Raw genomic sequence first — 115,343 nt, 5'->3', positions numbered from 1 at the left:
TCAAGAAAGACGGAACGAACCCTATTTATCAATACGGCTACGGTTCTTACGGTCACACCATCGAACCAACCTTCGGTTCGGCTCGTCTAAGCTTACTTGATCGCGGTTTCGTTTTTGCTATCGCACATATCCGCGGTTCAGAAATGCTTGGTCGCCCTTGGTACGAGGACGGCAAAAAGCTGACCAAGCAAAACACGTTCAACGATTTTATCGATGTGACCAAAGAGCTTGTTGAAGAAGGCTACGGCGCACAAGATAAAGTGTTCGCCGTTGGTGGTTCTGCTGGCGGTCTATTGATGGGCGCAATCATCAACCAAGCACCAGAACTGTACCGTGGCATTGGAGCACATGTTCCATTCGTTGATGTCGTCACAACCATGCTTGATGAATCGATTCCTCTCACCACCAACGAATATGATGAATGGGGCAACCCGAACAATAAAACCTACTACGATTACATGCTAGGTTATTCGCCATACGACAATGTGAAAGTTCAAAGCTACCCGAACATGTTAGTCACAACCGGCCTACATGACTCACAAGTACAATACTTTGAGCCAATGAAGTGGGTGGCGAAACTGCGTGAGATGAAAATAGACAATAACGTGCTGCTGTTCAAAACCGATATGGAAGCTGGTCACGGCGGCGCTTCTGGTCGATTCAAACGATTGAAAGAAGACGCACTTGAATACGCTTTCTTTTTGGACTTGCTAAAGACTCAATAGATTCTACGTAAAGTGAGTATTCACACCATTTTGTCGCCATTTAGGGGCGACAAAATGGCGACAGACATTATTAAGCATGGTTAAATACCATTAATCATGAAATCCACCAAATCAACAAGCCCTTGAAAAACAAGCAATCATAAGGGTTTACGAGAGGTATAAAAACAAATGAAAGTAATTAGCTTCAACATCAATGGCCTTAGAGCCCGCCTTCACCAACTGCAGGCCATTATCGATAAGCACCAACCTGATGTGATTGGCTTACAAGAGATCAAAGTGCACGATGAAGCCTTCCCACTAGCCGATGTTGAAGCAATGGGTTACAAGGTTTACTTCCATGGTCAAAAGGCGCACTACGGTGTGGCTATGCTTTGTAAGCAAGAGCCAATTTCGGTACAGAAAGGTTTTCCTACAGACAACGAAGACCATCAAAAGCGTATGATCATGGCGACGTTTGAAGATGAAAACGGTGAGAAGGTCACTGTGCTAAATGGTTACTTCCCTCAAGGGGACAACATTAAGCATGAAACCAAATACCCGTACAAGCGCCAGTTCTACAAAGACTTAATGACGTACCTTAACGATTACCACAACAAAGATGAACAAGTGATCGTAATGGGCGACATTAATATCAGCCCTACCGATATTGATATCGGCATTGGTGAACCTAATGCGAAACGTTGGTTGAAAACCGGTAAATGTTCTTTCCAACCAGAAGAACGCGAATGGTTGAAAACATTGATGGATTGGGGCTTTGCGGACAGCTTCCGTTTACTACACCCTGAAGTGAACGATCAATACTCATGGTTTGATTACCGCTCAAAAGGCTTCGTGGACAACCGCGGCCTGCGCATTGATGTGGTACTTGCGACTCAGAAGCTTGCTGATAAGTGTACTGAAGCAGGTATCGACTACGAGCTACGCGGCATTGAAAAACCGTCAGATCACGCTCCGATTTGGTCGACGTTTAAATAACATCTAAATTAAATTTCAAATAAAAATGCACAAGCGTTTGTTTAGCTTGTGCATTTTTTTCATCTAATCTAAATCCACTCAGAAAGTTGGAGATAGTTCACATTCTCGCCATTGCCCATCTATACTATTTTGATAATCAATGAAGAGAGTTTTGTATGGACGCAAAGCCTTGGGGCGGTATAAATCCAATTAATCTGCGTAGTTTGCTTCCGATGATGGTGGTGAGTGGAGCGATCAGTGTATTAATGTTAGTGGTACCACTATTCAGCCTTCAAGTGTTCGACCGAGTACTCTCAAGTCAAAGTTTAGATACGCTCCTATTTTTGGCCTTCATTGCTGTGTTCCTGCTCACAGCCCAAGCATTCCTTGACGCATCTAGAGCTAAATACGCGCAAAAAAAAGCGATAAAGTTTGAATTCATCGCGGCTCAGCAGCTCTTTGAGCAAACCTCCTTCTCATCGAAATCAAAAGAAAAGCATTTATTCAATGATATTAGTGAGGTTAAAAGTCTGCTCTCTTCTCCTGCCTACTTTGTCATGTTTGACCTGCCATTCACTCCCCTATTTCTTATTATTATGTTTGCGATTCACCCATATATAGGATTAGTCGGTGTGGGAGCCGTTGTATTTATTCTCCTGACAACATTGCTTTCTCATTGGGTTAAATCTAAGCATTTTAAAACCACTTACTTAAGCCAGTTAGCAACACAAAGAAAAAACGACGAGTGCTTTCAAAAACACGCCACAATATTTAGCCAACATCAACAGCAAGGTTTAAGTCAAACCTACCAAGAAATATTGGCGGAAAAGAGTTGGTCCCGAAACCATTTAGATCAAGCCACCTGCTCACTAAGTGCATTTTCTCGTTACATACGTATGGTTCTTCAACTCATCATCATGGCTGTCGGAGCTAGCCTAGTCATTCAAAATGCCATGTCTGCCGGTGGCATGATTGCGGGTTCGATCTTAATGGCGCGAGCACTCCAACCAATTGAGATGCTTTCTAGTGGTATTCAAGCATGGAAAACTGGTTTGGATGCAAACAAACGCTTAGCTAAGGAGTTTACATCCCATACTAAACATACCGAGCGAACAGAATTAGACACCATCAAAGGTGACTTAGTCATCGACAACGTCACATGGTTCGCCTCTGAAAACATCAACAAGCCAACCCTAAATGGTTTGAAGCTGAGACTGGAATCTGGAAATCGAGTCGCACTGATTGGCCCTAGCGGATCAGGCAAGTCTTCCATTTGTAAAATGATCACTAATGGCATATCGCCCTCAAAAGGTGGGATTTCTATTGATGGACTCAATGTCGAGTTATGGAATCAAAATCAGTTCAAGCACGCGGTCGGTTATGTTCCTCAGCACATCGATTTTTTGCATGGCACCGTAAAACAGAATATTGCTCGATTTGATTCCAATGTTACAGATAGCCAAATTGTAAGATCCGCAATTCAAGCCGGTGTTCACGACACTATTGTCGCCTTACCGAATGGGTATGAAACTGTTATCGGTTCTTTTGGACATCAGTTATCTGGTGGACAAGCTCAGAAGCTAGCAATAGCAAGAGCATTGGTTTTCTCTCCGAAACTACTCGTGCTTGATGAGCCCGATTCACATCTGGATCGTGAAGGTGAAGAGTTTCTTGTTTCGCTATTGCAACTTGCGAAGGAGAAATCCATTTCTGTCGTGATGGTAACTCATAACCCAAGCCTACTCAGACATGTCGATTGGGTTGTTGAATTAAAAAATGGTCAGATAACACAAGCAGGCGAAGCGAATAAAGTCGTCCGGTAGCTCTTTAACGTCACCTCACCGGAGGTGTCGAATGGCTAGCATTAATCATGACGACAAAGGCATTCACTTTGACGATGGTAGAAAACTGATCTTTTCTACATTCAAAATACAGATGTTCATCTGGATAGTTCTTGTGACTACTCTAGGAGGCTTTGCCGCTTGGGCTTACTTAACTCCGCTGTCTTCTGCCGCCATCGCACCTGGCGTGATCATAGTAGAATCAAAGCGAAAACCCATTCAACATTTAGAAGGCGGGATTGTAGAAAGCGTTCATGTTTCTGACGGTGATCATGTTCAAAAAGGCGACCTGCTCATCACGTTAAGTCACACACAAGCCCGAGCTTCACTTCTCAGATTAAAAGCTCAATGGCAAAGTGATTTAGCTCGGCTGAACCGCCTACAGTCAGAGCTAGCTAGCCATCAAGAAATTCAATTCGACATGAGATTACTCTCTCTCAATTCCGACCCAAACGTATCAAGCCTGCTCGACACACAAAGTAAGCTTTTTAGTAAAAGACAGTCGTTAAAATCTGGTGAGTCCGATGTGTTACAACAAAAAGTGGAGCAATCAAAGCTCGACCTACAAGGGTTCCAACAGCGATTTTTAGCAGGAAAAAGAAGTCTGAAATATTTAGAAGAGCAAGTGCAAATGCACCAAGATTTACTGGTTTCAGGTAATACATCCAAATCTCGCCTATTAGATTTGCAGCGTGAGCGTTCTCAATTACAAGGCGATGTCGCCGATCTCAAGGCAAGAATTGGTCGTTCAAAGCGCATCATCGCCGAAGCGAAATTAGAACTGATCAACGCCGATTATACTTACGCTAAAACGCTCGGTGAAGAGATTCAAGACTTAGAACGAAAACTAAATGAAACCAGAGAAGCTATGGTCAACGCTCAAGATATTCTTACACGCGTGGAAATAAGAGCACCTCAAAGCGGTGTGGTCGTTGGACTTAATGTAGTGTCCGAAAATGCCATCGTTCCACCAGGCGAAACCTTAATGGAATTGGTTCCCCAAAATGACGAGTTGATTGTAGAGGCGTTAGTGAAGCCAGAAGATATTGAAGCCTTACGAATTGGCTTAGATACTCAAGTAAGGCTTACCGCATACAGTTTTCGTAAAACTCCACCGATTCGTGGAAAATTAGTCCATATTTCGGCTGACCGCATTAGCGATCAAGCCACAGGTTCTTCTGCTTACCTAGCCAGAGTATCGTTAGATAAATCAGAGCTAGAGGCATTAGAAAGTATCTCATTGTATCCGGGCATGCCCGCCGAGGTGATGATCTTACTAGAACAGCAAACACCTCTAGAGTACCTACTCAACCCACTATCCGTTAGTGCCTATAAAGCAATGAGAGAAATTTAACCAAGTACAAGAAGACAAAGCCAAACCTACTGTGAAGTAGGGACGGAAAGCGACAGATCTCTCGCGAGATGGCTGAGCTGCCTCTTATATCAAACCGATATATCAGAGGATGATAGCAATGGCTATTCAATTAACAAGCAATGTAACAGGGACATTAGCCGAAGAAGCCGGGAATAAGGTTACGGTTCCAAATCAAGACCAATCCCAGAACGGTACAGATAATCCTATTATTCTTGGTGATGGCAATCATAATGCCATTAGAGCAGGGAAAGGAGATGATATTGTCAAAGCTAAAGACGGTGATGATTTTATCGCTTCTGGCCGTGGTTCAGATGCGATATTCGCCGGTGATGGCAACGATGTTGTTGAATCTTGGAATCACACCATTAACGCAAAAGACGAAGCTGGCACACTCAGCATACCTCAATCAGTTCGAGATAAAGACTCTGATATTATTAGTAATATCGATGATGTGATAGTCGCAGGCTCCGGTAATGATTACGTTGAAGGCGGTGGTAATAACGATGTTATCTATGGGGACAGAGGAGCTAAAGTCGCTGGGGACAACCTCATCACCAATAGTACCTTCCAAGTAGACCAGGGAGACACCAATGCGGGCGGCCCTGGGTTAGGTGGAAGTTGGGGGACCTACTCTTCACTCAATGGCTGGGAAGCAGACAACGACAATGATGGCGTCGATGGCACCCCCGAAGGGTTAATGGAAGTTCAATTCCAAAGTGTTGGCGGCGCTCCAGCTGGCGACCACCCTACAAGCAATGTACTTGAGCTTGATTCTCACAATCACAATGGTATTGGTAGCGACCAAACGAATACGACGGCTTCTACCGTTTTCACTGTTGAACCCGACGCAATTGGCCGTGGCGGTACATTCCAGTTAACTTTTGAATACGCGAATAGACATAAAGGCAGTGAAACTGATACTAGCCCTTTTCAAGTTCTGGTTGATGGTGAAGTTGTGGCAGAATTCGATAACAACGGAACCGGTAATGAACATCAATGGTATACCGCAAAACTCAACGTCGATCTGATGCCCGGAGATCACACCCTTTCTTTCAGAGCGACAGAAACAGACACTAGCGAAGATACGTACGGTGCTCTCATCGCCAATGTTGAAATGTATCAATACGAGGCTAACGACTTCTTAGTTGGTGATGGTACACCTCGTGACACAAATGGTAATTGGGATGAAACTTCCGTTTCTGGAGACGACTTGATTCGTGGAGGTAAAGGCGACGACATCATTATTGGTGATAACTTTAACCCTCTTTATTACGACGAGCAGCAAGGCGAATTCTTCCTCGATTTTGATAACACCTATAGTGATGACGAAGACAACTCCGTGGTACTAGACAGCGAAACAAACCTTTCAGCTTATGGCCCAGATGGCAGCGAAGCTGATGTCTCCGTATCTAATGGAGGAGTGAGTTCTGGAGGCTCAGGTTATGGTGTAACTGGCGTCGCTGAAAGTGGTGTCAGTGCTCAAATAGGGCTCTCATATAATCAAGACGGAACAACAAACGGCTCTGAAATGTTGTCTGTATCCCTTGATGAACACACAATGGCAGCAAAAGTTGGCATCTCCAACTTGTATCTAAATGAAGGTGGTAGTGGAGTCCATGAAACAGGACATTGGGCCGCTTATCGTGAAGGTATCCTTGTTGCTGAAGGCGACTTTACAGCTAACGACTTAGTGAAAGATGACTTTTCTGAAAGTACATCGAATAATAACGGTTTTCTTATAATTTCACCTGTAGATACAGGTTTTAAAGCATTTGATGAAGTCCAATTCACGGCTGTCGGTGAAGCTTTCGATAAAAATAGTAACAACACCGCTGACGATTCCAGTGATTACTTTATTACCTCTATCGACTCTTTAGAACTAAGTGGCGATGGTACCGATTACCTCGTTGGTGGTCACGGTAATGATGTAATTTTGGGTGGTCACAATAGCAATGGCTCACTCATCTTAAATGATGACGGTACTTATTCACTCAACGACTACTCAGGAACTCTCTCAATCACTTTGGAAAGCTCAGAGGCTGGCTACAATAACTCATACGGTTATTATACTGTCGATGACCAAGGCGGTGTAAATATCGATGTTGTGTGGGGAGATGTTCACGCAGCATTAGATAATGCCGGTCAAGAGAAACCGAGCTTTGAAGTCTCAGTCGACGACAGCATCGAAACGCTTGGTTTCTTTATTGTCCCAGATGGTGGTGATAAAGGCGTGACCGACGGCAGTAGTCTTTCTTTTAACATTGAAGATCTCCAAGCTAATTCTGTAACACAAACAGACGACGCCCAAAGCCTCGCTGTTGTAGCCGGTGAAAACCTTCAATCTGTTGTTTTCAACCTACAGTCTGATACACCTCCAGGCTATAGCGGTGTTGCTGGTGAAGGTAATCAACACTTTAACGATAACCCTGGTAGTGGCGACAGTGATTTTGATGACGTTGTTACCACCGTAGGGCTAGAAGCTGATGTAGAAACACTACTCGGTGGTAAAGGTGATGACTGGTTAGACGGTGGCGCGGACAACGACCTGATTAAAGGCGGAAAAGGTGACGACACACTAATTGGTGGTAGTGGTGACGACGTCTTAAAAGGCGGAAAAGGTGATGATGTTCTTGCCGGTGGTGAAGGTGAAGATACCTTAAAAGGTGGTAAAGGCGATGACATTATTGATGGCGGAGAAGGCAGTGACATCATAAAAGCTGGCGCCGGTAATGATACCGTTATTTATGACGCTAACGACACCTTGATACATGGTGGAAAAGGTTTTGATGTCCTTGTCGCCAATGACCCAGATGGTGTCGATATCGATATGTCGAAGAGTTCAAACATCAATGGGTTTGAAGCCGTCATAGGGGGAGATTCAGCTAATGACAAACTGACTATTTCTCTTGGTAAAACCTTCAATCAAAATCACGACCTTGACGGAAACAAAGCGAAAAATGACGACCAAGTGGCCGAGTTTTTCGCTTTAGGTATTGAAGAGATAGACGCAAGCCACCTTCAAGGCTTCCAATACCAAGCCGCCACACCAGTAACGCTAGACCAAGACATGCAAGATAAGCTAGGACTGGATGGGAGTGAAATTATTACCGCTTACAGCTTCACCAAAGGAGGCAAGGAAGTCATCATCTACACTGACGCATCCTTTGACGGTGATTTCACAGGGGTGAATGAGGTGTAGTTATCTCGAAATGTAAGTCACCCATAAACTAAACAAGAGAGCCTATTAGTTATGTAATAGGTTCTCTTTCATTTCAAGGTTGAATACAATGTTTGGCTAGAGCCACTTCACTTTATCGATTTAAAGCGGCCAAGCGGTCGTGCCGTCAACATCTAACGGCGTCTTAGCAAATTCATCTAAGCAATAGCCTTGATTAGATGATGCAAAATATGTCAAAGGCATGTTACTTAGGCTAAGCGCTGTGACTTGTTGCTTCGCTTTATCACTGAAACTGAATCCCCACATATCTAAGTATTGCGTCATATTCCTTTCAGCAACGTAGCTTAATGCGATAAGTAACCAGTCATTGTTAGTGATGCCTTCGGCTTCTTGTTGGGTGTAATCTGAAAAGCCAATCGAGCCTTTACCGTTATTCCAAAGAGTATCACTGGCTTTCAAGCGATTAAATTCGCGTTCAATCAAGTGTAAACGCCCTAGTAAATGCCAACCCGAATTCAATACACCTTGCTGCTCCGTTAACATCATCATTTGAATGAAAACACGAGCGCCCCAACTCCAACCGGTTTGATTTTGAGCCGCCATAAAAGCGTTTGGATCTGGTTGAGTTCGGCTCTGCTGTAACAGTTGATACTGCCCTTTAAAGTCTAAGCTTTGGCAAGACGATACCTTTGCCGTATCTTTGTAATACTTTGATTTACTAAAATACGAATAGTAGTTGGTTGTCGAGTGACCTTCCCATCCAGCGAATCTAAAACGTCCTCTTTCCAGTCCATGACCAAGCTCGTGCAAATCACCATGCCCTAGAGGATGAAAAGACCAATAAGCATCGTAAGGATTCCCTGAACAGCCATAACCACACGTCGCTTGATCGGCGTTCATGTGTTTCACAATATCAATGTTCGCAATTTCCCAACCCTTTGCCTCTCCGTATTGATGAATTTCAGCAATTTCATCAATACCTGGCCCTTTAAAACCCGCAAGTGCATGGGGAAGGTTGTGTACGTAACGTTCCGTAGCGAGCGCCATATCATGCGGCTGAGCCCAATCAGAAGCACCAATAGACTCTTTCATCTTGTCGAGTTTAGAGTGAACTTCAAATCCGGGAGTGACCAATTCAGCCCAATCAAAATTGCCTTCTTCAAGCTGCGCGACAAAGCTATCATTGTCGGCTTTACTTCGCCAAACAGGATGTTGGGCAACATTTTCAAAACGCAGCTCTACATCTATATCATTGGTATCAAAATGAACTTGTAGTGTCCCACCATAAGCAGAAGTCAGATATATCGTTTCTCCATGCTTTACGGGGTAAGTTACCGAGGTCAAAAATTTCGGCCTTGCATAGCCATCTTTACCCGAAAACTCATGAGTCGCGCCGCTACGTAGTGTATTAAGGGCAATCGACGTTGCCACTTTATTATTATCTAAACGCGTCACTTTGATCGTCTTACCCGGTAAGGCATATACACCCGCTGCACGGAAGTTTCGCTTTGACTCTAAAGTAATATTCTTGGTGATGAGAGGGACATTCTTAAAGTTCTTGGTGCTGAAGTTCCCTAAACTCGGCTGTGCTGCGTTATGTTGTCGAGTGTTGTATGTCGCGTAATCACTGTAATACGATCGAAGAAAGTCGATTCTATCTGTTACGTCTTTACCCATTGGGTACTTAACGTCTTGTCGGTAGCGATCAGCAAGTAGCAGTAACAGCTTTTCATATTCGTAGTTCTTGGATGCAAAGAGATCAATTTTTTTGCTATCAAGCGTCGTTAGGTGTGAACGAATACTGTTCGCGGCCTTATAGAACTCTTCATCCATGTTGGACTCATCTGGGCAAGATTTGTCATCACATAAATTCAAGTCAACAGTGAAACTATCGAGTTTCAGGCGCTGTAAAAGTGCTTGTTGTTTGACGATATTATCTGGCATGCGATCAATCAGTTGCGTTGAATCCCAATTTGACAGCCCTAGCCTGCGCCAATAGTTATCACCAACATACGTCATGTGCATTTCTGCAAATAGCGCGTTGCCTAAGTCCGTCATACCGCCATCGAGATGCAAGTACAGCACGGGGATTTTTTTATTGAACGCCAAGCGCAACCCCGTCATCACATCGTTAATCTCGTCACCATCATTTAACTTTTGAGACAGAATCAATAAATCAGGGTTATTCTTTTCAATACATTGGCTTAATTTGCTGCCGTCACACGCGTTGTCATCATTGATAACCATCGAAGGATTGATGTTACTCGTTAGCCAGCTTCGCGTTGCTTTGTCATCGGGGAAATAATACGACTGATCCATCTGAGCTAAGACAACATTCTTGGGTGAATTTGTGCCTGACGTCCAACCCACCAAGTTTTTCAACCACACTTCCATTTCTGCGTTGACTGAATCCGTTGAACCTTGCTTAGTTCGAAATGGGTTACTTGCTAACGCAGCATAACGGCTACCACTCGATGTATAACCTGCAATACCAATCGCTAGCTCTTGGTCAGTATATCCATTCTGCATCGCTTTATTGGTTTTTAGAATGACATCGTTGAAGCCGTATGTGGGTAATATTATCGCGGCGTCGTGTGTTGGGTCCCAATGAAGATTGCGCAGCGGCGTACCGTCTGAATGTTTAGACAGAGACTGTTTAATTTGACTGTAATCGGATTTGTATTGGGTAACGAGCGCTTGGCTAGCGTCAATAAACTCATTGGCATTAGATACAAGGGATGCATCTCCAGATTCAAGCGCTTTTTGGACCGCCGTTTTACTCGGAGCTTGAGCGGAATCACTAGAACCACCACATGCAGAAAGTAGTAGAGACGACGGCAAAATTAGACACAAAGATAAGATGTTTTCTTTCATTGTTATACGACACTCAAAAAAATTAGAGCAAGTGTATCTATGGGTTTGATGAAGTCAATTGATTCAAGTAATGGGTTCGTAATTTGTGAGTGAATTTAACAGATACCGCTTAAACTTCTTGGAACCCGAACAATTGAATTGAAATTAAAAACGGCGCTACAAGAGCGCCGTTTATCTAAGAAAATCTGTATCGTAGAGTTAACTTAGCGGCCTTAGGTAAGCAAGGAAACGCTTCTCTGCGAATTTAAAAATCGCAATGATGATAAACGTTAGTGCCATGTAGAACAGACCTGCCGTTAGGAAAGACTCGAATGGAGCGTAGTAACGTGAGTTAACCAAACGTGCTGCACCCGTTAAATCCATAATCGTTACGATACCTGCAACGGCTGAGCCGTGAAGCATGAAGATAACTTCGTTACTGTAAGCCGGTAATGCACGACGTAGAGCACTTGGCAAAATGATGCGGCGGTAAGTCTTGGGTGTACTCATGCCGTACGCTTTTGCTGCTTCAACTTCACCTTTCGGTAAGCCGTTAATCGCACCGCGAATGATTTCAGCTGTGTATGCCGATGTGTTAAGGATGAATGCCACCAAAGCACAAAACCATGCATTTTCCCATAGTGTATCTTTTACAGGGAAGAATTGGTCCATTCCGTAGTAAATCAGGTACAACTGCACCAATAATGGCGTACCACGGAAGAAATAGATGAACGACCAAGCAGGAGCGTTAATCAGCATATTCGGGCTATTGCGAGAGATAGCTAATGGTATGGCTACGAATAAGCCAATAATCAAAGCGACACACACCATCCAAGCCGTTGTCCATAAACCATCAAGGTAAATCGGCAGGCTTTCAATTATCAATGAAAAGTCCATAACTACCTCGCGTGGATACTGAATTTACGTTCAACCAGCTTAAGTAAGCCCGTCGAAACACTGGTGAAGAATAAGAAGATAATCGCTACTGTCATATAGAAGGTAAATGGCATTTTGGTTGAACCTGCCGCTAATGCGCTAACACGTACCATGTCTTCTAGGCCAATAATCGAAACCAGCGCGGTAGTTTTAAGTAAAACCAGCCAGTTGTTACCAAAACCCGGCAGTGCGTGACGAATCATTTGCGGTAATAGAATACGACGGAACGCCAAAACGGGGCCCATGCCATAGGCCTTTGCTGCTTCCATTTCACCGCTGTCAACCGCCATGATTGCACCACGGAAAGTTTCGGCCATGTAAGCGCCAAAGATGAAGCCAATGGTTAAGACACCAGCAATAAATGGGCTAACATCAATATAATCAGGTAAGTAAGAGGTCCATTCGTGGTTAGGGTCACTTGATGTGAACCACTCATTGAGCCACTCATTGATGGAATACAAACTGTTGTTTAAAAGGATTTGTCCACCAAAGAAAATCAGCATCATCAAGACGAGATCGGGAATGCCTCGAATAACGGTTGTGTAGAGGGTTGCAATAGCACGAGCCCAGCGGTAAGGCGCTAGTTTTGCTAAGGCACCTAGCATACCAAGAACCATAGCTAAAATTAGCGACAGTAAGGCAACTTCGATCGTAAGCACCGCCCCTTTCAGGATCGACGCTTCATATCCTTGTAAATCAAACATAATGAATTCCAACAGAACTGCGAAAAAGTTGGTAAGACAGGGAGAGGTGAGCCTCTCCCTTAAGAAGTGACGCTAGAGATTACTTACCGTATACGTCGTAGTTGAAGTATTTAGCAGCGATATCTTGGTAGACGCCTTTTTCACGTAGTGAAAGGATTGCAGCATCTAATTGCTGAGTCAGATCTTTGTCTTGCTTACGTAGAGCAATACCAAAACCTTCACCGAACCACTTAGGATCCGTTAGTGATGGACCAACAAACTCGTAGTCTTCACCACCCGCTTTGTTTAGTACGCCTTCTTCTAGAGCAGATGCATCACCCAATACAGCAGCAACACGACCGTTAGCTAGATCAAGGTAAGCTTCATCGAATGAACCGTAACGAACGATTTCTACTGTGTCACCGTAGTTGTCTGTTAGGTACTTGTCGTGAGTTGTTGCACGTTGAACGGCAATTTTTTGACCACTTAGATCATCAAAGTTAAGGCCTGCACCTTTTTTAGCGATGAACTTGTTTGGGATAAGTGCGTATTTCCCTGTGAAATCGATCTTTTTCTTACGCTCTTCCGTGATAGACATTGCCGCAATGATCGCATCATATTTACGAGCAAGTAGAGAAGGGATAATACCATCCCAATCTTGTGCAACGATCTTACACTTCACCTGCATTTCAGTACAAAGCGCGTTAGCCATATCGACATCGAAGCCTTTCAGTGAACCGTCGGCTTCTGTCCAGCTAAATGGAGGGTAAGCACCTTCAATACCGAAACGTACTGTTTTCCATTCTTTTGCTTGAGCTACGCCCGTTGCAGCAGTTGCAGCAAGTGCCGCGACTAATAACCACTTTTTCATATCCCTACTCCTGTGATTTAGGTTTTTATGTTTTGCTAATTTTAATATTGTGTTTGTTGTTACTTATTAACTTACTTGTTGTGTTTATTGTTAACACTGTCGCCATTTACCTTAGCAACAGCATTTCAATTCTGATTAGTAAATCGATGAGATAAATTGTTGTAATCGCTCAGATTCAGGCTCCGTAAACAGTTTAGCTGGATCGCCCTGTTCTTCCACTAGGCCTTGATGCAAGAACATCACATGGTTTGATACGTCACGAGCAAAAGCCATTTCATGTGTTACCACAAGCATGGTTCTTCCTTCTTCTGCTAGATCGCGCATTACACCAAGTACTTCCCCTACTAACTCAGGATCAAGTGCCGACGTTGGTTCATCAAAAAGCATCACTTCAGGATCTACCGCTAGTGCTCGCGCAATAGCAGCACGTTGTTGTTGCCCGCCAGACAAATGACCCGGGTAGTAATCTTTACGCTCATACAGGCCTACTTTCTTCAGTAGTAACTCTGCATTTTCAATCGCTTGTGCTTTAGGTACACCTAAGACGTGAACAGGCGCTTCGATAACATTTTCGAGAACGGTCAGGTGAGACCACAAGTTGAAACCCTGAAAAACCATCGCCAAGCGAGAACGGATTCGCTGTACTTGTTTTTCATTGGCAGGAACAGAAACACCTTGGCGGTTGTTTTTCATTTGAATTAATTCGCCATTAACCCAAATCTCGCCAGCGGTAGGTGTCTCTAAAAGGTTGATACATCTAAGGAAAGTACTTTTACCCGATCCTGAAGATCCGATAATCGATACTACATCGCCTTTATGCGCAGAAAGTGAAATTCCCTTTAAAACTTCATTTTGACCAAACGTTTTGTGTAAATCCTTTATGTCCAGCGCTGGTACATCTTTCATGCGCTTTCTCTCCCAAGTTTGTGAAAATGCAAGGTACTCCGACCTTTTCATGCGATACAAACTAGCACCACACGAAACAACATGCAACAAATTATTAACCTAACAATTAGGAATAAATAGCGATTAACTCTGACTTATTATGCAATGAATAGCGTTTTAGTCTCAATTTACTGAATGAAATGTATCAACAAGCAGTAATTGCGACTCTGGTATTGTTTAAATAAAGTTAATCAAAATGAGATTCTCGTAGCTTGATACCTCACAAGAAAAACACGTTTTGTGAACTTAAAAACTGCGCTGCCGACGAAATCTAACACGCGCATTAGCACACCAAACTCACTCTATGAGAACGTTATTTGAAAGCGATTGAGTGATTAAACTTCATAGGCGACTAAGAGATAAGTGGCTAATAGTGAAATAACTCAGTAAGTAAGAGGTATTCAGCTCATGCTATATAGAGCAAGACATTGCAGAAGATAGCTAACGTCAATTTGTGAAAACTAATTACACAATTCATCAACGGTACGTTAATGAATCGCTTCGTTTTGTAGCTTTCTTTCACATAAACTCATAAAGTGATCAAGATCAATCACCCTAAAGGGTAAGCTTGTTAGACTCAGCAGCAAAGAATAAGGCATTAAAAAGGCCGAACATTTCTTTTAACTTAGCTGCATAAAGCACATTAAAACCGTGCAACATAATATTAATAAGTTATAACTAATAAATAACGCAATTACGCGAAACTTTATAATTCAATTTTTGAATTACTAACATAAAAATATGAGGAATCTATGTCAGACGTTGTGAATAATGCGAACTCTGAAGTAGAAGAGAAAAGCTATAAAGAGCTACACCGCCCTGCTTCTGAATTTGAGAGCCGCTCAGATTACTTAGATCACGAACTTCAAATCATGAAGCCTCGTCGTTTTGGCCTAAACCTTCCAGGCCGTGATTTCCGTTTTGAACTTGAAGATCTTGTTCCTGCACTTGCTGGTACCATCGGTATCATCGCGATGTACTCAGCAGTAATGATGTCTTGGGCTGATGGCCTAACTCAAGCTTGGGATCACGTAAACCTAGGTAAAGACTTCGCGATTGAAGTTGCTCGTGTAGAAATGCTAATTCCTGCACTGCTGTTCTGTATCCTTGCTTCTGGTTTCTTCAACCCTAAAGCAAACCTTGCCGGTAACCACGGCCCAATGATTCCTCTTATTGGTACCATCGCTCTCGCTGGTGCTCACCCTCTTGCATTGGCTATCCTTATCGGTGTCTTCGGTCTCATCCTAAGTTTCCTAAAAGGCGGTTCCAAGCTGGTTAACCTGACTTCGGAAGGTACCGCTGGTGGCTTGCTCATTTTCTTAGGCCTAACCGGTACCATGAGTCAAATTAACTCTATCCAAGCATGGGCAGTTGGTCTTCAATCTTCTACGGTTGAAGCGGGCAGCATGGGTTACGTTGGTCTTATCGTTCTTGCTATTACGATCGCTATCTACGCTTTCTTAGCAAAAGTGAACAAGCGTTGGTTAGCTATCCCAGTTTGTGCATTCACAGGCCTTGCTATTGCATTAGCACTGGGCGCTGGTTTCGATATCGTATTCGAAACTGAAATGGGTATCCCAAACCTAAACCCAGTTTACTGGTGGGGTTCGACTTCTGAAGGTTGGATGCTTGGCTTGCCAAACGTTGAACACTTCATCGCTTCTCTACCATTTGCAATCCTAGCGGTAGCGATGTGGTCACCTGACTTCCTAGGTCACCGTATCTTCCAAGAACTAAACTACCCTAAAAAGTCTGAAAAAGTTCTGATGGACGTTGATGACACTATGACTATGTGTTCAGTTCGTCAAATGGTGGGTACAGCGGTTGGTGGTGGTAACATCACTTCTTCTTGGGGTACTTACATGATCCCAGCAGCAATCGCGAAACGTCCAATTCCTGGCGGCGCAATCTTGCTTGGTTCTCTATGTATTATTGTTGCGATTCTTGGTTTCCCAATGGACGTTGCAGTATGGCCACCAGTGATGCGTGTTGCGCTACTTGTAGGTGTATCTCTGCCTCTACTTGAAGCGGGTATGCAAATGGTTAAGGATTCAAAGGATTCTCAAGCAGCTGGTATCTGTATCTTCGGTTCAGCGGTTGTTAACCCTGTATTAGCATGGGCTCTGACTATGCTTCTTGATAACAACGGTCTAATTGGTGATAAAGAGCGTGCGAAGCGTCTATCATTTGTAGACAAGATTGTAATCCCAGTTGGCGTTTTAGTTATCTGTTTAGTAGCAATGCTTGCAGTTGGTATGCTAGAAAGTCAATATGGCCTAAAAGCTTGGCTATAATGCTCATTACTACACAAAAGTAGTATTGGGATTAAAAAAAAGTTTGGGTGGCAACCCCTGCCACTCAAATTTTTTCAACTTTTTTTGGCATTTATTGATTTAGTTTAAGGTTTGCAGAAATTTTTTAGCGTAGTCTTGAATACATAGAGTAAAGACAACATATAAAAGGTAGTGACAATATATATAACCATATGAAGCTCATATGCTCATATATATTGTTATTAATAAGAGTGTACTACCCTTACGAGGGGCGCTGGCTCAACAGTGTTAATGTACGTATTTTTTCTACTAAAAAGGTAGGTATGTCATGGCAGAGCAATTTGCTAAAGCTTGGGAAGATTTTGCTGCAGGTGAGTGGCAAAGCGAAGTAAACGTTCGTGATTTCATTCAAAAGAACTACACGCCATATGAAGGCGACGAGTCTTTCCTAGTTTCTGAGGGTACTGAAGCAACTAACAAGCTTTGGTCTTCGGTAATGGAAGGTATCAAACAGGAAAACGCAACTAAAGCACCTGTAGATTTCGATACTTCTGTTATCTCTACCATTACTGCTCACGATGCAGGTTACATTGAGAAAGATCTTGAGACTATCGTTGGTCTACAAACTGAGAAGCCACTAAAACGTGCAATCATCCCTAACGGTGGTGTACGTATGGTTGAAGGTTCTTGTAAAGCATACGGTGAAACTCTTGACCCAATGGTTTCAAAAATCTACTCAGAATACCGCAAAACACACAATGCTGGCGTTTTCGATATCTACACTCCTGATATCCTAAAATGTCGTAAGTCTGGTGTTCTGACTGGTCTTCCTGATGCTTACGGCCGTGGTCGTATCATTGGTGACTACCGTCGTGTTGCACTTTACGGTATCAACTTCCTAATGAAAGACAAAGCGGCTCAATTCGCATCTCTACAAGAGCGTTTCGAGAACGGCGAAGATCTTTCTGCAACAATGCAATTGCGTGAAGAGATCTCAGAGCAACATCGTGCTCTAGGTCAAATCAAGCAAATGGCTGAGAAATACGGTTTCGATATCTCTGAGCCAGCTCAAACTGCTCAAGAAGCTATCCAGTGGACTTACTTCGGCTACCTAGCTGCTGTTAAATCTCAAAACGGTGCTGCAATGTCTCTAGGTCGTACTTCGACTTTCCTAGACATCTACATCGAGCGTGATATCGCTGCTGGCAAAATCACAGAAGACCAAGCACAAGAGATGATCGACCACTTCGTAATGAAGCTGCGTATGGTTCGTTTCCTACGTACTCCTGAGTACGATGAGCTATTCTCTGGCGACCCAATCTGGGCTACAGAATCTATGGGTGGTATGGGTGTGGATGGTCGTACGCTAGTAACGCGTTCGAACTTCCGTTTCCTTAACTCTCTATACACTATGGGTCCTTCTCCAGAGCCAAACATCACTGTTCTTTGGTCTGAGCAACTACCTGACGGCTTCAAGCGTTTCTGTGCGAAGGTATCTATCGATACTTCTTCTATCCAGTACGAAAATGATGACCTAATGCGTCCTGACCTTGGTTCTGATGATTACGCAATCGCTTGTTGTGTATCACCAATGATCGTTGGTAAGCAAATGCAGTTCTTCGGCGCTCGTGCTAACCTTGCAAAAACTATGCTTTACGCAATCAACGGCGGCGTTGATGAGAAGCTTAAAATGCAAGTTGGCCCAGTTGGCGACAAGATCACTGACGAAGTACTTAACTACGATGACGTAATGGGTCGCCTAGACACATTCATGGATTGGTTAGCTAAGCAATACGTGACAGCTCTAAACAGCATTCACTTCATGCACGACAAGTACAGCTACGAAGCGTCTCTAATGGCTCTTCATGACCGTGACGTTCGTCGTACTATGGCTTGTGGTATCGCTGGTCTGTCTGTTGCTGCTGACTCACTGTCTGCAATCAAATTCGCGACTGTTAAACCAATCCGCGACGAAGATGGCATCGCAACTGACTTCGAAATCGAAGGCGATTACCCTAAATACGGTAACAACGACTCTCGTGTAGATGACATTGCTTGTGAACTAGTTTCTACGTTCATGAACAAGATCCGTAAGCTTAAGACTTACCGTGATTCAATCCCTACACAGTCAGTTCTTACTATCACGTCTAACGTGGTTTACGGTAAGAAAACAGGTAACACTCCAGACGGTCGTCGTGCTGGCGCTCCTTTCGCTCCTGGTGCAAACCCAATGCACGGTCGTGATGAGAAAGGCGCTGTAGCTTCACTAACGTCTGTAGGTAAACTACCGTTTGCTGATGCTCAAGATGGTATCTCTTACACTTTCTCTATCGTGCCAAACGCGCTAGGTAAAGAAGAAGATAGCCAACGTGCTAACCTTGCAGGCCTAATGGATGGTTACTTCCACCACGAAGCTGGCATTGAAGGTGGTCAACACCTGAACGTGAACGTTCTTAACCGCGAAACTCTTGAAGACGCAGTTAAGCACCCTGAGAAATACCCTCAGCTAACGATTCGTGTTTCTGGTTACGCTGTACGCTTTAACTCTCTGACTACAGAGCAGCAAGCTGACGTAATCGCACGTACATTTACTGAGTCTCTATAAGCTTAAACGCTTAAACTGATTACTCAGTAATATTAATTAGCCTCGCCAATGTGCGGGGCTTTTTTATATCTGGCATAAATCGTATTGATTTAACCAGCCTCTCAAAGTGTTAGATTGAGCAGAAAAGCCCCCTTCCATTCACTTTTTTTCTACAAAACCACTCAAACTACGGTACTATTTCTGCTCATCATTTTAGAGTAACCGCTACATGAAATACCTTCGTTATTTACCACTGATTCTCCTCTCTTGTTCATCACTGGCATCTGAACGCTCTACGCTAACTTTTGCGTTAGACAACGATGGTATCTTTGGTGTCGACCAAGACTATACCAACGGCTTATTTCTGGGTTACACATCATCAAGTATTACGCCCTACGATTGGGTAAAACCATTGAGTCTTTCTTTCTGGGGCGCAAGCTCTTTGGATAAGTGGGAAATTACCATTGGTCACAAGATGTACACACCTTCTGACATTGAGTTAGAAAAACCATCAGCCAATGATCGTCCATACGCAGGTTACCTACACACAGAATTCAATTACATCAGCTTGAACCCACAGCAAGCCCAACGTTTTAACATCACGTTTGGTACTACGGGCGAGCGCGCACTTTCAGAAGATGCTCAAAAATTGGTTCACTCGATCACTAAATCAGATGAACCTATGGGCTGGAAATACCAAGTTGATGATGAGTACGCTGGTAGCCTTGGTTACTTAAGTCATTTCAACCTAATGCGTAATCAAGCGTTAGCGAATACTGACTTCGAAATCTCTAACGTATCAGAGATCAACGTGGGTAATTTTAGAAGCGACATTTCTACTGGGTTTATGTTCCGTTGGGGTACTGACTTGGGCGGCAACTTTGGCGCAGCTAACATCAGCACAGAAAACCCATTCAAAGCAGGCATGATAGGTGCATCAAATACAGGTTGGTTTACTTACGCTGGCCTTGAAGGGCGTTACCGATTTAATGACCTGACTATCGAAGGGGATCGCTCCGGTGTTAATGATTACGCAAAGAAAAACGACCAAGATCCCGCTATCTACGATGTAACCTTAGAGAACATTCAAGCAACAGCTGTACTTGGTATTGCTTGGTATAACCAATACGTTGGTGCATCTTTCGCACTCACGGCAAAAACACCCGATTACGAAGAAGCAACAAAGTCAGTATACGGTACTGGTGGCATCACTATGTTTGCTTTCTTCTAGTCATAGAAAAGGCTTTCATCGCCTACTTTTCAAGTTTAATAAAGGCAATCATCTTCACTGGTGATTGCCTTTATTTTTAAAGACCTAGTTACCATTTGACCCTATTTTATGTGCCGTTTTTGTAATAAAATACACGGTATAAATTCCTATACGAGAATAGCTCATGTCTACAACTGGTCGCATTCACTCATTCGAATCTTGTGGTACTGTCGATGGCCCTGGTATCCGCTTTATTGTGTTTCTTCAAGGCTGCTTAATGCGTTGTATGTACTGCCATAATCGCGATACATGGGATCTTCATGACGGAAAGGAAGTAACGGTCGAAGAAATCATCAACGAAGCAAAATCTTATCGTCATTTCATGAAAGCATCAGGCGGTGGTATCACCTGTTCTGGTGGTGAAGCGATGCTACAACCTGAGTTTGTTCGTGATTTTTTCCGCGCGGCGCAAGCAGAAGGCATCCACACTTGTCTTGATACTAATGGCTATATTCGTAAACACACTGAAGTGGTCGATGAAGTACTAGAAGCCTCTGATCTGGTCATGCTGGATCTTAAACATATGCGAGATGAAATTCACCACGATTTCATTGGTGTATCCAATAGACGTACTCTGGATTTTGCACGCTACCTACACAAAATAGGTAAGAAGACGTGGATTCGTTATGTGATTGTTCCTGGCTATACTGATAGTCCTGAAGATGCTCATCTTCTAGGTGAATTCATCAAGGACATGGATAACATCGAAAAAGTAGAACTGCTTCCTTACCACAAGCTAGGTGCTCATAAGTGGGAAGCATTGGGGCACGACTACCCTCTTGAAGGTACAAACCCGCCAAGCAAAGAGAAAATGGATGAGATTGTAGCTATTCTTAACCAATACCATTCAAACGTAAAATACTAATCTAGACTTACGTTCATAGTGTTTCTAAACGCCTCAATTTCGATTGGGGCGTTTTATTTTTTGGTTAAAACAATCCTTTCACTTTTCTTTACAACTTTTGTTTATCAATTCAAAAAATCATATTAAATCCGTGTTGAGATCATGTTTCCACTCTTAGGAATGCTGTTACTCTTACTGCAACAAATAATATAACATTTAGTTTTTTAGTGAGGTTCCTCCCATGGAAATGACCAATGCTCAGCGTCTAATTCTATCAAATCAATACTACCTTATGTCTCAAATGGATCCTGAGAACTCAGCTAAATACCAGCGTCTACAAACGATTGTAGAACGTGGTTATGAACTCCAAATGCGTGAGCTTAACAAAGAATTTGGTTGTTTGACTGAAGCAGAATGTCGCGAAGTTATCGACATCATGGAAATGTACCATGCCATGCAAGAGTCAAATAAAATGCTTGCAGATCAAGAGCGTGCTGAAGTTGATCAACGTCGTCTACAGTTCTTAGGTTTCGATATCGCATCTGAAGCGCAAATCGTACATTACGTACGTTTCCTTGTTGACTCTGAAGGTCTTTATCCTCAATTTGACAAAGCTGATCACCACTTCAATAGCCAAATGCCAATGCTAGAGAAATACCGTCGCATGCTAACAACATGGCGCAACTGCCCTCGTCAATACCACCTATGTGCGACAGAGCTATCTCAAATTTTTAGTGCTTAATGCATTAGAAAATTAGCTTTAACTGGGCTTATAAAGTTTCAAAAAAGGGTTACTCATGATGAGTAACCCTTTTTTATTCGGGTCACAGGGCTAAAAAACGCCAACAACATCAAAAAACACAGTGACTTATAAAGTATCTAATTAACCACTCACGAATATCGATAAAGTTCAGATATACGTCTGACAGGCATCAATCCAGCATAACTATTGTTAAACGCCCTAAAATCTTAAAACAAACGATCAAATCCCCTCGAATGTAAAATAACTTGATTCTAAGAGCCTCAATTGCCTATTGCTCTCGCTACGTTTTTCACACGCAAAATTGTAAATAAATACATAATTGTTAAGCAAAATTGTGGAAGCGGGTCTAACCTTAAAATGTAGGGAGAGCCTATTTTTCAATCGCTCATCAGTTTTGACTGGTTAACAAGGGGAATGTGACTATGAGTATTTTTGACCACTATCAATCACGTTATGAAGCAGCCAAGGAAGAAGAGCTGACATTGCAAGAGTTCTTAGGGCTGTGTAAAGACGATAAAAGTGCTTACGCGAATGCTGCCGAGCGCTTATTACTCGCCATTGGCGAACCGAAGGTCATTGACACTGCTCAAGACCCTCAACTAAGTCGTATTTTCTCGAACCGTGTCATCTCACGCTACAGTGAATTTAAAGATTTCTACGGCATGGAAGACGCGATTGAACAGATTGTTTCTTATCTAAAACATGCAGCGCAAGGTTTAGAAGAACGTAAGCAAATCCTTTATCTACTTGGCCCTGTGGGCGGTGGTAAATCTTCCCTTGCTGAAAAACTCAAAGCACTGATGCAAAAGCTACCAATCTATGTGCTGTCTGCCGATGGTGAGCGAAGCCCAGTGAATGATCACCCCTTCTGTCTATTTGACGTAAACGAAGATGGCGATCTTTTGAAACAAGAGTACGGAATAGAGAAACGTTACATACGCTCTATCATGTCACCTTGGGCAGCGAAACGCCTCCATGATTTCGGTGGTGACATCTCCAAATTCAAAGTCATCAAACTACGCCCTTCTATTCTCGACCAAGTTGCGATTGCGAAGACAGAGCCTGGTGATGAAAACAACCAAGATATCTCGTCTCTGGTTGGTAAAGTCGATATTCGTAAACTTGAGCACTTCTCTCAAGATGACCCTGATGCCTACAGCTACTCTGGTGCGCTGTGTAAAGCAAACCAAGGTGTGATGGAGTTCGTGGAGATGTTCAAGGCGCCAATCAAAGTCTTGCACCCACTTCTAACAGCAACCCAAGAAGGTAACTTCAACGGTACCGAAGGGCTTTCTGCACTGCCATTTGACGGTATGATTCTGGCTCACTCAAACGAATCCGAGTGGCAGACCTTCCGTAACAACAAAAACAACGAAGCCTTCCTCGACCGTGTGTACATTGTAAAAGTTCCTTACTGTCTGCGTGTCTCTGAAGAAGTTAAGATCTACCAAAAACTGCTTGAACACAGTGAGCTCTCCAAAGCCCCTTGTTCACCAAGCACACTCGATCTGCTATCGCAATTCAGCATCCTATCGAGACTAAAAGAGCCTGAAAACTCTTCACTGTTCTCAAAAATGCGGGTTTACGATGGTGAGACTTTAAAAGACACCGATCCAAAAGCGAAGAGTTACCAAGAGTACCGCGACTACGCAGGTGTTGACGAAGGCATGTCTGGGCTATCAACGCGTTTCGCCTTTAAAATCCTTTCTCGTGTATTTAACTTCGACCAAGCCGAAGTGGCGGCAAACCCAGTGCACCTATTCTACGTGATTGAACAGCAAATCGAACGTGAACAGTTCCCTCAAGAGACAGCTGAGAAGTACCTTGAGTTCTTGAAAGGATACCTAGTACCGCGTTATGTAGAATTCATTGGTAAAGAAATTCAAACCGCTTACCTAGAGTCTTACTCTGAGTACGGACAGAATATCTTCGACCGCTATGTCACCTACGCGGACTTCTGGATTCAAGACCAAGAGTACCGCGATCCAGAAACAGGACAGCTATTTGACCGTGCTTCTCTGAATGGTGAACTAGAGAAAATCGAGAAAACAGCTGGGATCAGTAACCCTAAAGACTTCCGAAATGAAATTGTGAACTTTGTGCTTCGTGCCAAAGCCAACAATAACGGTCAAAACCCGGTGTGGACTAGCTACGAGAAACTGCGCACTGTGATTGAGAAGAAAATGTTCTCCAACACAGAAGAGCTACTTCCTGTTATTTCGTTCAATGCTAAGACCTCAACGGATGATCAGAAAAAACACGACGACTTCGTTGCTCGTATGATGGAAAAAGGCTACACCGAGAAACAAGTTAGACTGCTATCCGAGTGGTACCTAAGAGTTCGTAAATCCTCATAACCAAACTGTACTGAGCTGTTCAAGTGAGCAGCTCGTACATAATTAAAAATAGGGTCGCGACATCAGCTGAGAGGGAGTTCTTATGGCACAATTTATCGATCGGAGGCTCAATGGCAAAAATAAGAGTGCTGTGAATAGACAGCGTTTCTTACGACGCCATAAAGAGCAAATCAAAGAATCTGTGGCCGATGCAGTCAACCGACGCTCAATCACCAATACTGAAACCGGTGAAGACGTCACTATTCCTCATAAAGACATCAAAGAGCCAAGCTTTCACCAAGGTCAAGGCGGCGTAAGAGAACGCGTTCACCCAGGTAATGACCAGTTCATCACGGGCGATAAAATTGAACGTCCTAAAGGTGGCGGTCAAGGTGGCGGTTCAGGTCAAGGTGATGCAAGCCCTGATGGCGAAGGCCAAGACGAATTTACCTTCCAAATTTCAAAAGATGAGTACCTAGACATTCTCTTTGAGGATTTGGCACTCCCTAATCTCGAGAAAAATCAGGTCAACAAAATTACTGAATGGAAGATACACCGCTCTGGTTATCAAAGTGCGGGGATTCCATCCAACATCGCTATTGTTCGCTCTCTACAACAATCTCTCGCTCGAAGAACGGCTATGACGGCGGGCAGAAAGCGTGAATTAAATACTCTAATGGAGCAGCTCGACCAAGTTAAAATGACTGAGCCTGCACAACCCTTTGAAGAAACACGTCTAAAAGAAGAGATCGCCGAACTGCGTAAACGCATTGAGAGCGTGCCATTCATTGACACCTTCGATTTACGTTACAAAAACTACGAGAAGCGCCCTATTCCATCTAGCCAAGCCGTTATGTTCTGTCTAATGGATGTATCTGGCTCAATGGACCAAGCAACCAAAGACATCGCTAAGCGCTTTTATGTGTTGCTCTACCTCTTCTTGAACCGTACTTATGAAAACGTCGATGTGGTGTTTATTCGTCACCATACTCAGGCTAAAGAAGTCGGCGAGCATGAGTTCTTCTACTCACAAGAGACTGGTGGCACCATCGTTTCTAGTGCACTGAAATTAATGAAAGAGATTGTCGCAGACCGTTATCCTGCTAATGAGTGGAATATCTACGCTGCACAAGCTTCTGATGGAGATAATTGGGCTGATGACTCGCCTCGCTGTAAAGAGTTGCTGGTCAATACGCTATTGCCTACTTGCCAATATTACTCTTACATCGAGATTACGCGCCGTTCACACCAAACGCTTTGGCACGAGTACGAGAAGCTAGAAGCTAGCTTCGATAATTTCGCCATGAAAAACATTAAAACGGTGGATGATATTTTTCCTGTGTTTAGAGAACTGTTCCAGAAAGAGACTGCGTAAGGGGGCTTGCCATGACAGCGAAATCAAACGTTGCAGAGAAATCAAACATTGCCGATAGAGACAAAGCGACACAGAAGAGAAACGACAAGATGCTGCCTGATGGTCCAGATTGGACGTTCAACCTCTTAGAGCAATATCACGTAGAAATTAAGCGTGTGGCGCAGCATTACCGTTTAGACACTTACCCGAACCAGATTGAAGTGATTACCTCTGAGCAGATGATGGATGCTTACTCCAGTATTGGTATGCCCATCAATTACAACCACTGGTCTTTTGGTAAGAAGTTCATCCAGACAGAACAAAACTACAAACACGGCCAAATGGGATTAGCGTACGAAATCGTGATCAATTCAGATCCTTGTATCGCATATCTGATGGAAGAGAACACGGTCACGATGCAAGCGTTGGTAATGGCTCATGCTTGTTACGGTCATAACTCTTTCTTTAAGGGTAATTACCTGTTCCAAACCTGGACGGATGCCAGTTCCATCATCGACTATCTATTGTTTGCGAAAAAATACATTACCGACTGTGAAGAAAAATACGGTGTTGCCGAAGTCGAGAAACTTCTCGATTCTTGTCATGCTCTCATGAATTACGGTGTAGACAGATACAAACGCCCTGAGAAGATTTCCATTGCTGAAGAAACCGCAAGACAAGAAGAACGTGAAGCTTATCTGCAATCTCAAGTAAATGAGCTTTGGCGAACCGTTCCTCAGAACAAAAGTAAGGAAGAAGAAACCAAGAACCGTTTCCCTAGTGAGCCTCAAGAAAACATTCTCTACTTTATTGAGAAAAACGCGCCACTGCTTGAACCTTGGCAACGTGAGTGTGTTCGTATTGTTCGCAAGGTGAGCCAATACTTCTATCCTCAGAAACAAACTCAAGTAATGAATGAGGGTTGGGCAACCTTCTGGCACTACACCATTCTTAACCATCTTTACGACGAAGGCTTGGTGAGTGATAAGTTCATCTTAGAATTCCTACACAGCCACACCAGCGTGGTCGCACAACCCGCCTACAACAGCCCCTATTTCAGTGGGATAAACCCTTATGCGCTTGGCTTTGCCATGTTTAGAGACATTCGACGCATATGTGAAGAACCAACCGATGAAGACAAAGAGTGGTTCCCTGAATTAGCCGGAAGTGATTGGTTAGAAGCGGTGCACTTTGCGATGCACAATTTCAAAGATGAAAGCTTTATCAGCCAATACCTTTCACCAAAGATCATTCGAGACTTTAAGCTGTTCTCTGTGCTCGACGACGACCGCAAAAACACCATTGAGATAAGTGCAATTCACGATGACCCAGGCTATCGCTTGATTCGTGAAAAGCTTGCGGCGCAATACAACCTAAGTAACCTTGAACCGAATATTCAAGTGTTTAACGTCGATGTTCGTGGTGATCGTTCAATGACACTGCAGTATGTGCCTCACGGCCGTATCCCGCTTGATAAAGGCTACGACGAAGTGATGAAACATCTCTATCGTTTATGGGGCTTTGATGTAATTTTGGAGGAGGTCAAAGATACGGGTCATAGAGAAATTCTGACCACTTGTCCAAAGCGCAATGATTATGGAGCCAAGATTTAATACCAATCACAAGAAGTAAATGGCAAGTGGTTGATATAAGACTCCGCTCCCCCTACAACATAGTGGTTAAACCCGCTCGGAAGTGGAGCAATAAAAAAGCGCATAAGTCTGATGACTTATGCGCTTTCTTTTTAAGGCTTAAACGTCTTTAAATGAAAACCTAGAACTAAATAAGCTTAAACAATCGGCTTTTGGCCGCGTTCAATCAACTTCATCAGGACGCTGTCTGCAGATTTACCTGCCACGCCCGCTAGTTTGTCTGACAGCTTTTTCTTCTGTACATAGTGAATCGCTAGAACCGTCTTGTCCTTACATGCCGCTACAACTAAATCATCAGAAGTGCTGATCTCATCCACCAGCCCAAGCTCATGTGCTTGTGTACCAAACCAGTGTTCACCCGTTGCTACTTTTTCAAGATCTAACGCCGGGCGGTGGTCGCGGATGAAGTCTTTGAATAGGCCATGTGTCTCTTCTAGCTCTTCTTTAAACTTCTCGCGTGCTTTATCGCTGTTCTCACCAAACATAGTAAGCGTGCGTTTGTACTCACCTGCCGTTAGCTGTTCGAATTCAATATCGTGCTTTTTAAGCAATTTGTTGAAGTTTGGTAGTTGAGCGATAACACCAATAGAGCCAACAATGGCAAAAGGTGCAGATACGATTTTGTCTGCGATACATGCCATCATGTAACCACCACTCGCGGCTACTTTGTCTACCGAGATAGTCAGAGGCAGGCCTGCTGCTTTGATACGGTCGAGTTGAGAAGACGCCAAACCATAGCCATGAACCATGCCACCGCCAGACTCAAGTTTAAGCAATACTTCATCACCTTCACGAGCCACAGCCAACACCGCCGTTACCTCTTCACGTAATGAAGCCACTTCTTTAGCATCAATGCTGCCGTTAAAATCGAGAACGAATAGGTGTGGTTCACGCTTGCTATCAAGCTCACCCTCTTTCGCTGCTTTTTTCACTTCTTTGCCACGTAATTTTACTTTTTCTTTTTCCGCTTTCTTTTCAGCTTTATCACGGGCTTTGATGAAAGCATCATCGTGTAGATGGTGCTCAAGTTGCTCAATCGTCTGTTTGTGGTGTTCAGATAGGTTCGTGATTTCCAGCTCACCTTTAATTGCGCTTGATTTTCCACCCACCGATTTAGCAATCACTAAAATTGCAATGATGGCGATTACAACGGTCGCAATCTTGGCTAAAAACAAGCCGTAGTCCAACAAAAATTCCAATGTCATATCCCCTAATGTATGAATTAGTGTATTGTAACCATCTTGTCACGATTACCAAGAATTTCTCATCATTCCTGCGTTTATCTGTGTGATTAAACACCAATGGAATGACGAACATAATAAAAGAAAGAAGGATAAGCACAGTGGATTACCCAATCTCTACAGATGCCCTCAAAGATAAAGTAATTTTGGTTACAGGTGCCGGTGCTGGCATTGGTCGCCAAGCCGCGCTAAGTTTCGCTCAACATGGTGCAACTGTTATTCTGTTAGGCCGCAATGTCAAAAACCTTGAATTAATTTACGACGAAATCGAAAGCGCTGGTTACCCACAGCCTGCGATTATCCCATTGGATTTGAAAGGTGCGACAAAGCAGAACTACATCGACATGGCTGAAACCATCGAATCACAGTTCGGTCGTTTAGATGGTCTACTGCATAACGCAGGTGTGCTTGGCACGTTAAGTCCATTCGATCAAATCGATGAAGAAACGTTTGATGGCGTCATGCAAATCAACGTTAAAGCTGAATTTCTAATGACTCAAGCGTTACTGCCTGTCATTAAGAAAGCGGAAGCGGGTCGTATTGTCTTTACCTCTTCAACGGTTGGTCACTCTGGCCGCGCGTTCTGGGGTACTTACGCAATTTCAAAGTTTGCAACAGAAGGCATGATGCAGATCTTAGCCGATGAGCTTGAAGGTACCGATATCCGTGTTAATGCGATTAACCCAGGCGGTACTCAAACACGCATGCGTGCAAAAGCATACCCAGGTGAAGATGCAAACAAGCTAAAAACGCCACTCGACATCATCCCGCTGTATCTACACTTAATGAACCCAAGTGTGACAGACATTAATGGCCAATGTATCGACGCTCAACCTAAGTAGTTGATATTATAACCAATAACAAGAAGTCGCTTTAATAGCGGCTTTTTTTGTATCTAAATCAAATATTTAATAGTTAGCTCACCGAATTTTCGTCATTTTGCTTTGCATCTTTTTCATTGTTAAATATACTGTATAAATATACAGGTATTTAATTATGCATGAACTAATAAAAAACTTACAAGATCGCCAGTTAATCTGGAAAGGATTACAATCAACAACGCAAGGAAGTACCACTTCGACAGGCTATCCTCAATTGGATAAACAGCTTGATGGAGGCTTCCCGACGCACGGCGTCATTGAGGTTGAATCACAACAAGGGATTGGCGAACTTCGTCTACTCACGCCTTATTTAGCTCAACAAAACTCACAAAAACTGGCCATTTTCATCAACCCACCGGGGAAGATCTGTGCCGAGTTTTTCAACGACCAAAACATTCCACTAGAGAATATCCTAGTCATCCAACCTCAGCGTGATCTCGATGCATTATGGGCCGCAGAGCAGTGCCTCAAGAGTGGCGCCTGTCATTCTGTTTTGCTATGGGGTGCCGATTTAGAAATACACCAAACCAAGCGCCTGCAAGCGGCAAGCGAAACGGGCAAGTGTCTGCAATTTCATTTTAAAGCCACTAGCCATAATCGGTTATCCCTACCCGTTTCTTTAAGCATGAAGCTATCTTCTCACGCCCAAGGGTTAAAGATTGAGGTCACAAAAAGGAAAGGCAGTTGGTCGTATGGCTGCTTTATTCTAGACATGAGCCAAAATTGGCCGTTACTCACTCAAAAAATCACCCTTCAAGACAGTTCAAATCACGGGTTGTCTGGTAATACGGTGCTGGCTTTTCCTATTGTGAAGCAAGGCTAGCGTATGTTGTGGCTTTATCTGCACTTTCCATCTCTGCAGTTGGATACCTTGTTTAATTCTGAGATATCTAACTCCGAGAAAGTTCACTCTAATGAAGAGTCACACGAGCAACCTATTATCATCGTGGATGAAAAAGATCATCGTGTTCTGCAAGCTAACCAAGCTGCTCTGCAATCGGGAATTTCACTTAGTATGGGGCTAGGGTCTGCGGCGGCGCTGTGCCACAACTTACACGTCCACCCTTACAGTATTGAACTGGAGAAAAGTAAGCTGAAAGAGATCGCTCAATGGGCGTATCTGGTCACTTCTGATATGGCGTTACTGCCACCCAATGGATTATTGATTAAGGCCTCTAACATGCTGTCGCTTTACGATGGGCTAGATAACTACTGGCATGAACTCAAAAGCCATTTAGAAACGCTCAATATCCAGTTCAGCTTTGCCACAGGTTATTCGCCGCTTTCTGCAATCCTTTTAGGCAAACAATCCATCAACCAAGCAACGAACAATGTTGAGCAAATGAAAGCTTGGGTTAATCAACAAGCACTGAGTTCAAGCGAGCTACCAACTAAGCAAGTTGAACGCCTGAATCGTGTTGGTATCAATGTCGTTGAAGACTTATTAAAACTGCCTTTGCAAGAGGTCGCACGCCGCTTTGATATCGACTTGGTGAACTATGTGGGTCGTCTTAATGGGCAGTTCAAGCACCCGATTGATTTCTATCACCCACCAGAGAGTTTCCAGCAATATTTGGAGCTGCTGTTTGATATTGAAAACATCCTATTCATCGAAAAGCCTTTACTGAAATTGTTGAATCAGCTCGAGTGCTTTTTGAGGTTACGTGACCGAGTGGCTTTCGAGTTAACGCTGACTTTGCACCTAAGGGATAAAGACGATCATCATGTCTCTTTCTATTCAGCGCAGGGCGATTACCTTGCGGCCAAATGGGCAAATCTCACGCATCTAACCTTAGAATCACTGAAGATCACAGCACCTGTTCAGGGGCTGACTCTATCCTTGATTCGTCATGGAGAACCCCAAGTCGCCTACCATGATCTTTTCGATGGTAATACCGGAACACTTGCTGCGTTAGATCTGCTCTCGCTGCTGCAAGCCAAGTTAGGGCAAGCTTGTATTCAAACACCCAAAATACAGCATGACCCAAGGCCAGAGAAAGCGAACCAATATTCACTGCCGACACTGGGGAATACAGAAAAAAAGAGACAAGTTTCCCAAGATGTCGCGCAACAAACTATGACAGCTTCCAACATCAGCCAACAAAGACTCCGACCGAGCATCTTACTGCCCGAGCCCGAAGCCTTAACCGAGGATGTCACCTTATCTCAAGGCCCTGAGCGCATTGTTTCTGGCTGGTGGGACGGAGAGAAGATCATTCGTGACTACTTTATTGCTCACAGTGAAAACGGCCGATGGCTCTGGATATTTAGAACGCCAGATAAACAGTGGTTTTTGCACGGCTTATTTAGCTAGCTTGTAGGAAAGCTAGTCTGTAAAAAAGTAAGTCAGTAAGAAACTTCGCAGTCTCGTCCGTTCTACTTATTGAATTTCAACATCCTTTTTCAATCATATTCACTCGCATTGGTTAAGTGAAATTACGTTATGTCTCAGCAATACTCAGAGCTATTTTGCCAAAGTAATTACTCCTTCCTTGAAGGAGCTTCACACGCAGAGGAGCTTGTTTTACAGGCCGACTTCTTACGTTACAAAGCACTCGCGGTTACAGATGAGTGCTCAGTGGCGGGCATCGTTAAGGTTCACTCAGCAATCAAGCAACATAAACTGTCGCTCAAACAAATTGTCGGGAGCATGTTTTGGTTAAATGAAGAGTGCCAAGTGGTATTGTTATGTCCAAACAGACAAGCCTATGCTGAGCTGTGCCGTATCATTACCAACGCGAGACGTCGTAGCAGTAAAGGACATTATCAACTCTCTGAGTGGGATATCATGTCGGCTAAGCACTGCTTCATTGTTTGGCTTCCTCAACAGAAAAATGAAGATGCGCACTGGGGACAATGGCTTTCTCAGCACCACAGTGGTCGTCTGTGGATTGGCTTACAGAGACACCTGAAACAGACCGACCAGCAGTACATCGATTACTGCGTTGAATTGTCGCAACATCATCACCTACCGATAACCGCTTGCGGTGGTGTATTGATGCACAATGCTAACCGCTTACCCTTGCAGCACTCACTCACTGCGATTAAGTACCAAAAACCCATTACCGAAGTGGGCAGTCACTTACTCGCGAATGCAGAACGTTGTTTACGAAGCATCAACAAACTCTCTCATATTTTCAAAGCGGAGTGGCTAGAAGAGAGCAACCGAATCTCAGAGCTGTGTGAGTTTGATTTAGACAGCTTGCGCTACGAATACCCAAGCGAACTGATTCCTCAAGGTGAGACACCCATGAGTTATCTACGCATGTTGGTCGAAAAAGGAAAACAGGCTCGCTTCCCACAAGGTGTACCTAATGACATTCAACAAATCATAGATAAAGAGCTCGGGCTGATTGGTGAGCTCAACTATCCTTTCTTCTTTCTCACCATTCATGACATCGTCATGTTTGCCAAAAGCCAAGGCATTCTTTACCAAGGTCGTGGTTCAGCGGCCAATTCCGTGGTCTGTTACTGCTTAGAAATCACTTCTGTCGACCCAAGACAGATCTCAGTGCTATTTGAACGCTTCATCAGTAAAGAGCGCGATGAGCCGCCCGATATTGATGTCGATTTTGAGCACGAACGCCGTGAAGAAGTCATCCAATACATCTACAAGAAATACGGTAGAGAACGCGCAGCACTTGCCGCAACGGTCATTTCATACCGCTTCAAAAGTGCAGTAAGAGATGTCGGCAAAGCTTTAGGGCTACAGGAAACCCAGCTTGATTACTTTATTAAGAACACCAACCGCAGAGACAAAAGCTTAGGTTGGCAGGCTCAGTTAACTCAATTAGGACTACAACCTGACTCTTTGAAGGGTCAGCAATTTATCCATTTGGTTAATGAAATCATCGGCTTTCCACGTCACTTATCTCAGCACGTTGGTGGCTTTGTGATCTCTTCTGGGCCTTTGTATGAATTGGTTCCCGTCGAGAATGCAGCTATGCACGATCGAACTATTATTCAATGGGATAAAGATGATCTTGAAACCTTGGGGCTGCTTAAGGTCGATGTACTTGCACTTGGTATGCTTTCTGCGATTCGTAAGTGTTTCGACCTGATCAAACTCATTCATGGGCGATCACTCACCATCGCTGAGATCACTCGCCTCAAGGACGACCCTCAGGTTTACGGCATGATTCAACGAGCAGACACGGTCGGGATCTTCCAAATTGAATCACGCGCGCAAATGAGCATGCTGCCAAGGCTTAAACCGAAGACTTATTACGACTTGGTGATTCAAATCGCTATCGTTCGTCCTGGGCCTATTCAAGGCGATATGGTTCACCCATTCTTAAAGCGTCGAGATGGTATTGAGCCAATCAGTTACCCATCGAAGGATGTTGAATCAGTACTGTCGCGCACCTTAGGTGTTCCTATCTTCCAAGAGCAAGTGATTAAACTCGCCATGGTTGCCGCAGGGTTCACAGGTGGAGAGGCGGATCAGCTCAGACGCGCCATGGCTGCATGGAAGAAAAATGGCAACGTATTTAAGTTTAAAAACAAACTTATCGAGGGAATGCAAAAACGCGGTTATGAGACAGAGTTTGCCGAACAGATCTTTAAACAGATATGCGGCTTTGGTGAATATGGTTTTCCAGAAAGCCACTCTGCTTCATTTGCGGTGCTAGCCTATTGCTCAGCTTGGTTGAAATGCTACTACCCAGAATGCTTCTATGCTTCCTTGCTCAATAGCCAACCTATGGGGTTTTATAGCCCCTCACAGTTGGTACAAGACGCACAACGACACAATGTGGTAGTTCTTCCGGTATGTGTGAACGCCTCACAAGACAACCACATAGTCGTTGAACATCAGAATGGTTTAGCAATTCGCTTAGGGCTGCGACAAATCAAAGGATTCAGTGAACATGGGATTCAAAGCGTGCTCGCCAATCGTCCACAACCCGGTTATCGCCATCCTAGCCAGGTGAAACAGTTATCGATGAATAAGAAAGATATCGAGCTACTGGCATCGGCCAATGCGCTACATAACGTATCGGGAGACCGCTTCCAGACTCGCTGGGCGATCATGGACTCCGCTTCTGATTTACCTCTGTTTAGCCAAGTCTATGACGATGCTGGGGATGGACATGACGAACATGCACTGCACAAACCCAATGAGATGCAAGATCTACTCGAAGACTTCACCAGTGTCGGAGTTTCATTGAACAAGCACCCAATCACTTTGCTAGAAGAAGCTAACCGACTTGGTCGGTTCACCCATATGAAAGACTTGAAACAACAAAGACACAAATCTATGGTCACGGTTGTTGGATTGGTCACTGGCAAGCAATCTCCCGGAACCGCGGCAGGTGTTACCTTTGTCACATTAGAAGATAACACGGGCAATATTAATGTCGTGGTATGGGGAGCAACCGCGCGCTCTCAACAGCAAGCTTATCTGACAGCCAAAGCGTTAAAAGTACAAGGAATATTAGAAAAGGAAGGCGAAGTTGTGCATGTTATAGCGGGTAAACTCATCGATATTACCGATGAAATTATTGGTTTGAACACCAAATCCCGAGATTTTCATTAACGAATCAAGTTGCCCTCCAAGAAACGCTAGAAACGAAAAAGGGAAGCATCCGCTTCCCTTAAATTCAAGTTGTTGAGTTATACCTCAACGTCCGCTTCCGTACGTCTTTTCTTAAATTCCCTATACAGTAATAAGCTCAAAGTCATGACGACTTTAGACGTTAACCATATCATTCAGAGGAACTACCTTAGATTGTGCGTGAAAAGTTACGTTAGTCGTTGAGCATGTTTTGTTAAAAAACATGCTGTATCAAATACTAGCAAACGTTTTCGCCAAGGTCATTCGAAACAAACCGTACAGCTGCATTAATTACAAAATCTGACGCATTCGCTCTTGAGTCACTTCAACTAAGAGGTCTGGTTGGAATTTAGAAATAAAGCGATTACACCCTACTTTCTCAACCATGGCTTCATTGAAACTACCACTTAATGAAGTATTTAGCGTAATAAACAAATCATGCATTCGAGGATCAGTTCGAACTTCGTGAGTCAGTTTGTAGCCATCCATTTCTGGCATTTCAGCATCAGTGATCATCAATAATATTTCTTGATTGATGTCTTTGCCTTCATCACACCACTTCTTAAGTAAAGTCAGTGCTTCTAAGCCGTCACAACATTCGATAATGTTCAAACCAAGTTGCGACAAGGTGCCTTTGATCTGATTGCGCGCTGTTGAAGAGTCATCAACGATAAGCACATTACGGCCAACCATTTCATTCGCTAACTGCTGATCTAGAACACCGTCAGAAATCGACACATCGTAGTCGATGATCTCCGCTAACACCTTTTCAACATCGATGATCTCAACGATTTTGTGCTGCTCTTCTTCTTGGATGTGCGTGATAGCAGTTAAGTAGTTTGCTCGACCCGTAGTCTTTGGTGGCGGCTGGATTTCTGTCCATGTCGTATTCACGATATTGCGAACTTGTCCAACCAAGAAGCCCTGTACGGTTCGGTTGTATTCGGTAATGATCAAGTTATTTTCTTGAGTCTCATCACGTGATGGTGGGAAACCAATCGCGCTGCGTAAGTCAATAACAGGAACAGATTCACCACGTAAAGAAGCAACACCCGTAATATGATGATGAGAGCCTGGCAAGCGAGTGAGTACAGGCACTTTTAAGACTTCTTTAACTTTAAATACGTTAATCGCAAATAATTGGCGACTATTTAAGCTGAATAACAAGAGTTCCAGACGGTTTTCACCGACGAGTTTAGTTCTCTGATCAACCGAATTTAAAACGCCAGACATACAACACCTTAGTGACTAATAATAACTGTGGCTACAATAGCCTAATTCGATAGGTTAAAGCAAAGCGCAAATACACAGATGCTTAAACTAAGTACAACAAATGCTGTTATACATAGTTTAAGTGTATGGAAAGGATTCAAGGAAGGCTAAAAACGATAAAAAGGGGTTAGCCTTCAATCACTTTCATTAACAATTGGCCATCATATAAAGCTTGTTTAACAAGCGCTGCACCTGGCATGGTGGCTTGTTTATAGAATCGAGATTCCACCAGCTCTAAATCTTGATGGTAAACCGATAAACTTTGCTCTTCGATACACTTTTGAATCGCAGGGTACAACACGCTTTTAGCCTGATTGATAACACCACCAATCAAGACTTTCTCAGGGTTGAAAAGGTTAATCACAATCGCTATCGCGGCACCTAAGTAACGACCTAACTGTTCAATCACTTCAACAGCCAATGGATCGCCATCGGCAGCGGCAGCGCAGATCTGTTCAATAGTGACATCTTCAAACACAGTTAATGACGATGCTTCACCATTAGCCAGCCGCTCTTTCACTTGTTCACGGATCGCCTGAGAACTCGCGACCGTTTCTAAACAGCCATGATTACCACAATGACAAAGCTTGCCTTGTTTATCGATCTGAATATGACCCAGTTCACCGATGTTACCGTGGCGACCTTGCAATACTCGACCGTCAAGAATGATCCCGGCGCCTACACCGTGGTGAATCGAGATAAGAACGGAATTATCGTTGTCTTGAGAGTGACCAAACAACTTCTCTGCTAATGCCCAGGCTCGGGTATCATTGGCAATAAAGACAGGTAGACCTGTTTCTTTGTAGATCTCAGGACCCAACGCTAAATTTTTAACGTTGTAGTGTGGCATCTGCAACACAATCCCCTGCTCAGAATTCACAAGACCCGGTAGCGTAACCGCAATACTTGTTACCCTATCGAGTTGCTCCGCATAAGTTTGGAAAAATTCATCAATTTCATGCAGAAGACGCGCAAGCACATCATCTTGATCACGTTCATGGATATCAATCTTGGTATCGATAAGCACATCGCCGCCCAATTCATGCAGCGCGATCGTCAAGTATCCGCGACCAAGACGCATCGACAGAAACTGCCAACCTTCGTTATTGGTTTGCAGACCGACAGCAGGACGCCCACGAGTTGTGGCTTCTTGAACCGTCGTTTCGTGAATAAGGTGAGCTTCAATGAGTTCACGGGTAATTTTAGTAATACTCGCCGGAGCCAACTCACTTTGCTTGGACAGATCGATACGAGAAATAGGACCTCTAAGGTCAATTAGTTTATATACACGACCAGCATTGACCTGTTTGATATGATCAATATGGCCCGGTTGAGCCATGTACATTTTACGCTCCAGAAATCATCAACGCGGTAATTTTTTTACTTTGCGAAGTAATTGTGAAGTCACTTGGTATATCGCCGTGACCCGTATCACGTATATACATGAATCTTTGTGTATCTAGTCAAATAGTTCGAGAAAAATTCGTACCTACATCGATAAATTGAGACTTAATTTTCTTAATGAAACATCGTTATTGAGCCCTGAATTCAATAATTAGAGACAAATAAAGAAATATCCTCATAGCTCCCAATAAATATTCAATTAATGCATATACTTAATTCAGTCTTTTAAAAGATTACTTGGCCTCACTCTAGGAGTATTCATGACAGCCGAATTAAGAAAAACGAAAATCGTCACAACGCTAGGCCCTTCTACTGATAAAGGTAACGTGCTTGAAGAGATCATCAAAGCCGGTGCCAATGTCGTCCGTATGAACTTCTCTCACGGCACTAGCGACGACCATATACAACGTGCAGAAAACGTCAGAGCAATTGCCAAAAGACTTGGCACTCAAATCGCTATTCTCGGTGACTTACAAGGCCCCAAGATTCGAGTGTCAACATTCAAAGATGGCAAAATCCAACTTGCCGTTGGTGACCAATTTACTCTCGACAGTAGCCTAGGTTTAGGCGAAGGCAACCAACAAGCGGTCGGTCTTGATTATAAAGAATTACCTAACGACGTTTCAGCTAACGACATCTTGTTGCTCGACGATGGTCGTGTGCAGCTAAAAGTAACCAAAGTGGAAGGCTGCCGTGTTCATACAGAAGTCATCATTGGTGGTCCTCTCTCAAATAACAAAGGCATCAACAAGAAAGGCGGCGGCCTTTCCGCAGAAGCGCTGACAGAAAAAGACAAGCGCGACATCGTCACTGCAGCACAAATCAAAGTGGATTACCTCGCGGTGTCTTTCCCGCGCAACGGCGAAGACATGCACTACGCTCGACAGCTCGCACGAGAAGCTGGCTTAGAAGCTCACCTCGTAGCAAAGGTAGAACGAGCAGAGACGGTAGCCACTGTTGAGAACATGGATGACATCATAATGGCCTCAGACGTCGTCATGGTGGCTCGTGGTGACCTCGGAGTGGAAATTGGCGACCCTGAGTTAGTCGGAGTACAAAAACAGCTTATACGCCGTGCTAGAGCGCTTAATCGAACGGTGATCACCGCAACCCAAATGATGGAATCGATGATTTCAGCGCCAATGCCAACCCGAGCCGAAGTCATGGACGTTGCCAATGCGGTACTTGATGGAACAGATGCAGTCATGCTTTCAGGTGAAACAGCTGCAGGTGATTACCCGGTCGAAACCGTAAAATCGATGGCTGAAGTGTGTATTGGTGCTGAGAAAATGGCGGGGATTAACAACCAATCCAATTACCGAATTGATCGCACCTTTGTGACCGCCGAAGAAACCGTTTCAATGGCGACTATCTACTCGGCAAACCATATGGAAGGTATTAAAGGCGTAGTCACTCTCACAGAATCAGGCCGTACTGCACTGATGATGTCTCGCCTAAGTGCTGACATGCCTATCTACGCACTATCTCGTAACGAAGGAACACTTAATCGCTGCACCTTGTACCGAGGTGTAACACCTATCTACTTCGAGACAGAAGCCAAAGACAGTTTTGACATTGCCCTATCTACGCTCACCTGCCTAAAAGAGCAAGAGCATCTTAAGTTTGGCGATCTCGTTATCGTCACTCAAGGCGACATTATGGATGTGGCGGGATCGACCAACTGTATGAGAATCTTGCCTGTCACCTAATGTTTGCCCGTAAGGCGAAACGATTTGCCTAATCTCAAGACAAAAAAGGGTTATCGAACCAAGTTCAATAACCCTTTTTCATTTCAGAACACGACTCACTAACGATCGGCTTAAACAGCACGATCAGCTCACAGCATGCTAACTCATCAACTTCAAATATTACTCATCAACCTCAAGCATTACTTCTCAGCAGCAATGGTTGCCAACTGTGGCATGTGTGAACTGCGGGCATTTTTCGTAGAGGTATAAGTTTCAACAAATCGGTAACCGGCTTCTAAACCCAAATCATAATCGTGCAGTAAATCTTCTTTATTACTCATTAATGAATTGGATTTCAGCGGCTTACTCGGGGCAATTTGCACTACAAAAGCATCGTCTGGTGGGGAGTTCAAAAAATCCTGAGTCAATGAGTAAGTTTGGTAATGCACCATCAGCATATCTGCTAAGCCGGAATCAAACTTATCACCAATTAAATGACTTAATCTATAGATGTCATCCGCCCCGAATAACCATCGACCACCATTCAGTAAATCCAAATGTGACCTGTCGCGCTTCTGTTCTTTTGAGCTGAGAATTTGTTGTTGAAAGAACGAGCTCCAATCGGTTTTCCACTGTTCCACTTTTTGTTGCCAATGGCCTTGAACACTGTCAAAAGATTCGCGGAACCATTCCAGTTCTTCGGCTGATATCGGTTTGGGTGTTTTTAATCGCGTACTGTTAGCTTGAACCTCGACCTCTTCCTCTAACGCTGGCTCAGTTCGGATCACAACAATGGAACGGGCTTGTCTACGCCATGCTTCTTGAACCGGGATACAAGCTGATACACCACCATCCACATAAGAACTGTCGCCAATAAATATTTCATCATTGTACAAACGAGGAATAGCACAGGTTGCAATCATCACTTTGTACCAATCTTCCCCTAATAATGGGAAGTAGTGATCTCGTAAGTCTTTAGAATCCGTGACGGCTGCATAGAAGTGGCGTTCGCCTAGCGTTTGTCGTCCTAAATCCAAATCAAGCTTATATGGGTAAGCCATGATTTGTTCTAAGGCCCATTCTAATCCAAGGTTCTTTCTGTGTCGTATATAAGAAAAGAGATTGAAGAATTCAGGTGATGTTGTGAGGTCGAGAAGGAAAGAACGGCCAAGGCCTTTATCGCGGCACAGATAAGCACACAAATTAAGAGCACCTGCAGAGGTACCAAAAAACTCGTCGAAGGGATCAAAATTTGAAAGAAGAAAGGCATCCAGCACTCCAGAAGTAAAAATACTTCTCTGTCCGCCACCTTGGGCGACCAGTGCTGTTTTTCCAGCAATAAACTTAGCGTAATAGTCTAAGTCTATTGCTGTATCAATATTGGTTATAATCCCACTATTCATGATTCCCTGAGTATAAAAACTCAGCCTCGCAATAGATGGTATTAACTACCAATTGCAATAAAGCCAAATGAGAGAATGATTGCGTAGATGACAACCGTGATTTGTAGGGCATTTTTCAGATTATGGTCCATAGACACCTCTGGCTTATTATTAATTTGTCGAGTCTCTATTTAAGTACTATCAGGTGTGTGAAGTATCTTCAAGAATCGTCGAAATTAGTCGCACAATATTGATGTAACCATCACAATTAGTAAGTGTATGGATAAGGATATACTCATGAATAACAAAGCAAATATATTGGCACTGATTACGCTTCTCTCCGTTTCGAGCGTACATGCCTCGCCGGAAATCATCATTACTCCGATGGTGGGCTATACAGGCGGTGGCAGTGTCGAAGACCAGGACGGTAAAACCTATGATATGAAAGGGTCTGAAAACTACACCTTTGCGATTGAAACGCCATTTGAAAAAGGACGCATCGGCTTTTTCTATTCTAATCAAAGCTCTGAATTAGAAACGCTCAACCTAAGCTCCTCCATCCAATACCTGCACTTTCAAAGTAGCATTTACTACCCAGCTTCTTCTGTGTTGTCTGGTTATTTGGGGTTAGGCCTTGGTGCTTCTTACGTCGATGTAGACTGGGCAAAAGATAAGTATGGGTTCTCAACCTCTATCTTTGGTGGTTTAGAGTACAAATTTAGTGACCGATTAGCGCTAAACACACAACTACGTTGGTTAGGTACCGTTGTCGATAACGACACCTCCGGTGTTTGTAACATCCCAAGTAACGGGCAAGAGTGCATCATCCGCTTTGATACCGACTGGATGAACCAATTCCAAGCCAATGTCGGACTGAGTTTTACTTTCTAAGTATCGATGACCATAAGCATCTCATACCAATAGAACCTCCGAATAGTTGGTCAGTTCAACTATAGAGTGTATGAATTTCAGTCATACGCTCTACTTTTAAATAAAGTCATATAACCTAATAAAACAGAAAAAATTAGACACATAAACCAATCAGAAAACCCCAAACCAATTCATACCTCTAAAATAACCATCATTTAACATCTTAAAGACCATAAGCCCACAGTTATTAAACATACCTAATCTATTGCTTTAACCATTCTAACTAGGTAGGCTCATTAGCACGCATCAGCTGAATATTTCAGGTTATGCAAACACACATCAAACAATTAAGAATTATCCGCTGAGTTCTCCAATCGCTAACAACATAATAATCTAAACTTTTGCTTAATCACGGAAGATAAAGTAAACAGTCAAACCGTTTGCCTGTTTTAACTATCATCTCCTTACCAAGCACAGCGTGACGAGAAGCTTCATACCTCAGGGAAGTTGTAAAGGAGTTAAATATGAAGCGAGAACAGTGGGGATCCCGAGCAGGATTTATCCTTGCCGCAGTAGGATCTGCTATTGGTTTAGGAAACATTTGGCGTTTTCCATATATGGCTTATGAAAATGGCGGCGGTGCTTTTTTCATTCCATATCTATTTGCCATGCTTACGGCTGGTATCCCATTTATGATCCTAGAGTTCAGTATGGGTCAAAAATATCGTGGCTCTGCACCTGCAACTTTAGCGCGCATCAACTCAAAATTTGAGTGGCTTGGCTGGTTCCAAGTGGGTGTAGCGGCTGTCATCGCGGTCTACTATGTTGCCGTTATCGGTTGGGCAATTTCATACTTCGGTATGTCATTCAATCAAAGCTGGGGAACAGACACTAACGCATTCTTCTTCAGTGAATATCTAGCTCTAGGTGATAACTCACCGACGAACCTAGGTAACATCCAATGGGGCATCGCCGGCGCAATGTTACTCGCTTGGGCAATCACTTATGCAGCTATCGTGGGTGGTGTTAAAGCTGGTATCGAACGTGCTTCTAAAGTAATGATGCCAGTGTTGTTCATAATGGTGATTTTGCTTATCGGACGCATGGTTTTCCTTCCTGGTGCTCTAGATGGTGTGAACTACATGTTCGAACCTGATTTCAGCAAGATCTGGGACGTAAAAGTATGGGCTGCTGCTTATGGACAAATCTTCTTCACGCTAAGTATCGGTTTTGCGATCATGCTGGCTTACTCAAGCTACCTGCCTGAAAAATCAGATATCACGAACAACGCGTTCATGACGGTTCTTATCAACTGTGGTTTCTCAATTCTTGCGGGTATTATGATTTTCTCTGTTCTTGGCTACATGGCTCAAGAACAAGGTAAACCATTAACTGAAGTAGTATCAGCAGGCGTTGGCCTTGCGTTTGTTACGCTACCTGCTGCGATTAATTTACTTCCAGCACCGTATATTCTGGGTCCACTATTCTTCTTTGCACTTGTTGTGGCTGGTTTAAGCTCTCATATCTCAATTATGGAAGCGGTAACATCTGCAATTATGGACAAGCTGAACTGGAGCCGTAAAAAAGCAGCAAGTATTGTTATTGGCGTTGGTGTTGTGGTGTCTATGGCATTTGCAACTAACGGCGGCCTACTTCTACTAGACCTAGTCGATCACTTCGCTAACAACGTCGGCATCATGGTAGGCGGATTCATTGAAATCCTTCTAATGGCATGGCTACTAAACAAAGTTAGCGATGTACGTGCGTACGTCAATGAGATTTCAGATTTCTCTATTGGCGTATGGTTTAACGTATGTTTACGCTTCGTCACTCCAGTTATGCTTGCAATCATTCTTGCAACGAAACTAAGCGCATTGTTTACAGACGGTTACGGTGGCTATGACCTGACTCTTGGCTGGGCAATGATCGCAGGATTACTAGCGATTGGCATTATCATAAATATGACAAGTAAGAAGGAAGCATAATCATGACAACTAGTGCGATTATTATGATGGTTCTTGGTCTTGGTATCACTTGGGGTGGTGCTGCAATTTGCATAAAGCGTGCAATGGACAAACAGAAATAACCTTATTTAACCATTCAAAAATGCCAGCTACTAAGCTGGCATTTTTTGTCTCATCACCTAGAACTTGTAAGTGATACCTAGCGCACCACCCACTTGTAACTCAACACCTTTATACATGTCGAGTTCAGGGTGAACTTGAGCGTAAGCATTCCAACCTTCGTGGAAATTCACTTTCACGCCTAACGGCAAGCGTAAGCCAAAGTCGTCATTCCATTCAGTCCAAGCACCAGCACCGACATACCAACTCAACGGAGCTTCAGTCTCAAACTGACCACGCTTCCAAATGTAGTCAAATGCAGCACCATCGTTGCCAATCGTGGCACGATACTTCTGATCAAATTCCACAACGACACTCAGGTCTTGGTCAATGGCTAATCCAACTTCCAAAGCTGGAACTTCAGAAGCGTGAGCAAACGAGGCTCCGCTGCAGCACATAAGGCCGATCAAGTAACGATGTTTCATAATATTCTCAGACTGTAGTTAAAAAACGGAGTCTACGGGAATCTCAGCGAAAGGTGTCATCGCTAGGTAAAAGCGAACTGGCGTTCAAGCTTCGTAATCGGTCTTCAACACATCGGGTTGAGTAAGAAGAGATTAAGCGGGAGGACATTTTGCATATTGCAGAAAGCAAAAAAGGAGGCCCGTAAGGCCTCCTTTCAATTTATTGAATCAGCGAATTAACCGTTGTTACGGATCCACTCATCCATGTCTGTCTTAAGGTTGTCAGACTTAGTACCGAAGATAGCTTGTACGCCACCAGCAACTACAACAACACCTGCAGCGCCTAGTTTCTTCAGTTTGTCTTGGTCAACAACTGCTGTATCAGCAACGGCTACACGTAGACGAGTAATACAAGCGTCAAGACCAGTGATGTTCGCTTTGCCACCGAATGCAGCAACTAACTCACCAGCAAGCTCTGTACCAGTTGCAACGATTTCGTCTTCTGACTCGTCTTCGCGACCTGGAGTTTTAAGGTCTAGAGCTTTAATCACAGTGCGGAATACGATGTAGTAAATTGCAGCGTAAGCAACACCACAAACAACCATTAGGCCCATCTTAGACGCGTTGCCAGATAGAACTAGGAAGTCGATTAGACCGTGTGAGAAAGATGTACCGTGTACAAAACCTAGAGTGTTCGCAAGAACGTATGCAGAACCAGCTAGTAGAGCGTGGATTGCGTACAGTACAGGAGCAACGAATAGGAATGAGAATTCGATTGGTTCAGTGATACCCGTTAGGAATGAAGTTAACGCAGCAGAAGCCATGATACCCATTACTTTAGCGCGGTTTTCAGGTTTAGCTGAATGTGCAATCGCGATTGCAGCAGCAGGTAGACCGAACATCTTGAACATGTAACCACCAGCTAGCTGACCGAAGCCATTGCCCGCTGCACGAGATGCGTCATCAGCAACTAGGTAACAAGTAAGAACACCGTTTTGAGTTTCGCCAGCAGCGTTTACACAAGTACCAGCTTCAAAGAAGAAAGGTACGTTCCAAACGTGGTGAAGACCAAATGGAATTAGAGAACGCTCAACGATACCGTAGATACCAAACGCCACTTGTGGGTTTTGGTGAGCAGCCCAATCAGAGAACGCAGAGATAGCGCCGCCAACTGGTGGCCATACTACAGATAGTAGGATTGCTAGACCAATCGCAGAGAAACCTGTGATGATTGGCACAGCACGCTTACCAGCGAAGAAGCCAAGGTACTCTGGTAGTTGAATACGGAAGAAACGGTTGAATGCCCAAGCAGCAACACCACCGACTAGGATACCACCTAGTACACCAGTGTCGATTTTATCAACGCCCATTACACCAGCCATTACGCCTAGTGTAGCAGTCATGATGCCGTAACCAACGATAGCAGCTAGACCAGCTACACCGTCGTTATTTGTAAAGCCAAGTGCTACACCTACTGCGAACAGCAGTGCCATTTGACCGAATACTGAACCACCCGCTTGTTCCATTAAGTTTGAAACGATTTCTGGAATGAAAGGAAGGTCTGCTGCACCGACACCTAGCAAAATACCCGCAACTGGTAAAACTGATACTGGTAGCATCAGAGACTTACCAACTTTCTGCAGGCTAGCAAAAAGGTTCTTAAACATGTTTATGCTCCTGATAAAGATAAAATAATTATATGGGTCCTAACGGCACACCCCCGTAGCCTATATGTTAGCACCCAGTGAAAATGTAACCATGTGTTGCATTATATTTTCTGCCGCTAAATATATATTGATGGGGAACTAAGTTTCTAGTCACTTACGAAATTTAGTTTCAAAACAAGTCTTGGATCACATGTCAAATATAGAAATGCAATGCTTTACAAGCCGATAAGTTTATGAAAATAAAGTAAATTATAATTACCCTCTATTATTTTACTGAGTAAATAAAATAGAGGGCAATGTTATTTTTAGTAACAAAATTACAAATGTTGTAATTCATACTCTCAAGTTCAACATATTCCGTAAACATTAAAAAAAAACGCATTTTTGGTGATCAAAAACACAAAAAGGGAGCTTTCACTCCCTTTTATATGTTTAGTTAGGTTTCTATCGCAAAAAAAGTTTTCGGTAATTTTTGGTCGTTTGTTCAGCAACCTCTTTCATTGATACCCCTTTTAACTGGGCGATATAAGCCGCAACTTCGACCACATATGCAGGCTGATTCTCTTTGCCACGATATGGAATCGGCGCCAAATATGGCGAATCAGTCTCGATCAGCAACCTATCTAGAGGTAGGTTCTTCACAACATCTTTAAGTTCTGTGGCTTGTTTAAAAGTCACAATACCTGAAATCGAGATATAAAAACCTAATTCCATTGCCGCTTCAGCGAATGCTTGATCTTCAGTAAAGCAATGAATCACACCACCGCACTTCTCTGCTCCACCATCGCGTAAAATAGCTAACGTATCTTCACGCGCGTTACGTGTGTGGATGATCAAAGGTTTATTCAGCTCAACAGCCAACTCAACGTGCTGCTTGAACCTAAGCTGTTGCAGTTCTGCCGTCTCTGGCTGGTAATGATAATCTAGGCCGGTCTCACCAATCGCCACAACTTTAGGGTTACTCGCGTACTCACGCATTCTTTCTAAGTTGAAATCACTCTCTACATCGAGAGGATGAACGCCACACGAAGCCTTAACGTTATCAAACGGCGAGATCATCTCAAGCATGTTTTCAAACGAATCCAGCGTCACACCGACAGAAAGCAGTTGGTCTACGTTGGCTGCCTTCGCCTTGTTAACCACGTCTTCTACGTTGGTGTGTAAATCTTGGTAATCCAGTTTGTCTAAATGACAGTGAGAATCTACGAACATGTTTCCTCGCAAGTGGCAATCAGCCAATTCATTATGAGTAGCTCCGTATTGAGCCCAGGGTGTTGCTTTAACTGCTCAATCAATATCAGCAGTTTATGTGATGCTGCATAAGCACTTTGATAAGACATCACTTCAACCAATGCTTTCGCGCTAGGAGTAATGGCTTGGTTCGCCAAACCAAAATGCAACTTCTGTACGTCAGACAATAAGTGCCATAGCCAGCCTAGTTGAACCAAAGGATCTTTACCAAGCTCTGTGGAAAATTTCAGCATGTCAGGTTGAGTGCCTTTGATTACATTGACAAAGCCATCGAGTGCTTTGGTCGAAGCCTCGACTCCGCTTTGCTCAAACATCGCCTTTGCTTTTAAAGGCGCGTTGTCATTGAGTGCTAAAATGAACTGCGGTACCGCTTTACCGACTTCGCCATCTAGCCACGCCGACCCGACCTCCAACTGTGGGCTAACCACATTGAACTGCTGACAACGGCTAATAATAGTCGGCATTAAGCGATTGCTGTTGCGAGTTGAAAGAATGAAGATGCACTTACTTGATGGCTCTTCCAGAGTTTTCAATAGTGCATTGGAAGCCGATTCGTTCATTGCTTCAGCTGGGGTAAGCAAGATAACGCGCAAACCACCTAACTGAGAAGACTCTTGAGCCCAGCGGTTACTGGCACGCACTTGATCAACCGTGATCGACTTACCTTCTTTCTCTGGTGAGATCACATGAAAATCAGGATGACTGCCCGACTTCATCAGTTCGCAGCTGTGGCAAAACCCGCACGACTCGCTTTCATAGTTCGTACACATCAATGCGTCGGTAAGTTGGCTAATCAACGCATCAACGCCGAGCCCTTCAGGTGCATTAACAATCACAGAGTTAGGAAAACGTTCTGCATCGAGATTTTTTTTCCACTCACTCCATACTGGTGTGAGCCAAGAGTACACTTCAGCCATGACTACCTACTGTTTATTGAGCCAAGCACCTAGCGCGACTTTAATATCAGCAGCCACTTGCTCAATCTCTTGCTGTGCATTAACCACAAGAACCGTTTCGTCTTGTTCTGCAATCTCAAGGTAACGTTCACGCGTACGATCGAAGAATGAGATATCCATCTTTTCAATTCTATCAAGCTCACCACGGCCTCTAGCGCGTTCAAGCCCTACTCTAGGGTCAAGATCCAAGTATAGGGTTAGATCTGGCTTAAAACCGCCTAGCGTGGTTGCTTTCAGTGATTCCATAGTAGTACGTGCGATCTGACGACCACCACCTTGGTATGCTTGAGAAGACATATCATGGCGATCACCCAATACCCATTTACCACTGTCGAGTGCGGGCTTGATGACGTTTTCTACTAATTGAACACGTGCCGCGTACATCAGCAGTAATTCCGTCATATCTTGAAGCTTCTCGCCTTCATGTTCTTCTTTAACCAATGAGCGCATCTTTTCAGCTAAGACAGTGCCACCCGGCTCACGAGTACTGACGATATCTTTAACACCCGATGCTTTCAATGTCTCAACGATGGCATTGATTGCTGTACTTTTACCTGCACCTTCAAGGCCTTCGACTACGATAAATTTCGACTGATTCATAATTATTTCTTTATTTGTTTTTTCTTAATTGCTTTAAGTAAGCTCGTACTGCACGGTTATGCTCAGTCAAACTCTTTGAAAATACGTGACCGCCCGTTCCACTCGCAACAAAATACAGGTAGTTGCTCTTCTCTGGATTCAGCGCAGCATTGATCGACGCTTTACCCGCCATTGCAATAGGCGTCGGCGGTAGGCCACTCATTGTATAGGTGTTGTATGGCGTTGGAGTGCGTAGGTCTTTCTTACGAATATTACCTTTGTAGCTATCGCCCATGCCGTAGATAACCGTTGGGTCAGTTTGCAAACGCATACGCTTGTTCAAGCGGTTAACGAACACAGAAGACACACGTTCACGCTCTGACGCTACTGCCGTCTCTTTCTCGATGATAGACGCAAGAATTAGCGCTTCGTACGGCGACTTAAGAGGCAACTTACCGGCTCTATTTTCCCACTCATCATTGACCACATTCATTAGATCGCGATGTGCGCGTTTCAACAAATCTAAATCCGTAGTGCCGTAGGTATAGTGGTATGTTTCCGCTAAGAACAGGCCTTCTAGCTTTTCATTTTCGATACCAAGCTTTTCGGCGATCTCTTTTTCAGAAACACCGTCTAACGTTTGCTGAATGAATTCGTTGTCTTTTAGCTGAACAAGCCACTCATCAAAACGACTGCCTTCTACGAAGGTAATCGTAAATTGGTGCTCTTTCCCTTCTACAAGTACTTGTAACGCCTGTTCTAGGGTTAAACCTGGTTCGAGCAAGAATGTACCCGCTTTTACGTCTACAAGCTCAGGATGCAACTTACGGATTAATTTCTCGTAAGGAGAAGCCTCAAAAAGGCCTTGATTAATCAATTGTGCGAGCACACGGTTAAAGCTGCTACCTGAAGCAACGGTAACCACCTGTGGTTTTTCTAATTGAATAACTTGTTTCAGGTTATCTTGCGCTTGGTTGTAAACATAAAAACCAGCAGCTGCGGCTGCGATTAGGCACAAGATAATAAAAATGAATAACTTTTTGATCACGAGTTTAGTTGTCCTTGAAGGCTACGAGTAACGGTTCCAATCTTAAATTGGATATCACTAATACGGGTAACTGGGGCAACCCCTAAAATGGAGTTGGTTATGAAAATCTCATCAGCTTGCATGAGCTGGGATAGGCTGTAATCACCAATTGTAACGGAAAGTTCACTCTGATTCAGCGCCGTTAACACATGCTTACGCATAACCCCAGCCACGCCGCTTTGCGTGAGTTGAGGTGTATATATCATCTGATCTTTGCGCCAAAACAGATTGGCCATGGTGGTTTCTATCACATTGCCCGAGATATCAAGCACCACACCATCCACTTCATCAGCCTGATCCATTTCATCTTTCATCAAGATCTGCTCAAGACGATTATTGTGCTTATGGCCTGCGAGCAGTGGGCTCAAACCAAGCGCTTGACGGCAGATACCCAGCTCGACACCGGAGTCTTGCCATGCTGAATAATGATTGGGGAAATCAAAGGTACTGATGGTTACTATTGGCTTGACGATATTCTTGGTACTGTAGCCACGACCGCCAGCCCCACGGCTAACGTGTAGCTTGATCCCTGCTTTTGTATTATGGGGCATGTTTTTACCTTGAAGATTCGATGAACCATCAAGATTCTTTGTCCTATGAAGATCGTTATCTTGGATATGTTGAAGTGCATTATCGATCCAAAGGCGAACCACATCCCAATCAAGAGCAGAAATGCGTAGTGCTTTAAGGCATTCGTCTACACGGTGCTGATGAGCGTAAAAATGTTGTATTTCACCATCACTCACGAGCATTGTCGTGAAACAGCCGTCGCCGTACTGAAACGAGCGATCCAATATATCGATAGTTTGCTGGCTTTCTCCATCAACCCAAAACATGTTTTTTCCCCATAAAAAGAAACGGCTCAATGCTAAAGCATCAAGCCGTTTAAAAACAAGTCTAATTATGACTATCTACGAGTGTTTACGTCTTTAATAAAAAGATTAAATCTTTTTGAAGATCAAACAGCCGTTTGTACCACCGAAACCGAACGAGTTACATGCAGCATATTCCATGCCGCTAACTTTACGCGCAGTATGAGGTACTAAATCAATATCTAAGCCTTCTTCAGGATCATCTAAATTGATTGTTGGTGGAACAATTTGGTCAATTAGAGACATCGCTGTGATGATAGCTTCAGCAGAACCTGCAGCACCTAGAAGGTGACCTGTCATTGATTTCGTAGAAGAAACCAATACTTGCTTGCTGCCTGCTTCGCCAAGAGCACGCTTGATGCCCTTCACTTCCGCTACGTCACCTGCAGGAGTCGAAGTACCGTGTGCGTTAACATAACCGATTTGTTCACCAGTAATACCAGCATCACGCATAGCCGCTTCCATTGCTAGTGCGCCACCAGAACCATCTTCACTTGGAGATGTCATGTGGTAAGCGTCACCCGACATACCGAAGCCAACTAGCTCACAGTAAATCTTAGCGCCACGAGCTTTAGCATGTTCATACTCTTCAAGAACCATCATGCCTGCACCGTCACCAAGAACGAAGCCGTCACGGCCTTTGTCCCATGGACGAGAAGCTTTTTGAGGCTCATCGTTACGAGTAGACAGTGCTTTAGCCGCACCAAAACCGCCCATACCTAGTGGTGTCGATGCTTTTTCAGCACCACCCGCTAGCATTGCGTCAGCATCGCCGTATGCAATCATACGAGCCGCGTGACCAATGTTATGTAGGCCAGTCGTACATGCCGTAGAAATCGCGATGTTTGGACCGCGTAGGCCACGCATGATAGACATGTGACCCGCAATCATATTCACGATCGTCGACGGTACGAAGAACGGGCTGATTTTACGAGGGCCTTTTTCAGTTAGAGCCTTGTGACCGGCTTCGATCAAACCAAGACCACCAATACCAGAACCGATAGCAACGCCTACACGAGGGGCGTTTTCTTCAGTAATAGTTAGGGCTGAATCATCTAAAGCTTGAATACCTGCTGCGACGCCGTACTGGATGAACAAGTCCATCTTACGAGCATCTTTTTTAGTCATATACTCTTCGCAGTTAAAGTCTTTTACTAGACCTGCAAAACGAGTTGAGAAATTGGTTGCATCAAAATGATCGATATTAACGATACCACTTTGACCAGCTAGCAGGGCTTTCCAAGAAGATTCTACAGTGTTGCCTACCGGCGACAACATACCCATGCCAGTGACAACTACACGACGCTTGGACACGATATTACACTCCGGGGATTGAGGTGATTTAAGATGAGGATAGATGAGTTAGATAAAACACAGGCGGTCAAGGTGACCGCCTGGGAGAGATTATTACTGAGCGCTAGTTACGTAATCGATAGCAGCTTGAACAGTAGTAATTTTCTCAGCTTCGTCATCTGGGATTTCAGTGTCGAATTCTTCTTCTAGAGCCATTACTAGCTCAACTGTGTCTAGAGAATCTGCACCTAGGTCATCAACGAAAGAAGCTTCGTTTTTAACTTCAGCTTCGTCTACACCTAGCTGTTCAACAATGATTTTCTTTACGCGTTCTTCGAGGTTGCTCATTTTTTCTTTTCCTTTACAGAGTTCGCTTTATGCGATGTTTTCCGTAGTTTATTCAATCTATTGAAAGTTGCAAGGTCAACTTTTCTGGTCAAACCACAATTTTCACGATTTTAACCGAAATTACGTATGATCTTGACTTAAATTATGCACAAATGTTGCACATAATTTACACCATGTACATACCGCCATTGACGTGAAGTGTTTCACCTGTGATATAAGCTGCCGCAGGTGACGCCAAAAATACCACAGCTTCAGCGATTTCGCGAGGGTCACCTAGTCGACCTGCTGGTACATTCGCCAAAGTTACTGCACGTTGGTCATCATTTAGCGCTTTAGTCATGTCAGTTTCGATGAAACCAGGTGCTACAGTGTTCACTGTAATACCACGAGACGCAACTTCACGAGCCATTGATTTAGTAAAACCAATTACGCCCGCTTTTGCAGCTGCGTAGTTAGCTTGACCAGCGTTACCCATAGTACCAACTACAGAACCAACGTTTACGATACGTCCTTGACGCTTCTTCATCATGCCACGCAATACAGCTTTAGACATGCGGAAGATAGGCGTTAGGTTAGTATCGATGATGTCATTCCACTCATCGTCTTTCATACGCATAAGTAGGTTATCACGAGTGATACCTGCGTTGTTAACTAGAATGTCAATCGCGCCGAATTCATCATTGATGGTTTTCAGTGTAGCAGCAATTGAGTCAACATCCGTTACATTAAGAGCAAGACCTTTACCGTTCTCACCTAGGTACTCGCTGATTGCAGCAGCGCCGCCTTCAGACGTAGCAGTACCGATAACTTTAGCACCACGCTCAACTAAAAGTTCAGCGATTGCACGACCGATACCACGGCTTGCGCCTGTAACTAGTGCAACTTTGCCTTCTAAATTCATTATAACTTCTCTATTAATTGGTTATTTACTTAGCAGCTTCTAGTGATGCAGTGTCATTAACTGCAGCAGCTGTCATAGTTTTAACAATACGTTTTGTTAGACCAGTAAGAACCTTACCTGGGCCTAATTCTAGTAGTTTTTCAACGCCTTGCTCATTCATCGCTTGTACACCTTCAGTCCAACGAACTGGGCTGTATAGCTGACGAACAAGTGCGCTTTTGATTTTTGCAGGATCTGTTTCAGCAATCACATCGACGTTATTGATAACAGGAAGTGCCGGTGCGTTGAACTCTAGAGCTTCTAGAGCAACCGCTAGCTTGTCTGCTGCAGGCTTCATAAGGGCACAGTGAGACGGCACAGATACAGGTAAAGGAAGAGCACGTTTAGCGCCTGCTTCTTTACATAGTGCACCAGCACGCTCTACTGCCGCTTTGTTACCCGCGATAACAACTTGGCCAGGTGAATTGAAGTTAACTGGAGACACAACTTCGTCTTGTGCCGCTTCTTCACACGCTTTAGCAATCGCTTCATCATCTAGACCGATGATTGCGTACATTGCACCCACGCCCGCAGGCACCGCTTCTTGCATCAGTTGACCACGTAGCTCAACTAGCTTGATCGCTTCTTTAAAGTCGATAACACCCGCACACACTAGTGCAGAGTATTCACCTAGGCTGTGACCTGCTAGGTTTGCAGGTTGCTCTAGACCAAGCTCTTGCCATACACGCCAGATTGCAACAGACGCTGTTAGTAGAGCCGGTTGAGTACGAAAAGTTTCATTTAGATTTTCTACTGGACCATCTTGAACCAATGCCCATAGATCGTAACCAAGTGCTTCTGAAGCTTCAGCAAATGTCTTTTTAACAACATCATACTGTTCGCCTAGGTCAGCAAGCATACCGATAGCTTGAGAGCCTTGGCCTGGGAATACGATAGCAAATTTGCTCATTGTAATTTTCCTTTAAGCAAAGCAAAAAATTGAATAAGGCACATAAGTTATGTGCCTTGTTTGTTGATTATCGCTTGAGGTTAGAATTTAACTAACGCAGAACCCCAAGTGAAGCCGCCGCCAAAGGCTTCGAGAAGAAGCGTTTGACCACGTTTAATTCGCCCATCACGAACAGCCTCATCGAGTGCTGTCGGTACGGTAGCTGCTGACGTATTGCCGTGCTTATCAAGAGTAATCACTACTTGATCAAGCGACATTGTCAGCTTTTTCGCGGTTGCCGAGATAATACGGTAGTTAGCTTGGTGTGGAACTAACCAATCAAGCTCTGACTTATCCATATTGTTCGCCGCTAATGTGTCTTTAACTAGCTTAGAAAGCTGAGTTACCGCCACTTTAAATACTTCGTTGCCCGCCATGTGCAGCCATTTGTCTGCATCACCGCCACGCTCTGGAACTTCTAGGCTTAGAAGCTCACCGTATTTACCATCAGAGTAAATGTGAGTCGACAAAATACCTGGCTCTTCGCTTGCGCCTACAACTACCGCGCCTGCAGCATCACCAAATAAGATGATAGTAGAGCGGTCAGTCGGATCACAGGTTTTTGACAGTGCGTCCGCACCGATTACCAAAACGTTTTTACACATACCTGTCTTGATATGTTGATCAGCAACAGACAATCCATAGACAAAGCCAGAACACGCCGCAGCTAAATCAAACGCAGGGCAGCCTTTGATACCAAGCTTACCTTGTACCTGACATGCCGAAGACGGGAATGTATGGCTACTGCTGGTTGTCGCAACGATGATTAAATCAATATCTTCTTTGTCGATACCTGCCATTTCAATGGCATTTTCAGCAGCGTAAAACGCCATATCTGCAACGGTTTCGTTTTCCGCTGAAATACGACGCTCTTTAATACCTGTTCTAGCAACGATCCACTCATCGCTAGTCTCTACCATTTTCTCTAAGTCTGCGTTAGTACGCACCTGAGATGGCAAGTAGCTGCCAGTACCTAAAATTTTGCTATACATGAAGACTAATAATGCCTCTCGAGTAAAACCGCTTCCAAACGATCGCTAATGCGACTGGGGACTTGTCGTTTGACCTCGTGTACTGCTTCACCAATCGCGTTGACGACTGCAGACACATCAGCACTTCCATGACTTTTAATGACAATGCCGCGCAATCCTAACAAACTTGCGCCGTTATACTGGTCGGGGTTCAAGGTTTTTAATTCGGTAAATAGCTCAGAAAACAACATTCTGGCAATCCAACCCTTTATTGTTGAAGCCATCATGCGCGTTTTTAGCTTATCAATAAAGAGCTGAGCCGTACCTTCGCACGTTTTTAAGCAGACATTGCCCACAAAACCATCACATACGACGACATCAGCAGCATCTTGAAGTAATTGATTACCTTCAATATAGCCTATGAAGTTCACAGACTGAGTATTAGACAACATTTCAGCGCATCGTTTTACAAGGTCATTGCCTTTAATTTCTTCAGCACCGATATTCAAGATAGCGACACGAGGCGCGCGACCTAAATGTTGCTCCGCTAATGCACTGCCCATTACGGCAAACTGAAACAGCGAATCTGCGTCACTAGAAACGTTCGCCCCTAAATCAAGCATCCAGGTACGGTTGCCAGAAGCGGTAGGCAAAGCTGAAACCAATGCAGGCCTATCAATACCGGGAAGAAGTTTGAGTCTGAAACGAGATAACGCCATCAGTGCGCCTGTATTACCACCACTCACACAAGCATCAGCTTGTGACTCGGCAACCAGATCGATAGCAGCACGCATAGAGCTACCCTGACTGTTACGTAGGGCCAGTGAAGGTTTTTCAGAATTGGAAATAACTCGATCACAATGCTGGATACTCAAACGAGAATCAGGCATTCGACCTAATGAAGATAATTGAGATGTGATCGCGTTTCGATCACCTATTAGAACGACTTTTAGCTCTGGGAAATACGACAGTGCCTGCACGGCGGCAGGCACTGTTACACGAGGACCGAAGTCCCCGCCCATTGCATCAAGCGCAACGGTTAGATTTTGCAAAGGTCAACCTTACTTGTTGATAACCTTTTTGCCGCGGTAGAAACCTTCGGCAGTCACGTTGTGACGTAGGTGAGTTTCACCTGAAGTTGCGTCTACAGAAAGTGCAGCTGTAGTTAGCGCATCGTGTGAACGACGCATGCCACGCATTGAACGTGATTTCTTGCTCTTTTGTACGGCCATTGACCCTACTCCTATGTAAATTCTTAAAGATACTTACTGATAAGTTACTTCTTTAAGTTTTTTAAAACATCAAATGGATTCGGCTTTTTATCTTCCTCAATTTCTTCAGGAAGTTCACCAAACACCAAGTTATTTGAGTTAACGCTACATTTCGCATCGTCGTGCATTGCTATTTGTGGCAATCCAAGGATGAACTCGTCTTCAACTAATTGAATCAGGTCTAACTCACCGTACTCGTTCAGATCTACCAAATCGTACTCTTCCGGTGCTTCCTCTTCACTTTTCTCGCTGTAAACAGGAGTATAAGTAAATTGGACATCGCACTCATGTGCGAAAACCTCATTACAACGTTGACACTCTAAATCGACTTCGACGTTAGCTTTACCAGAGATAACGACTAATCGTTGTTCATCAAGCCCAAATGACATTGAGACTTGCGCGTCACGTTTTACGCCTTCAGTTGTTTCAGTTAAACGCTTCAAAAGACTGACTTGAATGATACCATCCATATCGAGTCGTTTTTGAGCCGTTCTTGCCGGATCAACTGTACGCGGTATTTTTTCCTTTTGCATAGGGCGCGAATCTTATCTTCCAAATCGTGTTTAGTCAAAGGAAATGGCAAAAAAAATGTACTTTCCTACCTTTCCTGTTCAGAGCATTATGAATAGCAGGATAAGTTACGTTATCCTGAACTAAATGCTTACACGAATTGTAAATTAAAATGAGAAATTACCAACTAGTTTTAGCTTCTACATCTCCATTTAGGCAAGAGATCCTCAAAAAACTACAGTTAAACTTTGTCACAGCTAAGCCTGACTGCGATGAAACGCCGCTTCCAGAAGAGATACCTCAACAGTTAGTGATGCGTCTCGCCGAGACAAAAGCCAAATCTTGTAGTGTTGAACAACCAAGCCTAGTGATTGGTTCCGATCAAGTCTGTGTGATTGACGGAGAAATCATTGGTAAACCGCTTACTCGTGAAAAAGCGATCGAGCAATTATCTCGTCAAAGCGGCAAAAGCATCACTTTCTATACTGGGGTAACGGTATGGAACAGTGAAACCAATAAAGCCGACACTCGCTTAGATACCTTCATCGTGCATTTCCGTGATTTAACAGATCAGCAGATCATTGCTTATGTTGAGAAAGAGCAGCCTTATTACTGCGCTGGCAGTTTTATGTGTGAAGGGTTAGGCATCGCGTTATTTAAGAAAATGGAAGGTAAAGACCCGAATACCTTGATCGGCTTACCGCTGATCGATCTAGTCGATATGTTAGAAGCGCAAGGAATGAATGTGTTGTAGCGGGTACTCTCTCTGTTTGAGATTCCCTACTCCTTCCTTCGTCAGTCTAGGAAATGACGATGAAAAAGAGTGAGTCTGGAATGAGTTGGGGATCTTCTACAACAGATAAAAACAAAAAAGGTTGACGAAATTCGTCAACCTTTTTTGTTAGTCGATAAGTAAGACTAGAAGAGCTAGGCCTTTCAATCTTGTATCTTCCTAAAGCTTACGTAAGCCAGTTAGGGCTCTCTCTAACCTTTTTTCCATCGGCGCCGAGATATCCATCTTCTCTTCGCTACCCGGGTGGGTAAACTTGATGTTAGCTGCATGTAAGAACAGACGATTAAGGCCAACCTTACCGGTGTAAGCATCAAAACGACGATCACCGTAGCGATCATCCCAAGCGATTGGGTGACCTGTATACTGAGCGTGCACACGGATTTGGTGTGTACGGCCTGTAATTGGACTTGCTTGGACTAGCGTCGCATCTTGAAATTTTTCCAAAACCTTAAAACGAGTTTCAGAAGCCTTACCGTTCGGGTTTACGCGAACAATACTGTTTACTTCATTTTTCAATAAAGGGGCATTAACCACTTTACAGCTGTTCTTCCATTCACCCATCACTAAAGCGAAGTAATATTTTTGAACCGTTTTTTCACGGAACTGTGCTTGAAGGTGTCTTAGCGCCGAGCGCTTCTTAGCAACAAGCAAAATGCCAGACGTATCTCTATCAATACGATGCACTAATTCAAGAAAACGAGCATCAGGACGAAGTGCACGTAATGCTTCAATCGCGCCAAACTTCAAGCCGCTGCCACCATGAACTGCAGTACCTGATGGTTTATTGAGAATCAGCATGTGATCATCTTCATAGATGATGCACTGTTCCAGTTCCGAAACCTTATTGAGTTTCGTGCTTGGTACGTTCTCTTCCGTTTTCTCTTCAATCGTTACTGGTGGGATACGAACTAAATCACCTGCTTTTAGTTTGTATTCAGCCTTAATGCGTTTCTTGTTAACGCGGACTTCGCCTTTACGCACGATTCGGTAAATCATGCTTTTCGGGATGTTTTTTAATTGGTTGCGTAAGAAGTTATCAATACGCTGACCAGCCATATCTTCGTCAATGTCGACAAATTGGACTTGGGTTCTAATTTCGCTCATTGGTTTATTGTATCACTGTCACTTTTGATAATTGAGATTTTCTTAGCCCTAATCTGAACTTATTTATCTATAATCCCTGCGACTACATCCCTAAAAGGTCATTGAAGTTCTATATTTCTTTGATTCTTCGAACAAAAAAGCACCAAGCTTCCTGCAAATTAAAATATCAATTGATAAATTATTTATAGACAGTGAGTTAGAGCTATCAAAACTCAAACAAAAACTGTTTTTTTTACCGCATTACGACAAAGCAGATTGCTGTGTTTACCGACCACTGCTATAGTTCACAGCTGCTATCAATGGATTGACTGATATTTAAACAGCTAACCATTCATAAGCAAGTAAATGAGTAGATGACTCAGATTAGACAGTGCTGCAATCGGCGTAAGACACGGTCAACTGAGTTCCTTATCGCTCTACTCACGTACACTCATGTTGAGTATTCACCGCCACATCGCGGATCATAGGCTAACTCCCTATGATGACTGACGTGCCCCAGAGCATCCCTCTCCAGCCGGGAGGCTGCACCGATAAAGCCATGGGATCTGGCACCATGAGAAACGAACTAAAGCGATAAGACCAATGATGAAAATAAGAAAAGACAATGAGAATTTCTAAATGAAAAGAATGTTAATTAACGCAACTCAAAAAGAAGAGTTGCGTGTCGCTTTGGTTGATGGCCAGCGACTGTTCGATCTAGATATCGAAAGTCCAGGTCACGAGTCAAAGAAAGCGAATATCTACAAAGGACGTATTACCCGTATTGAACCAAGCCTAGAAGCGGCATTTGTTGATTACGGTGCAGAACGTCACGGTTTCCTCCCTCTTAAAGAAATTGCCCGCGAATACTTCCCTGAAGGTTATACATACCAAGGCCGTCCTAGCATTAAAGAAGTGCTAAGAGAAGGACAAGAAGTAATCGTACAAGTTGAGAAAGAAGAACGTGGTAGCAAAGGCGCTGCACTGACAACTTTCATCTCTTTGGCGGGTAGTTACTTAGTTCTTATGCCTAATAACCCTCGTGCTGGCGGTATTTCTCGTCGTATCGAAGGTGATGAACGCACTCAACTGAAAGCAGCATTAAGCACTCTTGAGCTTCCTCAAGGTATGGGCTTAATCGTGCGTACAGCAGGTGTTGGCAAAAGTGCAGAAGAGCTAGAGTGGGACTTGAACGTTCTATTGAATCACTGGGGCGCTATCAAGCAAGCTTCTGATTCAAATGCAGCTCCTTTCCTAATTCACCAAGAGAGTAACGTTATTGTTCGCGCAATTCGTGACTACCTACGTCGTGATATTGGCGAGATTCTAATCGATAGCAATACTATTTTTGAACGTGCACAAGCGCACATTCAATTAATACGCCCAGATTTCATGAATCGCGTTAAGAAATACGATGGTGAAGTACCACTATTCAGCCATTACCAGATTGAGAGCCAGATCGAATCTGCTTTCCAACGTGAAGTTCGTCTTCCATCTGGTGGTTCTATCGTAATCGACCCAACAGAAGCTCTGACTTCTATCGATATCAACTCTGCTCGTGCAACAAAGGGCGGCGATATCGAAGAAACAGCACTTAACACTAACCTAGAAGCAGCCGATGAAATTGCACGTCAATTACGTCTACGTGACCTAGGTGGTCTTGTTGTTATCGACTTTATCGATATGACTCCGGTTCGCCACCAACGCGAAGTAGAAAGCCGTCTACGTGATGCTGTTCGTTTAGATCGCGCACGTGTTCAGATTGGTCGTATTTCTCGCTTTGGTCTTCTAGAGATGTCTCGTCAACGTTTGAGCCCATCACTAGCAGAAGCAAGCCACCACATTTGTCCTCGTTGTACAGGTACTGGTGTTGTTCGTGATAACGAATCACTAGCACTATCTGTTCTACGTCTGATCGAAGAAGAAGCTCTAAAAGACAACACAGCACAAGTACTTGCTGTTGTGCCTGTTCCAATCGCTTCTTACCTATTGAACGAGAAACGTCGCTCAGTAAACCACATCGAGAAGAACCAAGAAGTTAAGATCACTGTTGTTCCTAACTCTGACATGGAAACGCCACACTTTGAGGTTATCCGTGTTCGTGAAGGTGAAGAGTTCGACCTACTGTCTTACTTGCTGCCTACCAAGCTAGAAGCTCTAAAAGAAGCAGAAAGCAAAGAGCCAGCAGAACAGACTATTCGTCCTAAGAAGATCGAAGAGCCAGCTCTTAAAGGCTTCGCAGCTCCTGCTCAATCAGCACCGACTCCTGCTCCAGCACCTAAAACTGTAGAAGAGAAAAAAGCTGAATCAGCAGCGACTCAAGAACCAGGCTTAGTTGGTCGTTTCTTCAAAGCTATCGGTAGCTTCTTATTTGGATCTTCAACTCAAGAAGAGAAAAAAGAAGAAGAGAAGCAAGAAGAAAAACCTAAAAACAATCGCAATAACGGCAACCGTCAACGCCGTGATCGTAACGATAACCGTCGTCGTAACCAACGTGGTGACCGTGGCGAACAACGTGGTGACCGTAGTGATAATCGTAACGAAAACCGCGACAACAAACGCCGTCGTAAGCCAGTTCGTGATGAGAAGCCTGAAGAGCAGAAAGAAACAGCTCCACAGCAAAATCGTCAGCCTCGTAAGCCTAAGCAAGACCGTCGCAATAAGCCACGTGATGAGCAGAAGCAACGCGAAGAGCTAGCACCATCTAAATTAGCAGAAGAAGGTCTACAGCTAGCGGCAGAAGCTCAAGCTGATAAACTAGAAGCGCCTAAGGCTAAGCCAGAAGCGAAAGCAGCTAAGATTAAAGAGCGTCGTCAGCGTCGTAAACTGAACAAGCAAGTTCGTATTAAAGACCAGCAAGCTGAAGCTGCAGAAAACTCGTCAAATGAGTCAACTGTTGCTAAAGAACAGTCTATTGCGAAAGAGCAATCCGTCGCTCAAGAGCAAAAAGTTGTGGAACAAGTAGAAGCAACTCAAGCAGACGCAGAGCAAACTGAACAGGAAGAACCGAAGCAACGTCGTAACCGCCGTTCACCACGTCACCTACGTGCAAGTGGTCAACGTCGTCGTCGCGGTCGTGATCGTCGCCCTAACCCATTCCGCCTACGTAAAGGTGGTGTAGCTTCTCCAGAGATGGCTATGGGTAAAGTGATGCCTCGCTTCATTCCAAAACCTCACCATAACCAGGCAAAACCTGAAGTGGCTGAAGTTGAAGTAGCAGTTGAAACTCAAGTTGCTGTACAAGAGCAAAACGTAGCTCAAGAGACTGCACCGCAAAGTAACACTGCTATGGCTGGCGGTTTTGCATGTCCTGAACTTGCGATGGGTAAAGTCATTATCCGCCGTGAAGAAGCTGTTATTGCTAAAAACGCGGCGACTGAAACTCAAGTAACAGAAGCTCCTGCTGTCGCTGAAGAAGCACCTGTGGTCGTTGAAGGTGAGAAAGTTGAAGCGCCTGTTGTAGTAGAAGCTGTGCAAGTAGAAGCAACACCAGTTGTTGAAGCTGAAGCGCTTAAAGCTGAAAGTGTAAAAGTAGAAGAAGCGCCTGTGATAAAAGCAGAAGCTCCTAAAGCAGCACCGAAAGCAGTAGAAGCGAAGAAACAAGCGGGCTCTCCAATGACTAAAGCTCCTGGTCCTCAAGAGATCAAAGAGATTCAAGTTGTTGCAGCTCCATTCCGTACTGAGCGTTTTGTATCGAAAGGTGCAGGTAGCCAAGCAGCGTCAAATAAAGCCGGCGCTGGCATGACTAAACCTCAATACTAATGAGCTTCGCAGAGTAATCTGCAGAGAACTATCTAAGGGCGACTTATTCATAAGTCGCCCTTTTTTTATATCCACAACTCAGATTGGTTATAATAGATATATTGCTCAAAATGGGGTTCAACCTTGAACTTAATCACATTTTTGGGTAGCATTCGCGCACTTATCTTTTCGACACTTCGCTATTGCCGCTCTTTTCCATCACTGTTTGGCTACGCAATACACTCGTGTCGGTAAATCCATTTTTAGCATAGCTGAGCAAACATGTTCGAATTCCCACAATTTTCAAAGCACTCTGTAAAAAATGATGTGCTTTCAGGTCTTACAGTAGCCCTAGCTCTGGTACCTGAAGCCGTCGCATTCGCCTTCGTTGCAGGCGTCGACCCAATGGTTGGTCTTTACGCAGCATTCATCGTAGGTTTAATCACTTCTGTCTTTGGCGGTCGTCCAGGTATGATTTCTGGTGCTACTGGCGCAATGGCTGTTGTAATGGTGAGCCTAGTAGCAACCCATGGCGTTCAATACCTATTCGCGGCAGTAATGCTAGCAGGCCTTCTGCAAATTGCAGCGGGTGTATTCAAGTTAGGTAAATTTATCCGTATCGTTCCACATCCAGTAATGATTGGTTTCGTAAACGGTTTGGCGATTGTTATCTTCCTCGCTCAGCTTGGTCAATTTAAAGCGCCGGACGTAACAGGTGCATTGACTTGGCTACCAAGCGGTCAAATGACACTAATGCTAGGTCTAGTCGCCCTTACAATGGGTATCATCCACTTCCTACCTAAGGTAACAACGGCAGTACCATCTTCATTGGTTGCTATTGTTACAGTAACGGCTTTGGTTGTCGGTCTAGATCTTGAAACTCGTACTGTTGTTGACTTCTTACGCACTATGTCTGGTGACGAAGCAGCAACACTTGCAGGCTCTCTACCAACCTTCTCTATTCCTGCTGTTCCGTTTTCTTTCGAAACACTGCAAATCATCCTGCCATACGCAATTATCCTTGCAGCTATCGGCCTGATTGAGTCTCTACTGACACTCACGGTACTAGACGAAATGACAAACACGCGTGGCCAATCTAACCGTGAATGTGTTGGTCAAGGTATGGCTAACGTAACGTGTTCTGTATTCGGTGCGATGGGTGGTTGTGCGATGATCGGTCAATCGATGATCAACGTAAACTCAGGCGGTCGTGGACGTCTTTCAGGTATCGTAGCGGCAGTTGCACTACTGATGTTCATCCTGTTCGGCTCTGCGCTTATCGAAATGATTCCTCTAGCAGCACTTGTGGGCGTGATGTTCATGGTTGTTATCGGTACGTTTGAATGGGCAACCTTCAAGTTGGCGCGTCGCGTTCCTAAGCAAGATTTCTTCGTTATCGTTCTGGTTACTGTGGTAACCGTACTGACTGACCTTGCTGTCGCTGTTGGTGTGGGTGTTGTCGCTTCAGCACTAATGTTTGCTTGGCAACATGCTAAACACATCTACGCAGACACATCAGTTAACGCTGAAGGCTCTAAAGAATACAAAGTTAACGGCCCAATCTTCTTTGGTTCAACCGCTAACTTCCTAGAGTTGTTTGACGCATACAACGATCCACAAGATGTTATCGTCGATTTCGCAAACTCACGCGTTACTGACCACTCTGCTATTGAAGCGATCGACACGATTGCTGACCGTTACGCGGCGCTAGGTAAAACACTTCACCTTCGCCACCTAAGCCAAGACTGTGTTGCTATGCTGCACAAAGCCGGTAGCTTAGTTGAAGCGAACGTTGCAGAAGACCCAATCTACAAAGTAATGTCTAAGTAATCTTAGCTATCGCTTAAATTAGATTTAGAAAGGCCGACATTCGATGTCGGCCTTTTTATATCTATAACTCTTGATCTTGTTGATCTTGTCCTTTTTTGCTCAAACACCGAACATCACGTCGACGTTAAATCGAATTTAATATTGCATCACTCGACTCTTCGATTAAATCCAACACTAATTCAAAGCCATTCCCCTCACCATAATAAGGATCGGGAATTTCTTGATACTGTGACTCTCCAAAGCTCAAAAACAGCGCGAGCTTGTATTGGAGGTGAGCAGGACACTGCCTCATCAAGTCATCCAAATTCGCCTTGTCTGCCGCGAGTATCAGGTCAAACTCTTCGAAGTCATTATCTACCACTTTACGAGAAGTAATCCCTTTAAAGCTGTAGCCTCGCTTCTCTCCTGCTGACTTTGAACGCGAGTCTGGCGGATTGCCTTGATGAAAGCCAATCGTCCCAGCGGAGTCGACCGTTACATTAATATCCATCTGCTGAGCTTTCTTTCTCAGCACCGCTTCTCCTGTTGGCGAACGACAAATATTCCCCATACAAACCACGAGTATCTTTTTCATCCGTAATCACCTGTTCTTCCGATGGTTTTTGCTATCGTTAAGTTAGGCTATGATAGGCGTAATCACAACTTAAAAGGATTTGTTATGTCGACCGAAGACAACAAAGAACAACGCCATAAAGCAAGACAACAGAAAGTAAAAGAGCAAGTTGATGCACGTGTCGCAGCAGCGCAAGAAGTGAAAGGACTGTTATTGGTTATTACTGGCAACGGTAAAGGCAAATCGACATCAGGTTTCGGTACGATTACACGTGCAGTCGGTCACGGTAAGAAATGTGCCGTTGCTCAGTTTGTAAAAGGAACTTGGGATAACGGTGAAAAGAACGTTCTTCAAAAACTCGATGTAGAGTTCCAAGTGATGGGTACAGGCTTTACTTGGGAAACTCAAAATAAAGCGAAAGATATTGAAGCCGCACAGCGCGTATGGAAAGAGTGCCAACGCATGCTAGCCGATGAGTCGATTGATGTAATTCTGTTTGATGAGCTGACGTACATGGTGAGCTATGGCTACATTGAACTGGATGAAGTGGTAGAAGCTCTGAATAACCGTCCTAAAATGCAATCAGTGATCATCACAGGCCGTGGAGCTCACCGTACTTTAACGGACATGGCAGATACTGTTTCAGAAGTACGTAACGTAAAACACGCTTTTGAGTCTGGTGTAAAAGCTCTGCAAGGTGTGGATTGGTAACAGCCTTCCAACCAGAGATCCCTGACTTGGTCACTCTTCCCTCTCGAGGATGACGACTATTCAGTGTTACTCCCCTAAATAAAGGACGAGCACCGATCGTCATTCCCTAGAACGAGGAACGAGTCTCATAGGGCATTTTTTTGCTTACTAAACCCGGATAATAATCAGCGCCCAAACAAAAGCGCCATTCCTCGTAATAAGGAATGGCGCTTTTTATATGCCATTTATTTAAAATAGCGATTAGTTAAACAAGCCTTTGAGTAAACCATTGACAGCATCTCTGGTTTTTTCATCTTTGATCTTGTCACCGTATTTTTCTTCAAGTTTCTTAATACCGCGATCAATCTCTTTTTCAGCTTTCTGTTTCAACACATCATCAAAGACAAGCGCAAATTTCGGGTCAGCCCACTGGCCGGTAACCTTAATTGGAATCGTCACATCTTTGAGATCATCAATGCTCTTGCCACCCTGGCCTTCAAGCGAGCCAACAATTGACGTGCGAACCAGGAAGTCGACCGTTTCATTGATGAAGTTTGCTTTACCTTGACCTGTCACGCGTAAAAGAGGTGACTGTGCCGATAAGTCATTCGTTGAAACCCAACCTTTATCAACCTTGAGTGTTGCTTTCATTGCACTAAAATCTGTCTTTTGAGACTCGTCTTTGCTTTCAACTTTCTCGCCTTTGATCTTAGCGTAGTTTTCTCGAATCAGTTGCGCGATGTTAATGCCATTAACCGCACCATCTTCAAAGTTAATCGCAATAGTGCCAACCAAGTTCTTCTTGATTCCTGTTGGCGTCAAGCTCTTACCTTTAACGTTAACATCGATATTACCAGTACCTTCCAGCGTATCGTTGTTCGCTACGTCAACCAATAACGGTTGTACTTTTACGCCTTTAATCTTTTTCTTAGCCGTGTAAGTCGCTGGCGTCTTGCGTGCATCTAATCGTGCTGTTGCCGAGATAGAGCCTTGGTAAAGATTCGAAGTAAACGATGTCAGTTCTGCGATACCACGGTTAACTGAGAACGCAGTTTTCACGTTCTGCATTTTTGCGTTGTTCGCCTTGAACTTATCGATTGTGATATTACCTTTCACATCGAGCGTTTTCAGAGCTGACAGGTCAGGTTCTACTTCTTTCGCAGGAGCCGAGTTATCTGAACTTGACGTCGAAGAAGCTTCAGTGTTTGAAGTTGAGCCACCAGCAGAACTAGAAGGCGCAGCGCTCGCTGTTTCTGCTGTATTACCTAGGCCTAAGAACTCATCTAAATCGATGTTCGGGCTATGAAGAGAAAAACGAACCTTTGGTATTTCAGATAAAGTGATGTCCGCTTTACCGTCTAGTGCGATAGCGTTAGCTTGCAGCTTCTCTAGCACAAAGCTCAAGTGACTCTTAGTTAGATCAAAGCTTAAGTCAGACAGCATATCCACTTTCATTGGTGATTGAGGAAGCGTTTCACCTTTGAATGTTGAGTCTAATGTTAACTTGTTCAGTGTAACTTTTGAGATCGCGCTATCGACAGTTAAGTCACCGCCACCTTTAAGATCAAGGTCAAGACCAGCAGCATTACCAATCACCGCATAAGTCAGTTGGTTAACCTTATCGAACTCAAAGGTATTTAAGCCAATCTTCGCTGACTCGATCGACGTTGCTGGATCATTGAACTTCGCATTAAGGTCAATATTTCGTAATGCGTAGCTTGCAAAGCCTTCCGCTAATTTGAATTCAGCACTGCCATTTGCAGAGAACTTCTGTTGGTTGTTTTCACCAGAAGCCGCAAACGTCGCGGTCGTCCATGTATCAACGGCAAACTCAGAAAGACTCAAAGACACATCGTATAGCTTAGTGAATGAACCTGCTTGCTTGTCGTCCATCTCAAACAATGCGTTTGAGACTGTTACACCTGCAAGATTGATCGTCCAGCCAGATGTGTCTGTAGAAGTTTGCTCTTGAGGCGCCGGTGTTGCTTCAGAACTTGTATCCGCTGCAGGTTCAGACTCCTTAGGAGCAGACGCTTGTGTGAGCGCATCGATGTTCTTGCGACCATCTTTAAGCGTTTCTAAATAGAATTCTGCACCATCTAGAGTGATATTGCCGATCTCTAGTTGATTGCTAAATAGCGGAGTAACCGAAACATCAACGCCAACCGTATCAACCTTAAACAGGTTTGGTTGAGTGAAACCTTCAGGGTTACGTAATTCAGTTTGACCAAGTTCGAAGCCAATAGATGGGAAAAATTGCCAACTGATATCACCCTCGATCACGAGCTCTAGGCCTGTGTGTTTTTGGGCTTGTTCGACAATTAATGGCTTAAATTGGTTGGGATTCACTAACAGCACTAGTGCCAGAATTGCTGCAACGACAACAAACACTGGTACAGCTATGAAAATGAGTAGTTTCTTCATCCGCATATTCCTTGCTTAGATTCCAAAAGAAAGTGGCACTATAAAAGTGCCACTGATTCGGTAAAAAATAAAGCTAAGTGAGTCACTTAGGCAAAATTTTATTCGATTAAGACTTCAACAACTTCGCAATATGCGCTTTTAGCACATCAATCGCAATACGGTTTTTACCACCACGAGGAACGATGATGTCTGCATGTTGTTTTGAAGGCTCGATAAACTGCATGAACATTGGGCGTACTGTTTCTTGGTATTGTTTAAGTACCGTATCCATTGTTCGACCACGCTCTTCTACATCACGCTTAACACGACGTAGTAGACAGATGTCCAACGGTGTATCCATAAAAACGCTTGCGTGCATTAGTTTACGAAGACGCGGGTCTGTCAGAAGCAGAATACCTTCTAAAATGATCACTTTCTTAGGAGTAAGTGTAGTCGTTTCAGAAGTGCGTGTGTGCTCTGTGTAGCTGTATTCCGGAACTTCTACGGCATTGCCACTCATTAGCTGCTGTAGATGTTCGCATAAAAGGTCATGATCTAGTGCATTTGGGTGGTCGTAGTTAGTTTTAACTCGCTCTTCCATACTCAAGTGACTTTGGTCGCTGTAATAGCAATCTTCCGTGATAACACCAATTTGATGGTCGCCTACTTTTTCGCGCAGCTCATTATAAATCGTACTCGCGATCAGGCTTTTTCCTGAAGCTGAAGCGCCAGCGATACCTACGATGACACATTGATTATTATCAGACATTAATTTGCACCCGATATGGTTTGGTGGTGGGAAGAGATAAACCGCCTGATTATAGGGGCTAAAGCATATAGATTCTAGTCGCGATGTTAGCTAATTGCAGTCAAATTGATGATCTCAATACATTTACTTAAAACAATCGTTTGCTTTCAAATAACTTAAATACAACTATATGCACAAGTCCTATGGCTATCCACCTAATCCAACCGTTGTTTATCTCACCCAAATATGATTTACACACCTTTGTGATCAGCCATTGCTATTCAACCATCGAGAAGTTAATCGCCTCTGGTCTCGCCTTACCAGTCCAGAACATCTTCGCAGCCACGTTCTCAGCAAGCTCTAAGTAATGACGCGTGTGTTCACTGTCTGGACGACGTATAACGGTTGGGCAACCTGCATCAATATCTTCCCGTACATCAATGTGCAGCGGAATTTGCGCTAAGATATCGAGGTAAAACTCTTCTGACATGGCTTCCGCGCCACCAGCGCCAAAGATATGCTCTTTCTCGCCACAGTGACTACAAATATGGTAGCTCATGTTTTCCACTAAGCCCGCTACTGGCACGCTCACTTTATCAAACATCGCCACACCTTTACGCGCATCGGCTAATGCCAAATCTTGAGGGGTGGTCACCACAACCGCGCCCGTCACTGGGATCTGCTGCGAAAGCGTTAGCTGAATATCACCCGTACCTGGTGGCATGTCGATAACAAGGTAATCCAGTTCTGGCCATACGGTTTCATTCACAAGCTGACCTAATGCTTTCGCCGCCATTGGACCACGCCAGATTGCAGCATCATCTTTCGACACAAGATAGCCAATAGAATGAGTGAAAATGCCGTACGCTTCGATTGGCATCATCCATTTGTTATTCTGTACTTCTGGTTTTGCGTCTAGCTGACCAAGCATCATAGGCACAGATGGACCATAGATATCCGCATCCAACAAGCCCACTTTTGAACCTGACTTAGATAACGCAAGCGCGAGGTTTACCGAAGTTGTCGATTTACCCACCCCCCCCTTTGCCGACGTCACGGCGATAATGTTCTTAACGCCCTTCAATGGTGTTGCGACTGTAGTTTCTAGCGCAGACGGCTTCACTTTTACTTCAAACTGAAAAGTGCTGACAAGCTGTTGTTCAATCTGGGAGTGGATCCACTGTTCCAATTCAACCGCGAGCTGATTAGCTGCAAAAGGCAAGGTAATGACAAATGACCCACGCGGATCAACCGATACAATATTTTGGTGTAGCGCCCACTCTGGGATGAGGATTGGTGACTCAAACTCATTCAACCATGAACAGAAATCTTGCTTAGAAGTAAAGTTACGCATTGGGGCTCCTTTTTTTATTTATGCTATCACCCACGAGATGAAGACTGAACCCCTAAAAAACTAGGGGAATCCTTTGTCTGATACCTTGGCGTATCACACGTTATAAAGTAGTATTACCTCTCAAATTTATACCTATCAAAAAAGCGAATTATTAAGTATGGCAACTGATCCAAGACAACTTTTGGTAACTTGTGCGCTTCCGTACGCTAACGGCTCTATTCACCTTGGCCATATGCTTGAGCATATCCAAGCTGATATCTGGGTTCGATACCAGCGTCTACGTGGCAACACTGTAAACTTCATCTGTGCTGACGATGCTCACGGCACGCCAATTATGCTTAAAGCTCAACAGATGGGTATCACGCCAGAAGAGATGATCGCTGCTGTTAGTGAAGAGCACCAAAAAGACTTCGCTGGCTTTGATATCAGCTTTGATAACTACCACAGCACACATAGCGAAGAGAACCGTGAACTGGCTTCTCACATCTATCTAGAACTTAAAAAGAACGGCTTCATTTCTAGCCGTACTATTTCTCAGCTTTTCGATCCTGAGAAAGAGATGTTCCTACCAGACCGCTTCGTAAAAGGTTCTTGCCCTAAGTGTAAGTCAGAAGACCAGTATGGTGATAACTGTGATAACTGTGGTGAGACATACAGCCCAACTGAGCTAATTAACCCAAAATCAGCGGTTTCTGGCGCAACTCCAGTAATGAAAGACTCTGAGCACTTCTTCTTCGACCTACCTCAGTTCGAAAGCATGCTTAAAGAGTGGACTCGTTCTGGCTCTCTACAGAATGAAACTGCAAACAAAATGCAGGAATGGTTCGAGTCTGGCCTGCAACAGTGGGATATCTCACGTGATGCACCTTACTTTGGCTTCGAAATCCCAGGCGAGAAAAACAAATTCTTCTACGTTTGGCTAGACGCGCCTGTTGGCTACATGGCTTCTTTCAAGAACCTATGTGACAAGCGTGACGACTTAAACTTTGACGAATACTGGAAGAAAGACAGCACAACTGAGCTTTACCACTTCATCGGTAAAGACATCGTTTACTTCCACAGCCTATTCTGGCCCGCAATGCTAGAAGGCGCTGGTTTCCGTAAACCAAACAACGTTTTCGTACACGGCTACGTAACGGTGAACGGTGCGAAGATGTCTAAGTCAAAAGGCACATTCATCAAAGCAAGCACGTACTTAAACCACTTAGACCCTGAGTGTCTACGTTACTACTACGCTGCGAAACTAAACAGCCGTATCGATGATTTAGACCTTAATCTTGAAGACTTTACTCAACGTGTAAACGCTGACGTAGTAAACAAGATTGTTAACTTGGCTTCTCGTAACGCTGGCTTCATCACTAAACGTTTTGAAGGCAAACTTGCTGCTGAATTTGCAGAACCTGAGCTATACAACGAATTCGTTGCTGCTGCTGAGCGTATCGGTCAGCTATACGAAACTCGTGAGTTCAGCCGCGCTATCCGTGAAATTACTGCACTAGCAGATAAAGCTAACCAGTACATTGACGAAAAAGCACCTTGGGTTCTTGCGAAAGAAGAAGGCAAAGAGAAAGAGCTTCAAGAAGTATCTTCTGTCGGTATTAACCTATTCCGCGTACTAATGGCTTACCTGAAACCAGTTATGCCAGAGCTAGCGGCTCGCACTGAAGCTTTCCTAAACGAAGAGCTAACGTGGGAAGCGATTGCTACACCGCTAACTGATCACGAAATCACGAAGTTCAAAGCGCTGTTTAGTCGTATTGATCCGAAGAAAGTGGAAGCAATGATCGAGTCTTCTAAAGAAGATGCAGCCGCAGAAGCTGCTGCGAAAGAAAAAGCAGAAGCTGAAAAAGAACAAGCAAACCAAACTGAGCTAGACAAAGAGCCAATCGCAGACGAGATTGAGTTCGATGCCTTCGCAGCAGTCGACATGCGTATTGCTCGTATTATCTCGTGTGAAGAAGTACCAAAAGCGAACAAACTACTGAAGTTCCAACTGGACATCGGTGGTGAAACTCGCCAAGTATTCTCTGGCATCAAGTCAGCATACAAACCTGAAGAGCTAGAAGGCAAGCTAACCGTAATGGTTGCAAACCTAAAACCTCGTAAGATGAAGTTTGGTATGTCTGAAGGCATGATCCTAGCCGCGGGCCCTGGCGGCAGCGACCTGTGGATCCTTGAGCCACACGAAGGTGCTCAACCTGGTATGCGTGTAATGTAATTCTGGCTTCAGTCGGATAACAAGCACTCATAGCGAAATCCCTAATGCACTTTTAACTTGAATGAGTTAATAAGCATTGGGGATTTTTTATATCTACCGAAAATAAGCGTTCTCTGTTAGAGTCGCCGTCAACTATGCTATGTAGAGTAGAAATTGGTTTGTCGACGATAACGGGCTAACCAACACCTCTTTACTCTCCAAACCCTTTTTAGGAATCCCCAGTGACTAACAACGAAATCTTGCGTCGTATTCAACACGCGCTAAACCTTAAAAATGCACAGATCATTAAAGCTATCGAGCAAGCTGATGTGACCGTTGCTCATGACCAAGTGATCAACTGGCTTAAAGAAGACAACGACAAGTCATGCTCTACGATGAAAGATAAAGAGTTAGCGGTATTCCTAAATGGTTTTATCAACCTTAAACGTGGCAAAAAAGAAGGTGTTCAACCTAAACCTGAAGTTGCTCTGACTAACAACATGATTTTCATGAAGCTGCGTATTGCGTTGAACATGAAAGCAGAAGATGTATTAGATATATTAGAAGTGGTAGGCATCAGCCTAAGTAAGTACGAGATTGGTGCCTACTTCCGTAAGCCAGAGAACAAGAACTACAAAGTATGTGAAGACCAACTACTTTGCGATTTTCTAAATGGCGTGCAATTTACTAACCGTCCAGACTCAGAAGAGTTTGCAGGGTAAGTTACCGCCTATTGATACGTTTTCACCAACTATCAATAGATAAAAAGCGGCGAGATAATTTGATTATCTCGCCGCTTTTTCGTTTTCTTTACGTCGTTTACTCAATAAGTAAAACAACCTAACAATACTTTTATGAAAAGACTTAGCTGTCGTCTTCAGTAAAGTTTGTCGGTAACGTTGTCTTCATCTCGTTCCAAATCTGTGCGCTTGCGATACCGTAGTTACGAATCACAAGTGGTAAATTCTCACGCTCACCGCTTTCACAAATAACAAACAAGTTTTTGTAGAACTCCATGGCTAAACGACGAGCTTCTGGGTTAGAGAAGTAGTAGCTGCCAACACGGTCGTACAACTTACGAACACCATTAAAGATCAGGCCATAAATTTGGTTACCTGAATGGAATGCTAAACGTTGGAAAAGCATGTAATCGTAGAAGTTAAAAGTTTTAGCAATTAAGATCGTTTGACGCTTCGCTTCATCTTTTTCTACGTCTTCTTTCACCGATTGTTTGATCTTGTCAGCATATGGCGACGATTCTAAGAATTCATCCCAAGTAGGTGCCGCAAGTAAAGATTCACAAGATTCAATCACGTTAGTAATCGTACGCTCTGAAGCCTCTTTATTTGCTTTGAATGCATAACGCATAAAGATAGGGCTGATGTTAGTACGAGCAGCAAGCAGGTCTTCTACCATTTTGCTTGCGTTATCAACGTCCAACGTCATCAATGTATCAAGGATATGAAGACCTGACGTTTCCATAAACTGATTAACTTTAGTTGGCTTACCGTGTTGGATTGTCAACCAACCATCACGAGCAAGACGCTGAAGTACTTCACGAAGCGTAGTACGTGTAACACCAATCAGCTCAGAAAGCTCGCGCTCTGCGGGCAAGATAGAACCTGGAGCGAAACGGCCATTCCAAATACTTTCAATGATATACTTTTCTGCAAATCCTGCCGGGCTCTTTGCCTTAATGACCATCTACACTTCAATCCAATTTAATTATTTTGTTCTAATTTACTCATCATACCACTAGTTAACACCCTGCGGAAATACCCCCAAAAAATTTTACTCACTCAAAACCCAAGTAGAGTTAAAACTCTAAAGTTCAGCACACGTTTGCACTCAAGGTTTGGATAGCAAGCGACTACAAATCATCATTTAAACAAACCATTAACACAACAAATTCTTTTTAAAATCAATGAGATTGGTCATATTTTTAAATCTATTAATTTGCAATATTAAGTTGTAATAATCATATATAAGCCGTCGTTATTCTGTAAATTTTAATCATTTCGCTGAAATATTGATTCTAGTCGGTTTTTATCACATTTTAAGTGGTATGCTTGCGCTACTTTGATCGCGTTTCTCAACAAAAAAGAGGTATTTTTAGTGCTACAGGGGTTTTCCTGTTGACTAAATGTTATCTAAGAGTAGAGTTGCGCTCAAAAATAAGCAGTGCTTGAGTTTCTAAGGGAGTGACTTGGCAAGACCACAGAACATTACATGGAATGTAGTTTTTCTAAGTCACTGTTAGTTATAGGTTTTAACTGAATCTACAGCTCGATTCTCAAAATGTTGTATTGCTTGTCTATTCATAATCAACATAAAAGAGTATTAACATGCCGATGTCTCTCGGAAACGCTTTTATCAAAAACTTCCTTGGTAAAGCTCCTGATTGGTATAAACTTGCCATCATTTCCTTTTTAATCATCAACCCGTTTGTTTTTTTCCTAGTTGACCCATTTGTTGCGGGCTGGCTACTAGTGGTTGAGTTTATTTTCACTCTAGCTATGGCTCTAAAATGCTACCCTCTCCAACCGGGTGGTTTATTGGCAATTCAAGCCGTCGCCATTGGCATGACTAAACCAGAAATGGTTTATCATGAGCTACAAGCAAACCTTCCAGTATTACTCTTACTAGTATTCATGGTTGCTGGCATCTACTTCATGAAAGAACTACTTCTGTTCATTTTCACGAAGATCCTGCTCGGTATCCAATCCAAAATTCTACTCTCTGTCGCTTTCTGTGTCGCCGCAGCATTCTTGTCTGCCTTCCTAGATGCGCTGACAGTAATCGCCGTAGTCATTAGCGTTGCGGTGGGCTTCTATTCTATCTACCACAAGGTTGCATCAGGTAAGGGCACAACGTCTGCGCACGATCATACTCATGATGAAGAGATCTCTGAGCTAACTCGTGATGACCTTGAAAACTACCGCGCATTCCTACGTTCACTACTTATGCACGCCGGTGTGGGTACTGCTCTGGGTGGTGTAATGACCATGGTAGGTGAACCACAAAACTTAGTAATTGCTAAACAAGCGGGTTGGGAGTTCGGTGAATTTATCATCCGCATGCTGCCAGTCACACTGCCTGTTTTCTTCTGCGGTATTCTAACTTGTGCACTTGTAGAAAAATTCAAAGTATTTGGCTACGGTGCAGAGCTGCCAAATAACGTTCGCCAAATCTTAGTTGAATTTGACAACAAAGAACGCGCAAACCGTACAAAACAAGATGTAGCTAAACTATGGGTTCAGAGTGCAATCGCAGTTTGGCTTATTGTTGGCCTTGCGCTTCACGTCGCTGAAGTTGGTTTGATTGGTCTTTCAGTCATTATTTTAGCAACAGCATTTACTGGCGTTATCGAAGAGCACTCGATGGGTAAGGCCTTTGAAGAGGCACTGCCATTTACCGCACTGCTTGCCGTCTTTTTTGCGGTTGTCGCTGTAATCATCGACCAGGCTCTATTTAAGCCAGTAATCGATGCCGTACTTCACGTTGAAGATAAAGGCGCACAGCTCGCACTCTTCTACGTAGCCAATGGTATCTTGTCGATGGTTTCAGACAACGTATTCGTCGGTACGGTTTACATCAACGAAGTGAAAACAGCTCTGGTAGAGGGCGTCATTACTCGCGACCAATTCGATCTACTCGCTGTTGCTATCAATACAGGTACTAATTTACCTTCTGTTGCTACGCCAAACGGCCAAGCTGCATTCTTATTCCTATTAACGTCAGCACTTGCTCCGTTGATTCGACTGTCTTACGGCCGTATGGTATTGATGGCTCTGCCATATACTATCGTGCTAGCACTTGTTGGCCTTGCCGGTATTGTGTTCTTCGTAGAGCCGATGACAGCATGGTTTTATGATGCAGGTTGGATCATTCACCGTACTGGTGAGGTGCTCGCTCCAGTTATCTCTGGTGGCCACTAACCCAGCGTTGTGTTGCCAAACATAATAAGTGTATCTAACTAATCAAAAATATTAGTTGATTAGGAAACTTATCCAAGATAAAAAGCTCTGAGTAATCAGGGCTTTTTTATTTTATTGACAGGATTAAATTCGTGAACTTTTTTGCAATGCTCAAAGACTTCTCTAAGGGACGTTTATCTTGGCTTTTACTGCTGGCTTTTATTGTCTTTTTTGAAGCATGCGCTCTTTTCTTTCAGCACGTGATGATGCTCGGCCCTTGCGTAATGTGTATCTACGAACGTGTTGCTATGCTCGCTATCGGCGTCGCAGCAATAATTGGTGCTATTGCCCCGCATAATCCTCTCTCTCGCTGGTTAGGCTTAGTTGGCTGGGGGTTGGGCGCGTATAAAGGATTGATGCTGGCTTTAGAACACGTTGACTACCAGTTTAACCCGTCTCCTTTCGCTACCTGCGACCTGTTCGTGACCTTCCCTAGCTGGGCACCATTAAACCAATGGGCTCCGTGGATGTTTGAGGCCTACGGCGACTGCAGCAAAGTTGTATGGCAGTTCTTAGAACTTTCAATGCCTCAATGGCTAGTGATTATCTTCGCGGGTAACTTGGTTGCTTTTGGTTTTGTAGTGATTTCTCAATTCGTTAAATCGAAGAATGACTAACAATTAGCACATTATGTTCAGAAACGAAAAAGTCGACCACGAGGTCGACTTTTTATTACTTGCGTTTTTAACACTTAAAGTAAATCTGTTACTCACTCAAAGCTAAGTATATCCATAAAGCGTTATTAACTGTTTTTTCCACAGCACTGTTTGAACTTTTTACCACTTTCACATGGGCAAGGGTCGTTTCGACCAATGTCTTTAAATGGATTCACACTCTGTGACTTATTACCCAGCATCGCCTCATCAGCCGCCATTGCAACCTCTGAAATCATCAGATCTACCTGATCGATTAAATCGGCAAGCGCTGGTGGATTTTCGAGCCCGGCCGCAACCATTTGTTGCTGAGTTTGCTCTTCATCAATCCCAAGCATCAAGGTTGTTAGGAGTGCTTGCAGCATACGCAGAGTACCATCCGCGACAGTCACGCTTTGCCACTGCTCTTCCACTGTTGGCCAAACCATCATAAAGCCTTCAGCGAAATCCGCGAATTGCTCGTTAAAGTCACCATCAACCAGTACGTCTGTCAGTAAGTATTCACTACGCTGAATCAGGTTGTGCTGGCGATTGATCTGCTCTGTCACCGTTGTTACAAGCTCTTTACCTGTTTCAGGTGCAACGATAGCTAACCATTCTTCTGGATCGAGTGGTTTGGTGGCTAAGTTGGAAGCAAGGATTGAACCTTCAATGAACTGTGGAGTAATGTCAGTGATTGATTCCGGTAGGCTTAATAATTGATATGTCATGAAAGCTCTGAATATTGGGCATTTTCGATATTATAACGCCATACTCCCCAAGATGTCGCTATTTAGCGATAAACCATCATCAAGCTGGGCTGCTCACGCTCAAGACCGATAAACCATACTCATAGTGACAATCCTATAAGCAAACCGTACAATCACGCCTCTAATTTTTCGACCCACTCAGTTCGGTCCACTCAGTTTCGGTAAACCAACATGCGAGTAATACTTGGCCCTATGGAGGGCGTTCTAGACCATCTAATGCGTGAAATCCTGACAGAGATCAATGATTACGATCTCTGTGTGACGGAATTTGTGCGCGTAGTTGATCAACTTCTTCCTCCGCATGTTTTTCACCGTATTTGCCCTGAATTACATCAAGGCTCTCAAACCATGGCTGGTGTGCCAATTCATCTCCAGCTTCTTGGACAACACCCAAATTGGATGGCTGAGAATGCCTTCCAAGCAGCCAGTTTAGGCGCTAAAGGTATCGATATTAACTTTGGGTGCCCTGCTAAAGCGGTAAATAAAAGTAATGGTGGAGCGTCACTGCTAAAAGAGCCAGAGCTCATCTATCAAGTAGTGAAAGCTTGCCGTGAAGCGGTACCTGCACACATTCCAGTGTCCGCAAAAATTCGATTAGGTTGGGAACATCCTGAAGAGTGCTTTGAAATTGTCGACGCTATCGAGCAAGCAAAAGCTGACGAACTCACCGTACATGCGCGAACCAAAGTTGGCGGCTATAAAGCCAGCGAAATCAAATGGGATTACATCAATCAAATAAGAGAGAAAACCTCTCTGCCATTGATTGCCAATGGGGAAATTTGGAACTACCAAGATGGTCAAGATTGCATAGAAGCCACTGGCGTCGACTCATTAATGGTCTGCCGTGGCGCTTTCAACATTCCCAACCTTGGTAACGTCGTTAAGCATAACCATCACAAAATGCCGTGGGATAAAGTCATTGAACTTTTACTGCGCTACTCAGAGTTCCAAATAAAAGGGGACAAAGGCATGTACTACCCCAACAGAGTGAAGCAGTGGTTTGTTTATCTAAGCAAAGGCTACCCTGAAGCGGATGAACTCTTTAAAGAAATTCGCACTTTCAAGAAAGCGCCGCCTATCGTAGAGCGCCTACAACGTTATCAAGAAGAGCATTTCCACTCAGCTTAACTGGATCTTAGCCATGGAGAGAAAGCAGCGCTTTCCTCCTCTGCAGCGTGAGACTTCAATAGCGTGGTTAGAACTCGATTCGGTCTTTTCCTGTCGTCTTAGCCACGTATAGCTTTTCATCGGCATACTTAAATATCTCTTCAAAGTTAAGCTTGTTGTGCTCAGTTTCAACAATGCACACACCACCAGACACAGTAAATCCATTAGGAATGATATCCGCGGATTTAGAACAAACTGCACTTTTTACACGTTGTAATGTTCTCATTAATGTTTCTCGGTCATCGCCTTTAATGTAGACAACAAACTCTTCTCCACCAAACCTTGCTGCCACATCACTGCTACGAACACTGTTACTGATCTGGCGGGACATATAGCGGATAACATCATCCCCTTTGTCATGCCCAAAGGTATCATTAATCAACTTGAAATTATCAATGTCAAATACAGTCAGGGCGAATAACTGGTCATGTTCCACACTGCGCCAAAACGCTTCTAAACCACGTCGATTCAATAACCCTGTCATTGGGTCTTTGCCTGCAAGTTCTTTGAAATATCCACGTTCGATATTGGAGTTAACATAAAAGAAAATCGTAACCGAAAACAGGTATACGATAATAGCGACGATTAAACTGTCTTTTTCATAAACAAAAAAGTGTCGCGCCTCATCAGAAAAATTCAATTCATAGTACATGGCATGATGGGAGGCAACACCTTCAAGCTTAATCTTATAATAGAAAGCAGCTGAGTCACTTGGACTCGTTAAGGTGGTATCAATAATATCGATTCTACCGGCTAAGTGCTCATTCGAGCTGGCAAGCAGTTTATTCGCGTCAATATCAACAGATAGCATTCCTTGATGTATCCCCTTATGAAACACAGGAATCGTCATGCTTATCATGCGGTCAAGAGAGTCAAATCGATACGCAGGGCCAGATAAGGTTAATTGGTCAGGATTGTTGGCGGTTCTTTGCCAATACGGGCGGCTTTTTATCGTCGAAAGTAGTTCTTTCCCTAACTCTTTAGCAAAGCCTTCTGGCGAAGAGATCACATAGCCACGGGTATCAATAAAGTGTACACCGTTGTGATACTCATCAAGCTGGGATAGAAATGAAAGAATGGGTGCTAGAGCAATCTTCTTTGCCGCACTTTTATAGCTATCGCTAGTTTCATCACAAAGGGATTCTTGTCCAACTAACATATAGTCGATATCGACAGAGGGAATATCTGCCGTTTTTCCATCAGCAAGAAGTAATACGTCAATAGGCCAAATTCGGCAAAGACCATCAACCACTTGCTTATTGTGGTCAAGGAAAAGTGGGTTTCCTGACTTGTAGTAATTAGAGAAGCTGTAGTCTAAAGCGGTAACAACTTTAGTGGTTCGTTTGAACACTTCTTCAATACGCTGAAATTCACTGCTGATATCTTTCTTTACCACATCAAAATGATTTTTACCTATCAGTCCAAGTAACATGGTCGCGATCACCGCGGGAAAGCCGAAGACAAAGGTAAGGCTAAAGTGCCTATTTACTTTCATAGAATGTGCTCTTAGCGCTCAGTTAATATCATTAGTTCCATTAATATTATGACATTAATCGACAACCCTCTCGATGTAAAATAATGTAAATTGATATTAGCGATGCACCTAACGGGGAAATAACTACTTAAAAATGAATAAAGTAGATCGCAGCTAATGGTGAGATTCGACTAGTGTTGTTCATTGTGATGGTTTAAAACCCTGTTAACAAAGTGACTTATCAAGCGTTGTTTTTTTGATGTAAATACCCTTTAACGACTCACTATCGCACGTTCAACCACAGACTTTGGTAGTGTCAAACCAAGCTCACGAGCAGCCTCTAGATTCACAACCAACTGAGAGCTTTGAGCCGTTTTAACACTCAACTTCCCTGGTTTTTGTCCGTTCAAAATCGCGGCCACATAATCTGCAGTCTGCACCCCAACGTCATAGTAATCTAGACCCAAACCAGCAATCGCTCCCTTGCCGACATAAGACGTTGCTCCTGCAACCACAGGGGTACGTGCTTGGCTTGCCGCGTCTATCAGCCCTTCGATACCGCTTGCCACTGTGTTATCGGTCAGCGCGTAGATAACATCAGACTTTTTAGCCACAGACGCTGTTTTTTCTTCAACATCATTGATGGTTAACGCTTTTGCAGTATGCAAAGTAAAACCAAAGTCTTGTGTGGCCTGTTTTAACAGCTCGACTAAAGCGACAGCATTGGCTTCTGCTGGGTTATAGACCACGCCGATTGAACCTGCATTAGGGAGTAGTTCTTTAATAAGAGATACGTGTTGGGAAATAGGTGACAAGTCGGAAAGACCCGTGACATTTCGTCCAGGCTTATCCAGTTGTTTAACAAGCCTTGCGCCGATAGGGTCTGTCACCGCGGTAAACACAATCGGGATTGTTCGAGTCGCTGAAACCAAAGCTTGCGAGGTCGGTGTCGCGATGCCAACTAATACATGAGGGTTCTCGCTAACTAACTCTCTGGCTATTTTTGCTGCCTGAACGGGGTTGCCATCAGCCATTTCATAAGAGAACTCTAAATTTTTACCCGATTCGTAACCTTTGGCTCTCAATCCTTCAAGAAGCCCTAGACGTGTTGCGTTCAAATCTGGATGGTCGACAACTTGTGAAACCGAAACTTTGGCAACGTTCGCCATTACATTGCCAGCCCATAGCAACAACAGACAGCTTAAAACCGCTGCCAATACCTTTTTTACAGAACTCATTATCGCTCCCTGAATCAAGCTCTACTCGTTATTATTCGCTCAAAGAGAACAACATCAAAATCATTATTGACATTATTACCAATAACCATTGATAAATTGAAGTGATATTTAACAAAAATACAACAAAGCTCGAGTTATGTAGAAAAAACGAGGTTGTCTGTTTGAACTGTAAGCGACTAGTTGAGTAGCAGATGAATAATGGGTAAGTAACATGTCTAGGGAGCGGGTGACTAGGAAACAGGTGAGGTGTCTTTAGAGAATTGAATCTGAGAATAAGCCATCAATAATGAAGAGTTATTCTCAGACAAGCGGGAGAGTTGAAACTCTTTAAAACCAACGTTCCATTGAGGATTTATCTAGCTGACGAAATGCGCGATTTAAAATGATCGCCAATTCTTTATAACGAGGACGTGATTTCATTGGTTCTAACGCAAAACCCGTTTCAGTGATCTTCTCATGCAGCTCGCGATACCACGAGACTAGCGCAGGTGGAAGTTTTGTGTTTGAGCGGTTGCCTAACCACCACATACCTTGGAGCGGTAAACTAATAGCGAACAAAGCCATAACCACAGCTTGTGGCATCGCTTGATAATTATTAAAGACCATTTGTGTAAGAACACTTATTGCGGCTATCGCTGGCATGACTTTCACGCCAAAACGCGTCGCTTTAATAATGCGCTGTTCAGGGAAGATCGAGTTTAACTCTTTTCTGACGGGCCAGAGATCCATGTATTTTTGGCCATCTTTTAAACTATTCGCTAAACCAACTCTATTACTCATATGAGTCTCCCATTAAAAAAAAGTTGAAATCATCAACTAAAAACACAAAAATTTGACGAAAAATAATATTCTTTCAAATTTTTTTGTTATATTTGCACAATATCGCTATTATTTGCAGACCTCAATCTCATTGTTGCCCTTATTTACAATTTAAGCAACTTTGGGACGACTTCTGCAAGGAATGCACAAGCCTCTTTTTGATTAAGAGTGCTTTCAATTTATACGGAAATTAACGTTTTTTTGACCAAGGTTAGTACGCAAGCCCATGTGCTTCGACTATTCTTGAGATTAATTTTCATCCTTAACTGATTTCGATCAGAAAAATAAACAGGTAGTCATTAATGTCTAAGCTAGTTTTAGTTTTAAACTGTGGTAGTTCTTCTCTTAAATTCGCTGTTGTTGATGCAGAATCAGGTGCTGAGCACCTAACTGGTCTTGCTGAGTGTCTTGGTCTTCCAGAAGCTCGTATGAAGTGGAAACTTGATGGCAAGCATGAAGCACAACTAGGCGCGGGCGCAGCTCACGTAGAAGCACTATCTTTCATGGTAGAAACTATTCTTGCTTCTAAGCCTGAGCTTAAAGCTAACCTTGGCGCTATCGGTCACCGTATCGTACACGGCGGCGAGCAGTTCACTTCTTCTGCGCTTATCACTGACGAAGTGCTTAAGGGTATTCAAGACGCTGCGACTTTCGCACCTCTTCATAACCCTGCTCACCTTATCGGTATCGAAGCGGCTCAAAAGAACTTCCCTGGCCTTCAAAACGTTGCTGTATTTGACACTGCGTTCCACCAAACAATGCCTTCTGAGTCTTACCTATACGCTCTACCGTACAACCTGTACAAAGAGCACGGCATCCGTCGTTACGGCATGCACGGTACTTCTCACCTATTCATCACTCGTGAAGTTGCAGGCCTACTAAACAAGCCAGTTGAAGAAGTTAACATCATCAACTGTCACCTAGGTAACGGCGCTTCTGTATGTGCTATCAAGAACGGTCAATCTGTAGATACTTCTATGGGTCTTACTCCTCTTGAAGGTCTTGTAATGGGTACTCGTTGTGGTGACCTAGATCCTGCGATCATCTTCCACCTACACGACGCTCTTGGTTACTCTGTTGAAGAAATCAACAACATGCTAACTAAAGAGTCTGGCCTAGCTGGTCTAACTGAGGTGACTTCTGACTGTCGTTTCGTTGAAGACAACTACGGTGAGAAAGAAGAAGCAACTCGTGCAATGGACGTGTTCTGTCACCGTCTAGCTAAGTACGTTGCTGGTTACACGGCAACTCTAGAAGGTCGTCTAGACGCAATCACTTTCACTGGCGGCATCGGCGAGAACTCTGGCCCAATCCGTGAAATGGTTCTTAACCGCCTAGGCATCTTCGGCATCGAAGTTGACGGTGAAGCTAACCTTAAAGCTCGTTTCGGCGGCGAAGGTACTATCACTACAGCTAACAGCCGTATCCCTGCAATGGTTATCTCAACTAACGAAGAGCTAGTAATTGCTGAAGACACTGCGAAACTAGCAGGTCTTTAATTGATTTTCCTGACTAGCTTCACTCGAAGCTAGTCAGTTTTTCATATCAAGAAAATGGGGCTCAACTTCTATTCCTACCCCAATGTAATTATCGGTGGGAATAGCGGTTGAGCTTTTTTATTTCCAATAGTCAAAGGTGTTCGTCAATGTCACGTACTATTATGCTTATCCCTACAAGCGCTGGTGTTGGTCTTACTAGTGTTAGCATGGGTGTTCTTCGCGCTATGGAGCGTAAGGGCGTAAGTGTTTCTTTCTACAAGCCAATCGCTCAACCTCGTAGCGGTGGTAACCAACCAGATCTAACGTCTACTATCATCAGCGCAAACAGCGACATTAAGATTGGTGAGCCAATCGCAATGACAAAAGCTGAAGCTTTGATCGGTAGCGAGAAAACGGATGAACTTCTTGAATCTGTTGTTGAGCAATACAACAAAATCAACAAAGACGCAGAAGTAACGCTAATCGAAGGCCTAGTCCCTACTCGTAAGCACCCGTTTGCAAACCAAGTGAACGCAGAAATCGCAAAAACGCTTGGCGCAGAGATCGTATTCGTTGCGACTCCTGGTACTGACAACCCTACGCAACTTAAAGAGCGTATCGAAGTAGCATGTTCTAACTTCGGCGGTACTAAGAACAAGAATATCAAAGGCGTAATCATCAACAAGCTTAACGCTCCTGTTGATGAAGCTGGCCGTACTCGCCCTGACCTATCTGAAATCTTTGATGATGCAGACAGCGCTCAGCAAGCGAATCTTGAAGTAATGCAAATCTTCAACTCTAGTCCTATCCGTGTTCTTGGCTGTGTGCCATGGAGCATCGACCTAATCGCAACTCGTGCGGTTGATATGGCTAAGCACCTTAACGCTGAAATCATCAACGAAGGTGAAATCTCAACTCGTCGTATTAAGAGCATCACTTTCTGTGCACGTTCTCTACCGCACATGATTGAGCACTTCAAACCAGGTTCACTGCTAGTAACTTCTGCAGACCGTCCTGACGTTATCGTTGCTGCGGCTCTTGCTGCGAAAAACGGTGTTGAGATTGGCGCAATCCTACTGACTGGCGGTTACGACATTCCAGAAAGCGTTGCTAACCTTTGTGCACCAGCATTCGCTTCAGGTCTACCGATCTTCAAAGCTCAAGGTAATACTTGGCAGACGTCTCTTAACCTACAGAGCTTCAGCCTAGAAGTTCCTGCAGATGATAAAGAGCGTATCGAGTTCGTTAACGATCACGTTGCAAGCCACATTGATGGCCCTTGGATTGATTCTCTATCTGAAGGTACTCAAGGCATCCGTCGTCTAAGCCCACCAGCATTCCGTTACCAGCTAACTGAATTTGCTCGTAAAGCGGCTAAGCGCATCGTTCTTCCTGAAGGTGATGAGCCACGTACAGTAAAAGCTGCGGCTATCTGTGCTGAGCGCGGTATCGCAACGTGTGTGCTTCTTGGTAACCCAGAAGAAATCCGTCGCGTTGCTGCACAGCAAGGTGTTGAGCTTGGCGCTGGCGTTGAGATCATCGACTCTGCATCAGTTCGCGAAAACTACGTAGCTCGTCTAGTAGAACTTCGTGGCGCTAAAGGTATGACTGAAGTTGTTGCTCGTGAGAAGCTAGATGATTCAGTATTCCTAGGTACTATGATGCTTGAAGCTGGCGAAGTTGACGGTCTAGTTTCTGGTGCTGTACACACTACGGCGAACACAATCGTTCCTCCGTTCCAGATCATCAAAACGGCTCCTGATGCTTCTATCGTATCTTCAATCTTCTTCATGCTTCTGCCTGATCAAGTGCTTGTATACGGTGACTGTGCGATCAACCCAGATCCAACAGCTGAACAGCTTGCTGAAATCGCTATCCAATCTGCAGATTCTGCTGCGGCATTCGGTATCGACCCTCGCGTTGCTATGATCTCTTACTCTACTGGTGAATCTGGTAAAGGTGCAGACGTAGATAAAGTACGTGAAGCAACCAAACTTGCTCAAGCGAAACGTCCTGATCTTGTGATCGACGGTCCTCTTCAGTACGACGCAGCAATCATGGAAAACGTAGCCGCTTCTAAAGCGCCAAACTCTCCAGTTGCAGGTAAAGCGACAGTATTCGTATTCCCAGACTTAAACACGGGTAACACGACTTACAAAGCTGTACAGCGTTCAGCAGACCTAGTGTCTATCGGTCCAATGCTTCAAGGTATGCGCAAGCCAGTAAATGACTTGTCTCGTGGCGCTCTAGTAGACGATATCGTTTACACTGTAGCTCTAACGGCTATCCAAGCAGACCAAGCGGCTCAAGCTGAAGAAAAAGTAATTAACTAATTACATTTCTCTCGCTCTAAAATGCGTTAAAAACATTCAAGCCCGTGCAATTGCATGGGCTTTTTTCCATCACAAATTGGTGGAAATCAAAAACGTTAAACATACTGGAGGTTAATTGAACAGCGTAAGCAGGTACGGCTCACCCTTTCATATCAAATCACCCAAGAGCTGCATTTTCACTTTTAGCTAAATCACTGATTTATCAAGTTGTCTTTTTCTTTCCTTTCTATTATTAATCTACCGTACGTTTATCTGAAAAGTGCGATCTTTGACGTTTTTATTCTTCGCAATGATGATTTGTTTTGTTATATTATTTTACATAATAAATAAACTTCTTTGTATTTCATAACACTATGACGTCAGATACTCGGCTGATCGCGTTGATCAAATGGCTCCCAGTTAGCTTTATCGCACTTTTTTCACTCGTACTGATTTCTTCATTTCTGTACAACTCACACCTATCTAATCAAAAACAATTAGTGAGAGCTGAACAACTATTTAAAGATCAGCACAAGCAATTGCTTAAAAGCCAAGTCGACGTCGCAAAAAGCCAAGTTCTCTACTTGAAATCGACCACCGAGTCAGAACTAAAACAAGTCGTCAAAGAGCGATTAAAAGAGGCACACCGAATCGCAACTCGTCTATACGACGACAATCAATCACAGCCCAGGGAAGTTATTGAATCCGTAATTAAAAGTGCGCTGAAAGACATTCGCTTCAATAGTGATCGTGGTTACCTTTTTATTGTTGATCGCCAGTCTAAAGGCATCATGCACCCATTTTGGCCCCACTTAGAAGGCCAAGACCTATCTAAGCTAAAGGACACTCGAGGTACATCAATAGTTAAAGAAATGGTTCGACTTTCTCTTGATAAACAAACCAGCTTTTATAGATGGTGGTTCCACAAGCCTGGTGACAATAAAGCCGTATACGAGAAAATTGGGTATTCGACCTATTTTGAACCGTTAGAGTGGATTATTAGCTCAGGCGATTACGTCGTTGATGTTGAAAATGATTTAAAACAACAATCACTCAACTGGTTAAAAAGTTTGAAACTGCCAGATTCGGATCAGCTTTTCGTGCTCGACAAACAAGGCGTATTCCTTGCCCATGAGTCACCAGAGCTAGTTGGAACAAAGCACCCTATGTTTCAGTCATTCATTCAAAGTGAAAATGCCCTTGAAACAGACCAAGAGCGGTTTGTGACTTTAGGCACAGAGCTTGCCAATAATCGCTCAACAAGTACGATTAACTATGTGACGAAAATAGACGATTGGGGTTGGTATATTGTTGGTAGCGCTTACACCCAAGCAATTGAACAGTACTCCATCGCTCATAAGCAGCTAACAGAAGAGTCGTTAAAACACGATACCATCGAACTCATCATGTACAGTACAGCAGGCTTCGCTACCCTACTGATTCTTAGTTTCTATACCAGTAATGCCATTGCACGTCGCTTTACCACGTTCCAAGGCCAAATTAGGCGTGATTTCCATAAATTGGAGCAAAATCGTAAAGAGCTATCTTACTTAGCTCATCATGACTCACTCACCGGCCTTTACAATCGAACTGCATTAAAAGAGAGTTTTGCGGTCATACAAGAAAGAAACGTACAAAATGCTACTAAAATTGCCGTACTTTTTATCGATCTTGATGACTTTAAAAATATCAACGACGCTCATGGCCATGGCTATGGAGATCAACTGCTAAAAAATATCGCTCAAACTTTGCAACATTTAACTGAGCCGAATGAAATGTATTTCCGTTTTGGCGGGGATGAGTTTATTGCGATTATAGACAATCTACCGACGGCTGAGTCTTTGACACCAATTATCAACAAGATTAAGCAGGCAATCGAACGCTCTTACAACATTGCAGGAGAAGCTCTATCTATTAAGACAAGTATCGGGGTATCGTTATCCCCCGATCATGCAGACAATATAGAAATGTTAATATCTAAAGCTGATATGGCACTCTATTTCGCTAAACGTACAAGCAAAGGCATTATTCAATTATTTAACGAGTCTATTTCCGATGATATACACAGTAAGCTTGAGATTGAGAACGCGCTTAACTCTGCCTTAGATAACAAGGAGCTTTACGTTCACTATCAACCTCAGATAGGTATACATTCAGGTGAAGTCTTGGGAGTAGAAGCGCTTTGTCGTTGGCAAAACAAAAAGTTAGGATTTATTCCACCTGACGTATTTATCAGCATGGCGGAAAAAACGAATCTAATTAATGACATTACGTTCTTTGTCGCTGAAACCAGCATGCGTGATATTAGCACTATCAATAATCAACTAGGCGTATCCCTATCGTTATCGATCAATCTCTCACCGGCTGTTTTTACTCACAACCACTTGGTAGAACGTTTCTCTGAACTCGCAGCCAAGTACGCTTTGTCTCCGGAAAAAATCAAGATAGAGATTACAGAAAGCGTACTTGTCGAAGATCTGCAAGCCGTTACGCAAGTAATGAACCGCTTCCAAGCACTAGGAATGCAAGTTTCCATCGACGATTTCGGCACAGGATATTCATCATTAAGCTATATTGCCTCCCTGCCTATCAATGAGATCAAGATAGATAAATCATTTATAGATACTATTGATACCGATGAGAGACAATTTGCACTGGTTGAAGCGATTACTTCTCTAGCAAGTATTTTCAATTTCGACTTGGTCGTGGAAGGTATTGAGACTCAAGCACAGCTGCAGTCTATTAAGCAATTGTACTGTAGCGCAGTTCAGGGCTACTACTACTCGCGCCCGGTAAGCGCAACAGGCCTCGTTAAGTATCTAGAGCTACAAAATCAAAGAGAAGCCTTTGAAGTTTAATTCGATATCAGCCTGACGCTATGTTCCGGTAGGTTAAATCAAATAACTGCGTTTATGCGGGGACTCTAAATCAAGGTAAGGTCCTTTAGGAACAACTTGAGTTGGGTTAATGCCCGTATGGCTGTAATAGTAGTGACGCTTGATGTGATAAAAGTCGGTCGTTTCTTTGATGCCTTCGACCTGGTAGAGCTCTTTTAAGTAACCTTGAATATGGGCGTAGTCTGAAATTCGCTGCTTGTTACACTTAAAGTGACCAACATACACCGCATCAAACCGAACCAGAGTGGTAAACAATCTCCAATCTGCTTCTGTGATGTCATTACCCGCTAGATAACGATGTTCGCTAAGGTGAGCGTCTACTTTGTCTAAGGCTTCAAATAACGCATCATACGCCTCTTCGTAGGCTTCTTGTGTCGTTGCAAAGCCCGTTCGGTACACACCGTTGTTAATGTTTGGGTAGATATAGTCATTCCACTCATCAATCTTCTTTGCCAGTTCCCACGGATAGTAATCATCGGTGTTGCCTGTCAGTTCATTAAACTCTGAGTTGAACATACGGATAATTTCAGAGGACTCGTTACTCACGATGGTGTTGGTTTTCTTATCCCACAACACTGGCACCGTTACTCGACCCGAGTAATCCGCTTTGGCTTGAGTGTAGATTTGGTGCATACGAGTATGGCCGAACAGAGGTTCAGGTAACCCCATTTGCCAACCTTCACTCATCATGTCTGGGCAAACCACCGTCACGTCAATGTGATCGGTCAGGTCTTTAATCTCACGGAAGATAAGAGTTCTGTGCGCCCATGGACACGCCAATGATACGTATAAGTGATAACGGCCACTTTCAGGCTGAAACTGCGCGCCCGCTTTATTCTCTACCCAGTGACGAAAGCCTGCATCTTCACGAACAAACTTACCACCGCTTTCTTTGGTCTCGTACCAAACATCATACCAAACACCTTCAACTAACTTGCCCATATCCAAACCTCTGTCATCCATACTTCTCTCTAGTATAAAAAAAGCCAACTTTTTCAAAACTAGAAGAAGTTGGCTTAGTTGTTCAAATTATTTGAAGGAGGTTGTTCACGAGAAATTTGGGGCACAAAAAAAGCGCAACTCATAAAAAAGTTGCGCTTAAGCCTGTCACAGGCTGAACCGTTTTAAATAGGCTCTAGACTTGTACGTGCAAGCAAGATACTGCGTGAACGTCATCACCTTGAATGGTTGGCTTAGTTTGCGCACACGCCTCGGTTGCTTCAGGGCAGCGAGTACGGAACACACAACCTGATGGCGGATTAATTGGCGACGGTAAATCACCTTCCAACATTTGAATGGTTTTGCTGCGCTCTAGGCGAGGGTCTGGAATCGGAACTGCAGACATCAACGCTTTAGTGTACGGGTGCTTAGGGTCAGAGAATAAGGCATCTGATTCACCAAGCTCTACTGCGTTACCTAGGTACATCACCAATACACGGTCAGAGATGTGTTTAACCACTGACAAATCGTGCGCGATGAAAACCAAAGACAAACCAAGTTCTTTCTGTAGTTCCTTAAGAAGGTTAACTACTTGAGCTTGAATTGATACATCCAGTGCAGAAACAGGTTCATCACAGATGATCATCTTAGGTTTCAGGATAAGCGCACGTGCAATACCGATACGCTGACATTGACCACCAGAGAACTCATGCGGGTAACGGTTAATTACATTGGGTAGCAGACCAACCTTTGCCATCATCTCTTTCACTCTGTCCTTCACTTCCTGTTTAGAAAGCTCAGGGTAGAAAGTCTCGAGAGGCTCAGCAATGATATCGCCAACTGACATACGCGGGTTAAGCGATGCTAGTGGGTCTTGGAAGATCATCTGAATCTCTTTACGAGTCTCACGACGTTTCACTTCTTGCATCTTAGTCAGGTCTTGACCTAACCACATCACTTGACCTTCTGTCGCTTCAACTAGGCCGATAATCGCGCGTGCAAAAGTCGATTTCCCGCAACCAGACTCACCTACTACACCTAGCGTTTCGCCTTCGTAAAGGTGAACATCAACCCCATCAACCGCTTTAAGGTTTGATGGTTTCGCCCAAGGCCAAGCAGACTTAGCCGCAATGCTAAAGTGAACTTTTAGGTCTTTAATATCTAATAGTAATTCTTTACTCATTTTGTCCAAGTCTCCCAGTCTGAAAAACAAGCACGCTGACGATCTTTAGCAAATGGCTGTAGAATTGGTGCTTCTTGCTTACAACGGTCCATTACACGGTGACAACGGTCTTGGTAAGGACAACCTGTTGGTAGGCGAAGTAAGTTAGGTGGGTTACCTGGAATCGTCGGTAGAATTTCACCTTCGGTATCCAAACGAGGAATCGCTTTAAGCAGGCCTTCGGCATAAGGGTGGCTTGGCTCGTAGAAGATTTCATCAACCGTGCCATATTCCATTGTACGACCCGCGTACATGACAAGTACTTTGTCACACGAACCAGCAACAACACCCAAGTCATGGGTAATCATGATGATTGCCGTATTGAACTCATCTTTAAGCTCGTTCAGCAATTCCATGATTTGCGCTTGAATGGTCACATCCAAAGCGGTTGTTGGTTCATCAGCGATAAGCAATTTAGGACGACACAGCAGTGCCATTGCGATCATCACACGCTGACGCATACCGCCCGAAAACTCATGCGGGTACATGGTGATACGCTTGCGTGCTTCAGGGATTTTCACTGCTTCGAGCATACGTACTGATTCTTCGAACGCTTCTGCTTTACCCATACCTTTATGCAGCATAAGTACTTCCATCAACTGATCGCATACTTTCATGTAAGGATTCAGTGACGTCATTGGATCTTGGAAGATCATCGCGATCTGTTCAGCACGTACTTTGTTCAGTTCTTTTTCAGGCAGGTTAAGAATTTCATTGCCTTCAAACTTTGCGCTACCTGAGATGATGCCGTTCTTCGCCAGCAGGCCCATCAGTGCAAATACCGTTTGAGATTTACCCGAACCCGACTCACCAACAATACCCAGCGTTTCGCCTTGGTTGAGTGAGAAGTTCAGGTCGTTTACTGCGGTTACGATACCATCTTGCGTGGTAAATTCGACGCGCAGATCTTTGACATCTAATAAGCTCATCATTGCTTCCTTCAATCTTTTATAGCTTTTGTATTTTTATTTGCTATTTCTTTATCTGTCTTTTGGATCAAGCGCGTCGCGCAGACCATCACCTACGTAGTTAAAGCAGAACAGCGTAACTACCATGAATGCCGCCGGGAATGCCAGTTGCCAAATAGCAACTTCCATTGTTTGCGAACCTTCTTGTAACAGTGCGCCCCAACTTGTCATAGGCTCTTGAACACCAAGACCAAGGAAAGATAAGAATGATTCAGTAAGGATCATGCTTGGAATAAGTAGCGTTGAGTAAACTGCAACAATACCTAATACGTTTGGTACGATGTGACGTGTAATGATCTTCCATTTGCTTACACCACATACGTGAGCAGCCTCAATGAATTCTTTACTACGTAGACTCAACGTTTGACCACGTACAATACGCGCCATGTCGAGCCAAGCAATAGCACCGATAGCAACAAAGATAAGTACTATATTACGACCAAAGAATGTTACCAGTACGATCACAAGGAACATGAATGGTACAGCGTACAAGATCTCTAGGATACGCATCATCACTCGGTCAGTACGACCGCCAATGAAGCCTGAAGCTGCACCGTAAAGCGTACCAATCAGTACCGCTACAAATGCGCCCATCACACCAACCATAAGAGAAATACGGCCGCCAATCATTGTACGAACATATAAGTCACGACCTAAACTGTCGGTACCAAACCAGTGATCCGCATTTGGACCAACGTGCATTGCGTACCAGTCAGTATCATCGTAAGCATGCTGCGCCAGCATAGGCAAGAAAATTACTGATAGCACCATGATCGTCAGAATAAACAGACTGATCATTGCCGCTTTGTTGCGCATAAAACGAATACGCGCGTCCTGCCACAAACTACGACCTTCAATTTCCAAACTCTCAGAGAATTTTTCGATCGCTTCTAAGTTTTCTTTTTTCTTCAACATAACCATGCGTCCCTGTTAGTAGCGAATTTTCGGGTCAATAAGCGCTAGTAAAATATCAACAATTGCGTTGAATAAGATGAATAGGAAACCAATCAAAATGGTTACACCCATTACTAACGAGTAGTCACGGTTAAACGCGGCGTTAACAAACAGCTTACCGATACCTGGCAGGCCGAAGATGGTTTCAACAACAACTGAACCTGTGATGATACCTACGAACGCAGGTCCCATGTATGAAACAACAGGTAGCATTGCTGGCTTAAGCGCATGTTTAAGAACGATATAACGGTAACTTAGACCTTTAGCTCGAGCAGTACGGATAAAGTTACTATTTAGAGTTTCAATCATGCTACCGCGAGTGATACGCGCAAAGGTAGCGACATAGAGAAGAGACATCGCAATAACAGGTAGCACGATGTACGCGAAGGTGCCGCCATGCCAACCACCTGCTGGGAATATATTCCAGTGCAGGGAGAAAAGGTAAATAAGCGCTGGTGCCAACACGAAGGATGGCATCACCACCCCGAGCATGGCAGTCGACATTATGGTGTAGTCGACCCAGGTATTGTGCTTCAACGCGGCTATAGTACCGACGGTGACCCCCATAATTAGCGTAAAGATAAAGGCAACGAAGCCTACCTTCGCAGATACTGGAAGTGCTACAGCAATCAGCTCATTTACTGTGTAATCTTGATATTTGAAAGATGGACCAAAATCACCCTGAAGGATGTTGGTTAAGTACGTGGTGTACTGTTCAAATACTGGTTTATCTAAGCCGTATTTAGCTTCGATGTTAGCCATAACTTCTGGCGGTAATGGACGCTCGCTTGAAAACGGGTTACCCGGTGCGAAACGCATGAGAAAGAAAGATATAGTGATCAACACCAACATCGTTGGAATCGCTTCAAATATCCTTTTCATAATGAATTTAAGCATAAACTCACTCTTTCAGTCTGTGACAATTAAAATTAGAAAGACGCTACATGCGCGTATTACGCATGTAGTGTCTGTATCGTTATAGTTATATTAACTTTTTAGAATCGAAGCTTATTGAGCCTTGATGTATAAGTCTTTCGAGAAGATCTTATCTTCCGCGTTGTTCGTAGGGAAGCCACCAACGTGCGGATTTAGTAGACGTGATTTCACGTATTGATAGATAGGTGCGATAGGCATATCGTTAGCCATTAGCGCCTCAGCTTCAAGGTAAAGTGCTTTACGCTCTTCTTCTGAAGTCGAGTTCAGTGCTTTATCAATGATTTGATCGTAAGCCGCGCTGTCGTAGTGAACACCACCGGTAGTGTTGTTACTCTTCATTAGCGTAAGGAATGACGACGCTTCATTGTAGTCACCACACCAACCAGCACGAGCTACTTCGAAGTCACCAGAATCTTTAGAAGATAGGTAAGTTTTCCACTCTTGGTTTTCAAGTGTAACTTTAAGACCCAGTGTTTTCTTCCACATAGAACCTAGTGCTACAGCAATCTTCTTGTGGTTTTCAGAAGTGTTGTAAAGTAGGTTGAAGTTTAGTGGATTGTCTTTACCGTAACCCGCTTCTTCAAGAAGACGTGCCGCTTCTACGTTACGTTCTTTTTGAGACATTGTACCGTACTGAGGAAGCTCAGGATCGAAGCCCGCTGTGATTTCAGGCGTCAGGAAATATGCTGGTTTTTGACCTTGCGCTAAGATAGCGCCAGTCACGATGTCACGGTCAATTGCGTAAGAGATCGCCTTACGTACGCGAACGTCATCAAATGGCGCTTTCTTCGTGTTGAAGATGTAGTAGTAAGTACACAAGTTACCGGCTACAGATACGTCTTCTGCGTGCTCTTTCTTAAGACGCTTGAAGTGCTCAGTTGGAAGTTCATTTGTGAAGTCGATTTCACCAGATAGGAAACGGTTCATTTCCGCAACTTGGTTTTCGATTGGTAGGAAGGTTACTTTGTTTAGAACAGTTTTATCGTTGTTCCAGTATTGGTCGTTACGCTTTAGAACTAGACGTTCGTTAACAACCCACTTATCAACAGAAAATGCGCCGTTACCTACGAAGTTACCAGGCTTAGTCCATTGGTCACCGAATTTTTCAACAGTTGCCTTGTGTACTGGCTTCACTGTTGTGTGGCCCATCATCATTACGAAGTATGGTACCGCTGTTTCTAATTCAACAACAAGTGTGTTTGCATCTACAGCTTTAACGCCTAGCTCACTCTTGTCTTTCTTACCGGCTACGATGTCTTTCGCATTCACCATCTTGGTATATTCCATGTACCAAGCGTATGGAGAAGCAGTGGCAGGATCAACTGCACGTTTCCAGCTGTAAACGAAATCTTCAGCTGTTACAGGATCGCCGTTAGACCATTTTGCATCTTTGCGTAGGTGGAAAGTGAATGTTTTGTTGTCTGTCGTTTCCCAGCTCTCAGCAACACCAGGGATAGTATTACCTTCACCGTCCTGGTTCACTAGACCTTCTAGAAGATCACGAATTACGTGAGATTCTGGTACACCTTGAGATTTGTGTGGGTCGATAGTCGCAACTTCAGTACCGTTACCGCGAACAAGTTCCTGAACTTTTGCTAGTTCTGTACCTGCTGGAACTTCAGCAGCGATAGAAAGAGTAGAAGTGGCAGCCACTGCCAAACCAGCACCTAGAAGAAGGGCCTGAGTGATTTTATTCTTGTACATTTAATAAACTCCAAGTTTTTCGTATTGCATCCATGACTTCTTTGCTAAGTTCACTGAACGGCAGTGATTTAGATTTATTTAGCTTAAAATATAAGCATAAAAATCTAAAACCTTACAAAGATTGAGGCACACACTATCAACCATTGAAGTAATTTGCCATAAACAAGTCGCAAAAAATCGGATAATTCTCCGAAATACTCAAGGTATCAGTGTAAATATCTAATAAAACCCTAATGAATAGTGAGTTACACATAGAGAGTTATTAAACAACAGCCTTTAGTGTTGATGTATCTGTGTTGATACTTTTTTTTAGCATCTTATGCTAGAACACCTTTAATAAGTTAACATTAATGCCACATTAAATCTAAGTGCACATCACATATCCCCTAAATAGACTGTACTATTTGTGAGGGTTATCACTTTATACAAAACAGCATAATGCACTGCACCAAAACAGAAGAAATACTGCACCAATAAGGGCTAGTTTGTTATAAGAATTTATATTCACAGAAAATACTTAATGATTCATTAAAATACAATTTATTCATATATAACGTCATAACAAGTACAAAAAAGCCGACTTAGAGAGTCGGCTTCTGTTTATTTAAATAAGGTCTACTAATTTCGTCAGGACTGTATATATCAGTTCCACTATTTAAAAACGTGACTGAAATTTTAGCGGGCTATTTTTCCCAACGCTCTGCAGCCTTAGCATCTGAATCTCGCGAGTCTACCCAACGAGTGGTTTCCGTAGTACGTTCTTTTTTCCAAAACGGCGCTTTGGTTTTGAGGAAGTCCATAACAAACTCGCACGCTTCGAAGGCAGCCCCTCGGTGCGCACTGGATACACCAACGTAAACAATCTGGTCACCGATATCTAGGTCACCAACACGGTGAATCACTCGCATCTTCTGAATAGGCCAGCGCGCTTCAGCTTGATCACAGATCTCGCTCAGCGACTTCTCTGTCATACCCGGATAGTGCTCTAGAGACAAACCAATCACGTTGTCGCCAAGGTTCATGTCGCGAACTTTACCAACAAACGTCACTACCGCTCCTGCAGCTGTGCCTTGAGCTAGATAATCGTATTCGTCACCCACAGAAAAATCTTCTGCAGTAACGACTACTCTTGGATCAATAACTCGAGAGTCGTTCATGGCTAACCTCCAGTAACAGGTGGGAAGAAAGCCACTTCATCGCCGTCTTTCACTTCAGTTGTCAAAGGTACGATTGATTGGTTAAGTGCAGCCAGAAGTTTGCCCTCTTCCAATGCGATATCCCATTTGCCTTCTTGTGTTACAAGGTGGCTGCGAATCGCTTCAATAGTATTGAATTGTGCATCGACTTCTAGGCTATCGACACCGACAAGTTCACGAGTTTGAGCAAAGAACAGTACAGTAATCATGATTCCACCTTGAAGTGACCAGATTTACCGCCCGTCTTCTCTAACAGGCGTACATTTTCGATAACAATGTCTTTTTGAACGGCTTTACACATATCGTAAATCGTTAGCGCAGCAACGGAAGCAGCCGTAAGCGCTTCCATCTCCACGCCCGTCTTACCCGCAAGTTTACAAACAGATTCAATGCGAACCTTGTTTTCAGACTCGATAGCTTCTAGCTGCACTTCTACTTTAGTTAGTAGTAGAGGGTGACACAGTGGAATCAAGTCCCACGTTTTCTTAGCCGCTTGGATGCCAGCAATACGTGCCGTCGCAAAAACATCACCTTTATGGTGGCTGCCAGAAACAATCAGTTCTAGCGTTTCTGCTGACATTTGAACGAAAGCTTCTGCTCTCGCCTCACGTACTGTCTCTGCTTTAGCCGATACATCGACCATGTTCGCTTCGCCAGACGCATTAATGTGGGTAAATTGGCTCATGCTCAAACCACCTTATACAGAAAGGTGTGGCATGAAATTGCAAGGACGGTGGCTAGCATCCATCTGTTGCTTGATGATCTTAGTCCAACCCGTGCGACAAGCACCAGTAGAACCAGGCATCGCAAAGATTACTGTGTGGTTAGCAAAGCCCGCAATCGCACGAGATTGAATTGTCGATGTACCAATCTCTTCGTAAGACACTTGACGGAATAGCTCACCAAAGCCTTCTACTTCTTTGTCGAATAGTGGCTTAAGTGCTTCTGGGGTGCTGTCACGAGAAGTGAAACCCGTACCGCCAGTGATCATGATCGCTTGTACGCTGTCATCAGCAATCCACTGAGATACGATAGCGCGAATCTTGTACATATCATCGATAACGATTTGCTTATCAACCACGTTGTGGCCTGCTTCTTTAGCATGCTCAGCTAGGTAACCACCTGACGTATCATTTTCTTCTGTACGAGTATCTGAAACCGTTAGTACTGCGATGTTTGCTGCTTGAAATTTGCTTTCTGCGTGACCCATTTGTTCACCTATATAAATTTTTCAATTATTAGGGCGTGTTGACCTTTCGTGATTAAATTTTGTTCGAGATAAAAGCGTTTTAATCGCGGCGAGGGGGAAGTAGCCTAGTCATTCTAAGCAAATCTCCCTCAACAAAGAGTAAAACGCTTTTAGCCGAACCCTTCGGGCAGCGTTTGCTGGTCATTTCTACTACGTTATCGGCTTCTCATGTAGGCTAGCTACACATCAAAGCCTCTGCCTTGTATAAATACCCAGCAACTCGCTGCAAAAATCAGCTCGAAAGAGCAACACGCCCTAGACTTATTCACCCAGCTTAAAGAAGCTGAGCGATAAAATGCTTTAGAGTAGTTAGCGGGTTAACCGCCGATTGACGCCAAGTTTGGAGTCATGCCGCTGTTGCCATCATGTAAGAAGTGGCTAACAGACTTGGTTTGAAGCTGAGCCTGAATTCGATCAATGAGCTCTTGCTCTTGTTGATCTTCTTGAATCAGATCTCTCAGTTCAACACCATGGTCGCCAAACAGACATAGGTGAAGTTTACCGGTCGCAGAAACGCGCAGTCGGTTACAACTCTCACAAAAGTCTTTCTCGTAAGGCATGATCAAACCGATTTCACCCTGATAGTCTGGGTGGACAAACACTTGCGCCGGGCCATCATTAACGGCTTTGACTTTTAACAGCCAACCATTAGCAATAAGCTGGTTGCGAATCGCAACGCCAGACACATGATGTTTATCGAACAACTCGTCCATCTCGCCGGTTTTCATCAGCTCGATAAAACGCAATTGAATGGGTTTGTCTTTGATCCAATTAAGGAAGGCTGGTAATTCCTGACTGTTGAGGTCTTTCATTAATACGACGTTGACTTTGACTTGTTCAAAGCCAACCTCAAACGCTTTATCAATGCCCCGCATAACCTCAGTAAACTTATTCTCACCAGTGATCTGATGGAACATTCGCGAATCTAAACTATCCACGCTTACGTTTATATGGGTTAAACCAGCATCACGCCATTGCCCTACTTGTTTCTCCATGCGGTAGCCATTCGTTGTGGTGGCTACTTTTTCGATGCCTGGAGTAGAAGCAACGGTATGTATGATTTCAGGAAAGTCTTTACGCAGGCTCGGCTCTCCGCCAGTAATGCGGATCTTTGAGGTACCACAATCAGCAAACGCTTTTACAACGCGTTTGATCTCGGGAACACTTAAAAAAGACGAGTTTTTTTGCCCTGACGGTTTGTAACCATCCGGCAAGCAGTAAGTACATTTAAAGTTACAGACGTCTGTAACCGACAAGCGCAAGTAATAAAACTTGCGATGGAATCTATCTTCGAATTGTTGCGCCACGGAACACCTTTCCAAACACGGGAGGCATAATCATTTCCAATTAAGCCCTTGTGACAACATGTCACTGGCTCTTGATGCGTATCGGTACAGCAAATACCACTGTGCGACTTAGCATGCGAGAGCTCGGAGTTATGGCAACTGAGCGTTATATTCACACGCACAGTAGCTGAGTAATAAAATACTTAATATTTGTACGTGAATCTAGCTCCGATGGTAAAAAACGGGCCACATCGGCAAAAAAAACGTATCAAACGCTCAAAATAACTCTTGTTGAGTATATAGCGAGAAGCATTTAACCTAAATTATAGCTGGTAATAATCTAACAAGAATAAAAAATGAATATTTACGCTTCAAAGAAAGTCGTAGCAATCGGTGGCGGTCACGGCTTAGGTCGTATGCTTGCTGCACTAAAAGACTTTGGTAACAACGCAACTGGCATTGTTGCAACCACGGATAATGGCGGTTCAACCGGACGAATTCGAGACTGCCAAGGTGGTATCGCTTGGGGAGATACCCGTAACTGTATCAACCAATTAATAACCGAGCCTTCGATCAGTTCGATGATGTTCGAATACCGCTTTCGCGGTCAAGGTGAACTCGATGGTCACAACCTCGGTAACCTGATGCTTACTGCGCTAGACAACCTTTCTGTTCGCCCATTGGAAGCGATCAACCTGATTCGTAACATGCTTAAGGTCGATGTGAATATTGTGCCAATGACGGAACACCCTTCCGATCTCACCGCTTTGTCAATGGACGGTCGTTGGGTAACTGGCGAAACCAACGTTGATGACATGACAGAAAAGCTGCGCATGATGGACTTATCTCCAGAAGTACCTGCGACAAGAGAAGCCGTTGCAGCTGTCGAACAAGCAGACTGCATTGTCCTTGGACCAGGAAGCTTTCTAACCAGTGTAATGCCCCCCCTTCTACTGCCAGAGATTGGTAAAGCGATCGCAGATAATACTAAAGCCAAGGTTATCTTCGTTGAAAACCTGTCGCCAGAGCATGGACCTGCAGGGAAAATGACGCTACAAGAGCAATTGGAGTGGTGTGAACGTACCTGCAAGGCAAGAAAGATCGATGTTGTATTGGGTAACGCTCCGCACCCTGAACTTGAAGGGCTATGGAATTGCGTGACGACTGACCTTGCCTCTCCAAATAGAGATTGGCGACACGACCGCGTAAAACTCCAACAAGCAATTAGGGATCAGTTGGTTTAACTTGGTTTTCTGAATCTATGTACCGAACAAAAACAAAAAAAGGAGCACAATGCTCCTTTTTAGATTAAGTGATGACTGGCTGCTTTAGTGATAACTGATCGCTTTAAAGCTCTGTCATTAACTGCTGGTACTCTTGGTAGGTGGATAACAAAATTTCCTGCATACCTTGAAAGTCGACCTCTGTCACTGGCAGTGCTTGTTTCACTTTTGCATCTAGGTTAATCGCAAAATTGCACAAAGAATCCGCACCAAAGCTCGCAGCACTGCTCTTAAGTGCATGGCTAATATCCGCTAAATACTTAGATGTATCTGACTCTTTATTTAGCTCTAAGTGTTCGTAGTATCCCTTCAATTCACCTAAAAATATTTCCAGTAACACTGGGACATTCTCTTGCCCTATTTCACCGGCAAGCTCATCAACTTTTTGCTGATTTAATATTATCATCATTGCTCTTTTCTTATTATTTGGTGATTACTGCTTCGCATTCCATGTTTGCAATTTACGGTATATCGTCGATGGACTGACATCCAAGAAGCCTGCCGCACGAGGAACGTTACCGTCACACGCTTTAATGGCCTGTTCGATAGCCGTTTTCTCAGTGATCCACAATGGGAAAATATCTTTTACCGTGATGTCTTCGTTCTGCTTCTCTTTTAAACGAAGACTGTTTTCAATGGGTTGGTTCAATGGCGGTGGAAGCATGTTGAGAGTAATCTCTTTACCATTATTCAGTACCACCACATTTCGCAACACATTTTGTAACTGACGAACGTTCCCCGGCCACTCATATTGATTAAAGCGATCGAGTACTTCTTCAGCAAAACGTACGAACGCCTTGCCTTCTTCGACAGACATGTAACCCAGCAATGAATATGCAATCTCGATGACATCCTCTCCACGCTCACGCAATGGCGGCAAGTGCAGTGGAATCACATATAAACGGTAGTATAAATCTTCTCTAAAGCGACCTTCTTGAACTTCTTTCCAAGGGTCTCGGTTGGTTGCACATACGAAACGAACATCCACACTCTTCATCTTAGAAGAGCCGACTTTTTGAAAAGTACCGGTTTGAATGAAACGCAGAAGCTTAGTTTGCAACTCTAAGTCCATTTCACACAATTCATCGAGGAACAGTGTTCCACCGTCTGCAAGCTCAGCAGCACCTTGACGGTCGGTTGCAGCACCAGTAAAGGCACCTTTAACGTGGCCAAACAGCTCACTCTCAATCAGATCTTTAGGAATCGCTGCACAGTTGATCGCGATAAATGGCTTATCTCCACGCTTGCTTGCAGCGTGAATGGCTTCAGCACACACCTCTTTACCGGTACCACTTTCACCCGTGATGAAAATACTGGCCTTACTGGATGCGGCAGAATCGATCGTTCGGTAGACCTGCTGCATGGTTTGGCTGCTACCAATGAAGCCTTGATAGTTTTGATTACCGGGATGTTCAGCGCTGTTTTTGAGTTTTGTCGCTTTGCGGATCGCGTTGTTCACCGTAATACGCAGTCGGTCAGCTTCACACGGTTTGATAAGGAAATCTTGGGAACCATGTCGCATCGCTTCTACAGCGGTATCAATAGAGCCGTGAGCGGTCATGAAGATAACGGGAACTTCAGGATATTTTTGTTTTACAGCAAACAGTACATCCATACCCGTCATATCGGGCAGGCGTAGATCTAATAAAATGAGGTCTGGGATTCGATGGTTCAAACTCTCGATTGCATCGCGGCCAGTGCCGACAATGTTAATGTCAATTTCGAGCGGTGTAAGATACGATCGATATAACGCTGCTACCGACGCGGTATCTTCTACCATTAACAAATACTTCGATTTGTTATCTAACGTTTTTGATTGCATATCCTAGCCATTTATAATTTGCATTTCTTATTATAATCGCATTCCGCTTTGCATTATGCAAATTAACCACACTATTTATACTGTGTTCGTTTGCTTGCTTCAAACAATCAATGCTTTATCTATATGGCACGAACGATGCAGCGGTATCGATGACCTTCGGGTCACCTAGCCAACTGACGTTGTTAGTGGACGGAGTGTTCACAAACGTAAGCCAGTAAAACGTTTCCTACTGGCTGTTTTTTTGTCGTATACACTCTCAATTCTTATGTTTTCAAGAATAATTTTTTTGCGTAACAAGTGCGATTAGCTATTGGTAATGAACTGTTTTCTGAGTTGTTCAATTTCATCGCGCTTCTGTGCCGCCAATTCAAATTCCAAATTCTGAGCATGCTGATACATCGCTGCTTCCAGTTTACTGATCTCTTTATCAAGTAGTTGTGGCGTAAGCACCGCATAACTTTCAGAAGGCTCTGCAACCTTAGATAGAGGAACTTGTTTTGACTGGCGCTGCTGTTTCGACTTGGTCAGGTCACCCAACTCCATAATGTCTTTGATATTACGTTTCAGTGCTTGTGGCGTGATACCTTGCTCTTCGTTGTAGGCCTGCTGTTTCTCTCTACGGCGGTCGGTTTCATCAATCGCTTTTCTCATCGACTTAGTAATTGAGTCTCCATACAAGATCGCTCGACCTTCCAAATTACGAGCTGCACGGCCAATCGTTTGAATAAGAGAACGCTCAGAACGTAAGAAGCCCTCTTTGTCAGCATCAAGAATCGCCACCAGCGATACTTCCGGCATATCCAAACCTTCTCGAAGTAAGTTAATACCCACTAACACGTCAAACTCGCCCAAACGTAGGTCTCTGATAATTTCTACGCGCTCAACAGTATCGATATCTGAGTGCAAGTAACGAACTTTAACGCCATGCTCACTCAGGTATTCGGTTAAGTCTTCTGCCATTCGCTTAGTTAGCGTAGTGACCAGTACACGTTCTTCTTTCACTGAACGTATTCTGATTTCAGACAATAGGTCATCAACCTGAGTCGCGACAGGCCTTACTTCGATAATTGGGTCTAACAAACCAGTAGGACGCACCACTTGATCAGAAATCTCGCCGTCTGATTTTTCTATTTCGTAATTACCCGGCGTGGCCGACACAAAAATAGTCTGAGGAGCGATCGATTCGAACTCTTCAAACTTCATTGGACGGTTATCCAATGCCGAAGGTAGGCGGAAACCAAATTCAACCAAGGTTTCTTTACGAGAGCGATCACCTTTATACATGGCACCAATTTGCGGCACGGTAACGTGTGACTCATCGATAATCAAAAGGCCGTCATTTGGCAGGTAATCAAACAAGGTTGGCGGTGCTTCACCTTCATTACGTCCACTCAAATAGCGAGAGTAGTTTTCAATACCCGAGCAGAAACCCAGCTCCGTCATCATCTCGATATCAAACTGAGTTCTTTGAGAGATACGCTGTTCTTCGAGAAGCTTATTATTATCTTTTAAGTATTGAGCCCTATCGCGCAGCTCATCCTTAATCTTCTCAATCGCCTCAAGGATTTTCTCTCGTGGAGTTACATAGTGAGTTTTTGGATAAACCGTAAAGCGCGGTAAGTCTCTTTGCTTAACCGCACCAGTGAGTGGGTCAAAGATACTAATACAATCGACTTCGTCATCGAACATCTCAATCCTAACCGCGTCTTGATCAGATTCAGCCGGGAAAATATCAATCACTTCACCGCGCACGCGGAATTGACCTCGTTCAAATGCGACGTCGTTTCTTGAATATTGCAGCTCCGCCAAACGGCGCAAAATATCACGCTGATCCATAACCTCACCACGACTCAAGTGAAGCATCATTTTCAAATACGACTTAGGATCACCAAGACCATAGATAGCCGATACAGAAGCCACAATGATGGCGTCTTTTCTTTCTAATAAGGCCTTGGTCGCCGAAAGTCTCATTTGCTCAATATGAGCATTCACCGACGCATCTTTCTCAATGAACGTATCCGTGGTTGGCACATACGCTTCAGGCTGGTAGTAATCGTAGTAAGAAACGAAGTACTCAACGGCATTATTTGGAAAAAATGACTTCATCTCGCCATAAAGTTGAGCTGCTAGTGTCTTATTAGGCGCTAACAATATTGCAGGTCTTTGAGATTGAGAAATGACGTTGGCAAGGGTAAATGTTTTACCAGAGCCCGTTACCCCTAATAGAGTTTGATGTGCCAAACCAGAATCTAGTCCATCTAGTAATTTGGTTATCGCCGTCGGCTGGTCACCGGACGGACTGTAGTCCGATACCAAGTCAAAGAGTTTACTCATAGGTCGCCATTTCCATACTGTTTATTTAATCAGGTCATTGTCACTCTAGGAGGAGTGTCGTTGCAACTATTATCTAGAGAAATGCATCTTAAGATTAGATATCAGTTATAGCTTTTATTTTTGGAACTTGGTATTATCCGTGCCCCTGCAAGATCTCTTCAGCTAAATTACTCGATTTTTAATCCACTACTTTTCCCCAGAAAATCTAAAAATAGCACTTGTTTTACTGTTTATTTTATAATCTTAAAAAGTTATACAATCGTGATATTTCGATATTAGCCTTTTAAATACATCACGTTACTGCAGATTTTCACATTTTCAGATTTATCCCAATGATTGTTGTTAAAGTTTCACGCACACACTTATCCACAATTTTGGTGGATAACTAAAGCAAAGCTAAATCTGATAAGGCGTTCAAGAAAGTAAAGTTTTTTATCTTATTTTTTTCTGTTATTTTTTATTGACAGAAAATAGGAGTCTTATTAGAATTCGCGTCGCTAACAAGCAATTCCCCTTTAGTTCAGTTGGTAGAACGGCGGACTGTTAATCCGTATGTCGCAAGTTCAAGTCTTGCAAGGGGAGCCAAATTCAGAAAAAAGCTCAATCGAAAGATTGGGCTTTTTTCGTATATAACTGCGACTAACTTGTTCCAAGTTAATGTCACAAACCTAGCCGCCCGCGTTCAAGTCTCGACAAGGGGCCAAATTTAAAGAAGCCGCATCACTCGATGCGGCTTTTTGCGTTTTAACGTACTCACTTTCCTAAAAACCCTCTAAGCAACCGAGCAACAGCCTTAAGTGAGCAATAATCAATTGACTCAAAAGATTGCTACTTACTTCAACCAATTTCTACCTTTTGGCCGAAGACAAAAGTGAAATCAGTGAGTACTCAAATGATCAGACAAAGATCATTGTGATAGACCACCGCACGCTCACACCATCAAAATCTATGTCTATACTTACTGCAGCTTTGGTAATCAATCGATTACCTGATGTTTTTTTCACCAAGTGTCTAAATCCCTAGTGATCCTTGGTTGTTATTAGGTGAGCAAAACAGGATAATATCGGGATCGGAATCTCAAGAATTAATCCATTATGACCGAATACCTTTTGTTGTTGGTTGGCACAGTGCTAGTCAATAACTTTGTGCTAGTGAAGTTTTTAGGGCTATGTCCATTTATGGGCGTCTCCAAGAAGTTGGAGACTGCGATTGGCATGGGCCTCGCGACGACTTTCGTTCTGACGTTAGCGTCGGTATCTGCATACCTAGTAGAAACCTACATCCTTACCCCTCTGGGTATTGAATACCTGCGTACCATGAGCTTTATCTTGGTTATCGCGGTAGTTGTTCAATTTACGGAAATGGTCGTTCACAAAACCAGCCCTACCCTTTATCGCCTATTGGGTATCTTTCTGCCTCTTATCACCACCAACTGTGCAGTATTAGGTGTGGCACTTCTGAACATCAATGAGAACCACAACTTCATTCAGTCGATCATCTATGGTTTCGGCGCGGCTGTTGGTTTCTCTCTTGTATTAATCCTATTTGCTGCGATGCGTGAACGTATTGCGGTTGCTGATGTTCCAATGCCCTTCAAAGGCGCATCAATTGCGATGATCACAGCAGGCCTAATGTCTCTGGCATTTATGGGCTTTACTGGGTTGGTGAAATAAGCATGAGCACCATCTTAATTGCAATCATTGCACTCGCCGTTTTAGCCGCTGTTTTTGGCGCTATTTTAGGTTTTGCATCTATCCGCTTTAAAGTAGAAGCGGATCCGATCGTCGATCAAATCGACACCATTTTACCGCAAACTCAATGTGGCCAGTGTGGCTACCCCGGTTGCCGCCCATACGCAGAGGCGATCGCTAACGGAGACAAAATCAACAAGTGCCCTCCCGGTGGTCAAGCAACCATTGAGAAGCTCGCCGATCTAATGGGCATTGAAGTTGAAGACTCCGCTCACGACTTAGATAACAAAGTAAAAACTGTTGCCTTCATTCATGAAGATATGTGTATCGGCTGTACCAAGTGTATTCAAGCCTGCCCTGTTGACGCCATTGTTGGTGGAACCAAGGCACTGCACACCGTCATCAAAGATGAATGTACAGGCTGTGACCTATGTGTTGCACCTTGCCCAACAGACTGTATCGAAATGATTCCAGTGGCAACAACGACTGAAAATTGGAAATGGCAGATGAACATCATCCCTGTTACTGATATCACTAACCAAGCAACTGATGCGACCGCGTCAGAGCCTAAGGCATAGGGTTAGTATGATCTCTTTAATTGAACAAATTCGCACGGGCTCTATTTGGAACTTCCCGGGCGGCGTACACCCTGCTGAAAACAAGAAACAGTCGAATGCTACTGATATCGTTCATGCAAGGCTTCCAGAAGAAATCGTTCTTCCTGTAAAACAGCACATCGGTAAACCGGGTAACTTATTGGTTGCTGCTGGCGACACTGTGTTAAAAGGTCAGCAGCTTACTGCCCTAGACACAGGTTTTACTTTGCCAGTACACGCCCCAACATCGGGTGTGATTACCGCTATCGAACCAAGAACCACCGCCCACCCATCAGGTTTGAGCGAACTAAGCGTGGTTATTAAGCCCGATGGCTTAGACACTTGGATTGAAAAACACCCTGTTGCAGACTTTTCTAAAAAAACCTCTGACGAACTGCTGGATGTGATTCGCCAAGCCGGTATTTCAGGCATGGGTGGCGCAGGCTTCCCTACGGCTAAGAAGCTTCAATCAGGTTTAGGTCGTACCGACATTTTGATCGTCAACGCTGCGGAATGTGAACCTTACATCACCTCTGATGACAAGTTACTTCAAGAGCATGCCGAAGAAGTATTAAAAGGCATCGAAGTGGTTGAACACATTCTTCAACCAAAGTTGACGGTTATCGGTATTGAAGACAACAAACCCGACGCGATAAAAGCTCTTGAGATAGCAGCAAAAGACAAAGATATCGTCATTCGTGTTATCCCAACCAAATACCCTTCTGGTGGTGAAAAACAGCTCATCAAGATCCTCACCAATAAAGAGGTCCCGGCTGGCGGTATTCCTGCAGATATTGGTGTTTTGGTTCAAAACGTCGGCTCTCTCTACTCGATTAAGAGAGCAGTAATCGACGGTGAACCTGTGGTTAACCGCGTCGTGACTTTAACCGGTAAAACTTTTAAGCAGCCTCGTAATGTATGGGCGCTACTCGGCACACCTGTACATGAGTTGCTTGACGAATTTGGCTACAAAGCAGATAAAAAACTGCCGCGTTTGATTTTGGGCGGCCCGATGATGGGCTTTACCTTGCCGCATGCCAATGTGCCAATCACTAAAACGTCGAACTGTATTTTAGCGCCAACGCGTCGTGAGATTGCACCAAGCACTTACGAAATGGAATGTATTCGTTGCAGCGCGTGTGCCGAAGCTTGCCCTGCGTCATTGCTCCCTCAACAACTGCAATGGCATGCGAAAGCCAACGAGTTGGATAAGTGTGAAGAGCTGAATATTAAAGACTGTATTGAATGTGGAGCTTGTGCGTTTGTCTGCCCAAGTGAAATTCCTCTTGTTCAGTACTATCGCCAAGCGAAAGCCGAAATCAAAACAAGAAAAGACGAAGCGATAGCTGCAGAGCGCGCCAAGATTCGTTTCGAAGAGAAAAACGCTCGTATGGAGCGCGACAAAGCAGAACGTGAAAACCGCTTCAAGAAAGCTGCTGACAACCGTCGTAAAGATATGAAGTCTGCGGATGGTGATGATGCAATAGCAGCTGCTATTGCTCGCGTTAAAGCGCAAAAAGCAGCGGCAGACCAAACACCTAATGCGGAACCGGCAGTGAAACCTGCGGTAGCTGCTGCGATTGCCAAAGCAAAAGCAAAACAAGCTGCAGCTCAAAAAGCGGATGGCGCTGAACCAGACAATTCAGAAATGTCTAAACTGCGTGAAGAACGTAAGCGTCAAGCTCGAGAGCGCAAGGCGCAACAAGCAGCAACTGATATTCCTGCAGAAAGCTCTGGTGATGCTAAGAAAGACGCAGTCGCTGCGGCCATTGCTCGCGCTAAAGCCAAGAAAGCACAGCAAACAGAATCAGCTTCTGAAGCTCCGACTGAAAAATCTGGTGATGCTAAGAAAGACGCGGTCGCTGCGGCCATTGCTCGCGCTAAAGCCAAGAAAGCACAGCAAACAGAATCAGCTTCTGAAGCTCCGGTTGAAAAATCAGGTGACGCTAAGAAAGATGCTGTCGCTGCAGCTATAGCTCGCGCTAAAGCCAAGAAAGCACAGCAAACAGAATCTGCTTCTGAAGATCCAGCTTCAAGCTCAGGTGACGCTAAGAAAGACGCAGTCGCTGCGGCTATCGCTCGTGCTAAAGCCAAGAAAGCACAGCAAACAGAATCTGCTTCTGAAGATCCAGCTTCAAGCTCAGGCAATACTAAGAAAGACGCTGTCGCTGCGGCTATTGCTCGTGCTAAAGCCAAGAAAGCACAGCAAACAGAATCTGCTTCTGAAGATCCAGCTTCAAGCTCAGGCAATACTAAGAAAGACGCTGTCGCTGCGGCTATTGCTCGTGCTAAAGCCAAGAAAGCACAACAAGCGGAGTCAGCTTCTAAAGCTCCAGCTGCAAGCTCAGGTGATGCTAAGAAAGACGCCGTCGCTGCAGCTATTGCTCGCGCTAAGGCGAAGAAAGCACAGCAAGCGAAACAGGCTGAGACAGTAGAAATTCCAGAGCCAGTGATTGAAGTTGAAGCTGAAACTCAACAAGAGTCCGTCGCTCCTAAGAAAGCTGCAGTTGCTGCCGCTATTACTCGCGCTAAAGCCAAAAAAGCACAGCAAGCTAAACAGGCTGAGACAACAGAAACGCCTGAGCCAGTGATTGAAGTTGAAGCTGAAAATCAACAAGAGTCAGTCGATCCTAAGAAAGCTGCAGTTGCTGCCGCTATTGCTCGTGCTAAAGCCAAGAAAGCACAGCAAGCTAAACAGGCTGAGACAACAGAAACGCCTGAACCAGCGATTGAAGCTGAAACTCAAAAAGAGTCAGTCGATCCTAAAAAAGCAGCCGTTGCTGCGGCAATCGCTCTCGCTAAAGCCAAAAAGGCACAACAAGCGAAGCAGGAAGAGTCAGTAGAAACGCCTGAATCTGTGGTTGAACCTTTAGTTGAAAACGATATTGCGGCTGAATCTGAGGCTCAATCAGAACCCGTCGATCCTAAGAAAGCAGCGGTTGCTGCCGCAATTGTTCGTGCTAAAGCAAGAAAGGCGCAGCAAGAGCAAGACAAAAAGAATAATGAGGAGAAAGAGTAGTGGCCTTCTTTATCGCCAGCTCACCGCACGCGCACAATCGTAGAAGTACCCCAGATCTCATGAAATGGGTCGCTATTTGTGCATTGCCAGGTCTACTAGCTCAAACCTACTTCTTTGGATGGGGTACACTCATCCAGTTAGTATTTGCTATTGCACTTGCTGTTACCTTTGAAGCCGCTGTAATGCTGTTAAGAAAGCGTCCGCCAGTGATGGCATTGCGTGATTACAGCGCCGTTGTTACTGCTTGGCTGTTAAGTGTCGCGATTCCTCCACATTCTCCATGGTGGATTCTCGTCATAGGTATGTTCTTCGCAATTGTCGTTGCGAAACATCTATACGGCGGCCTTGGGCAAAACCCATTTAACCCTGCGATGGTGGCTTACGTTGTTTTGCTGATCTCATTCCCAGTTCAGATGACCAGCTGGAATGCGCCTACTAGTTTAACGGCTGAAGCAACGAGCTTTGTTGACTCCTTCTTGATGATCTTTACAAGCTTCAATAGTGAAGGGTTGTCTCTACAGCAAGCTCGCTTAGGTATTGATGGCACTACGATGGCAACGCCACTTGATGCATTCAAAACCGCATTAACGGCGGGAAATACAGCTTCAGAAGCACTGTCTCAACCTCAATTTAGCTGGTTAGCTGGTGTAGGCTGGGAATGGGTAAACCTTGCTTACCTTGTTGGTGGCCTAGTGTTAATCAAACAACGCGTGATTCAATGGCATATCCCAGTAGCATTTCTGGCCAGTTTGACCCTATTTAGCCTAGTGTTCTTGATGTTCACTCCCGGTGAAACCGCTTCACCAACCATTCATCTATTGTCTGGTGCGACTATGCTCGGCGCATTTTTCATTGCGACCGACCCCGTTTCAGCATCAACGACAGTAAAAGGTCGCTTAGTGTTTGGAGCTCTGATCGGCGGTTTGGTATTTATCATCCGCAGTTGGGGTGGTTTCCCTGATGGCGTGGCGTTTGCTGTATTGTTAGCCAACATGTGTGTTCCACTGATTGACTACTACACCAAACCTCGTACATACGGCCACTAAGGAAGCGGATACCATGCTAAATGCAATTAAGAAAAACGGCCTTGTACTCGCGATTTTTGCGTGTGCTTCTACAGGTTTGGTCGCGGTAACTCACTACCTGACCAAAGACCAGATCAAGCAGCAAGAACAGGCTCAGTTACTGTCAGTTCTTAACCAAGTGATCCCACACGATCTGCACGATAATGAACTGTTTTCATCTTGCACTCTCGTTCAAACAGAAGAACTTGGTACTGAGCAAGCGATGCCTGCCTACGTTGCTAAACTCAATGGTGAGCCAAGTGCGATTGCGATCGAGGCGATAGCCCCAGACGGCTATAACGGTGCGATTAAAGTGATTGTTGGGATGAAAATTGACGGTACTATTTTAGGTACTCGCGTGCTTTCTCACCAAGAAACGCCAGGATTGGGTGATAAAATTGATCTTCGTGTGAGTGATTGGATTCTTTCATTTTCAGGTAAGCAAGTAACGGATTCTAATCTTGACCGTTGGAAGGTTCGTAAAGATGGTGGTGACTTTGACCAGTTCACTGGCGCAACCATTACGCCAAGAGCTGTCGTTAAGTCAGTGAAACAAGCGGTGCAATACGTTAATCAAAACAACCAAGCATTGCTTGCTCAACCTCAAAATTGTGGTGGTGAATAATGAGTGACCATAAAACACTAATTAAAAATGGCATGTGGGCCAACAACCCTGCCCTAGTGCAACTCCTTGGCTTATGTCCGCTGTTGGCTGTCTCTTCGACTGTGACTAACGCTCTTGGATTAGGTATCGCTACCTTGCTTGTATTAGTCGGTTCGAACGTATCTGTATCTTTGGTTCGAAACCATGTGCCAAAAGAAGTGCGTATTCCAGTGTTCGTGATGATCATTGCTTCATTAGTAACCTGTGTTCAACTTCTGATGAATGCCTACGCTTACGGGCTTTACCTATCTTTGGGTATCTTTATCCCATTGATCGTAACCAACTGTATCATCATCGGTCGTGCCGAAGCCTTCGCGTCTAAAAACGAAGTACTGCCTGCTGCTCAAGATGGCTTTTGGATGGGTCTTGGCATGACATCGGTACTGGTTGTGTTAGGTGCGATGCGTGAGGTTATTGGTAACGGAACCCTGTTTGATGGCGCAGACCTGCTCCTTGGTGATTGGGCTTCGGTGTTGAGAATCCAGATTTTCCAATTTGATAACAGTTTCTTGCTAGCCCTGCTACCTCCAGGTGCCTTTATTGGTGTTGGTTTCTTGATTGCTTTGAAAAACATCATCGACAACCAAGCTAAAGCTAGACAGCCCAAACAAGAAAAACCAGCCATTGAACGCGCTCGCGTTACCAATGCCTGATCAGTTACAGTTGCCCAACCCTGCTGAGTAGCTCAACCGCTCAGTAGGTAAATAGATTGACCAAATACACATAATAATGACGCTCATAAGAGCGCGTAACCGATGATAAAGCAGAAGCAATCCAAGCTTCATGCCCTAACTATTTGAAAGTAATGTCGCTATGAACAATGTAAAACGAGTAGAAATACTTGAGCGTTTAAGAGAAAACAATCCAAAGCCAGAGACTGAGCTTAACTGGAACAGCCCGTTCGAGTTGCTGATCGCTGTGCTATTATCTGCACAAGCAACCGATGTCAGCGTGAACAAAGCGACGGATAAGCTTTATCCTGTGGCTAATACTCCACAGGCGATTTTCGACCTAGGTGTTGATGGTTTAAAAGAGTACATCAAGACCATCGGCCTATTTAATTCGAAAGCAGAAAACACCATCAAAACGTGTCGTATGCTGCTTGACCTACATAATGGTGAAGTACCGGAAGATCGCGCTGCATTAGAAGCCCTTCCAGGTGTCGGTCGTAAAACAGCAAACGTAGTGTTAAATACCGCATTCGGTTGGCCAACCATTGCCGTTGATACTCACATCTATCGTGTATCAAACCGCACTAAGCTAGCGATGGGTAAAACCGTCGACGATGTCGAAGCAAAACTACTTAAAGTTATCCCAAAAGAATTCAAACTGGATGTCCACCATTGGCTCATTCTTCATGGACGTTACACCTGCGTTGCGCGTAAACCACGCTGTGGCAGCTGTATCATTGAAGACCTGTGTGAGTTCAAGGAAAAAACAGACGTCTAAGCTTATAAGCTGTTAGCGAAAAGCTAAAAAGCTAAGAAGCTAAGAAGCTAAGAAGCTAAGAAGCTAAGAAGCTAAGAAGCTAAGAAGCTAAGAAGCTAAGAAGCTAAGAAGCTAAGAAGCTAAGAAGCTAAGAAGCTAAGAAGCTAAGAAGCTAAACAGTGCCGCATTTTTCTAGCGGCATAAAACAGAATTACAAAAAAACGTATACATAATTAAAGCTAGGAGCAAATCATGTCAAACGGCCGTATTTTACACACCATGCTACGCGTTGGTGATCTAGATAAGTCTATCGAATTCTACACAAACGTAATGGGCATGCAGCTATTGCGTAAAAACGAAAACAAAGAGTACGAATACACGCTGGCTTTCGTTGGCTTTGGTGACGAATCTCAAGGCGCTGTGATTGAGCTGACTTACAACTGGGGTACGACTGAATATGACCTTGGCTCAGCTTTTGGTCACGTTGCTATCGGTGTTGATGATATCTACACAACGTGTGATGCAATTAAAGCGGCAGGCGGTAACGTAACACGTGAGGCTGGCCCTGTTAAAGGCGGTTCAACTCATATCGCATTCGTAAAAGACCCTGATGGCTACATGATTGAGCTAATTCAGAACAAACAAGCAAGCGCAGGTCTAGAGGGTTAATCCTTCGCTAGACTCTGCAATATTCTGGCTTTAAAGCCCAGTATAAATAAACATAATAAGCGAGCATAAAGCTCGCTTTTTTTATAGCTCTATTAATAATTGATATTCTTTACTAATTATTACAACATTCTCACTGATGAAACTTTACATGATAATAATTATCATTTAAATTAAGTCCCCTATTGATTAGTGAGGTAACACAATGATTAGCGAATGGGAAAAACACACGTTACTTGCCGATACGGCATTGCAGCTCGACGATCCTGTACAAAGTATTCTTCACTATCAGCAAGCATTGAGTTTAAGCGAAAAAATTACTGAACGTACCGATATCCAAGCGGACGAGCGCTTACTTATCTCTGTGATTTCTTGCCACAACCTCGCTCAGTTTTGGCGATGGGCCGGCGATACTGAATATGAACTCAAATATCTCCAATTGGCTTCAGAAAAAGTACTGACACTGATCCCTCAATGCCCCAATTCGCAATGTTCAAGCTTCATTGACTCTATTGGTTGCTGTAAGAAAGCCCTTATCGATTTCATGAAACGACACCCCAATCCTAAAATTGCCTCTATGGTGGAAAAAATCGATACCGCGACCAACTGTGAAATGATTGCTCGCTTCCGCTTGAACTAAACGAGTTACGTAAACACAACGGCACCAAATTTCAAATATAAAAAAGCCCGTCATCAGTGAAGACGGGCTTTGTCATTTCAAAACGAGCTATTGTTTAGCTTAAACCTGTGTGCGACCTAAAGAGATCACAACACGTCGGTTTTTGTCTTTACCAATTGGTGAGTTGTTGTCAGCAATTGGACGGCGCTTACCATAACCTTGAACTTGGATGCGGTCTTCTGGCAAGCCTAGAGATTTAAAGTATTCTCTCAACGATTCCGCTCTTCTTTCTGATAGATTTTGGCTAATGCCTTTGCTATCGACAGAGTCGGTGTACGTCGCTACCAGCACAAGGTCGATGTCTTGGTTATAGCGAACGTAGTCAGCAATTTGGCTCAGCCTTTTGCGCGACGACTTGTTCAACTGATCGCTGTTGCGGTCGTAGTGCAAGATAGTGAAAGAGATGTCTTCGAAGCTGTAAGGCAGTAAGTTAGCAATACAGTCACTAAACACATTGTACTTTTCTTGGAACAATACCGATGATAGTGCAACTTCGATTCGCTGATCTCGGCTCTGCCACTCTTGATAACTGAATGT

General features: G+C 43.9%; 93 protein-coding genes, 1 tRNA gene and 2 riboswitches (2 of these 96 only partly in view). Of the genes, 44 read left to right on the top strand and 50 right to left on the bottom strand.

The genetic code is table 11. The annotated features are described in order from the left end of the window. The 5 genes from OCV44_RS05410 to OCV44_RS05390 form a co-directional block, all read left to right on the top strand. A protein-coding gene (locus OCV44_RS05410; RefSeq protein ID WP_170213719.1) for a S9 family peptidase crosses the window boundary here: on the top strand, positions 1-725 show its final stretch. 1,366 nt of this gene lie to the left of the window's left edge; 725 of the gene's 2,091 nt are visible here — the last part of the coding sequence; the start codon falls outside the window, past its left edge; it ends in the stop codon at positions 723-725. A 168-nt stretch (positions 726-893) separates the two neighbouring features. After that, on the top strand, positions 894-1,700 hold the full coding sequence (gene xthA / locus OCV44_RS05405; RefSeq protein WP_139684732.1) for an exodeoxyribonuclease III: 807 nt from the start codon (positions 894-896) through the stop codon (positions 1,698-1,700). A gap of 155 nt (positions 1,701-1,855) precedes the next feature. Then, the gene (locus tag OCV44_RS05400; RefSeq protein ID WP_139684733.1) at positions 1,856-3,502 is read left to right on the top strand and encodes a type I secretion system permease/ATPase; all 1,647 of its coding nucleotides are present in this window, start codon (positions 1,856-1,858) and stop codon (positions 3,500-3,502) included. A gap of 31 nt (positions 3,503-3,533) precedes the next feature. Then, the gene (locus OCV44_RS05395; protein WP_139684734.1) at positions 3,534-4,874 is read left to right on the top strand and encodes an HlyD family type I secretion periplasmic adaptor subunit; all 1,341 of its coding nucleotides are present in this window, start codon (positions 3,534-3,536) and stop codon (positions 4,872-4,874) included. 9 nt (positions 4,875-4,883) lie between these two features. Further along, positions 4,884-4,959, top strand: a riboswitch (cyclic di-GMP riboswitch). 33 nt (positions 4,960-4,992) lie between these two features. Next, on the top strand, positions 4,993-8,094 hold the full coding sequence (locus OCV44_RS05390; protein ID WP_139684735.1) for a carbohydrate-binding protein: 3,102 nt from the start codon (positions 4,993-4,995) through the stop codon (positions 8,092-8,094). 120 nt (positions 8,095-8,214) lie between these two features. On the opposite strand, the gene OCV44_RS05385 is transcribed toward OCV44_RS05390, so the two are convergent. From OCV44_RS05385 to OCV44_RS05365, 5 genes are all read right to left on the bottom strand, one after another. Then, complete coding sequence (locus OCV44_RS05385) at positions 8,215-10,947, bottom strand: ImpA family metalloprotease (RefSeq protein WP_139684736.1); 2,733 nt, start codon at positions 10,945-10,947, stop codon at positions 8,215-8,217. Between the two features lie 198 nt (positions 10,948-11,145). Beyond that, positions 11,146-11,823 carry an ABC transporter permease gene (locus OCV44_RS05380; RefSeq protein WP_139684737.1) on the bottom strand — a complete coding sequence of 226 codons (678 nt, stop codon included), beginning with the start codon at positions 11,821-11,823 and terminating at the stop codon, positions 11,146-11,148. A gap of 2 nt (positions 11,824-11,825) precedes the next feature. Then, positions 11,826-12,566 carry an ABC transporter permease gene (locus OCV44_RS05375; protein ID WP_139684738.1) on the bottom strand — a complete coding sequence of 247 codons (741 nt, stop codon included), beginning with the start codon at positions 12,564-12,566 and terminating at the stop codon, positions 11,826-11,828. Between the two features lie 79 nt (positions 12,567-12,645). Beyond that, positions 12,646-13,416: an ABC transporter substrate-binding protein gene (locus OCV44_RS05370; RefSeq protein WP_139684739.1), complete on the bottom strand. Its 771-nt coding sequence runs from the start codon at positions 13,414-13,416 to the stop codon at positions 12,646-12,648. Between the two features lie 135 nt (positions 13,417-13,551). Then, complete coding sequence (locus OCV44_RS05365) at positions 13,552-14,322, bottom strand: ABC transporter ATP-binding protein (RefSeq protein WP_004736532.1); 771 nt, start codon at positions 14,320-14,322, stop codon at positions 13,552-13,554. 791 nt (positions 14,323-15,113) lie between these two features. On the opposite strand from OCV44_RS05365, the gene OCV44_RS05360 reads away from it, so the two are divergent. From OCV44_RS05360 to OCV44_RS05325, 8 genes are all read left to right on the top strand, one after another. After that, positions 15,114-16,655 carry a DUF3360 family protein gene (locus OCV44_RS05360; RefSeq protein ID WP_009846317.1) on the top strand — a complete coding sequence of 514 codons (1,542 nt, stop codon included), beginning with the start codon at positions 15,114-15,116 and terminating at the stop codon, positions 16,653-16,655. Between the two features lie 307 nt (positions 16,656-16,962). After that, complete coding sequence (gene pflB / locus OCV44_RS05355) at positions 16,963-19,239, top strand: formate C-acetyltransferase (protein ID WP_139684740.1); 2,277 nt, start codon at positions 16,963-16,965, stop codon at positions 19,237-19,239. Positions 19,240-19,447: 208 nt separating this feature from the next. Further along, on the top strand, positions 19,448-20,449 hold the full coding sequence (locus OCV44_RS05350; RefSeq protein ID WP_139684741.1) for a lipid A deacylase LpxR family protein: 1,002 nt from the start codon (positions 19,448-19,450) through the stop codon (positions 20,447-20,449). Between the two features lie 163 nt (positions 20,450-20,612). After that, complete coding sequence (gene pflA / locus OCV44_RS05345; protein WP_139684742.1) at positions 20,613-21,353, top strand: pyruvate formate lyase 1-activating protein; 741 nt, start codon at positions 20,613-20,615, stop codon at positions 21,351-21,353. A gap of 220 nt (positions 21,354-21,573) precedes the next feature. Then, entirely contained in the window at positions 21,574-22,074 is a 501-nt protein-coding gene (locus tag OCV44_RS05340) for a YfbU family protein (protein WP_086049089.1), read from the top strand. Between the two features lie 443 nt (positions 22,075-22,517). After that, positions 22,518-24,452, top strand: a complete 1,935-nt coding sequence (locus OCV44_RS05335; RefSeq protein ID WP_139684743.1) for a PrkA family serine protein kinase — start codon at positions 22,518-22,520, stop codon at positions 24,450-24,452. An 82-nt stretch (positions 24,453-24,534) separates the two neighbouring features. Then, positions 24,535-25,806, top strand: coding sequence for a YeaH/YhbH family protein (locus OCV44_RS05330; protein ID WP_139684744.1), 1,272 nt, complete (start codon positions 24,535-24,537; stop codon positions 25,804-25,806). Between the two features lie 11 nt (positions 25,807-25,817). Further along, positions 25,818-27,398: a SpoVR family protein gene (locus OCV44_RS05325; RefSeq protein WP_086049087.1), complete on the top strand. Its 1,581-nt coding sequence runs from the start codon at positions 25,818-25,820 to the stop codon at positions 27,396-27,398. 176 nt (positions 27,399-27,574) lie between these two features. On the opposite strand, the gene sohB is transcribed toward OCV44_RS05325, so the two are convergent. Continuing rightward, a complete protein-coding gene (sohB, locus tag OCV44_RS05320) occupies positions 27,575-28,642 on the bottom strand; it encodes a protease SohB (RefSeq protein ID WP_170213717.1) in 1,068 nt (355 codons plus the stop codon). A 137-nt stretch (positions 28,643-28,779) separates the two neighbouring features. Between sohB and OCV44_RS05315 the strand changes: the two genes are divergently transcribed. The 4 genes from OCV44_RS05315 (at position 28,780) to OCV44_RS05300 (ending at position 35,095) form a co-directional block, all read left to right on the top strand. Next, positions 28,780-29,520 (top strand): YciK family oxidoreductase, encoded by a 741-nt coding sequence (locus tag OCV44_RS05315; protein ID WP_029225624.1) that lies wholly within the window; start codon positions 28,780-28,782, stop codon positions 29,518-29,520. A gap of 154 nt (positions 29,521-29,674) precedes the next feature. Next, complete coding sequence (gene imuA, locus OCV44_RS05310) at positions 29,675-30,382, top strand: translesion DNA synthesis-associated protein ImuA (protein WP_139684745.1); 708 nt, start codon at positions 29,675-29,677, stop codon at positions 30,380-30,382. Between the two features lie 3 nt (positions 30,383-30,385). Continuing rightward, entirely contained in the window at positions 30,386-31,873 is a 1,488-nt protein-coding gene (locus OCV44_RS05305; RefSeq protein ID WP_139684746.1) for a Y-family DNA polymerase, read from the top strand. 129 nt (positions 31,874-32,002) lie between these two features. Further along, entirely contained in the window at positions 32,003-35,095 is a 3,093-nt protein-coding gene (locus OCV44_RS05300) for an error-prone DNA polymerase (protein WP_139684747.1), read from the top strand. Between the two features lie 309 nt (positions 35,096-35,404). On the opposite strand, the gene OCV44_RS05295 is transcribed toward OCV44_RS05300, so the two are convergent. After that, positions 35,405-36,346, bottom strand: coding sequence for a chemotaxis protein CheV (locus OCV44_RS05295; protein WP_009848992.1), 942 nt, complete (start codon positions 36,344-36,346; stop codon positions 35,405-35,407). 166 nt (positions 36,347-36,512) lie between these two features. Further along, positions 36,513-37,730 carry a sugar metabolism global transcriptional regulator Mlc gene (gene mlc, locus OCV44_RS05290; RefSeq protein WP_086049085.1) on the bottom strand — a complete coding sequence of 406 codons (1,218 nt, stop codon included), beginning with the start codon at positions 37,728-37,730 and terminating at the stop codon, positions 36,513-36,515. Between the two features lie 319 nt (positions 37,731-38,049). On the opposite strand from mlc, the gene pyk reads away from it, so the two are divergent. After that, entirely contained in the window at positions 38,050-39,498 is a 1,449-nt protein-coding gene (gene pyk / locus OCV44_RS05285) for a pyruvate kinase (RefSeq protein ID WP_139684748.1), read from the top strand. Positions 39,499-39,677: 179 nt separating this feature from the next. On the opposite strand, the gene OCV44_RS05280 is transcribed toward pyk, so the two are convergent. Together OCV44_RS05280 and cydH are read right to left on the bottom strand one after the other, a co-directional pair. After that, the gene (locus OCV44_RS05280; protein ID WP_139684749.1) at positions 39,678-40,880 is read right to left on the bottom strand and encodes a patatin-like phospholipase family protein; all 1,203 of its coding nucleotides are present in this window, start codon (positions 40,878-40,880) and stop codon (positions 39,678-39,680) included. Positions 40,881-40,921: 41 nt separating this feature from the next. Then, entirely contained in the window at positions 40,922-41,011 is a 90-nt protein-coding gene (cydH, locus tag OCV44_RS05275) for a cytochrome bd-I oxidase subunit CydH (protein ID WP_102248935.1), read from the bottom strand. Between the two features lie 145 nt (positions 41,012-41,156). Here cydH and OCV44_RS05270 point away from each other — a divergent pair, with 145 nt between their 5' ends. From OCV44_RS05270 to OCV44_RS05260, 3 genes are all read left to right on the top strand, one after another. Then, entirely contained in the window at positions 41,157-41,750 is a 594-nt protein-coding gene (locus OCV44_RS05270; protein WP_135383971.1) for a porin family protein, read from the top strand. Between the two features lie 503 nt (positions 41,751-42,253). Next, the gene (locus tag OCV44_RS05265; protein ID WP_139684750.1) at positions 42,254-43,714 is read left to right on the top strand and encodes a sodium-dependent transporter; all 1,461 of its coding nucleotides are present in this window, start codon (positions 42,254-42,256) and stop codon (positions 43,712-43,714) included. Between the two features lie 2 nt (positions 43,715-43,716). Next, complete coding sequence (locus tag OCV44_RS05260; protein ID WP_009848986.1) at positions 43,717-43,815, top strand: methionine/alanine import family NSS transporter small subunit; 99 nt, start codon at positions 43,717-43,719, stop codon at positions 43,813-43,815. A gap of 57 nt (positions 43,816-43,872) precedes the next feature. Here OCV44_RS05260 and OCV44_RS05255 read toward each other — a convergent pair whose 3' ends face one another. The 15 genes from OCV44_RS05255 to yceD form a co-directional block, all read right to left on the bottom strand. Further along, positions 43,873-44,277 (bottom strand): hypothetical protein, encoded by a 405-nt coding sequence (locus OCV44_RS05255; RefSeq protein WP_139684751.1) that lies wholly within the window; start codon positions 44,275-44,277, stop codon positions 43,873-43,875. 215 nt (positions 44,278-44,492) lie between these two features. Beyond that, complete coding sequence (gene ptsG, locus OCV44_RS05250) at positions 44,493-45,923, bottom strand: PTS glucose transporter subunit IIBC (RefSeq protein ID WP_139684752.1); 1,431 nt, start codon at positions 45,921-45,923, stop codon at positions 44,493-44,495. A gap of 444 nt (positions 45,924-46,367) precedes the next feature. Beyond that, positions 46,368-47,135, bottom strand: a complete 768-nt coding sequence (locus tag OCV44_RS05245) for a TatD family hydrolase (RefSeq protein WP_139684753.1) — start codon at positions 47,133-47,135, stop codon at positions 46,368-46,370. Next, positions 47,126-48,091 (bottom strand): DNA polymerase III subunit delta', encoded by a 966-nt coding sequence (locus OCV44_RS05240; RefSeq protein ID WP_139684754.1) that lies wholly within the window; start codon positions 48,089-48,091, stop codon positions 47,126-47,128. Before OCV44_RS05240 ends, OCV44_RS05245 begins: the two co-directional genes overlap by 10 nt. A gap of 6 nt (positions 48,092-48,097) precedes the next feature. Further along, positions 48,098-48,730 (bottom strand): dTMP kinase, encoded by a 633-nt coding sequence (tmk, locus tag OCV44_RS05235; RefSeq protein ID WP_139684755.1) that lies wholly within the window; start codon positions 48,728-48,730, stop codon positions 48,098-48,100. A gap of 10 nt (positions 48,731-48,740) precedes the next feature. Beyond that, the gene (gene mltG / locus OCV44_RS05230; RefSeq protein WP_139684756.1) at positions 48,741-49,757 is read right to left on the bottom strand and encodes an endolytic transglycosylase MltG; all 1,017 of its coding nucleotides are present in this window, start codon (positions 49,755-49,757) and stop codon (positions 48,741-48,743) included. Then, positions 49,754-50,632, bottom strand: coding sequence for an aminodeoxychorismate lyase (gene pabC, locus OCV44_RS05225; protein WP_139684757.1), 879 nt, complete (start codon positions 50,630-50,632; stop codon positions 49,754-49,756). The genes mltG and pabC overlap by 4 nt, the downstream gene beginning before the upstream one ends. A gap of 105 nt (positions 50,633-50,737) precedes the next feature. After that, positions 50,738-51,982 (bottom strand): beta-ketoacyl-ACP synthase II, encoded by a 1,245-nt coding sequence (fabF, locus tag OCV44_RS05220; protein ID WP_004736554.1) that lies wholly within the window; start codon positions 51,980-51,982, stop codon positions 50,738-50,740. Between the two features lie 93 nt (positions 51,983-52,075). Then, on the bottom strand, positions 52,076-52,309 hold the full coding sequence (gene acpP / locus OCV44_RS05215) for an acyl carrier protein (RefSeq protein WP_012603569.1): 234 nt from the start codon (positions 52,307-52,309) through the stop codon (positions 52,076-52,078). Positions 52,310-52,475: 166 nt separating this feature from the next. Further along, a complete protein-coding gene (gene fabG / locus OCV44_RS05210) occupies positions 52,476-53,210 on the bottom strand; it encodes a 3-oxoacyl-ACP reductase FabG (RefSeq protein WP_029222897.1) in 735 nt (244 codons plus the stop codon). Between the two features lie 25 nt (positions 53,211-53,235). Continuing rightward, positions 53,236-54,159, bottom strand: a complete 924-nt coding sequence (gene fabD, locus OCV44_RS05205) for an ACP S-malonyltransferase (RefSeq protein ID WP_102308680.1) — start codon at positions 54,157-54,159, stop codon at positions 53,236-53,238. 80 nt (positions 54,160-54,239) lie between these two features. Beyond that, the gene (locus OCV44_RS05200; RefSeq protein WP_086049072.1) at positions 54,240-55,190 is read right to left on the bottom strand and encodes a beta-ketoacyl-ACP synthase III; all 951 of its coding nucleotides are present in this window, start codon (positions 55,188-55,190) and stop codon (positions 54,240-54,242) included. Between the two features lie 5 nt (positions 55,191-55,195). Then, positions 55,196-56,221, bottom strand: a complete 1,026-nt coding sequence (gene plsX / locus OCV44_RS05195) for a phosphate acyltransferase PlsX (protein ID WP_086049071.1) — start codon at positions 56,219-56,221, stop codon at positions 55,196-55,198. Positions 56,222-56,230: 9 nt separating this feature from the next. Then, positions 56,231-56,401 (bottom strand): 50S ribosomal protein L32, encoded by a 171-nt coding sequence (rpmF, locus tag OCV44_RS05190; protein ID WP_004737376.1) that lies wholly within the window; start codon positions 56,399-56,401, stop codon positions 56,231-56,233. 44 nt (positions 56,402-56,445) lie between these two features. Then, a complete protein-coding gene (gene yceD / locus OCV44_RS05185) occupies positions 56,446-56,973 on the bottom strand; it encodes a 23S rRNA accumulation protein YceD (protein ID WP_004733994.1) in 528 nt (175 codons plus the stop codon). Positions 56,974-57,122: 149 nt separating this feature from the next. On the opposite strand from yceD, the gene OCV44_RS05180 reads away from it, so the two are divergent. Continuing rightward, positions 57,123-57,704, top strand: coding sequence for a Maf family protein (locus OCV44_RS05180; protein WP_139684758.1), 582 nt, complete (start codon positions 57,123-57,125; stop codon positions 57,702-57,704). A gap of 198 nt (positions 57,705-57,902) precedes the next feature. On the opposite strand, the gene rluC is transcribed toward OCV44_RS05180, so the two are convergent. Continuing rightward, a complete protein-coding gene (gene rluC / locus OCV44_RS05175; RefSeq protein WP_017078123.1) occupies positions 57,903-58,847 on the bottom strand; it encodes a 23S rRNA pseudouridine(955/2504/2580) synthase RluC in 945 nt (314 codons plus the stop codon). Positions 58,848-59,465: 618 nt separating this feature from the next. On the opposite strand from rluC, the gene rne reads away from it, so the two are divergent. Both rne and OCV44_RS05165 read left to right on the top strand, forming a co-directional pair. Further along, on the top strand, positions 59,466-62,588 hold the full coding sequence (gene rne, locus OCV44_RS05170; protein ID WP_139684759.1) for a ribonuclease E: 3,123 nt from the start codon (positions 59,466-59,468) through the stop codon (positions 62,586-62,588). Positions 62,589-62,849: 261 nt separating this feature from the next. Then, positions 62,850-64,397: a SulP family inorganic anion transporter gene (locus OCV44_RS05165; RefSeq protein WP_139684760.1), complete on the top strand. Its 1,548-nt coding sequence runs from the start codon at positions 62,850-62,852 to the stop codon at positions 64,395-64,397. 124 nt (positions 64,398-64,521) lie between these two features. Here OCV44_RS05165 and OCV44_RS05160 read toward each other — a convergent pair whose 3' ends face one another. Continuing rightward, a complete protein-coding gene (locus OCV44_RS05160) occupies positions 64,522-64,971 on the bottom strand; it encodes a low molecular weight protein-tyrosine-phosphatase (RefSeq protein ID WP_139684761.1) in 450 nt (149 codons plus the stop codon). Between the two features lie 84 nt (positions 64,972-65,055). Between OCV44_RS05160 and cobO the strand changes: the two genes are divergently transcribed. After that, a complete protein-coding gene (cobO, locus tag OCV44_RS05155) occupies positions 65,056-65,661 on the top strand; it encodes a cob(I)yrinic acid a,c-diamide adenosyltransferase (RefSeq protein ID WP_029224060.1) in 606 nt (201 codons plus the stop codon). Between the two features lie 240 nt (positions 65,662-65,901). Here cobO and OCV44_RS05150 read toward each other — a convergent pair whose 3' ends face one another. The 3 genes from OCV44_RS05150 to apbC form a co-directional block, all read right to left on the bottom strand. After that, a complete protein-coding gene (locus OCV44_RS05150) occupies positions 65,902-68,064 on the bottom strand; it encodes an AsmA family protein (protein ID WP_139684762.1) in 2,163 nt (720 codons plus the stop codon). A 106-nt stretch (positions 68,065-68,170) separates the two neighbouring features. Beyond that, positions 68,171-68,812: a uridine kinase gene (gene udk / locus OCV44_RS05145; RefSeq protein WP_004734002.1), complete on the bottom strand. Its 642-nt coding sequence runs from the start codon at positions 68,810-68,812 to the stop codon at positions 68,171-68,173. 256 nt (positions 68,813-69,068) lie between these two features. Beyond that, positions 69,069-70,145, bottom strand: a complete 1,077-nt coding sequence (apbC, locus tag OCV44_RS05140) for an iron-sulfur cluster carrier protein ApbC (protein ID WP_139684763.1) — start codon at positions 70,143-70,145, stop codon at positions 69,069-69,071. A 157-nt stretch (positions 70,146-70,302) separates the two neighbouring features. Here apbC and metG point away from each other — a divergent pair, with 157 nt between their 5' ends. Beyond that, entirely contained in the window at positions 70,303-72,363 is a 2,061-nt protein-coding gene (gene metG / locus OCV44_RS05135; RefSeq protein WP_139684764.1) for a methionine--tRNA ligase, read from the top strand. Positions 72,364-72,584: 221 nt separating this feature from the next. Then, on the top strand, positions 72,585-73,064 hold the full coding sequence (locus tag OCV44_RS05130; RefSeq protein ID WP_017084024.1) for a YehS family protein: 480 nt from the start codon (positions 72,585-72,587) through the stop codon (positions 73,062-73,064). Between the two features lie 142 nt (positions 73,065-73,206). On the opposite strand, the gene fadR is transcribed toward OCV44_RS05130, so the two are convergent. Then, entirely contained in the window at positions 73,207-74,046 is an 840-nt protein-coding gene (gene fadR / locus OCV44_RS05125) for a fatty acid metabolism transcriptional regulator FadR (RefSeq protein WP_009848622.1), read from the bottom strand. 641 nt (positions 74,047-74,687) lie between these two features. Between fadR and nhaB the strand changes: the two genes are divergently transcribed. Together nhaB and dsbB are read left to right on the top strand one after the other, a co-directional pair. Continuing rightward, positions 74,688-76,280: a Na(+)/H(+) antiporter NhaB gene (gene nhaB / locus OCV44_RS05120; protein WP_139684765.1), complete on the top strand. Its 1,593-nt coding sequence runs from the start codon at positions 74,688-74,690 to the stop codon at positions 76,278-76,280. 146 nt (positions 76,281-76,426) lie between these two features. Then, positions 76,427-76,936: a disulfide bond formation protein DsbB gene (gene dsbB, locus OCV44_RS05115; protein ID WP_139684779.1), complete on the top strand. Its 510-nt coding sequence runs from the start codon at positions 76,427-76,429 to the stop codon at positions 76,934-76,936. Between the two features lie 125 nt (positions 76,937-77,061). Here dsbB and OCV44_RS05110 read toward each other — a convergent pair whose 3' ends face one another. Beyond that, positions 77,062-77,682: a YecA family protein gene (locus OCV44_RS05110; RefSeq protein WP_139684766.1), complete on the bottom strand. Its 621-nt coding sequence runs from the start codon at positions 77,680-77,682 to the stop codon at positions 77,062-77,064. 210 nt (positions 77,683-77,892) lie between these two features. Between OCV44_RS05110 and dusC the strand changes: the two genes are divergently transcribed. Then, the gene (gene dusC, locus OCV44_RS05105; RefSeq protein ID WP_139684767.1) at positions 77,893-78,849 is read left to right on the top strand and encodes a tRNA dihydrouridine(16) synthase DusC; all 957 of its coding nucleotides are present in this window, start codon (positions 77,893-77,895) and stop codon (positions 78,847-78,849) included. A 67-nt stretch (positions 78,850-78,916) separates the two neighbouring features. Here dusC and OCV44_RS05100 read toward each other — a convergent pair whose 3' ends face one another. From OCV44_RS05100 to yfbV, 3 genes are all read right to left on the bottom strand, one after another. Continuing rightward, a complete protein-coding gene (locus OCV44_RS05100; RefSeq protein WP_139684768.1) occupies positions 78,917-80,383 on the bottom strand; it encodes a GGDEF domain-containing protein in 1,467 nt (488 codons plus the stop codon). 251 nt (positions 80,384-80,634) lie between these two features. Then, entirely contained in the window at positions 80,635-81,600 is a 966-nt protein-coding gene (locus tag OCV44_RS05095) for an ABC transporter substrate-binding protein (RefSeq protein WP_139684769.1), read from the bottom strand. 327 nt (positions 81,601-81,927) lie between these two features. Continuing rightward, on the bottom strand, positions 81,928-82,380 hold the full coding sequence (gene yfbV, locus OCV44_RS05090; RefSeq protein ID WP_139684770.1) for a terminus macrodomain insulation protein YfbV: 453 nt from the start codon (positions 82,378-82,380) through the stop codon (positions 81,928-81,930). Between the two features lie 341 nt (positions 82,381-82,721). On the opposite strand from yfbV, the gene OCV44_RS05085 reads away from it, so the two are divergent. From OCV44_RS05085 to OCV44_RS05075, 3 genes are all read left to right on the top strand, one after another. Further along, on the top strand, positions 82,722-83,918 hold the full coding sequence (locus OCV44_RS05085; protein WP_009848631.1) for an acetate kinase: 1,197 nt from the start codon (positions 82,722-82,724) through the stop codon (positions 83,916-83,918). Positions 83,919-84,064: 146 nt separating this feature from the next. After that, positions 84,065-86,230 carry a phosphate acetyltransferase gene (pta, locus tag OCV44_RS05080; RefSeq protein WP_139684771.1) on the top strand — a complete coding sequence of 722 codons (2,166 nt, stop codon included), beginning with the start codon at positions 84,065-84,067 and terminating at the stop codon, positions 86,228-86,230. A gap of 380 nt (positions 86,231-86,610) precedes the next feature. Next, entirely contained in the window at positions 86,611-89,067 is a 2,457-nt protein-coding gene (locus OCV44_RS05075; RefSeq protein WP_246091740.1) for a bifunctional diguanylate cyclase/phosphodiesterase, read from the top strand. A 33-nt stretch (positions 89,068-89,100) separates the two neighbouring features. On the opposite strand, the gene OCV44_RS05070 is transcribed toward OCV44_RS05075, so the two are convergent. From OCV44_RS05070 to moaA, 11 genes are all read right to left on the bottom strand, one after another. Then, positions 89,101-90,048, bottom strand: a complete 948-nt coding sequence (locus OCV44_RS05070; protein ID WP_139684780.1) for a glutathione S-transferase family protein — start codon at positions 90,046-90,048, stop codon at positions 89,101-89,103. Positions 90,049-90,241: 193 nt separating this feature from the next. Continuing rightward, the gene (oppF, locus tag OCV44_RS05065; RefSeq protein WP_170213718.1) at positions 90,242-91,228 is read right to left on the bottom strand and encodes a murein tripeptide/oligopeptide ABC transporter ATP binding protein OppF; all 987 of its coding nucleotides are present in this window, start codon (positions 91,226-91,228) and stop codon (positions 90,242-90,244) included. After that, a complete protein-coding gene (oppD, locus tag OCV44_RS05060; protein WP_009848635.1) occupies positions 91,225-92,196 on the bottom strand; it encodes an ABC transporter ATP-binding protein in 972 nt (323 codons plus the stop codon). Before oppD ends, oppF begins: the two co-directional genes overlap by 4 nt. Positions 92,197-92,247: 51 nt before the next feature. After that, positions 92,248-93,150 (bottom strand): oligopeptide ABC transporter permease OppC, encoded by a 903-nt coding sequence (gene oppC, locus OCV44_RS05055; protein ID WP_086049055.1) that lies wholly within the window; start codon positions 93,148-93,150, stop codon positions 92,248-92,250. A gap of 15 nt (positions 93,151-93,165) precedes the next feature. Next, positions 93,166-94,086, bottom strand: coding sequence for an oligopeptide ABC transporter permease OppB (oppB, locus tag OCV44_RS05050; RefSeq protein WP_012603542.1), 921 nt, complete (start codon positions 94,084-94,086; stop codon positions 93,166-93,168). 111 nt (positions 94,087-94,197) lie between these two features. Next, positions 94,198-95,829 (bottom strand): ABC transporter substrate-binding protein, encoded by a 1,632-nt coding sequence (locus OCV44_RS05045; RefSeq protein ID WP_009848638.1) that lies wholly within the window; start codon positions 95,827-95,829, stop codon positions 94,198-94,200. Positions 95,830-96,512: 683 nt separating this feature from the next. Further along, a complete protein-coding gene (moaE, locus tag OCV44_RS05040; RefSeq protein ID WP_086049052.1) occupies positions 96,513-96,986 on the bottom strand; it encodes a molybdopterin synthase catalytic subunit MoaE in 474 nt (157 codons plus the stop codon). A gap of 2 nt (positions 96,987-96,988) precedes the next feature. Then, on the bottom strand, positions 96,989-97,234 hold the full coding sequence (moaD, locus tag OCV44_RS05035; protein ID WP_009848640.1) for a molybdopterin synthase sulfur carrier subunit: 246 nt from the start codon (positions 97,232-97,234) through the stop codon (positions 96,989-96,991). Beyond that, positions 97,231-97,710, bottom strand: a complete 480-nt coding sequence (gene moaC / locus OCV44_RS05030) for a cyclic pyranopterin monophosphate synthase MoaC (protein ID WP_004734026.1) — start codon at positions 97,708-97,710, stop codon at positions 97,231-97,233. The genes moaD and moaC overlap by 4 nt, the downstream gene beginning before the upstream one ends. 12 nt (positions 97,711-97,722) lie before the next feature. Continuing rightward, positions 97,723-98,235, bottom strand: coding sequence for a molybdenum cofactor biosynthesis protein B (gene moaB, locus OCV44_RS05025; protein WP_010437177.1), 513 nt, complete (start codon positions 98,233-98,235; stop codon positions 97,723-97,725). Between the two features lie 356 nt (positions 98,236-98,591). Next, on the bottom strand, positions 98,592-99,581 hold the full coding sequence (gene moaA, locus OCV44_RS05020) for a GTP 3',8-cyclase MoaA (RefSeq protein ID WP_029223023.1): 990 nt from the start codon (positions 99,579-99,581) through the stop codon (positions 98,592-98,594). Next, positions 99,570-99,722, bottom strand: a riboswitch (molybdenum cofactor riboswitch). It overlaps the preceding gene by 12 nt. Before the next feature lie 194 nt (positions 99,723-99,916). Between moaA and OCV44_RS05015 the strand changes: the two genes are divergently transcribed. After that, entirely contained in the window at positions 99,917-100,804 is an 888-nt protein-coding gene (locus OCV44_RS05015) for a YvcK family protein (RefSeq protein ID WP_139684773.1), read from the top strand. A gap of 103 nt (positions 100,805-100,907) precedes the next feature. On the opposite strand, the gene luxU is transcribed toward OCV44_RS05015, so the two are convergent. From luxU to uvrB, 3 genes are all read right to left on the bottom strand, one after another. After that, the gene (luxU, locus tag OCV44_RS05010; protein WP_086049049.1) at positions 100,908-101,252 is read right to left on the bottom strand and encodes a quorum-sensing phosphorelay protein LuxU; all 345 of its coding nucleotides are present in this window, start codon (positions 101,250-101,252) and stop codon (positions 100,908-100,910) included. 24 nt (positions 101,253-101,276) lie between these two features. Beyond that, positions 101,277-102,665, bottom strand: a complete 1,389-nt coding sequence (gene luxO / locus OCV44_RS05005) for a quorum-sensing sigma-54 dependent transcriptional regulator LuxO (protein WP_086049048.1) — start codon at positions 102,663-102,665, stop codon at positions 101,277-101,279. Positions 102,666-102,968: 303 nt separating this feature from the next. After that, positions 102,969-104,999, bottom strand: a complete 2,031-nt coding sequence (gene uvrB / locus OCV44_RS05000) for an excinuclease ABC subunit UvrB (protein WP_139684774.1) — start codon at positions 104,997-104,999, stop codon at positions 102,969-102,971. Positions 105,000-105,508: 509 nt separating this feature from the next. Here uvrB and OCV44_RS04995 point away from each other — a divergent pair. The 10 genes from OCV44_RS04995 (at position 105,509) to OCV44_RS04950 (ending at position 114,767) form a co-directional block, all read left to right on the top strand. Beyond that, positions 105,509-105,584: transfer RNA gene (locus tag OCV44_RS04995), tRNA-Asn, on the top strand. A gap of 509 nt (positions 105,585-106,093) precedes the next feature. Next, a complete protein-coding gene (rsxA, locus tag OCV44_RS04990; RefSeq protein WP_004734039.1) occupies positions 106,094-106,672 on the top strand; it encodes an electron transport complex subunit RsxA in 579 nt (192 codons plus the stop codon). Between the two features lie 2 nt (positions 106,673-106,674). Beyond that, complete coding sequence (gene rsxB, locus OCV44_RS04985) at positions 106,675-107,268, top strand: electron transport complex subunit RsxB (protein WP_139684775.1); 594 nt, start codon at positions 106,675-106,677, stop codon at positions 107,266-107,268. A gap of 7 nt (positions 107,269-107,275) precedes the next feature. After that, positions 107,276-110,305, top strand: a complete 3,030-nt coding sequence (rsxC, locus tag OCV44_RS04980) for an electron transport complex subunit RsxC (RefSeq protein ID WP_390903456.1) — start codon at positions 107,276-107,278, stop codon at positions 110,303-110,305. Then, on the top strand, positions 110,305-111,351 hold the full coding sequence (gene rsxD, locus OCV44_RS04975; protein ID WP_139686283.1) for an electron transport complex subunit RsxD: 1,047 nt from the start codon (positions 110,305-110,307) through the stop codon (positions 111,349-111,351). Before rsxC ends, rsxD begins: the two co-directional genes overlap by 1 nt. A gap of 13 nt (positions 111,352-111,364) precedes the next feature. Further along, a complete protein-coding gene (rsxG, locus tag OCV44_RS04970) occupies positions 111,365-111,994 on the top strand; it encodes an electron transport complex subunit RsxG (RefSeq protein ID WP_139686284.1) in 630 nt (209 codons plus the stop codon). Beyond that, positions 111,994-112,686, top strand: coding sequence for an electron transport complex subunit E (locus OCV44_RS04965; RefSeq protein ID WP_004734044.1), 693 nt, complete (start codon positions 111,994-111,996; stop codon positions 112,684-112,686). Before rsxG ends, OCV44_RS04965 begins: the two co-directional genes overlap by 1 nt. Before the next feature lie 160 nt (positions 112,687-112,846). Next, complete coding sequence (nth, locus tag OCV44_RS04960) at positions 112,847-113,482, top strand: endonuclease III (RefSeq protein ID WP_010437137.1); 636 nt, start codon at positions 112,847-112,849, stop codon at positions 113,480-113,482. A 231-nt stretch (positions 113,483-113,713) separates the two neighbouring features. Beyond that, positions 113,714-114,130 carry a lactoylglutathione lyase gene (gene gloA, locus OCV44_RS04955; protein ID WP_004734046.1) on the top strand — a complete coding sequence of 139 codons (417 nt, stop codon included), beginning with the start codon at positions 113,714-113,716 and terminating at the stop codon, positions 114,128-114,130. Between the two features lie 202 nt (positions 114,131-114,332). Beyond that, positions 114,333-114,767 (top strand): DUF2753 domain-containing protein, encoded by a 435-nt coding sequence (locus OCV44_RS04950; RefSeq protein ID WP_086049044.1) that lies wholly within the window; start codon positions 114,333-114,335, stop codon positions 114,765-114,767. Positions 114,768-114,866: 99 nt separating this feature from the next. Here the strand turns inward: OCV44_RS04950 and motY are convergent, their stop codons facing one another. Next, positions 114,867-115,343: the 3' portion of a flagellar protein MotY gene (motY, locus tag OCV44_RS04945; RefSeq protein WP_086049043.1), read on the bottom strand. 405 nt of this gene lie beyond the right edge of the window; the window shows 477 of its 882 coding nt (coding positions 406-882); the start codon falls outside the window, past its right edge; its stop codon occupies positions 114,867-114,869.

The organism is Vibrio tasmaniensis (assembly GCF_024347635.1).
Taxonomy (GTDB): Bacteria; Pseudomonadota; Gammaproteobacteria; order Enterobacterales; family Vibrionaceae; genus Vibrio; species Vibrio tasmaniensis.
This window is presented reverse-complemented; position numbering and strand designations above follow the sequence as displayed.

What these genes read in the sequence shown, in the direction of transcription:
- xthA (WP_139684732.1), top strand. Translation starts at nt 894, where the DNA reads ATGAAAGTAATTAGCTTCAACATCAATGGCCTTAGAGCCCGCCTTCAC.
- OCV44_RS05400 (WP_139684733.1), top strand. Translation starts at nt 1,856, where the DNA reads ATGGACGCAAAGCCTTGGGGCGGTATAAATCCAATTAATCTGCGTAGT.
- OCV44_RS05395 (WP_139684734.1), top strand. Translation starts at nt 3,534, where the DNA reads ATGGCTAGCATTAATCATGACGACAAAGGCATTCACTTTGACGATGGT.
- OCV44_RS05390 (WP_139684735.1), top strand. Translation starts at nt 4,993, where the DNA reads ATGGCTATTCAATTAACAAGCAATGTAACAGGGACATTAGCCGAAGAA.
- OCV44_RS05385 (WP_139684736.1), bottom strand. Translation starts at nt 10,947, where the DNA reads ATGAAAGAAAACATCTTATCTTTGTGTCTAATTTTGCCGTCGTCTCTA.
- OCV44_RS05380 (WP_139684737.1), bottom strand. Translation starts at nt 11,823, where the DNA reads ATGGACTTTTCATTGATAATTGAAAGCCTGCCGATTTACCTTGATGGT.
- OCV44_RS05375 (WP_139684738.1), bottom strand. Translation starts at nt 12,566, where the DNA reads ATGTTTGATTTACAAGGATATGAAGCGTCGATCCTGAAAGGGGCGGTG.
- OCV44_RS05370 (WP_139684739.1), bottom strand. Translation starts at nt 13,416, where the DNA reads ATGAAAAAGTGGTTATTAGTCGCGGCACTTGCTGCAACTGCTGCAACG.
- OCV44_RS05365 (WP_004736532.1), bottom strand. Translation starts at nt 14,322, where the DNA reads ATGAAAGATGTACCAGCGCTGGACATAAAGGATTTACACAAAACGTTT.
- OCV44_RS05360 (WP_009846317.1), top strand. Translation starts at nt 15,114, where the DNA reads ATGTCAGACGTTGTGAATAATGCGAACTCTGAAGTAGAAGAGAAAAGC.
- pflB (WP_139684740.1), top strand. Translation starts at nt 16,963, where the DNA reads ATGGCAGAGCAATTTGCTAAAGCTTGGGAAGATTTTGCTGCAGGTGAG.
- OCV44_RS05350 (WP_139684741.1), top strand. Translation starts at nt 19,448, where the DNA reads ATGAAATACCTTCGTTATTTACCACTGATTCTCCTCTCTTGTTCATCA.
- pflA (WP_139684742.1), top strand. Translation starts at nt 20,613, where the DNA reads ATGTCTACAACTGGTCGCATTCACTCATTCGAATCTTGTGGTACTGTC.
- OCV44_RS05340 (WP_086049089.1), top strand. Translation starts at nt 21,574, where the DNA reads ATGGAAATGACCAATGCTCAGCGTCTAATTCTATCAAATCAATACTAC.
- OCV44_RS05335 (WP_139684743.1), top strand. Translation starts at nt 22,518, where the DNA reads ATGAGTATTTTTGACCACTATCAATCACGTTATGAAGCAGCCAAGGAA.
- OCV44_RS05330 (WP_139684744.1), top strand. Translation starts at nt 24,535, where the DNA reads ATGGCACAATTTATCGATCGGAGGCTCAATGGCAAAAATAAGAGTGCT.
- OCV44_RS05325 (WP_086049087.1), top strand. Translation starts at nt 25,818, where the DNA reads ATGACAGCGAAATCAAACGTTGCAGAGAAATCAAACATTGCCGATAGA.
- sohB (WP_170213717.1), bottom strand. Translation starts at nt 28,642, where the DNA reads ATGACATTGGAATTTTTGTTGGACTACGGCTTGTTTTTAGCCAAGATT.
- imuA (WP_139684745.1), top strand. Translation starts at nt 29,675, where the DNA reads ATGCATGAACTAATAAAAAACTTACAAGATCGCCAGTTAATCTGGAAA.
- OCV44_RS05305 (WP_139684746.1), top strand. Translation starts at nt 30,386, where the DNA reads ATGTTGTGGCTTTATCTGCACTTTCCATCTCTGCAGTTGGATACCTTG.
- OCV44_RS05300 (WP_139684747.1), top strand. Translation starts at nt 32,003, where the DNA reads ATGTCTCAGCAATACTCAGAGCTATTTTGCCAAAGTAATTACTCCTTC.
- OCV44_RS05295 (WP_009848992.1), bottom strand. Translation starts at nt 36,346, where the DNA reads ATGTCTGGCGTTTTAAATTCGGTTGATCAGAGAACTAAACTCGTCGGT.
- mlc (WP_086049085.1), bottom strand. Translation starts at nt 37,730, where the DNA reads ATGTACATGGCTCAACCGGGCCATATTGATCATATCAAACAGGTCAAT.
- pyk (WP_139684748.1), top strand. Translation starts at nt 38,050, where the DNA reads ATGACAGCCGAATTAAGAAAAACGAAAATCGTCACAACGCTAGGCCCT.
- OCV44_RS05280 (WP_139684749.1), bottom strand. Translation starts at nt 40,880, where the DNA reads ATGAATAGTGGGATTATAACCAATATTGATACAGCAATAGACTTAGAC.
- cydH (WP_102248935.1), bottom strand. Translation starts at nt 41,011, where the DNA reads ATGGACCATAATCTGAAAAATGCCCTACAAATCACGGTTGTCATCTAC.
- OCV44_RS05270 (WP_135383971.1), top strand. Translation starts at nt 41,157, where the DNA reads ATGAATAACAAAGCAAATATATTGGCACTGATTACGCTTCTCTCCGTT.
- OCV44_RS05265 (WP_139684750.1), top strand. Translation starts at nt 42,254, where the DNA reads ATGAAGCGAGAACAGTGGGGATCCCGAGCAGGATTTATCCTTGCCGCA.
- OCV44_RS05260 (WP_009848986.1), top strand. Translation starts at nt 43,717, where the DNA reads ATGACAACTAGTGCGATTATTATGATGGTTCTTGGTCTTGGTATCACT.
- OCV44_RS05255 (WP_139684751.1), bottom strand. Translation starts at nt 44,277, where the DNA reads ATGAAACATCGTTACTTGATCGGCCTTATGTGCTGCAGCGGAGCCTCG.
- ptsG (WP_139684752.1), bottom strand. Translation starts at nt 45,923, where the DNA reads ATGTTTAAGAACCTTTTTGCTAGCCTGCAGAAAGTTGGTAAGTCTCTG.
- OCV44_RS05245 (WP_139684753.1), bottom strand. Translation starts at nt 47,135, where the DNA reads ATGTTCGTAGATTCTCACTGTCATTTAGACAAACTGGATTACCAAGAT.
- OCV44_RS05240 (WP_139684754.1), bottom strand. Translation starts at nt 48,091, where the DNA reads ATGGCTGAAGTGTACTCTTGGCTCACACCAGTATGGAGTGAGTGGAAA.
- tmk (WP_139684755.1), bottom strand. Translation starts at nt 48,730, where the DNA reads ATGAATCAGTCGAAATTTATCGTAGTCGAAGGCCTTGAAGGTGCAGGT.
- pabC (WP_139684757.1), bottom strand. Translation starts at nt 50,632, where the DNA reads ATGTTTTGGGTTGATGGAGAAAGCCAGCAAACTATCGATATATTGGAT.
- acpP (WP_012603569.1), bottom strand. Translation starts at nt 52,309, where the DNA reads ATGAGCAACCTCGAAGAACGCGTAAAGAAAATCATTGTTGAACAGCTA.
- fabG (WP_029222897.1), bottom strand. Translation starts at nt 53,210, where the DNA reads ATGAATTTAGAAGGCAAAGTTGCACTAGTTACAGGCGCAAGCCGTGGT.
- fabD (WP_102308680.1), bottom strand. Translation starts at nt 54,159, where the DNA reads ATGAGCAAATTTGCTATCGTATTCCCAGGCCAAGGCTCTCAAGCTATC.
- OCV44_RS05200 (WP_086049072.1), bottom strand. Translation starts at nt 55,190, where the DNA reads ATGTATAGCAAAATTTTAGGTACTGGCAGCTACTTGCCATCTCAGGTG.
- rpmF (WP_004737376.1), bottom strand. Translation starts at nt 56,401, where the DNA reads ATGGCCGTACAAAAGAGCAAGAAATCACGTTCAATGCGTGGCATGCGT.
- yceD (WP_004733994.1), bottom strand. Translation starts at nt 56,973, where the DNA reads ATGCAAAAGGAAAAAATACCGCGTACAGTTGATCCGGCAAGAACGGCT.
- OCV44_RS05180 (WP_139684758.1), top strand. Translation starts at nt 57,123, where the DNA reads ATGAGAAATTACCAACTAGTTTTAGCTTCTACATCTCCATTTAGGCAA.
- rluC (WP_017078123.1), bottom strand. Translation starts at nt 58,847, where the DNA reads ATGAGCGAAATTAGAACCCAAGTCCAATTTGTCGACATTGACGAAGAT.
- rne (WP_139684759.1), top strand. Translation starts at nt 59,466, where the DNA reads ATGAAAAGAATGTTAATTAACGCAACTCAAAAAGAAGAGTTGCGTGTC.
- OCV44_RS05165 (WP_139684760.1), top strand. Translation starts at nt 62,850, where the DNA reads ATGTTCGAATTCCCACAATTTTCAAAGCACTCTGTAAAAAATGATGTG.
- OCV44_RS05160 (WP_139684761.1), bottom strand. Translation starts at nt 64,971, where the DNA reads ATGAAAAAGATACTCGTGGTTTGTATGGGGAATATTTGTCGTTCGCCA.
- cobO (WP_029224060.1), top strand. Translation starts at nt 65,056, where the DNA reads ATGTCGACCGAAGACAACAAAGAACAACGCCATAAAGCAAGACAACAG.
- OCV44_RS05150 (WP_139684762.1), bottom strand. Translation starts at nt 68,064, where the DNA reads ATGAAGAAACTACTCATTTTCATAGCTGTACCAGTGTTTGTTGTCGTT.
- udk (WP_004734002.1), bottom strand. Translation starts at nt 68,812, where the DNA reads ATGTCTGATAATAATCAATGTGTCATCGTAGGTATCGCTGGCGCTTCA.
- apbC (WP_139684763.1), bottom strand. Translation starts at nt 70,145, where the DNA reads ATGCGTAACTTTACTTCTAAGCAAGATTTCTGTTCATGGTTGAATGAG.
- metG (WP_139684764.1), top strand. Translation starts at nt 70,303, where the DNA reads ATGGCAACTGATCCAAGACAACTTTTGGTAACTTGTGCGCTTCCGTAC.
- fadR (WP_009848622.1), bottom strand. Translation starts at nt 74,046, where the DNA reads ATGGTCATTAAGGCAAAGAGCCCGGCAGGATTTGCAGAAAAGTATATC.
- nhaB (WP_139684765.1), top strand. Translation starts at nt 74,688, where the DNA reads ATGCCGATGTCTCTCGGAAACGCTTTTATCAAAAACTTCCTTGGTAAA.
- dsbB (WP_139684779.1), top strand. Translation starts at nt 76,427, where the DNA reads ATGCTCAAAGACTTCTCTAAGGGACGTTTATCTTGGCTTTTACTGCTG.
- OCV44_RS05110 (WP_139684766.1), bottom strand. Translation starts at nt 77,682, where the DNA reads ATGACATATCAATTATTAAGCCTACCGGAATCAATCACTGACATTACT.
- dusC (WP_139684767.1), top strand. Translation starts at nt 77,893, where the DNA reads ATGCGAGTAATACTTGGCCCTATGGAGGGCGTTCTAGACCATCTAATG.
- OCV44_RS05100 (WP_139684768.1), bottom strand. Translation starts at nt 80,383, where the DNA reads ATGAAAGTAAATAGGCACTTTAGCCTTACCTTTGTCTTCGGCTTTCCC.
- OCV44_RS05095 (WP_139684769.1), bottom strand. Translation starts at nt 81,600, where the DNA reads ATGAGTTCTGTAAAAAAGGTATTGGCAGCGGTTTTAAGCTGTCTGTTG.
- yfbV (WP_139684770.1), bottom strand. Translation starts at nt 82,380, where the DNA reads ATGAGTAATAGAGTTGGTTTAGCGAATAGTTTAAAAGATGGCCAAAAA.
- OCV44_RS05085 (WP_009848631.1), top strand. Translation starts at nt 82,722, where the DNA reads ATGTCTAAGCTAGTTTTAGTTTTAAACTGTGGTAGTTCTTCTCTTAAA.
- pta (WP_139684771.1), top strand. Translation starts at nt 84,065, where the DNA reads ATGTCACGTACTATTATGCTTATCCCTACAAGCGCTGGTGTTGGTCTT.
- OCV44_RS05070 (WP_139684780.1), bottom strand. Translation starts at nt 90,048, where the DNA reads ATGGGCAAGTTAGTTGAAGGTGTTTGGTATGATGTTTGGTACGAGACC.
- oppF (WP_170213718.1), bottom strand. Translation starts at nt 91,228, where the DNA reads ATGAGTAAAGAATTACTATTAGATATTAAAGACCTAAAAGTTCACTTT.
- oppD (WP_009848635.1), bottom strand. Translation starts at nt 92,196, where the DNA reads ATGAGCTTATTAGATGTCAAAGATCTGCGCGTCGAATTTACCACGCAA.
- oppC (WP_086049055.1), bottom strand. Translation starts at nt 93,150, where the DNA reads ATGTTGAAGAAAAAAGAAAACTTAGAAGCGATCGAAAAATTCTCTGAG.
- oppB (WP_012603542.1), bottom strand. Translation starts at nt 94,086, where the DNA reads ATGCTTAAATTCATTATGAAAAGGATATTTGAAGCGATTCCAACGATG.
- OCV44_RS05045 (WP_009848638.1), bottom strand. Translation starts at nt 95,829, where the DNA reads ATGTACAAGAATAAAATCACTCAGGCCCTTCTTCTAGGTGCTGGTTTG.
- moaE (WP_086049052.1), bottom strand. Translation starts at nt 96,986, where the DNA reads ATGAACGACTCTCGAGTTATTGATCCAAGAGTAGTCGTTACTGCAGAA.
- moaD (WP_009848640.1), bottom strand. Translation starts at nt 97,234, where the DNA reads ATGATTACTGTACTGTTCTTTGCTCAAACTCGTGAACTTGTCGGTGTC.
- moaC (WP_004734026.1), bottom strand. Translation starts at nt 97,710, where the DNA reads ATGAGCCAATTTACCCACATTAATGCGTCTGGCGAAGCGAACATGGTC.
- moaB (WP_010437177.1), bottom strand. Translation starts at nt 98,235, where the DNA reads ATGGGTCACGCAGAAAGCAAATTTCAAGCAGCAAACATCGCAGTACTA.
- OCV44_RS05015 (WP_139684773.1), top strand. Translation starts at nt 99,917, where the DNA reads ATGAATATTTACGCTTCAAAGAAAGTCGTAGCAATCGGTGGCGGTCAC.
- luxU (WP_086049049.1), bottom strand. Translation starts at nt 101,252, where the DNA reads ATGATGATAATATTAAATCAGCAAAAAGTTGATGAGCTTGCCGGTGAA.
- luxO (WP_086049048.1), bottom strand. Translation starts at nt 102,665, where the DNA reads ATGCAATCAAAAACGTTAGATAACAAATCGAAGTATTTGTTAATGGTA.
- uvrB (WP_139684774.1), bottom strand. Translation starts at nt 104,999, where the DNA reads ATGAGTAAACTCTTTGACTTGGTATCGGACTACAGTCCGTCCGGTGAC.
- rsxA (WP_004734039.1), top strand. Translation starts at nt 106,094, where the DNA reads ATGACCGAATACCTTTTGTTGTTGGTTGGCACAGTGCTAGTCAATAAC.
- rsxB (WP_139684775.1), top strand. Translation starts at nt 106,675, where the DNA reads ATGAGCACCATCTTAATTGCAATCATTGCACTCGCCGTTTTAGCCGCT.
- rsxC (WP_390903456.1), top strand. Translation starts at nt 107,276, where the DNA reads ATGATCTCTTTAATTGAACAAATTCGCACGGGCTCTATTTGGAACTTC.
- rsxG (WP_139686284.1), top strand. Translation starts at nt 111,365, where the DNA reads ATGCTAAATGCAATTAAGAAAAACGGCCTTGTACTCGCGATTTTTGCG.
- OCV44_RS04965 (WP_004734044.1), top strand. Translation starts at nt 111,994, where the DNA reads ATGAGTGACCATAAAACACTAATTAAAAATGGCATGTGGGCCAACAAC.
- nth (WP_010437137.1), top strand. Translation starts at nt 112,847, where the DNA reads ATGAACAATGTAAAACGAGTAGAAATACTTGAGCGTTTAAGAGAAAAC.
- gloA (WP_004734046.1), top strand. Translation starts at nt 113,714, where the DNA reads ATGTCAAACGGCCGTATTTTACACACCATGCTACGCGTTGGTGATCTA.
- OCV44_RS04950 (WP_086049044.1), top strand. Translation starts at nt 114,333, where the DNA reads ATGATTAGCGAATGGGAAAAACACACGTTACTTGCCGATACGGCATTG.